95 protein-coding genes, 2 tRNA genes and 2 pseudogenes (1 of these 99 running past the window's edge) are annotated in these 87415 nt (G+C 65.3%); 56 read left to right on the top strand and 43 right to left on the bottom strand.

What is annotated here, in order from left to right; genetic code table 11:
* A partial coding sequence (locus H2052_RS07370) for a TfuA-like protein (protein ID WP_293779692.1) occupies positions 1 to 652 on the top strand: 652 nt, incomplete at its 5' end.
* Here the strand turns inward: H2052_RS07370 and H2052_RS07365 are convergent.
* On the bottom strand, positions 624 to 2627 hold the full coding sequence (locus H2052_RS07365) for a BTAD domain-containing putative transcriptional regulator (protein ID WP_293779690.1): 2004 nt from the start codon (positions 2625 to 2627) through the stop codon (positions 624 to 626). The two genes, H2052_RS07370 and H2052_RS07365, sit on opposite strands and share 29 nt — an antisense overlap.
* Positions 2628 to 2791: 164 nt before the next feature.
* On the opposite strand from H2052_RS07365, the gene H2052_RS07360 reads away from it, so the two are divergent.
* The 3 genes from H2052_RS07360 to H2052_RS07350 are packed head-to-tail and all read left to right on the top strand — an operon-like array spanning position 2792 to position 5334.
* Positions 2792 to 3541, top strand: coding sequence for an electron transfer flavoprotein subunit beta/FixA family protein (locus tag H2052_RS07360; RefSeq protein ID WP_293779688.1), 750 nt, complete (start codon positions 2792 to 2794; stop codon positions 3539 to 3541).
* Complete coding sequence (locus tag H2052_RS07355; protein ID WP_293779687.1) at positions 3538 to 4467, top strand: electron transfer flavoprotein subunit alpha/FixB family protein; 930 nt, start codon at positions 3538 to 3540, stop codon at positions 4465 to 4467. The genes H2052_RS07360 and H2052_RS07355 overlap by 4 nt, the downstream gene beginning before the upstream one ends.
* Positions 4468 to 4470: 3 nt before the next feature.
* Positions 4471 to 5334 carry a 3-hydroxybutyryl-CoA dehydrogenase gene (locus H2052_RS07350; protein WP_293779686.1) on the top strand — a complete coding sequence of 288 codons (864 nt, stop codon included), beginning with the start codon at positions 4471 to 4473 and terminating at the stop codon, positions 5332 to 5334.
* Here H2052_RS07350 and H2052_RS07345 read toward each other — a convergent pair.
* Positions 5331 to 6563 carry a NupC/NupG family nucleoside CNT transporter gene (locus tag H2052_RS07345; protein WP_293779684.1) on the bottom strand — a complete coding sequence of 411 codons (1233 nt, stop codon included), beginning with the start codon at positions 6561 to 6563 and terminating at the stop codon, positions 5331 to 5333. The genes H2052_RS07350 and H2052_RS07345 overlap by 4 nt on opposite strands.
* Before the next feature lie 82 nt (positions 6564 to 6645).
* On the opposite strand from H2052_RS07345, the gene H2052_RS07340 reads away from it, so the two are divergent.
* Positions 6646 to 7278, top strand: a complete 633-nt coding sequence (locus tag H2052_RS07340; protein WP_293779682.1) for a queuosine precursor transporter — start codon at positions 6646 to 6648, stop codon at positions 7276 to 7278.
* Here H2052_RS07340 and H2052_RS07335 read toward each other — a convergent pair.
* Complete coding sequence (locus tag H2052_RS07335; protein ID WP_293779680.1) at positions 7275 to 8228, bottom strand: cation diffusion facilitator family transporter; 954 nt, start codon at positions 8226 to 8228, stop codon at positions 7275 to 7277. The genes H2052_RS07340 and H2052_RS07335 overlap by 4 nt on opposite strands.
* 180 nt (positions 8229 to 8408) lie before the next feature.
* Between H2052_RS07335 and argB the strand changes: the two genes are divergently transcribed.
* The gene (argB, locus tag H2052_RS07330) at positions 8409 to 9311 is read left to right on the top strand and encodes an acetylglutamate kinase (protein WP_293779678.1); all 903 of its coding nucleotides are present in this window, start codon (positions 8409 to 8411) and stop codon (positions 9309 to 9311) included.
* A gap of 21 nt (positions 9312 to 9332) precedes the next feature.
* Here the strand turns inward: argB and H2052_RS07325 are convergent, their stop codons facing one another.
* Positions 9333 to 10607, bottom strand: coding sequence for an MFS transporter (locus H2052_RS07325; protein ID WP_293779676.1), 1275 nt, complete (start codon positions 10605 to 10607; stop codon positions 9333 to 9335).
* Between the two features lie 103 nt (positions 10608 to 10710).
* Between H2052_RS07325 and H2052_RS07320 the strand changes: the two genes are divergently transcribed.
* The 5 genes from H2052_RS07320 (at position 10711) to folE (ending at position 15190) form a co-directional block, all read left to right on the top strand.
* The gene (locus tag H2052_RS07320; RefSeq protein WP_293779674.1) at positions 10711 to 11073 is read left to right on the top strand and encodes a hypothetical protein; all 363 of its coding nucleotides are present in this window, start codon (positions 10711 to 10713) and stop codon (positions 11071 to 11073) included.
* Between the two features lie 43 nt (positions 11074 to 11116).
* Complete coding sequence (gene acs, locus H2052_RS07315) at positions 11117 to 13066, top strand: acetate--CoA ligase (protein WP_293779672.1); 1950 nt, start codon at positions 11117 to 11119, stop codon at positions 13064 to 13066.
* Positions 13067 to 13257: 191 nt separating this feature from the next.
* Entirely contained in the window at positions 13258 to 13986 is a 729-nt protein-coding gene (locus tag H2052_RS07310) for a CsgG/HfaB family protein (protein ID WP_243445626.1), read from the top strand.
* 68 nt (positions 13987 to 14054) lie between these two features.
* Positions 14055 to 14555 (top strand): NUDIX hydrolase, encoded by a 501-nt coding sequence (locus H2052_RS07305; protein ID WP_293779670.1) that lies wholly within the window; start codon positions 14055 to 14057, stop codon positions 14553 to 14555.
* Positions 14556 to 14602: 47 nt separating this feature from the next.
* Positions 14603 to 15190, top strand: a complete 588-nt coding sequence (gene folE, locus H2052_RS07300) for a GTP cyclohydrolase I FolE (protein WP_293779668.1) — start codon at positions 14603 to 14605, stop codon at positions 15188 to 15190.
* Here the strand turns inward: folE and H2052_RS17855 are convergent, their stop codons facing one another.
* The 3 genes from H2052_RS17855 to H2052_RS07290 form a co-directional block, all read right to left on the bottom strand.
* Positions 15191 to 15781 carry a CVNH domain-containing protein gene (locus H2052_RS17855; RefSeq protein WP_366484328.1) on the bottom strand — a complete coding sequence of 197 codons (591 nt, stop codon included), beginning with the start codon at positions 15779 to 15781 and terminating at the stop codon, positions 15191 to 15193.
* Positions 15782 to 15938: 157 nt separating this feature from the next.
* Positions 15939 to 16955, bottom strand: coding sequence for an SO2930 family diheme c-type cytochrome (locus tag H2052_RS07295; RefSeq protein WP_293779666.1), 1017 nt, complete (start codon positions 16953 to 16955; stop codon positions 15939 to 15941).
* Entirely contained in the window at positions 16955 to 18157 is a 1203-nt protein-coding gene (locus tag H2052_RS07290; RefSeq protein WP_293779664.1) for a parallel beta-helix domain-containing protein, read from the bottom strand. The genes H2052_RS07295 and H2052_RS07290 overlap by 1 nt, the downstream gene beginning before the upstream one ends.
* A 91-nt stretch (positions 18158 to 18248) precedes the next feature.
* Here H2052_RS07290 and H2052_RS07285 point away from each other — a divergent pair, with 91 nt between their 5' ends.
* The 5 genes from H2052_RS07285 (at position 18249) to mscL (ending at position 22553) form a co-directional block, all read left to right on the top strand.
* Positions 18249 to 19991, top strand: a complete 1743-nt coding sequence (locus H2052_RS07285) for an amidohydrolase family protein (protein ID WP_293779662.1) — start codon at positions 18249 to 18251, stop codon at positions 19989 to 19991.
* Positions 19992 to 20039: 48 nt separating this feature from the next.
* Positions 20040 to 20621: a LemA family protein gene (locus tag H2052_RS07280; RefSeq protein ID WP_293779660.1), complete on the top strand. Its 582-nt coding sequence runs from the start codon at positions 20040 to 20042 to the stop codon at positions 20619 to 20621.
* Positions 20622 to 20623: 2 nt separating this feature from the next.
* Complete coding sequence (locus tag H2052_RS07275; RefSeq protein WP_293779658.1) at positions 20624 to 21379, top strand: TPM domain-containing protein; 756 nt, start codon at positions 20624 to 20626, stop codon at positions 21377 to 21379.
* Entirely contained in the window at positions 21379 to 22050 is a 672-nt protein-coding gene (locus tag H2052_RS07270) for a TPM domain-containing protein (protein WP_293779656.1), read from the top strand. Before H2052_RS07275 ends, H2052_RS07270 begins: the two co-directional genes overlap by 1 nt.
* 80 nt (positions 22051 to 22130) lie before the next feature.
* The gene (gene mscL / locus H2052_RS07265; protein ID WP_293779654.1) at positions 22131 to 22553 is read left to right on the top strand and encodes a large conductance mechanosensitive channel protein MscL; all 423 of its coding nucleotides are present in this window, start codon (positions 22131 to 22133) and stop codon (positions 22551 to 22553) included.
* A gap of 69 nt (positions 22554 to 22622) precedes the next feature.
* Here the strand turns inward: mscL and H2052_RS07260 are convergent, their stop codons facing one another.
* From H2052_RS07260 to H2052_RS07235, 6 genes are all read right to left on the bottom strand, one after another.
* Positions 22623 to 23540, bottom strand: coding sequence for a ParB/RepB/Spo0J family partition protein (locus tag H2052_RS07260; protein WP_293779652.1), 918 nt, complete (start codon positions 23538 to 23540; stop codon positions 22623 to 22625).
* Positions 23541 to 23560: 20 nt separating this feature from the next.
* Entirely contained in the window at positions 23561 to 24343 is a 783-nt protein-coding gene (locus H2052_RS07255) for an AAA family ATPase (protein ID WP_293779650.1), read from the bottom strand.
* On the bottom strand, positions 24340 to 24996 hold the full coding sequence (rsmG, locus tag H2052_RS07250) for a 16S rRNA (guanine(527)-N(7))-methyltransferase RsmG (protein ID WP_293779648.1): 657 nt from the start codon (positions 24994 to 24996) through the stop codon (positions 24340 to 24342). Before rsmG ends, H2052_RS07255 begins: the two co-directional genes overlap by 4 nt.
* Entirely contained in the window at positions 24977 to 26827 is a 1851-nt protein-coding gene (mnmG, locus tag H2052_RS07245; protein ID WP_293779708.1) for a tRNA uridine-5-carboxymethylaminomethyl(34) synthesis enzyme MnmG, read from the bottom strand. The genes rsmG and mnmG overlap by 20 nt, the downstream gene beginning before the upstream one ends.
* Positions 26828 to 26923: 96 nt before the next feature.
* The gene (gene mnmE, locus H2052_RS07240; RefSeq protein WP_293779646.1) at positions 26924 to 28219 is read right to left on the bottom strand and encodes a tRNA uridine-5-carboxymethylaminomethyl(34) synthesis GTPase MnmE; all 1296 of its coding nucleotides are present in this window, start codon (positions 28217 to 28219) and stop codon (positions 26924 to 26926) included.
* 26 nt (positions 28220 to 28245) lie between these two features.
* Positions 28246 to 28497: a DUF6489 family protein gene (locus H2052_RS07235; RefSeq protein ID WP_293779644.1), complete on the bottom strand. Its 252-nt coding sequence runs from the start codon at positions 28495 to 28497 to the stop codon at positions 28246 to 28248.
* A 196-nt stretch (positions 28498 to 28693) separates the two neighbouring features.
* Between H2052_RS07235 and H2052_RS07230 the strand changes: the two genes are divergently transcribed.
* Positions 28694 to 29194 carry a GNAT family N-acetyltransferase gene (locus H2052_RS07230; protein WP_293779642.1) on the top strand — a complete coding sequence of 167 codons (501 nt, stop codon included), beginning with the start codon at positions 28694 to 28696 and terminating at the stop codon, positions 29192 to 29194.
* 11 nt (positions 29195 to 29205) lie between these two features.
* Positions 29206 to 30177, top strand: a complete 972-nt coding sequence (locus tag H2052_RS07225) for a quinone oxidoreductase (protein WP_293779640.1) — start codon at positions 29206 to 29208, stop codon at positions 30175 to 30177.
* Here the strand turns inward: H2052_RS07225 and rnk are convergent.
* The 5 genes from rnk to hemE form a co-directional block, all read right to left on the bottom strand.
* Positions 30161 to 30556: a nucleoside diphosphate kinase regulator gene (gene rnk, locus H2052_RS07220; protein WP_293779638.1), complete on the bottom strand. Its 396-nt coding sequence runs from the start codon at positions 30554 to 30556 to the stop codon at positions 30161 to 30163. The genes H2052_RS07225 and rnk overlap by 17 nt on opposite strands.
* 176 nt (positions 30557 to 30732) lie before the next feature.
* A complete protein-coding gene (locus tag H2052_RS07215; protein ID WP_293779636.1) occupies positions 30733 to 31479 on the bottom strand; it encodes a YjbE family putative metal transport protein in 747 nt (248 codons plus the stop codon).
* 22 nt (positions 31480 to 31501) lie between these two features.
* Positions 31502 to 32758, bottom strand: a complete 1257-nt coding sequence (gene rho, locus H2052_RS07210; RefSeq protein WP_293779706.1) for a transcription termination factor Rho — start codon at positions 32756 to 32758, stop codon at positions 31502 to 31504.
* A gap of 144 nt (positions 32759 to 32902) precedes the next feature.
* On the bottom strand, positions 32903 to 33355 hold the full coding sequence (locus tag H2052_RS07205; protein WP_293779635.1) for a CopD family protein: 453 nt from the start codon (positions 33353 to 33355) through the stop codon (positions 32903 to 32905).
* Positions 33356 to 34378: a uroporphyrinogen decarboxylase gene (gene hemE, locus H2052_RS07200; RefSeq protein WP_293779633.1), complete on the bottom strand. Its 1023-nt coding sequence runs from the start codon at positions 34376 to 34378 to the stop codon at positions 33356 to 33358.
* A 303-nt stretch (positions 34379 to 34681) separates the two neighbouring features.
* Between hemE and H2052_RS07195 the strand changes: the two genes are divergently transcribed.
* From H2052_RS07195 to H2052_RS07145, 11 genes and pseudogenes are all read left to right on the top strand, one after another.
* Positions 34682 to 35512, top strand: a complete 831-nt coding sequence (locus tag H2052_RS07195) for a pyruvate, water dikinase regulatory protein (protein ID WP_293779631.1) — start codon at positions 34682 to 34684, stop codon at positions 35510 to 35512.
* On the top strand, positions 35509 to 36108 hold the full coding sequence (locus H2052_RS07190) for a Maf family protein (RefSeq protein WP_293779629.1): 600 nt from the start codon (positions 35509 to 35511) through the stop codon (positions 36106 to 36108). The genes H2052_RS07195 and H2052_RS07190 overlap by 4 nt, the downstream gene beginning before the upstream one ends.
* A complete protein-coding gene (locus H2052_RS07185) occupies positions 36105 to 36917 on the top strand; it encodes a shikimate dehydrogenase (protein ID WP_293779627.1) in 813 nt (270 codons plus the stop codon). Before H2052_RS07190 ends, H2052_RS07185 begins: the two co-directional genes overlap by 4 nt.
* A pseudogene (coaE, locus tag H2052_RS07180) lies at positions 36914 to 37492 on the top strand (dephospho-CoA kinase); the annotation flags it as partial. The gene H2052_RS07185 and the pseudogene coaE, both read left to right, overlap by 4 nt.
* Positions 37493 to 37521: 29 nt before the next feature.
* Positions 37522 to 38208: a DNA polymerase III subunit epsilon gene (gene dnaQ / locus H2052_RS07175; RefSeq protein WP_293779625.1), complete on the top strand. Its 687-nt coding sequence runs from the start codon at positions 37522 to 37524 to the stop codon at positions 38206 to 38208.
* 103 nt (positions 38209 to 38311) lie between these two features.
* Positions 38312 to 38896, top strand: a complete 585-nt coding sequence (gene raiA, locus H2052_RS07170) for a ribosome-associated translation inhibitor RaiA (protein ID WP_293779623.1) — start codon at positions 38312 to 38314, stop codon at positions 38894 to 38896.
* 51 nt (positions 38897 to 38947) lie between these two features.
* Positions 38948 to 39406, top strand: coding sequence for a PTS IIA-like nitrogen regulatory protein PtsN (gene ptsN, locus H2052_RS07165; RefSeq protein WP_293779621.1), 459 nt, complete (start codon positions 38948 to 38950; stop codon positions 39404 to 39406).
* Entirely contained in the window at positions 39403 to 39771 is a 369-nt protein-coding gene (locus H2052_RS07160; protein WP_293779619.1) for a PilZ domain-containing protein, read from the top strand. Before ptsN ends, H2052_RS07160 begins: the two co-directional genes overlap by 4 nt.
* An 8-nt stretch (positions 39772 to 39779) precedes the next feature.
* Positions 39780 to 40103, top strand: a complete 324-nt coding sequence (locus H2052_RS07155; RefSeq protein ID WP_293779617.1) for a DUF1491 family protein — start codon at positions 39780 to 39782, stop codon at positions 40101 to 40103.
* Positions 40104 to 40266: 163 nt separating this feature from the next.
* The gene (locus tag H2052_RS07150) at positions 40267 to 40941 is read left to right on the top strand and encodes a cell wall hydrolase (RefSeq protein ID WP_293779615.1); all 675 of its coding nucleotides are present in this window, start codon (positions 40267 to 40269) and stop codon (positions 40939 to 40941) included.
* A 40-nt stretch (positions 40942 to 40981) separates the two neighbouring features.
* Positions 40982 to 41461: an MmcB family DNA repair protein gene (locus H2052_RS07145; RefSeq protein WP_293779613.1), complete on the top strand. Its 480-nt coding sequence runs from the start codon at positions 40982 to 40984 to the stop codon at positions 41459 to 41461.
* On the opposite strand, the gene H2052_RS07140 is transcribed toward H2052_RS07145, so the two are convergent.
* Genes H2052_RS07140 through H2052_RS07130 form a run of 3 tightly spaced genes read right to left on the bottom strand, consistent with a single transcriptional unit; the run spans position 41458 to position 43948 of the window.
* Complete coding sequence (locus tag H2052_RS07140) at positions 41458 to 42018, bottom strand: ActR/PrrA/RegA family redox response regulator transcription factor (protein WP_293779611.1); 561 nt, start codon at positions 42016 to 42018, stop codon at positions 41458 to 41460. The genes H2052_RS07145 and H2052_RS07140 overlap by 4 nt on opposite strands.
* Positions 42015 to 43304, bottom strand: coding sequence for an ActS/PrrB/RegB family redox-sensitive histidine kinase (locus H2052_RS07135; protein WP_293779609.1), 1290 nt, complete (start codon positions 43302 to 43304; stop codon positions 42015 to 42017). Before H2052_RS07135 ends, H2052_RS07140 begins: the two co-directional genes overlap by 4 nt.
* Before the next feature lie 11 nt (positions 43305 to 43315).
* Positions 43316 to 43948, bottom strand: coding sequence for an ankyrin repeat domain-containing protein (locus H2052_RS07130; RefSeq protein WP_293779607.1), 633 nt, complete (start codon positions 43946 to 43948; stop codon positions 43316 to 43318).
* A 61-nt stretch (positions 43949 to 44009) separates the two neighbouring features.
* On the opposite strand from H2052_RS07130, the gene H2052_RS07125 reads away from it, so the two are divergent.
* The 3 genes from H2052_RS07125 to H2052_RS07115 are packed head-to-tail and all read left to right on the top strand — an operon-like array spanning position 44010 to position 45813.
* On the top strand, positions 44010 to 44642 hold the full coding sequence (locus tag H2052_RS07125) for an SCO family protein (RefSeq protein ID WP_293779605.1): 633 nt from the start codon (positions 44010 to 44012) through the stop codon (positions 44640 to 44642).
* Positions 44630 to 45073, top strand: coding sequence for a YcgN family cysteine cluster protein (locus tag H2052_RS07120; RefSeq protein WP_293779603.1), 444 nt, complete (start codon positions 44630 to 44632; stop codon positions 45071 to 45073). The genes H2052_RS07125 and H2052_RS07120 overlap by 13 nt, the downstream gene beginning before the upstream one ends.
* A complete protein-coding gene (locus H2052_RS07115) occupies positions 45070 to 45813 on the top strand; it encodes a SprT family zinc-dependent metalloprotease (RefSeq protein WP_293779601.1) in 744 nt (247 codons plus the stop codon). Before H2052_RS07120 ends, H2052_RS07115 begins: the two co-directional genes overlap by 4 nt.
* On the opposite strand, the gene H2052_RS07110 is transcribed toward H2052_RS07115, so the two are convergent.
* A complete protein-coding gene (locus H2052_RS07110) occupies positions 45790 to 47796 on the bottom strand; it encodes a PBP1A family penicillin-binding protein (RefSeq protein WP_293779599.1) in 2007 nt (668 codons plus the stop codon). The two genes, H2052_RS07115 and H2052_RS07110, sit on opposite strands and share 24 nt — an antisense overlap.
* A gap of 307 nt (positions 47797 to 48103) precedes the next feature.
* Here H2052_RS07110 and H2052_RS07105 point away from each other — a divergent pair, with 307 nt between their 5' ends.
* Positions 48104 to 48766 (top strand): hypothetical protein, encoded by a 663-nt coding sequence (locus H2052_RS07105; RefSeq protein ID WP_293779597.1) that lies wholly within the window; start codon positions 48104 to 48106, stop codon positions 48764 to 48766.
* A gap of 84 nt (positions 48767 to 48850) precedes the next feature.
* Complete coding sequence (locus H2052_RS07100) at positions 48851 to 50377, top strand: oligosaccharide flippase family protein (protein WP_293779595.1); 1527 nt, start codon at positions 48851 to 48853, stop codon at positions 50375 to 50377.
* Here the strand turns inward: H2052_RS07100 and H2052_RS07095 are convergent.
* From H2052_RS07095 to H2052_RS07070, 6 genes are all read right to left on the bottom strand, one after another.
* Positions 50374 to 50772: a DUF2948 family protein gene (locus tag H2052_RS07095; protein WP_293779593.1), complete on the bottom strand. Its 399-nt coding sequence runs from the start codon at positions 50770 to 50772 to the stop codon at positions 50374 to 50376. The two genes, H2052_RS07100 and H2052_RS07095, sit on opposite strands and share 4 nt — an antisense overlap.
* Positions 50765 to 52045: a UDP-N-acetylglucosamine 1-carboxyvinyltransferase gene (gene murA, locus H2052_RS07090; protein WP_293779591.1), complete on the bottom strand. Its 1281-nt coding sequence runs from the start codon at positions 52043 to 52045 to the stop codon at positions 50765 to 50767. The genes H2052_RS07095 and murA overlap by 8 nt, the downstream gene beginning before the upstream one ends.
* Before the next feature lie 4 nt (positions 52046 to 52049).
* Positions 52050 to 52931, bottom strand: a complete 882-nt coding sequence (gene rarD / locus H2052_RS07085) for an EamA family transporter RarD (RefSeq protein WP_293779589.1) — start codon at positions 52929 to 52931, stop codon at positions 52050 to 52052.
* A gap of 4 nt (positions 52932 to 52935) precedes the next feature.
* Positions 52936 to 53490 (bottom strand): dCTP deaminase, encoded by a 555-nt coding sequence (gene dcd, locus H2052_RS07080; protein WP_121053732.1) that lies wholly within the window; start codon positions 53488 to 53490, stop codon positions 52936 to 52938.
* Between the two features lie 26 nt (positions 53491 to 53516).
* A complete protein-coding gene (locus H2052_RS07075; protein ID WP_293779585.1) occupies positions 53517 to 53999 on the bottom strand; it encodes a UPF0262 family protein in 483 nt (160 codons plus the stop codon).
* Positions 54000 to 54187: 188 nt separating this feature from the next.
* A tRNA-Arg gene (locus H2052_RS07070) sits at positions 54188 to 54264 on the bottom strand.
* Between the two features lie 69 nt (positions 54265 to 54333).
* Between H2052_RS07070 and H2052_RS07065 the strand changes: the two genes are divergently transcribed.
* Both H2052_RS07065 and H2052_RS07060 read left to right on the top strand, forming a co-directional pair.
* On the top strand, positions 54334 to 54876 hold the full coding sequence (locus H2052_RS07065) for a hypothetical protein (RefSeq protein ID WP_293779583.1): 543 nt from the start codon (positions 54334 to 54336) through the stop codon (positions 54874 to 54876).
* Between the two features lie 494 nt (positions 54877 to 55370).
* Positions 55371 to 55553: a hypothetical protein gene (locus tag H2052_RS07060; RefSeq protein WP_293779581.1), complete on the top strand. Its 183-nt coding sequence runs from the start codon at positions 55371 to 55373 to the stop codon at positions 55551 to 55553.
* 28 nt (positions 55554 to 55581) lie between these two features.
* Here the strand turns inward: H2052_RS07060 and holA are convergent, their stop codons facing one another.
* Genes holA through H2052_RS07040 form a run of 4 tightly spaced genes read right to left on the bottom strand, consistent with a single transcriptional unit; the run spans position 55582 to position 60054 of the window.
* A complete protein-coding gene (holA, locus tag H2052_RS07055) occupies positions 55582 to 56625 on the bottom strand; it encodes a DNA polymerase III subunit delta (protein ID WP_293779579.1) in 1044 nt (347 codons plus the stop codon).
* Between the two features lie 7 nt (positions 56626 to 56632).
* Positions 56633 to 57121, bottom strand: a complete 489-nt coding sequence (lptE, locus tag H2052_RS07050) for an LPS assembly lipoprotein LptE (protein ID WP_293779577.1) — start codon at positions 57119 to 57121, stop codon at positions 56633 to 56635.
* The gene (gene leuS, locus H2052_RS07045; RefSeq protein WP_293779575.1) at positions 57118 to 59613 is read right to left on the bottom strand and encodes a leucine--tRNA ligase; all 2496 of its coding nucleotides are present in this window, start codon (positions 59611 to 59613) and stop codon (positions 57118 to 57120) included. Before leuS ends, lptE begins: the two co-directional genes overlap by 4 nt.
* A 6-nt stretch (positions 59614 to 59619) precedes the next feature.
* Positions 59620 to 60054, bottom strand: a complete 435-nt coding sequence (locus H2052_RS07040; RefSeq protein WP_293779573.1) for a DUF3576 domain-containing protein — start codon at positions 60052 to 60054, stop codon at positions 59620 to 59622.
* A gap of 223 nt (positions 60055 to 60277) precedes the next feature.
* Here H2052_RS07040 and H2052_RS07035 point away from each other — a divergent pair, with 223 nt between their 5' ends.
* Positions 60278 to 61063, top strand: a complete 786-nt coding sequence (locus H2052_RS07035; protein ID WP_293779571.1) for a porin — start codon at positions 60278 to 60280, stop codon at positions 61061 to 61063.
* Between the two features lie 44 nt (positions 61064 to 61107).
* Here H2052_RS07035 and H2052_RS07030 read toward each other — a convergent pair whose 3' ends face one another.
* Positions 61108 to 61653 carry a thiamine phosphate synthase gene (locus tag H2052_RS07030; protein WP_293779569.1) on the bottom strand — a complete coding sequence of 182 codons (546 nt, stop codon included), beginning with the start codon at positions 61651 to 61653 and terminating at the stop codon, positions 61108 to 61110.
* A gap of 22 nt (positions 61654 to 61675) precedes the next feature.
* Here H2052_RS07030 and H2052_RS07025 point away from each other — a divergent pair, with 22 nt between their 5' ends.
* Both H2052_RS07025 and H2052_RS07020 read left to right on the top strand, forming a co-directional pair.
* Positions 61676 to 62338: a YggS family pyridoxal phosphate-dependent enzyme gene (locus H2052_RS07025; protein WP_293779567.1), complete on the top strand. Its 663-nt coding sequence runs from the start codon at positions 61676 to 61678 to the stop codon at positions 62336 to 62338.
* Entirely contained in the window at positions 62292 to 63395 is a 1104-nt protein-coding gene (locus H2052_RS07020; protein WP_293779565.1) for a saccharopine dehydrogenase NADP-binding domain-containing protein, read from the top strand. The genes H2052_RS07025 and H2052_RS07020 overlap by 47 nt, the downstream gene beginning before the upstream one ends.
* 9 nt (positions 63396 to 63404) lie before the next feature.
* Here H2052_RS07020 and H2052_RS07015 read toward each other — a convergent pair whose 3' ends face one another.
* The 5 genes from H2052_RS07015 to H2052_RS06995 form a co-directional block, all read right to left on the bottom strand.
* The gene (locus H2052_RS07015; RefSeq protein ID WP_293779563.1) at positions 63405 to 63908 is read right to left on the bottom strand and encodes a L,D-transpeptidase family protein; all 504 of its coding nucleotides are present in this window, start codon (positions 63906 to 63908) and stop codon (positions 63405 to 63407) included.
* Positions 63905 to 64954 (bottom strand): GTP cyclohydrolase II, encoded by a 1050-nt coding sequence (ribA, locus tag H2052_RS07010; RefSeq protein WP_293779561.1) that lies wholly within the window; start codon positions 64952 to 64954, stop codon positions 63905 to 63907. The genes H2052_RS07015 and ribA overlap by 4 nt, the downstream gene beginning before the upstream one ends.
* On the bottom strand, positions 64951 to 65742 hold the full coding sequence (gene xth, locus H2052_RS07005) for an exodeoxyribonuclease III (protein WP_293779559.1): 792 nt from the start codon (positions 65740 to 65742) through the stop codon (positions 64951 to 64953). Before xth ends, ribA begins: the two co-directional genes overlap by 4 nt.
* Before the next feature lie 243 nt (positions 65743 to 65985).
* Complete coding sequence (locus H2052_RS07000; protein WP_293779557.1) at positions 65986 to 66588, bottom strand: outer membrane lipoprotein carrier protein LolA; 603 nt, start codon at positions 66586 to 66588, stop codon at positions 65986 to 65988.
* Positions 66589 to 66674: 86 nt separating this feature from the next.
* Positions 66675 to 68960 (bottom strand): DNA translocase FtsK 4TM domain-containing protein, encoded by a 2286-nt coding sequence (locus H2052_RS06995; RefSeq protein ID WP_293779704.1) that lies wholly within the window; start codon positions 68958 to 68960, stop codon positions 66675 to 66677.
* 374 nt (positions 68961 to 69334) lie between these two features.
* Between H2052_RS06995 and H2052_RS06990 the strand changes: the two genes are divergently transcribed.
* Positions 69335 to 70555, top strand: a complete 1221-nt coding sequence (locus H2052_RS06990) for a UbiH/UbiF/VisC/COQ6 family ubiquinone biosynthesis hydroxylase (protein WP_293779702.1) — start codon at positions 69335 to 69337, stop codon at positions 70553 to 70555.
* Here the strand turns inward: H2052_RS06990 and H2052_RS06985 are convergent.
* The 3 genes from H2052_RS06985 to H2052_RS06975 are packed head-to-tail and all read right to left on the bottom strand — an operon-like array spanning position 70552 to position 72274.
* Positions 70552 to 70740: a Trm112 family protein gene (locus tag H2052_RS06985; RefSeq protein ID WP_293779555.1), complete on the bottom strand. Its 189-nt coding sequence runs from the start codon at positions 70738 to 70740 to the stop codon at positions 70552 to 70554. The genes H2052_RS06990 and H2052_RS06985 overlap by 4 nt on opposite strands.
* Positions 70737 to 71372, bottom strand: a complete 636-nt coding sequence (locus H2052_RS06980; RefSeq protein ID WP_293779553.1) for an LON peptidase substrate-binding domain-containing protein — start codon at positions 71370 to 71372, stop codon at positions 70737 to 70739. Before H2052_RS06980 ends, H2052_RS06985 begins: the two co-directional genes overlap by 4 nt.
* Positions 71369 to 72274, bottom strand: a complete 906-nt coding sequence (locus H2052_RS06975; protein ID WP_293779551.1) for a tetratricopeptide repeat protein — start codon at positions 72272 to 72274, stop codon at positions 71369 to 71371. Before H2052_RS06975 ends, H2052_RS06980 begins: the two co-directional genes overlap by 4 nt.
* Positions 72275 to 72434: 160 nt before the next feature.
* Between H2052_RS06975 and H2052_RS06970 the strand changes: the two genes are divergently transcribed.
* The 7 genes from H2052_RS06970 (at position 72435) to mobF (ending at position 79681) form a co-directional block, all read left to right on the top strand.
* Positions 72435 to 72509, top strand: a tRNA-Gly gene (locus tag H2052_RS06970).
* Positions 72510 to 72701: 192 nt separating this feature from the next.
* Positions 72702 to 73556, top strand: a complete 855-nt coding sequence (locus H2052_RS06965; protein ID WP_293779549.1) for a hypothetical protein — start codon at positions 72702 to 72704, stop codon at positions 73554 to 73556.
* Between the two features lie 170 nt (positions 73557 to 73726).
* Positions 73727 to 73900 carry a helix-turn-helix domain-containing protein gene (locus H2052_RS06960; RefSeq protein WP_293779547.1) on the top strand — a complete coding sequence of 58 codons (174 nt, stop codon included), beginning with the start codon at positions 73727 to 73729 and terminating at the stop codon, positions 73898 to 73900.
* Between the two features lie 62 nt (positions 73901 to 73962).
* The gene (locus H2052_RS06955; RefSeq protein WP_293779545.1) at positions 73963 to 74511 is read left to right on the top strand and encodes a hypothetical protein; all 549 of its coding nucleotides are present in this window, start codon (positions 73963 to 73965) and stop codon (positions 74509 to 74511) included.
* 207 nt (positions 74512 to 74718) lie between these two features.
* Positions 74719 to 75090, top strand: a complete 372-nt coding sequence (locus H2052_RS06950) for a hypothetical protein (RefSeq protein ID WP_293779543.1) — start codon at positions 74719 to 74721, stop codon at positions 75088 to 75090.
* A complete protein-coding gene (locus H2052_RS06945) occupies positions 75087 to 76919 on the top strand; it encodes a type IV secretion system DNA-binding domain-containing protein (RefSeq protein WP_366484316.1) in 1833 nt (610 codons plus the stop codon). Before H2052_RS06950 ends, H2052_RS06945 begins: the two co-directional genes overlap by 4 nt.
* A complete protein-coding gene (mobF, locus tag H2052_RS06940) occupies positions 76919 to 79681 on the top strand; it encodes a MobF family relaxase (RefSeq protein WP_293779541.1) in 2763 nt (920 codons plus the stop codon). The genes H2052_RS06945 and mobF overlap by 1 nt, the downstream gene beginning before the upstream one ends.
* An 81-nt stretch (positions 79682 to 79762) precedes the next feature.
* Here mobF and H2052_RS06935 read toward each other — a convergent pair.
* Positions 79763 to 80177 (bottom strand): annotated as a pseudogene (locus tag H2052_RS06935) (helix-turn-helix domain-containing protein).
* A gap of 68 nt (positions 80178 to 80245) precedes the next feature.
* On the opposite strand from H2052_RS06935, the gene H2052_RS06930 reads away from it, so the two are divergent.
* Entirely contained in the window at positions 80246 to 80878 is a 633-nt protein-coding gene (locus tag H2052_RS06930; RefSeq protein ID WP_293779539.1) for a cation transporter, read from the top strand.
* Positions 80879 to 81005: 127 nt separating this feature from the next.
* Here H2052_RS06930 and H2052_RS06925 read toward each other — a convergent pair whose 3' ends face one another.
* Positions 81006 to 81257 (bottom strand): hypothetical protein, encoded by a 252-nt coding sequence (locus tag H2052_RS06925; protein WP_293779537.1) that lies wholly within the window; start codon positions 81255 to 81257, stop codon positions 81006 to 81008.
* A gap of 209 nt (positions 81258 to 81466) precedes the next feature.
* On the opposite strand from H2052_RS06925, the gene H2052_RS06920 reads away from it, so the two are divergent.
* The 8 genes from H2052_RS06920 to H2052_RS06885 all read left to right on the top strand — a co-directional run.
* Entirely contained in the window at positions 81467 to 81661 is a 195-nt protein-coding gene (locus H2052_RS06920) for a hypothetical protein (RefSeq protein WP_293779535.1), read from the top strand.
* Positions 81662 to 81780: 119 nt separating this feature from the next.
* Positions 81781 to 82134, top strand: coding sequence for a hypothetical protein (locus tag H2052_RS06915; protein ID WP_293779533.1), 354 nt, complete (start codon positions 81781 to 81783; stop codon positions 82132 to 82134).
* A gap of 342 nt (positions 82135 to 82476) precedes the next feature.
* Positions 82477 to 83397: a HEPN domain-containing protein gene (locus H2052_RS06910; RefSeq protein ID WP_293779531.1), complete on the top strand. Its 921-nt coding sequence runs from the start codon at positions 82477 to 82479 to the stop codon at positions 83395 to 83397.
* Positions 83398 to 83618: 221 nt separating this feature from the next.
* Complete coding sequence (locus H2052_RS06905; RefSeq protein ID WP_293779529.1) at positions 83619 to 84107, top strand: hypothetical protein; 489 nt, start codon at positions 83619 to 83621, stop codon at positions 84105 to 84107.
* Positions 84104 to 84619 carry a sigma-70 family RNA polymerase sigma factor gene (locus H2052_RS06900; protein ID WP_293779527.1) on the top strand — a complete coding sequence of 172 codons (516 nt, stop codon included), beginning with the start codon at positions 84104 to 84106 and terminating at the stop codon, positions 84617 to 84619. The genes H2052_RS06905 and H2052_RS06900 overlap by 4 nt, the downstream gene beginning before the upstream one ends.
* A 183-nt stretch (positions 84620 to 84802) precedes the next feature.
* Positions 84803 to 85084, top strand: coding sequence for a hypothetical protein (locus tag H2052_RS06895; RefSeq protein ID WP_293779525.1), 282 nt, complete (start codon positions 84803 to 84805; stop codon positions 85082 to 85084).
* 55 nt (positions 85085 to 85139) lie between these two features.
* Positions 85140 to 86348 carry a TolC family protein gene (locus H2052_RS06890; RefSeq protein WP_293779523.1) on the top strand — a complete coding sequence of 403 codons (1209 nt, stop codon included), beginning with the start codon at positions 85140 to 85142 and terminating at the stop codon, positions 86346 to 86348.
* A 13-nt stretch (positions 86349 to 86361) separates the two neighbouring features.
* On the top strand, positions 86362 to 87415 hold the 5' portion of the coding sequence (locus tag H2052_RS06885; RefSeq protein WP_293779521.1) for an efflux RND transporter periplasmic adaptor subunit. 116 nt of this gene lie beyond the right edge of the window; only the first 1054 of its 1170 coding nucleotides appear in the window; its start codon is at positions 86362 to 86364; its stop codon lies off the right edge, out of view.

Below are 87415 nucleotides of genomic sequence, written 5' to 3'. Positions count from 1 at the left end.
CAACATCATATACTTCCCCCCCGCCACCGCCGGAGACCTGCTCGCGCTCGCCAAACAGCCGCCGCACCGCGTGCTGCTGATCGACGGCATCTTCGAAGCGGCGAGGGCGCCCTGGCACAAGGAGATCCTCGTGCTCCTCGCCGAAGGCTTCGACGTCTGGGGCGCCGCCAGCCTCGGCGCGCTCCGCGCCGCCGAGCTTCACCGCTTCGGGATGCGACCCGAAGGCGCCATCGCGCACGCCTATGCCGCCGGGCGCATCATCGGGGACGACGAGGTCGCAGTGGCACATGCGCCGGCCGCGTTCGGCCACCGGGCGCTCTCCCTGGCACAGATCGATGTGCGCGCGACCCTCGCCGCGGCGCTTCGCACCCGCCTGCTGACAAAAGACGAAGCCCGACTCCTGCGCGCCGCGTCGCACACGATCTTCTTCAAGGACCGCACGATGCCGGCGCTGCTGTCTGCCGCCGCGCGTTTGTTGCCCGATCGTGCCGCGGGGCTCGCGGCGTGGCTCCCATCCGGCTTCGTCTCGCGAAAGGCGCACGACGCACGGCAGGCGATCGATGCCGCGCTCGCCGCGCCATTCACACCGCACCGCCGCCCACCGCCACCCGAAACGCTGTTCCTCAAGCGGCTTCGGGATGAGCGTTCCTGAGCACGGGATTGAGATAGGACGAGAATAGTGACCAGTGCTCGGGCTTGCGGAAGGGCAGGTGCGCGTGCAGCCACGAGACCATGTTGCCGTCCGTCATCGGCACATCAGGCGACCAGAGCGCTGCGATCCGCTGACGCCACGCCGCCGCCATCGCCGGGCCAGCGGGATGCCCGACGGCGCTGCTCGCCAGCACGCCGTACAGATCGGCGAAGAGCGTCGGCTCTACGATCAGATCGAAATAAGCGACCGCTTCATCCGGCTTCCGCTGCATCAGCTTGAGGAAGCCCAGGTCTTCGAAAAAATTGTCGTTGGGCAGCGGATCGAGATCGAGGCAGCGCTGCAGATAGTCGCCGCCTTTCGCGTGTTCGCCAAGGAAGATGAGCCCGAATGCGGCCTCTTTGATGCGTTCCGAATGATAGGGGTTGAGCTCCACCGCCTTTTCGAAGTGCGCACGCGCGGCATCCCATCCGCCGCGCCAGAGCTGGCACCAGCCCATCACCGTATAACCGTGAATGTGGCCCCGATCGAGCGACAGGGATGTCTTCGCGAGCTCAAAGGCACGGACGCGGTTCGGCGAGGGGTCCACACCCGCGACCTTGTAGAAATAGTTCGTATTGTAGAGCCGAATAAGATGCGGATAGGCGACGGCCAGCTCAGGTGCGTCCGCAATCACACCCTCAAGTAGCGTAGCGGCCTCTTTGGCTTCCGCGAGGGTCGATGCCGTACGGGCGCGGTGTCGGGCAACGAGATAACGGTCGTAGACGGCGCTCGGCTGCGCACGCGGCACGGCATCGCGCTCGACACGCGGCGTCACGGCCCCGATGATCCGGTCCACCATTGCGTCGATCGCTTCCTGAAGGTCCCCGACCTCGATCGATACGGGATTCGACCAGACAACTGAGCGATCCGACAGCCGCGTCAGCACGGGCGTCACCCGCATGTGCGTCCCCGATTGCCGGAGCGTTGCGGTGAGCGCGTAGGCGATGGTTCCCGCGCCGAACATCGGCACTTCATCCGATGACGGCATGCGGTCTTCGACCAGCACGCGCAGATCTTTGAAGCGGGAGAGGCCCGATAGAACCTCGTCGCGCACGCCTTCTGCCAGGTGCATCAGATTGCTTGCAAAACCCGTTTCGACAAACGGACATACCAGCAGCAGCGGAGGTCCGTCGTGTGCGGGAAGCACAGGGAGTGCAGGCGCCGCCGGCGCAACCGGCTCGGCCACCGGCGCACTGGCGACAGCAGCAAGCGCGTCGAGCGCAGCGGCGCCGGGCACCGTGCCCAGCTCGGCGGCGAGATAGTCGCGCAGCTTCTGGAAACGCCGGTGGGCGATCGGGGCCGCCCCGCGCATCGCATCGGCGCGCATGGCAAGGACCGTCACCTCTTCGTCGCCCGGGTCGCGCAGCAGATAGTGATCGGCAATGCGGCGCGCCGATTCGGTGTCGCCTGTTTCAATGGCACCCGCGAGACCGCGCCGCGCGGCGTCCGCCAGCCGCGCATCGAAATCTGCACGCGCGAGGGTGAGCCATTCGTCATACTCGTCACTGACGAACAGCCCGCCGAGCAATTGTTCGCGCCCTGCAGCCTCGATCGCATCGGCGATGTTCGCCGGTGACCCTGCGACCGCTGCTTCGATGTCCGCGATATCGCTCGTCCAGCCATCTATCAGCGAAACGCTTTCACGGTCTGAAGAGAGGATATCGACGCCGGTTTGCGCCGCAGCGCTGCGCACCTCCAGCAGACATTGGCGAAGGCTGCCGCGTGCCTGCACTTCGCCGCGATCGCCCCAGAAAAGGTCTGCAAGCCGTGCACGCGTGGCCGTGTACCCTCTTGAGAGCGCGAGATAGGCAACGAGAGCGCGCGCGCGCTTGGAGCGCGGCGTGACGTCCACGCCGCCCACGCTGAACCGCACCTCTCCCAAGAGCTGCAAACGCAAATGCGCGCCATCGCCGCTTGGCGATGTCTCCCTGTTCACGACGACCCCGACTGCTTCTTTTTAGAGTTGCACCATTCTGGCACGCGAATTCTTCACGTCAAACGGTGAGTTGCGCGCCTTGGCCGTTGACACACACGCCCTGTTGACGCAGGTCGTCGCGCGATCCGGTTCCCAGAGGCCGGCCAGCTTTCCGGAGGATGCCGATGAAAATCCTAGTGCCCGTGAAGCGGGTGATTGACTACAACGTCAAGGCGCGCGTGAAGTCCGACCAGTCGGGCGTCGAGCTTGCCAACGTCAAAATGAGCATGAATCCCTTCGACGAGATTGCCGTGGAGGAGGCGATCCGCCTGAAGGAAAAGGGCGCGGCGACCGAGATCGTCGTGGTTTCCATCGGCGTTCAGCAGTGCCAGGAGACGCTCCGCACCGCGCTCGCGATGGGCGCCGACCGCGGCATTCTCGTCACCACCGACGTTTCCACCGAGCCGCTCGCGGTTGCCAAGATACTCGCGAAGATCGCGGAAGCCGAAGGCCCCGGTCTCGTCATCCTCGGCAAACAGGCGATCGACGACGACGCCAACCAGACCGGCCAGATGCTCGCCGCGCTACTCGGCTGGGCGCAGGGCACCTTCGCCTCCAAGGTCGAGATCGCGGGCGACAAGGTGAACGTGACACGCGAGGTCGATGGCGGCCTCGAGACGCTTAGCCTGAAGGCCCCGGCGATCATCACCACCGATCTTCGTTTGAACGAGCCGCGCTATGCGTCGCTGCCAAACATCATGAAGGCGAAGTCCAAGCCGATCGACACGAAGACGCCCGACGACTACGGCGTCGATGTCACGCCGCGCCTGAAGACGCTGAAGGTCAGCGAGCCGCCGAAGCGGCAGGCTGGCATCAAGGTCGATTCGGTCGACGCACTCATCGGCAAACTCAAGGAAATGGGAGCGATCGCATGAGCGTCCTCGTCCTCGCTGAACACGACAATGCCTCGATCAAGGACGCGACCCGCGTCGCCGTGACGGCTGCCGGCAAGCTCGGCGGCGACGTGCATGTGCTCGTCGCGGGCCAGGGCGCGCAAGGGGCTGCCGATGCCGCTGCGAAAATCGCTGGCGTTTCCAAAGTGCTGCTCGCCGACGATGCGGCCTACGCCAACGGCCTTTCCGAGAACGTCGCGCCGCTGATCGAAGGCCTGATGGCGAACTACGACGCGCTCGTCGCGCCCGCCACGACATCGGCCAAGAATATCGCGCCGCGTGTCGCCGCGAAGCTCGACACGCAGCAGATCTCCGAGATCACGGGCATCGTCGACGCCAGCACGTTCGAACGGCCGATCTATGCGGGCAACGCGATTGCCACTGTGCAGTCGGGCGACGCCAAGAAGGTCATTACCGTTCGCGGCACCGCCTTCGAGAAGGCCGGTGACGGCGGCTCGGCGAGCATCGAGGCCGTGTCGGGCAGCGGCGACGCGGGTCTTTCGAGCTTCGTCGGTGCCGAGATCGCGAAGCTCGAGCGCCCGGAACTCACCTCCGCCAAGATCATCGTGTCGGGCGGCCGCGCGCTGAAGGACAGCGACACGTTCCAACAGACCATCTTCCCGCTCGCCGACAAACTCGGTGCGGCGGTGGGCGCATCGCGCGCCGCCGTCGATGCAGGCTACGTGCCGAACGATTATCAGGTGGGACAGACCGGTAAGATCGTCGCGCCGGAGCTTTACGTCGCGATCGGCATCTCGGGCGCCATCCAGCACCTCGCGGGCATGAAGGACTCGAAGATCATCGTCGCCATCAATAAGGACGAGGACGCCCCGATCTTCCAGGTCGCGGATCTCGGCCTCGTCGGGGACTTGTTCACCATTGTTCCCGAACTCACGCAGAAGCTCTAGGCCATGAAGACGATTGGGGTCATCGGCTCGGGCCTGATGGGCAACGGCATCGCGCACGTCTCCGCGCTCGCCGGGTTCGACGTCATTCTTTCGGATGTGGAACTCGCGCGCGCGGAAGCGGGCAAGGCCGTGATCGAGAAAAATCTCGGCCGCGCCGTTGCCAAGGGCACGATGCAAGTGGACGAAGTGGAGGCGACGCTCGCGCGCATCCGCCTCACAACCGATCCTGCTGCCTTTTCCGACTGCGACCTCGTTATCGAGGCGGCAACGGAAAACGAGGCGGTCAAGAAGGCGATCTTCAAGGGCCTCGCCCTGAAGAACTCCGCGCTCCTTGCCTCCAACACTTCGTCGATCTCGATCACGCGGCTCGCAGCGGCGACCGATCGCCCCGACCGCTTCGTGGGCCTGCACTTCTTCAATCCCGTGCCGGTGATGAAGCTCGTGGAGATCATCCGTGGCCTCGCGACGTCGGACGCCACCACGGAGGCGATGCACGCGTTCTGCAAGGCGATCGGCAAGACGACCGTGGAAGCGCTCGACAGTCCGGCATTCATCGTCAACCGCGTGCTCTGCCCGATGCTCAATGAGGCGATCTTCGCGCTCGGCGAAGGTGTCGGCTCTGTGGTCGATATCGATCAGGGAATGCGCCTCGGCGCCAATCATCCGATGGGCCCGTTGACGCTCGCCGATTTCGTCGGCCTCGATACGCTGCTCAGCGTCATGCACGTGATGCAGGAAGCGACCGGCGATCCCAAGTATCGCCCGGCGCCGCTGCTGGTGAAATATGTCGAGGCCGGCTGGTATGGCCGCAAGTCCGGCAAGGGCTTTTACGACTATTCGGGCGAGACGCCGGTTCCCACCCGCTAGGCGGACAGCAGCAGCCCCGCGAGGGCTGCGCTCATCAAATTGGCAAGACTGCCCGCGACGAGCGCCTTAATGCCGAGTTTCGCGATCATTGGGCGCTGGCTGGGCGCGAGACTGCCCGTCACCGCCATCTGGATCGCGATCGAGCTGAAGTTCGCGAAACCGCAGAGCGCGAAGGTAACGATCGCCACTGTGGCGGGGGACAGCGCCGCCTGCTGCGCGCTGAGATCGATATAGGCGACGAACTCGTTGAGAACGACCTTGGTGCCGAAGAGGCCGCCCGCGATCCCCGCCTCGTCCCACGGCACGCCGAGCAGGTACATGATGGGCGCGAAGACGTGACCGATGAGTTGCTGGAAGGTGAGGCCCTCAAGCCCGAACCAGGCCCCGACGCCTGAAAGCAGCCCGTTCGCGAGCGCGACCAGCGCCACAAACGCCAGCACCATCGCGCCGACGGCCACCGCCAGCTTCACGCCGGTCTGCGCGCCCTGCGCCGCGGCCATGATGATGTTCGCGGGCTTTTCCTCGTCATGGTCCGATATCTCCACGACCTCGCCCCGCGTACGCGCGAGATCGGCAGGATCATCGGGCATGATGAGTTTCGCCATCAATATGCCGCCCGGCGCGGCCATGAAGCTTGCCGCGAGCAGATAGTCGATGCTGATACCCATCGACGCATAGGCGGCGAGGATCGTGCCCGCCACCCCCGCCATGCCGGACGACATCACCGCGAAAAGCTGCGCGGGGCTGAGACCCGCCAGATAGGGACGAATCACGAGCGGCGATTCGCTCTGGCCGACGAAGATATTGGACGCCGCACAGAGCGATTCGACCTTGCTGATACCGGTGATCTTTTCGAGCCCACCGCCGATCCATCGGATGACAAGCTGCATCACGCCGAGGTGATAGAGAATGGCGATGAGCGCGGCGAAGAAGATGATCGTCGGCAGCGCCTGAAACGCGAAGCTCTGTCCGAGCGGATCGCCGAGCAGCCTTCCGAACAGGAATTCGGAGCCTGCGCGCGCGTAGCCGAGCAGTTCCCCGACACCCGCCGACAGCCAGGCAAGTGCCCGGCGCCCCGCCGGAACATAAAGCACCAGCACGGCAATTCCGGCCTGAAGCGCGAAGGCCGCGCCGACCACACGCAGGCGAATGGCGCGGCGATCTGAGGACAACAGAACAGCGATGGCGAGGATGAGCGCAATACCGCCAAGACCGATCAGTATGCGCATTGTTCCCCCGGCAAATGTCCGCTCACGAGCGCCAAGCTATATAGCTTTCTCAGACAGCGAAAAGCCGTTAGCAACGTGCGCGATGCCGACCGCCACGCCGCCAATATCCCGCTCGCTTTTCGCGTTCTCGATCCTTTACGGCGGTATGACCTGCATCGCCGGAATCCTCGGCAACAAGCAGGTCGCGCTGGGGCCGCTCGCGGTGGAGGCGGGCATCTTCGCGTTCCTGCTTCTCGTCGTGCTGTCAAGCGCGGTTGCCGAGCTTCATGGCCGCGAGACTGCGAACCGACTGGTGGTGCTGGGTTTCGTGCCGCTGATCGTGTCGATGCTGCTGATCCTCACCGTGCTCGCCTTGCCCGCTTCGCCGGAAATGGATTCGGAGCGGCTGGCCGGTTTCCAGCTCGTGCTGGCGCAGAGCCCGCGCCTGATGGGCGCCGGGATCGTCGCCTACGGCATCTCGCAGCTTCTGAATGTCGGCCTTTTCAGCCTGATGCGCCGTGAAGGCGGGCTGCTGTGGCTGCGCGGCGCGCTCGCGAGCATCCTCTCGCAGATCGTCGACACGCTGATCTTCATCACGCTCGCCTTCTACGGCGTGTTCCCGATTCTCGATCTGATGATCGGCCAGATGCTGACGAAGGTGGTGCTTTCAGTCGTTCTGGTACCGCCGTTGATCCACGGCTTCGTTGCGATCGGCCGGAAACTCGATTCGCGCTAGCGACAGATCGGCGCGTGATCGCCGTCCTCGATCTCGACGGTGGCGTGATCGACATGGAAACGCGATTGCAGCCGTTCGCGAATGGCCTTTTTCACCAGCGCCGAGGAGGCATCCGGGCGGATGCGCGCGTGCAGCGTCGCCATCGGCCGCTCTTCGCTGATAGACCAGACGTGGACGTGATGGATGCTCTCCACCCCATCGATGTTCGCCGACAGATCGGCAACGACCGTGTCCGCCTCCAGCCCAGCCGGCGCGCCTTCGAGCAGGATATGTGCGGCATCCCGTGTCACGGCCCATGCGCTTCTGAGGATGATCAGCGCCACGAACACCGAAAGCAGCGGGTCGGCAGCGGTCCATCCGGTGTACAGGATGACGATCGCGGCGGTGATGGTACCGACCGATCCGAGAAGATCGCCGGCCACGTGCGCGAGCGCGCCGCGCACATTGAGGTTTCCGCGATCCGCGCCGAACAGTAGCCAGAAGGCAAAAATGTTCACGATGAGACCGGCGACCGCGACGCCCAGCATCGTCGGTGCCGCGATAGGGGGCGGGTTCTGGAGGCGCTGCACGGCTTCCCAGATGATGACCGCGGCAATTGCGAACAGGCTCAGCCCGTTCACGAAGGCAACGAGCACCGAGAAGCGGTCGAAGCCGAACGTTCGCCGCCAGTCCGCCGGCCGCCGTGCCAGCCGGAAGGCGAACCAGGCGAGCGCGAGCGCCGCGAAATCGGTGAGCATGTGGCCCGCGTCGGCCAGCAGCGCCAGCGAGCCGGAAACGATCCCGCCCGCCACCTCGGCGATCATGAAGCCGCCCGTGAGCAGCGCAGCGAAACCGACGCGGCGCTCGTTGCCCGCGCTCACGGTCGGCGCGTGCGAATGTCCGCCGTGTGAATGGCCATGGCTGTGGCCATGCCCGTGGCCCGTATGCGGGTGATTGTGGTCGCGGCTCATGCTGAAACTCTGACCCCCTTTGTTATTCACGTCAATAAAAACAGCATGTTACGAGATATCACCCCGCGAGCGACACGCGGAGGTCGTTCGCAATCGGCCGGGGCGAGCGCCCATCATCTTCTCTTCCCCTTTTGCACCGAGCCTTTATAGCGGCGCACGATTACTGAGGAGCCCTGCCGAATGTCTGTCGACCATACGCCCGATCCGGCCATGCTCGCCAAGGCCGAAACGCTGACCGAGGCGCTGCCCTTCATCCAGAAATACGTCGGCCAGACCTTCGTGGTGAAATACGGTGGCCACGCGATGGGCGATCCCGAACGCGCGATCGATTTCGCGGAGGACGTTGTGCTGCTGAAGGCGATCGGCATCAACCCGATCGTCGTGCACGGTGGCGGGCCACAGATCGGCAACATGCTCGGACGGCTCGGCATCAAATCGGAGTTCGTCGACGGGCTGCGCGTCACCGACGCCGCGACCGCAGAGGTCGCGGAAATGGTGCTGGCAGGCGCCATCAACAAGGATCTCGTGAGCTGGATCGGCCGCGCAGGCGGCACCGCCGTCGGCATTTCCGGCAAGGACGCACGCCTTGTGACGGCGCGCAAGCTGACTCGGACGGCGCGCGATCCCGACAGCGCGATCGAACGCGTCGTCGATCTCGGCTTCGTCGGAGAGCCCGTGGCGGTGAACGCCAAGATCCTCGATCTGATGACGCGTTCCGACGTGATTCCGGTCATCGCACCAATCGCCGAGGATGCTGAGGGCCATACTTACAACATCAACGCCGACACGATGGCCGGCGCGATCGCGGGCGCCGTCGGCGCGGCGCGGCTGATGCTGCTGACCGACGTTCCCGGCGTGCTCGCCAAGGACAAGTCGCTGCTCACCGATCTCACGCCCGCGCGCATCATGGAACTGATCGCGGACGGCACGATTTCGGGCGGGATGATCCCGAAGCTCGAGACCTGCCTCTCCGCCGTCACCGGCGGGGTCGAGGCCGCGGTGATCCTCGACGGGCGCGTGCCACACGCGCTGCTCCTTGAAATCTTCACGCGCAAGGGCGTTGGAACGCTCGTTCGCGCTTAGAAAGTTGCGCCGCGCAACTTTTCAGGCGGTGCCGAGCGCGCGCTGGATGCGGTGAATCCCGAGGCAGGGTATCACGATCAGCAGATTGGCGAGCCCGACGGCGAGAAGGATCTGCGGTACATCGAGCCCGGCCTTCAGCAGCACGCCCGAACCGAGCGCGGCGGCCACCATGAAGCCCGAGTTGATGATGTTGTTCGCCGCGATGGTCCGCGCCCGCGCCGAAGGATCGCTCGCGGTTTGCAGCAGCGCATAGAGCGGCACGATGAACGCGCCCGCCGCGACGGAAAGCCCGAAGAGATCGAGCACGATGCGCCAGCTTCCCGGATCGGTGAGGAATTCACCCACGCCGATCAATTCGGCGTGCGGCACGTCGAACGCGCGGATCGCGAAATAGAGATCGGCGATGAACGCCGTCATGAGCACGGCGGATGCAGGGGCATAGCGAACGGAAATCGCACCTTTCAGGAGGCGTGCGACCACCAGCGATCCGGTTGCGACGCCGATCGAAAAAATGGTGAGAAAGAGCGTCGCCACGGTTTCCGCGCCGCCGAGATCGCCCTTCACCAGCGGCACGAACAAGCTGGTGAATACCGCCCCGACTGACCAGAACCACGAGACCGCGAGCACGGCGCGGCCAAGCTGCGGATCGCGCGTGACCTCGCGCGTGATGCGGAGCGAACTTGCGACAATATTCCATTCGACGCGCGCACGTCCGGCTGGCGGTGCTGCGGGCACCTGCCGCCCGGTGAGATAGCCGAGCCCGGCGACCCCGACGATCGCCCATGCCGAAACCTGAGGCGCGAGGAGGCCGCCGGCGACCTGTCCGGTAAGAATGGCGATGAACGTGCCGGCCTCGACAAGGCCCGTGCCCGTGAGCAATTCCTTCGGTGCGAGATGCTGCGGCAGGATCGCGTACTTGATCGGCCCGAAGAAGGTGGAGTGCAGCCCCATTGCGAACAGCACCAGCATCATCAGCGGCATCGAGCCCAGAGTCAGCGCCGCCGCGCCGACAAGCATGATGCCGATCTCGGCCGCCTTGATGATGCGGACGAGCCGCGCCTTGTCGATACTGTCGGCGATCTGCCCCGCCATGGCCGAGAACAGCACGAACGGCAGGATGAACACACCCGCCGCCACCGTGACGATCTGCGCCGATGCCGCCGTGTCGCCCGCAAGCAGCGTGTAGGTGATGAGGAACAGCATCGCCGTCTTGTAGAAATTGTCGTTGAACGCGCCCAGGAACTGGGTGGCGAACAGCGGCCCGAAACGGCGCGCAGCGAGAAGAGGGATGCCCACGGCGGCAGACGCTAGCGCGCCGCGTGGGCCTGCGAAAGCCCATCCTTGCGGAATGCTCCGCCGCGCGCCAGAATTGCCGCCCGAAAACAGTGGAGGCTGGACTATGCCGAGCAGACCGGAAACACAGGGTTTCGATCTCAACCGGCCGACCATCGTCGCGCTGCTGATCCTCGTCGGCGCCGTCTCGGGCGTGCCGACGCTTATCGGCGCGATCCTCGCCTACGTGTGGCGGGGCGAGCCGGGCAACGCACCGTGGGAGGAGAGTCATTTCGCGTATCATATCCGAGGCTTCTGGATGACGGTGGTTTGCGTGATCGCGTTGGGGGCTGTGACACTCCTCACGTTCGGGCTGGCCGGTTTCCTGTTTCCGCTGATCTCGATCTGGCTCGTCGTGCGCGCCGTCATTTCGATCGCGAAAGCGCAGCGCCACGAGCCGATGCCCGATCCGAATACGTATCTGTGGTAGTGCGGCCAAAGCGCCGCGAAATGTCCTGGGGAGAGTTTGACCAATGAGCGACGCCGCGACCGCGACGTACCCCGTTCCCGCGCATACCGCCGCGCGGACGATCTGCGACGCCGAAACCTACGAGGCGATGTACCGGCGGTCGCTCGAGGATCCGGACGGTTTCTGGCGCGAGCAGATCGGGATCGTCGACTGGATCAAGGCGCCGGGCGTGATGGGCAACTGGTCTTACGCGCCGGTCGACATAAAATGGTTCGAGGACGGCATGCTGAATGCGTGCGTCAACTGCGTCGACCGGCACCTGCCGGCGCGTGCGGACCAGCCGGCGATCGTTTGGGAGGCAGACGACCCGAACGCTGCGTCCGTTACGCTCACCTATGCCGAGCTTCATGCGGAGGTCTGCCGGTTCGCGAATGCGCTGAAGGCGATGGGCGTCCAGAAGGGCGACCGCGTGACGATCTATCTGCCGATGATCCCCGAAGCCGCCGTCGCCATGCTGGCGTGCGCGCGCATCGGCGCGGTGCACAGCGTTGTTTTTGCAGGATTTTCTGCGGAAGCCGTCGCCGGGCGTATTGACGATGCGAAAAGCGACTTCATCATCACGGCGGACGAAGGCCGACGCGGCGGCAAGACGATCGCACTGAAGCAGACGATCGACGACGCGATCTGCCACGCTTGGCATGACGTCAAAGGCGTACTCGTCGTGCGCCATACCGGCGCTGACGTGCCGATGACGCACGAACGCGACAGCTGGTGGCACGAAAAGCGCGAAACCGTCTCCGCCGACTGCCCGGCCGAGCCGATGAACGCCGAAGACCCGCTGTTCATCCTCTACACCTCCGGCTCCACCGGAAAGCCGAAGGGTGTGCTGCACACCACGGGCGGCTATCTCGTATGGACGACACTCACCTTCAAATACGTGTTCGACTGGCGCGACGAGGGCGCGCTGCACTGGTGCACCGCCGACGTGGGCTGGGTGACGGGGCACAGCTACATCATCTACGGCCCGCTTGCGAACGGCGCCTCGACGCTGATGTTCGAGGGCGTCCCCAACTATCCGGATGTGAGCCGCTTCTGGGCGGTGATCGAAAAGCACCGGCCCGCCACCTTCTACACGGCGCCGACCGCACTCCGCGCGTTGATGCGCGAGGGCGACGCACCTGTGCTGAAACACGACCTCTCCTCGCTGCGCCTGCTCGGCACCGTCGGCGAGCCGATCAATCCCGAGGCGTGGCTCTGGTATCACCGCGTGGCGGGCAAGGAGCGGCTGCCGATCATCGACACATGGTGGCAGACGGAAACCGGCGGCGTGCTGATTTCGCCGCTGCCGGGCGCGATCCCGACCAAGCCGGGCAGTGCGACCAAGCCGTTTTTCGGCATTGAACCCGCGCTGGTCGATGCGGACGGCAAGTTCATCGAAGGCCCCGCCTCGGGCAACCTCGTGCTCAAACGCTCGTGGCCAGGACAGGCGCGCACGCTTTACGGCGATCACCAGCGCTTCGCCGAAACTTATTTTTCCGCGTACAAGGGCCTATACTTCACGGGCGACGGTTCGCGCCATGACGAAGACGGCTATTGGTGGATCACCGGCCGCGTCGACGATGTGCTCAATGTCTCCGGCCACAGGCTCGGCACTGCGGAAGTGGAATCGGCGCTCGTCGGCCACCCCAAGGTCGCCGAAGCCGCGGTCGTCGGCTACCCGCACGACATCAAGGGCCAGGGCATCTACTGCTACGTGACGCCGATCGCGGGCGTGGAGGGCGACGCCGCGCTCGAAGCCGAGCTGAAGGCGGAGGTGCGGCGCGAGATCGGGCCGATCGCGACGCCGGACCAGATCCATTTCACCCCCGCGCTGCCCAAGACACGCTCAGGCAAGATCATGCGGCGTATCCTTCGCAAGATCGCCGAAAACGACTTCGGATCGCTCGGCGACACGACGACGCTTGCCGATCCGTCCGTGGTCGACAGCCTGATCGCGGGACGCAGGAACCGGTAGTTGCAACCGAATCATAACGTGTGCGGACTATCCGGGAACGATTGCCGGGACCGCCCAAGTCCGGCAATATACGCTCCGGCTGCGGGCGGCGCCGGAAACGGTGACAGGGGTTTCGCTAACCAGCACATTTGAACATGGGGAAGTTTATGAAGATCCTGAAAACACTTGGCTTCGGCGTTGCCGTGGCCGCCATGGCCGTCGCTTCAGGCACGGCATCCGCGCAATCCCAGTCCTCCGCGCGCAAGGCGCAGACGAAAAGTATGCAGGAAATCCCGGTCTGCCAGAAGCGGCTGGGCACGGTTTCCATCGTCGAGCCCGACACCAACTGGTGGCAGCAGCTCGGCCTCGGCAGCCCGGAAGCGATCATCAAGCTGTTCGTGATGAAATCCGGCTGCTTCGGCCTCGTCGATCGCGGCAAGGGCCTCGCCAGCCGCAACATCGAGCGCGCGCTCGCCGATTCCGGCGAACTGCAGGCGAATTCGAATATCGGAAAGCGCCAGGTGAAGGCCGCTGATTATTTCATCGTCCCCGATCTCGTTTCGAAGAACGAGAACTCGGGCGGCGGCGGCATCGGCGCGATCGCGGGCGGTCTTCTGGGTAGCCGCACGCTCGGTATGATCGCGGGCGGACTTTCGACCAAGAGCAAGGAAGCCAATGTCATGCTGACGCTGGTGAACGCGCGCACCACCGAGCAGGAGCGCCTGACCGAAGGCTATTTCCGCAAGAAGGATTTGAGCTGGGCGGCCGGTGGCGGCGGCGGCTGGTGGGGCGGCTTCGGCGGCGCCGGCGGCGGCGGCTATTCGAACACCGAGATCGGCCAGGTCATCACGCTCGCCTATCTCGACGCCTACAAGCAGCTCGTGACGCAGCTCGGTGGCCTGCCCGTGGACCCGAGCGCCGCTGCGCCGGTCGCGCAGTAAGCCTGAGAACACCGGAAGGGGGCGGCACCGCAGGGCGCCGCCCTTTTTCTTTGCCTGAAAGACCACGCGTGACCGACAAGACCGTCTGGAAAGGCCGCTTCCTCGAAGCCGTCGTCGAAAACGACTGGGAGTATGTGCGCCGCCCCGGCGGCATGGGCGCCGCCGTCATTCTCGCCGTTACGGGCGCCGCGGAGATCGTGCTTGTCGAGCAGTACCGCGTGCCGCTCGGCGCATCGTGCCTCGAACTGCCCGCCGGACTTGTCGGCGACGACGGCCCCGAGGACGTGCTGACCGCCGCGCGCCGCGAACTTGAGGAAGAAACCGGCTTCCGTGCCGAAACGCTGGAAGACCTCGGCGTGTTCACCTCCTCTCCGGGCATGACAAGCGAGCACTTCACACTGGTACGCGCGACGGGGCTCGTTCGGGTCGGCGCGGGCGGCGGCGTCGAGGGCGAGAACATCACCGTTCACTGCGTTCCGCTTCGAACATTGCCGCATTTCATCGCCGAAAAGCGCCGTGCAGGCGTGATGATCGACGTCCGGCTGCTCGCCGCGCTGACGCTGCTTTAGAGGCTCGGGACTTGCGGCAGGCGTCCGTCGGTGGTTAGGGGAGAGCCATGACCGCATCCAACGACCGCGACAACGGCATCCCGCAAGACGTGCTCGGCGCCGTCCGCCGTCTGATCGAATGGGCCGGAGACGACCCCGCGCGCGAAGGACTCGCCGACACGCCCGGTCGCGTCGCGCGCGCCTACCGCGAGTATTTCCGCGGCTATGCCGAGGATCCTGCGCTTCACCTTTCGCGCACCTTCGAGGAAGTCGGCGGCTACGACGAGATCGTGCTTCTGCGCGACATCGCGTTTCAATCGCACTGCGAGCACCACATGGCGCCGATCATCGGCAAGGCGCACATCGCCTATCTGCCGGGCGACCGTGTCGTCGGCATCTCGAAGCTCGCGCGCGTCCTCAAGGGGTTTGCCTCACGCCTTCAGGTGCAGGAGCGCCTGACCGCCGAGGTCGCCGACTGTATCTGGGAACATCTGCAGCCACGCGGCGTCGCCGTCGTGATCGAGGCGGCGCACGCCTGCATGTCCGCACGCGGCGTCAACACGCCGGGCGTCACCATGACGACAAGCCGCATGATGGGCGTGTTCCGCGAGGATGAACGCAGCCGCAAGGAAGTGCTGAGCCTGATGGGGCTTTAGCTACTCGCAAGCGAGTCGTCCGTTGCGGCCCACTACGATAAAAGATTCGGGGATGGTACATTTAGAAGAATCAATACGCGAGCGTTGCCAGTCTCCGGTAAGACTTGGGCAGGTAGCTTCAATTGTGTGGGATCGCCTCGATATATCTCGACACGCCATCAGGTAAGGCCCCTCCCAAACACCATCGAACAGAAAGGCGCCGGGCCTACCGACACATGTGAGAACACCCTCACGGTTTTCCGCAATCCTTGATAAGCAATCAGTGGATCGAAGTTCGGATCGTCTCCAGCCGTGGTTCGATATCCTGCACGTGCTTTTCAGATTGCCGCGTCGGTCAATCGAAACGTCTCGGCACGATTTGCGAAATGAGCCCTGCCAATTGGCGCTGACAACGCCGGAATCAAATCTCTCGCAATAGAGATGGCCATTTCGATTGCCAAAACTTGCACATCCAGAAAGCCATATCGCAGAGCGAACCATTTTGCCGGTACTGTCGGGGCAGTTAGCGCTTAATCTATTGCCCTCAATCACGCTGCTCGCGCATGTCTCGCGCCATGAGCCACGCGGCCAATCCGCCGCACGCGCATTCATCGCCACCAAGATACCGAACGCTGCCGCGACGACGGCATACGCTATGGGGCGCATTGAGCCTGGCGACAAGTTTACCAGAAAATGCATGAGCCACTGCGATTCGAAAAGCCTCGGCATTGCAGCAGGATACACCAGTTCGAGCTGCCCGGAAGGCGGTTCACCGCATGGCGGTGATCCAGGCGCGCACCAGCGCCGTGCCCGTTTCGTCTGGCTGCGTGCGGCCGAGTTCGGGCATCATGACGCCGGGTTCGGTCGATTCCATCCGGTAGGTGAGGATCGAGCGGTCGGGGTGCCCGGGATCGATCGAGACCATGCGGCCGCCCGAACCGCGCCCCGCCGCGACCGGCCCCTTGCCGATGCCGATGTTCGGGCCGGACGGCGTCTCCCATGTGAGGAACAGGCCGGAGTTCGACGCGGGACCATCGGGCTTGTGGCAGTGGCCGCAGTTGACGTCGAGATACGCGCGGGCGCGGTATTCGAGGCTTTCGTTTGCGTCCTTCCAATCGGGCAGGCGCGGCGCGTTTTCGGGGACGCCGGAGACAAGGCCGAGGCGCGAGAGGCGCGCGAGATTGTTCTCGCCCTGGAAATCATGGTTGAGGTTCCGCGCCTTGGGGCCGATCGGCACCAGCGCATCACCCGCGGCATGACAGCCCTTGCACTGGTTGACGTTGGGCACCTGCCAATCGAGCGCGAGGGGCTTTCCCGCGCCGTCATGCCCCGTCACCGCGACACGGGCGCCGGCGCGCTTCAGCGTCGCGGCGCTGTCGTCGGCGTTCCACACATAGGGCCACGCCTTCCATCCATCCGCCTGATGCACGAGCAGCCGTGTTTCGATGAGATCGAGACTGCCGTCCGCGCGCGCGAAACCAAAATGCTTGATGAGAACGCTGCCGACAGGGATATCGAGCAGGCCCTCGCCCGCGTAGCGCGCCGTCTTGCCCTCCGGCACATAGAGGAAACGCGCCTTATCCGCATGATCGGAGAACAGGGGCGTTGCGAGGCCATAGCGGACGACGCGGGCGTTCGGGCGCGCAGCACCATCATCGAGGAACAGGCCGGTTTCGGCGAGCGTCGCAGGCGCCGCCGCACCTGCGAGGACCGCATCATTCACCGCTGACGGCGCGGCGGAGGCGACCAGCAGCGCGGCCGCGAGCAGGGCGGCGGCGCGCGGCATCACGGCATCGGCTGATCGGCGGGGAGCACTACGGCGGCGAGCGTTGCGGAAGCGCCAGCCGGCGCGACGGGCGCGGGTTGCGCCTTCGTGGGCGGCGTTCCGGCGACGGCGAGGCCAAGCGAGACCATCGGCACGTCGCTCGCGGGCGTCGTCGTGCTGTCATCCGGCTTGTCCCCGAAGCGTGTGACGCCGTCCCACATCACTGGCGGCAGGCCGCCGCCGAGCGCTGCGGCGAGTTCGGCACCGCCGGGGAATTTGGGGTCCCAGCCGTTCTTGCCGAGCGTATTTCCGAAGATGCGCACGTTTCGCGCCAGCGGATTGTAGCTCGCGTCCTCGAACGGTCGCACGTAGGAGACGACCATTACCGCCGCCGTTCGGTTGCCCTCGATGCGGTTGCCCGACACCTCGACGTTCTCGTTCGCCATCACCATGATGCCGAGCCCCTGCGGCACCTCCGCGACGATGTTGCCGGGCGGGGCGAAGTTCGGCGTGTCGTTGTCGACGACCGTGTTCGAGAAGATGCGCGTGGAATGCCCGCCCATCTTCGGCAGGTTCGGCAGATCGAACACGAGGATGCCGCCCGTGTTGTGATGCGCGAGGTTGCCGTAGACGTCGGCGTGCTTCGAGTTCTCGATCTCGATGCCCGCGACGTTGAAGCTGACGCGGTTGTTGCGGACGATGATATTCTCGGACTGGCCGACGTAGACGCCCGCGTCCGAGCAGGCGACGACTTCGGAGTTCTGCACCAGGACGTTCGTGGCCTCGACCGGGTAGAGGCCGTAGGCGCCGTTGTCCTTGTGCGGCCCGCGCGTCCAGACGATCCGCAGATTATCCATCGTGATGCGGTCGACGCCCTTCGCCTTGATGCCGTCGCCCTTGGTGTCCTCGACGGCGAAGCCGGTGAGCAGAACGCGGTCCGACGTGACGAGCAGCCCCTCTCCCGCCCCCGTCTGGCCCTTGAAGCTGAGCACGCTCGCACCCGGCCCGGCGCCGCGCACGGTGACATTGTCGACATCAAGCGACAGGCCATTCGTGAGTCTGTAGGTGCCGGCCGCAAGCTGGATCACGTCGCCCGGCTGCGCCTCGATAAGCGCGGTTTGCAGCGCCTCCTGATCGTTTTCGCCGGGCGCGACCGCAATCGTCTTCGCCCAGGCGGGCGATGTTGAAATCAGCAGAAACGCCAGCAATGCCTTGCGCATCATGTCCATCCTCCCCTGTTCCGGCCATTATCGTCAGCTTGACGGGGGCGGACAACCCTGCGGAAACTGAGCGGGAACCTTGAGGGAGGTGCATATGCACGACATCGTGATCCGCGGCGGAACCATCGTCGATGGCAGCGGCGGCGCGCCGTTCACCGGCGACATCGCCATCGACAACGGCCGCATCAGCGCGGTCGGCACCGTGAACGAAGCGGGCCGCGAGGAGATCGACGCGGCAGGCCAGATCGTGACGCCCGGCTTCGTCGATATCCACACGCACTACGACGGGCAGGCAACGTGGGATGACGTCATGGCGCCGTCCGCGTGGCACGGCGTGACGACGGTGATCATGGGCAATTGCGGCGTCGGCTTCGCGCCAGCGCGCCCTGATCGGCACCAATGGCTGATCGGCCTGATGGAGGGCGTCGAGGACATTCCCGGCACCGCACTTGCCGAGGGCATGACCTGGAACTGGGAGAGCTTCCCCGAGTATCTCGGCGCGCTCGAGGCCTTGCCACGCACCATCGACGTCGCCTGCCACGTACCGCACGGCGCGGTGCGCGCCTATGTGATGGGCGAGCGTGGCGCAGCGAACGAAGCACCCACGACGGACGAGATCGAGGCGATGTCCCGGATCGTCGAGGAGGGCCTTCGTGCCGGCGCGCTCGGCTTCTCGACCTCGCGCACCGTCATCCACAAGTCGGTGGACGGCGTGCTGGTACCCGGAACCACCGCGACCGCCGAGGAGCTGATCGGCATCGGCCGCGCGATGGGCCGCGTCGGCCATGGCGTCTTTGAAATGGCTTCCGACCTGATGCCCGAGTGGAACGAGTTCGACTGGATGAAGCGCCTGTCGAAGGAGACCGCAATGCCGGTGACCTTTGCGATGCTGCAATCGCCGCTGAAGGCGATGCACTGGACCGACCAGATGGCCGCGACGAAGGCCGCCAACGATGACGGCGCCAACATCCGCGCGCAGATCTCGCTGCGCGGCACGGGCGTGCTCATGGCGTGGCGCGGCACGGTGCATCCGTTCTTGATGCGTCCATCGTGGCAGGCGATCGCGGCGAAGCCGTGGGCCGAACAGCTCGCGACGCTGCGCGACCCCGCCTTCCGGGCGAAGCTGCTCGCCGAAGAGAACCTGCCGCCGCCGCACCCCGACACGGCAGCGTTGTTCATGCTGGTGACGCAGGGCTGGACGATGCAGTTTCCGCTCGGCGAGGAGCCGGACTACGAACCCGCGCCCGAACGCAGCCTCGCCGCGCTGGCGAAAGCGGACGGAAAATCCCCCGCAGAGGTCGCCTATGACGTCATGATGGAGGACGATGGCACCGGCTTCATCTATTTGCCGATCCTCAACTACGTGGACGGCAACCTCGACTTCGTGAAGGGCCTGCTGGAGCGCGACGACACGGTCATCTCGCTGTCGGATGGCGGCGCGCATTGCGGCACGATCTGCGACGCGGCCTCCCCCACCTTCCTCCTCACGCACTGGGTGAAAGGCCGCGCACGCGGGCGCATTTCGCTCGAACTCGCGATCAAGCGGCAGTGCCGGGACACCGCGCTGCTCTATGGCCTCGCCGACCGCGGCCTGCTTGCACCCGGTTATCTCGCCGACGTCAACGTCATCGATCTCGATCGGCTGAAGCTCGGCAAGCCGTGGCTGGCGTTCGACCTGCCCGCGGGCGGCAAGCGGCTTCTCCAGAAGGCCGATGGCTATACCGCGACGATCAAGTCCGGCGCCGTCACGTTCCGGAACGGTGCGGTGCAGGGCGCGCGGCCCGGACGCGTCGTGCGGGGTCCGCAGGCGGAGCCGTTGCTAATGGCGGCGGAATAAGCGAAAAGGGCCCTGTATTAGTTGACTGATACGGAAGGGGTTCGTCCAATGCGCAAGTTCCTGCTCCCACTGCTCGCCGCGCTGACGCTCGCGGCGTGCGGCATCAATACCGTGCCGACGCGCGAGGAGGCCGTGAAGGCTTCGTGGGCGGAAGTGGAGAGCCAGTACCAGCGGCGCGCGGACCTCATTCCGAATCTCGTCGCCACCGTGAAGGGCTTCGCCGCGCAGGAGCGCGAGGTGCTCGAAGCGGTGACGCAGGCGCGCGCCTCCGCGACGCAGACGACGATCAACGCCGACCAGCTCACCGATCCCGCCGCGGTCGCCCGCTTCCAGGCCGCGCAGGACCAGCTTTCGGGCGCGCTTTCTCGCCTGCTCGTTACCGTCGAGCGCTACCCGGAACTGAAATCGAACGAGAATTTTCTGGCGCTGCAATCGCAGCTCGAAGGCACGGAGAACCGCATCACCGTGGCGCGGCGCGACTATAATCAGGCGGTGCAGGCCTATAACACCGAGATCCGCACCTTCCCGAGCCTGATCGCGGCGAAGTTCATCTATGGTGCCGAGCCGATCACGCCGTTCAAGGCCACCACCGCCGGAGCCGAAACCGCGCCGACCGTATCGTTCGAATAAGAATGTTCCGCCTGGCGTGCCTTGCCGCGCTGCTGCTGGCTTTCCCGGCAGCGGCGCAGGAGTTCCCAAAGCTTTCGGGCCGGGTCGTCGATGCTGCCGATCTGCTGTCGCCGGCCACAGAGGCCGCGCTCACCGAAAAGCTGAAGACGCTGGAAGACACGACCACGCGCCAGCTCGTCGTCGCGACGGTTCCGGACCTTCAGGGCTATGACATCGCCGACTATGGCTACCGGCTCGGCCGCGAATGGGGGCTCGGCCGGAAAAACGAAGATAATGGCGCGCTGCTGCTCGTAGCACCCAATGAGCGCAAGGTGCGCATTGAGGTCGGCTATGGCCTCGAAGGCTATCTGACCGACGCGCTCTCCTCCGTGATCATCAATCGGCAGATCGTGCCGCGTTTTCGCGATGGCGACATGGAAGGTGGCGTCGTTGCCGGTGCCGATGCCATCATCGCCCAGCTTTCGCTGCCGCCAGAGGACGCCCGCGCCAACCTGATCGCGGCGCGGGAAAGTGAGCAGGAGGAAACCCGGCACGGCCTCGGGCTTATCCCCACCATCCTCATCATCTGGTTCGTGTTCTGGATGCTGCGCGGCGTTCTCGGCGGCAAGCGGCGACGCGGGCGCGGCGGCCCCATCATCATCTGGGGACCGGGCAGCGGCGGCGGCTGGGGCGGCGGATCATCGGGGGGCTTCGGTGGCGGCGGATTTTCGGGCGGCGGCGGCAGCTTCGGCGGCGGCGGTGCAAGCGGGAGCTGGTGATGCGGCTGACAGACGACGAACACGCCCGCATCAGTGACGCCATTACGTCAGCGGAACGGAGCACGTCGGGCGAAATCTTCTGCGTGGTGACCCAGCGCACAGACGATTACCGCGCCGTCCCCTTCGCATGGGCAGCGCTCGCCGCGATCGTGCTGGCGCCGGCACTGCTCTGGCTCGGCATTCCCGATCCGCTGTGGTTCACGAGCGGCGGCTGGAGCGACGGTGGACATCCCGCGCCGCGGCTCATCATCGCGCTCTACGCCTCGCTTTCAGCGATTCTCTTCGTGGCGACCTTCCTCGTCGTGCGCATTCCCCCGGTCCTGCGCCTGCTCACGCCGCGCTCGCTGCAGCGGAGCGCCGTGCACCGCGCCGCGGTCGAGAGCTTCCTCTCGCACGGCATCCATGTCACCGAAGACCGCACCGGCGTGCTCGTCTTCCTGTCACTTGAAGACCACGCCGCCGAGATCGTTGCCGACGAGGGCATCTATGCCAAGGTCGCGCACGATGTGTGGGGCGACGCGCTGGATGCGCTGCTCGCCGAGGTTCGGGACGGCAGGATCGCGGACGGTTTCATAAAGGCGATCGGACTGTGCGGCGCGGTGCTTTCCGCGCATTTCCCCCCGTACGCGCGCAATCCCAACGAATTGCCGGACAAGCTGATTGAAATTTAGGGCGTCGTGCGGAAAGGTACGAACCGGTTTTTCGCGAAGCACAACGCGGCCATGGGGATCTAGCGGCAAGGGGACTGAAAATGTTGAATGAATTCAAGGCGTTCATCGCAAAGGGTAATGTGCTCGACCTCGCCGTCGCGGTCATCATCGGCGGCGCGTTCGGAACGATCGTCACCTCGCTGACACAGGACGTGATCATGCCCGTGGTCGGCGCGATCTTCGGCGGGCTGGACTTCTCCAGCCTGTTCATCCGGCTCGGCGCCGTGCCCGAAGGCTATGCCGGATCGCTGACTGACTACGCCGCGCTCAAGGAGGCCGGCGTGCCGATGCTCGGCTACGGCGCTTTCATCACGGCCGCGATCAATTTCCTGATCCTCGCATTCATCATCTTCCTGCTCGTGCGCATGGCAAACAAGCTGATCGCGAAGAAGGAAGACGCGCCCGCCGGCCCGAGCGAAGAGGTGCTGCTGCTTCGCGAGATTCGGGATTCGCTGAAGAAATAATCTTCGCGGTCAAACGCAAAGGGCTGCGCGGCTGTCTCGTCGCGTGGCCCTTTTCACGGTACGCGTTCGTTAAAAGCGTTCGCCCGAAAGCCGCTGGCAGAGCATGTCGAGCTGATCGAGATCGCTGTAGAACAGCGTCAGCTTTCCGCCTTCCCCATCATATTCAAGACGCACACGCAGGCCCAGCTGCTCGGCGAGCTGGCCTTCCAGCGATTCGAGATCGGCGCTGCGGGCAGCTTCGCGCGGCGCGGCCTTGCGGGGCGCGCGCGGCTTCTTCGCCCGCGCCTCGACCTCGCGGACCGACAAACCCATCTGCACGACGTCGCGCGCCAGCGCGGAAGGATCGGGCGCGGTGAGCAACGCGCGCGCATGGCCCATGGTGAGCCGCCCGTCGATCAGAAGCTCGCGCACATCATCCGGGAGATCGAGCAGACGCACGAGATTCGCGACATGGCTGCGCGACTTGCCGACGATGCGGGCGATGTCTTCCTGCGTATGGCCGTAATCCTCGATCAGCCGCTTGTAGCCTTCGGCTTCCTCGATCGCGTTCAGGTCCTGGCGCTGGATGTTCTCGACGAGTGCGACCTCGAACGCCTCTTCGTCGGTGAGGCGACGGACGAGCACGGGCACATCATGGAGCTGCGCGGCCTGCGCCGCACGCCAGCGGCGTTCGCCCGCCACGATCTCGAACCGGCCGCCGTCCACCGGGCGCACGAGGATCGGCTGGAGCAAGCCCTGCCGCTTTACTGAGGCAATGAGCTCGGCCTGCGCAGTCTCGTCGAAGCGACGGCGCGGCTGCTTCGGGTTCGGCGAGATCATAGCCATGGGCAGCATCTGCGCGCCCATGCTGCTACCCGGGTCGCCCGCCGGGACCGCAGGGGGCGCGGCTCCGGCGTCGGCGCGCGGCGGCACGGCAGCGCTCCCCATTTCCTCGAGCAGGGCGGACAGGCCGCGGCCGAGCCCGGTGGGACGCTTAGGCTGAGACATAGTCGAACGCTTTCAAAGGATTAGGCGGCGCGAGCGTGCGGCTCGGTCCGCCCCAGAAGTTCGCGGGAGAGGTCAATATAGGCTTCCGAGCCTGCGCAGCGATGATCGTAGACGAGCGCGGGAAGCCCGTGGCTTGGCGCTTCCGACAGGCGGACGTTGCGCGGAATGATCGTCTCGAACACGATCTTGCCGAGCACGGCACGCACGTCAGCCGCAACCTGTTCGGAGAGGCGGTTGCGCTTGTCGTACATCGTCAGCACCACGCCGACGATGTTGAGCCGCTGGTTGTAGCCTGCACGCACACGTTCGACGGTGTTCAGAAGCTGGCTGAGGCCTTCGAGCGCGAAGAATTCGCACTGCAGCGGCACGAGCAGCGATTGTGCGGCGACCATTGCGTTCATCGTCAGGATGCCGAGCGACGGCGGGCAATCGATGATGATGTAGTCGTAAGCCTGCATCGCCGGCGCCGCCAGCGCGCTGTCGAGACGATGGATGCGCCCCTCCATCTCGACGAGTTCGACCTCGGCACCCGACAGATCGACCGTCGAGGGGATCAGCGACAGGCGCGGGATCGCGGTGGGAACGACCGCATCCGCTGCGCTGCACGCACCGATCAGCACATCGTAGCTCGTCCGGTGACGGGTATTCTGATCGACACCGACGCCCGTTGAGCTGTTGCCCTGGGGATCGAGGTCAACGATCAGCACGCGCCGCCCGGTTGCGGCGATCGCTGTCGCGACGTTGATGGCAGTGGTCGTCTTGCCGACACCGCCCTTCTGATTAGCCACCGCGATTCTGATCACCGACGCCTCCGTACATTGTGCGCCCGCACGATCCGCCCCCGCGAATCGGTAAGACTGGGAATCAATTCATGTTCGAAAACGAAGCGGCGCCTGGCTTCCGCAAGCTCGTCCTCAACCGCCGCGCCTTTCAGCAACAGCCATGTGCAGGACTTTGCAGCATAGGGTTCGCCCCAGTCAAACAGCTTCGCGAGCGGCGCACACGCACGTGCGGTGATATAATCGAACTTTACGGAACCGAGCGATTCCACACGCTGATTCAACACCTTGACGTTTCGCTCCAATCCCAGCGCGGCGCGTACGGTTTCAAGGAAGATCGTCTTCTTGCGAATCGAATCGACAAGCGTGACCGAATCACCGGTCATCAGCGCAATGACCATTCCGGCAAAGCCGGCGCCGCTTCCGATGTCGAGCCAAGTCGGGCGATGTGCGGCCCCTTCGCGCGCGATGAGCTGGAGAAGCTGTGCCGAATCGGCAAAATGACGGACCCAGACGTGCGGGAGTGTGGCCGGACCGACGAGGTTGAACTTTGCCTGCCACTCGGTGAGCAGCGCAGCATAGATGTCGAGCTTCTCCAATGTTTCACGTGAAACATTGAAGGTCGCCGCGAACCATGCGCGCTGCTCCTCGGGGTTTTCAGGCGGCGCGTTTGACATGCCGGAGGAGTGCGGTGAGAGCTGCAGGGGTGACGCCCGCGACACGCGCGGCGGCGCCGAGGCTGTCGGGTCGGGCGCGCTTCAGGCGATCGATCATCTCGTTCGATAAGCCACCGATTGCCGAATAGTCGAGATCGTACGGCAGGCGCAGCGCCTCGTCGCGGCGAAAGGCGTCGATCTCATCGGACTGGCGTTCCAAATAGACCGCGTAGCGCGCGTCGGTGTGCAGTTGCTCGGCATGTGCCTCCGCAATGCTGGAAAGTTCCGGCCAGAGCGCTACGGCGTCATCCCAAGCAATATCGGGAAAGCGCAGCCATTCAAATGCCGACCGCGCCACACCATCCTGGCGCACTGCGAGGCCGGCGCGCTGCAGCTGCGCGGGGGAAGCGCGCGCCGTCTCAAGAAGTGCCCGCCCCTTCGCAAGCGTCTCCGTCCGCTCATGATAACGTCGTGCCCGATCGCCACCGAGCAAGCCGAGCGCGACGGCCTTTTCAGATAGCCGTTGATCGGCATTGTCCGCCCGCAGGTGCAAGCGATATTCCGCCCGGGACGTAAACATTCGGTAGGGCTCGCTCACGCCCTGCGTCACGAGATCGTCGATCATCACGCCGATATACGATTCAGCGCGATCAAAGCCCGCCGGCTCCAGGCCGAGCGCCGACCGCGCGGCATTCAGGCCCGCGACAAGCCCCTGCCCCGCCGCCTCCTCGTACCCGGTCGTCCCGTTGATCTGACCCGCGAAGAACAGCCCCGGGATCGCGTGGAGTTCGAGCGTCCGCGAAAGCGCGCGCGGATCGATGTAGTCATACTCGATCGCATAACCCGGCCGCGCGATCTCGACCCGCTCCAACCCGATGAGCGTGCGCAGGAATGCCAGCTGCACGCCCACCGGCAGCGAGGTGGAAAGGCCGTTCGGGTAGATGAGCGGGTCGTCGAGGCCTTCCGGTTCCAGAAAGACCTGGTGACCGTCGCGGTCACCGAAGCGCATCACCTTGTCTTCGATCGAAGGGCAATAGCGCGGTCCGGTGCCCTCGATGCGTCCACTGTAGACGGCGCTGCTCTGAATGTTCTCGCGGATGATATCGTGTGTGGCGATGTTCGTCCGGGTGATTCCACAGCTGAGCTGCGGGTTTGCCACAGCACGCGTCGATGCCGCGAAGAACGAAGGTGTGTCGTCGCCCTCCTGCCAATCAACGCGTGTCCAGTCGATCGTGCGGCCGTCGAGGCGCGCCGGCGTCCCCGTCTTGAGGCGCCCCATCGGCAATCCCAGATCGCGAAGGCGTAGGGCCAGCCCGACCGACGATGCTTCGCCGACCCGGCCGCCGTCGCGCACATCGCCTCCAACGTGGATGACGCCCCCGAGGAAAGTTCCAGTCGTGAGCACGACCGTGCGCGCGGCGACGGTCGCGCCGTCAGAAAGCACAACGCCCGACACGCAGCCCTTGTCGATGAGCAAATCCTCAACGCGCGCTTCCAGAACCTGGAGTCCCTGCTGGGTGCCGATGGCCTGTTGCATCGCGTGGCGATAAAGCCTGCGATCGGCCTGCGCGCGGGGACCTTGAACCGCTGGCCCCTTGCGGCGATTAAGCAACCGATACTGTATCGCCGCCGCGTCCGCGGCCTCCGACATGACCCCACCGAGGGCGTCGATTTCGCGAACGATATGTCCCTTGCCGAGGCCGCCAATCGCCGGGTTGCAGGACATCACACCGATCGTTTCGCGACCCGGTGTCACGAGTAGCGTACGCGCGCCGGTACGCGCGGCGGCAGTCGCCGCCTCGCAACCGGCGTGGCCGGCTCCGATAACGAGTACGTCGAATCGTTCCATGATGGGGACGGACTATCCGAATCGCCGCTTCGTGTCGACGTCGTGTTTCACGTGAAACATTGGGGGCTCAAAACCACGTAAAATGTTTCACGTGAAACATCATTTGCCAATGCAGAAGCGTCCAAACACAATATCCAGTATGTCTTCGACGCCAACGCGGCCCGTGAGCCGGCCCAGGGCGCGCATTGCCACCCTCAAAGATTCGGCACGCAGCACGGGATCGTTCTCCTCTGAAGCAGCGACCATCGCATCCCGGCATTCGACAAGCGCATCGCGCTGGCGCGCGTTCGTAACAAGCGCATCTTGCCCTGCGCCGGCAAGCGTACCCGCCCGCTCAATGAGGAGCGCCTCCAGAGCCGCCAACCCTTCTCCGGTCACCGTTGACACGCGCAGCTGTTCGCCCACGGGGTCGGAGCGAATATCCGCCTTGGACTGGACCTCTACCGCATCGGGCGGAATCGTCGCGTTATGGTCGTCCGGACCCACAAGAAAGAGGACCAGGTCGGCTTCGTCCGCGCGTTGACGCGCGCGGCGAACACCCTCGGCTTCAATGGCGCCCTCCGCGTCGCGAAGGCCCGCCGTATCGACGAGCGTCGCAGCAACACCACCGAGATCAAGTTGCACCTCGATAAGGTCACGTGTCGTCCCCGCTTCCGGCGAGACAATAGCGACCTCGCGCCTGGCGAGCGCGTTGATCAGACTCGACTTCCCGGCATTCGGCGCACCGAGCAGGACGATCGTGAGCCCGCGCCGCAACCGTTCGGCAAACCGATAGTGTCCGAGATGACCATCAATCTCGCGGGCAAGCGCGATGATTTCCGGCGCCTTCCCTTCAACGAGCCGCGTGCTAACGTCCTCCTCGTCTTCGCCGAAATCGAGCGAGGCTTCGGTCTCCGCGAGAATGGAAAGCAGCCTGTCATGCCAGTCTGTCGCGAGCGCCCGCAGACCACCCGATGCCTGCCGCAGCGCCTGTCGCCGTTGCGCCTCGGTCTCTGCATCGATGAGATCGGCAAGACCCTCGGCTTCGGTCAGATCGAGCTTGCCGTTGTCGAATGCCCGTCGCGTGAATTCGCCGGGTTCAGCAGGACGCAATCCCTCGATCGTTCCCAAGGCGCGCAGCAATGCTGCAACGACCGCCGGCCCACCCGTAACGTGAAGCTCGGCAACGTCTTCCCCCGTGAAGCTCGCAGGTGCGGGAAACCACAGAACCAGTGCATCATCGATCGCCGTGCCCGCGTCCCGAAGACGCACAAGCGTTGCACGGCGCGGCGATGGCATACGCCCACCGAGCGCCAGAAGTGCCGCGCCCGCTGCCGGGCCGGACACACGAACAACCGCGACACCGGCAGGCGGACGCCCTGACGACAGAGAGAATATCGTTTTCTTTTCAATCATTTAGAAATGACGTCATGGCGTCGGCATTAGTCCTTCTTGCCGCCCGCGCCACCTCCGGTCATCGCGTTCCACATCGCCTTCTGCACCTCGCCGATCCCGCTCGCCGCGCTCGGCATCCAGTTGGACATCAAACGCTCGACATCGCCCGCGGTGATGCCGTCCTTCATCAGGCCAGTCATACGATCGATGTAGAGGTCGTGCAGCGGGCGGACATCGGGAAGCCCCATGAACGCGCGTGCTTCTTCCGGGGAGCAGTCGATCTCGATATTCACCTTCATGGCGCCCGTCCTCTTGTGAAAGCCGCGCAATGGCGGATAGGTTTGCGACGCTAAAGCATCGTGCGCAAAAGTGGGAACCCGTTTCGTGCAAACGACGCAACAGCACAAGAATTGAGCGAAACCGCGAAGGTCAGGCCCATGGCAGAGACGCTCCAAAACCAAACACTGCGCGGCGCCGGCAACTTTGGCGAAAGCCGTGGCTGATCCGGCCCTCATCCGAGCTGCACGGGCCGATGACGACGAAGGCATCCTCGCCATCGTCAATGACGCGATCCTCAATACGACCGCGTGGTATGACCACGAGCCGTGGACCACAGCGCGCGTTGCCGAATGGCGCGCCGCCAAGTTCGCGGAGGGCTGGCCGATCCTCGTTGCGGACGTTGCGAGCGGTATCGCGGGCTTCGGCAGCTTCGGCCCCTTTCGCGCCAGGCAGGCCTACGCCGGCACGGTCGAACATTCCGTATATGTTTCGAACACATATAGAGGTCGTGGCCATGGACGGCAGCTTCTCGAAGCGCTCATCGATCTCGCGCGCGCCCGCGGACTCCACACGCTCGTCGGCGGAGTTGATTCCGAAAACACCGGAAGCCTTGCCTTTCACCGCGCACTCGGCTTCGAGGAAGCCGGGCGGCTGCGCGAGGTCGGGCGCAAGTTCGATCGCTGGCTGACGCTCGTGTTCATGCAGAAGCAACTGTGAAGGAAAGTCCGATGGCGTATCGAATGGCGTTTCAGAACACCGGCGGGCCGGAGGTGCTCGCGCGCCAGGAGTTCACGCCCGCCCCGCCCGGCGCCGGCGAACTTGCGGTGCGCCATACGGCAATCGGGGTCAACTTCATCGATACCTATCACCGCAGCGGCCTCTACCCGGTCAGCCTCCCCGCAGCGCCCGGCATCGAAGCCGCAGGCGTCGTGGAAGCGGTTGGTGAAGGGGTGAGCGGCTTTGCGCCTGGCGACCGCGTCGGCTACTTCACAGGAAAGCCCGGCGCCTATGCCACCCACCGCAACATTCCGGCCGCGCTGGCGCTGAAGCTTCCGGATACGCTTTCCGATGAGGACGCCGCCGGCGTGATGCTGAAGGCGGCAACCACCGAATATCTCGTCGAGCGCTGCGCCCGCGTGAACGCCGGAGACGCGGCGCTCGTCCACGCGGCGGCGGGCGGCGTCGGGCTGCTGCTCGTCCAGTGGCTGAAGGCAATCGGCGTCCGCGTCGTCGCCACGGCAGGGTCCGCCGACAAGCAGGCGCTCGCCCGATCGGCGGGCGCCGATGTCGTTTGCGATTACGGCGATGCCGCAAACGCGTCGCGGGAAATGACGGGCGGCACCGGAGTCGACGCGGTGTTCGACGGCGTCGGCAAGACGACGTGGGACGTATCGCTATCGGCGCTCCGCACGCGCGGTCTCCTCGTGAGCTTCGGCAACGCCTCGGGACCGGTAACAGGCATTGACCTCGGCGTTCTTGCCGCCAAAGGCTCGCTCTTCGTCACACGCCCGACGGTCGCGCACTATTACGCCACGCCCGAGGACTTCCGCACCGGATCAGCCCGGTTCCTTGAAATGCTCGCCACCGGCAGGCTTAAGGCCGACATCCACCAACGCTATGCGCTCACCGGCGCCGCGCAGGTCCACCGCGACCTCGAGGCGCGCAAGACCACGGGCGCGACGATCATGCTGCCGGCGTAACCGTCGCAATCCGGAGCACGCGCTCCGCCCCGCTCCGATCCGGCCAGTGGATCGTCTGGCCCTCGGCGAGCCCGATGAGACCGGCGCCGACGTGCGAGAGGATTGAAAGCTTGCCCGCTGCCATGTCCGCTTCCGGCGGGTAGACGAGTTCGACCGTGCGGCGCGCGCCACTGCCCTCGTCTATGAAATCAACGCGCGCACCCATGCACACGACACCCCGCGGGAGGCTTTCAACAGCGTGCACTTCGGCGCGCTCAATCTCGCGGAGAAGAAGTGCCGCGACCTCGGGAAGGCGCGCTTCCGCGGCGAGAGCGAGATCTCCAAGCCTTTCGGCCTCGGAATCGATGAGGTGAATCGGCGGACGCGAGGCGTCGGTCATGGAACAGGTCTTTCTGACGGCATTGGGGGGACGCGGCTGAACTGCCCCGAACCCGTCGGGACATGCCGTCAGGGTCCGGGGCTAGATGCCCGCCAGAAGCTGGCCCCCGCTGCAGAGGCGGCGTGAAAGACTGCGCATATCCATGATGCCGATGCTGTCCCGGCCCAGGGCCGGAGTCAACCGCCGAACATACTGAGCGTCATTACCCCGACCGAGGGATCGACGATGCCCTCGTAGATCATCTTGAACGCAACATAGATGATCACGAGAAGCCCGATGTAGGCGATCCACCGATAGCGCTCGATATATTTCGCGATGATGTTCGCCGCGATGCCCATCAGCGCCACGGAGAGGACGAGGCCGACGATCAGGATGCCCGGGTGATCGCGCGCTGCGCCCGCCACTGCGAGCACGTTGTCGAGGCTCATCGAAACGTCCGCGAGCGCAACGGCCCAGGCCGCAGCGATGAAGCTCTTCGCCGGACGGATACCGGAATCCTCGTCGCCCGCAATCTCGGGAGATCCCGGAGACTGGCTTGTGCCCGCCGGGTGAAGCTCGCGGTACATTTTCCACGAGACCCACAGCAGGAGCAGCCCACCCGCCAGGATGAGCCCGACGATCTGCATGAGCTGCGTGACGACAAGCGCGAACGCGATGCGCAGCACGAGCGCAGCCAGAACTCCGATAGCGATCACCTTGCGGCGCTGATCGGGCGGCAGACCGGCTGCAAGCGCGCCCACCACGATGGCGTTGTCGCCGGCGAGCACGATGTCGATCAGCAAGACCTGTGTGAAGGCGGCAAGCGCCGTCGGAGAGCCGATATTGGAGAAATCGTGGACGATGGCCGCCCAGATGTCGGCCGGACCTCCGAGGCTGCTCGCGCCGGCGGCCGCGGCCGCAGAGAAAAGAAGGCTGATATCCATCGGGGCCAAACGCTCCTTCGGCCTACTGGTTCATCGCCGCGAAGAAATCGTCGTTGGTCTTGGAATCCTTCATCTTGTCGAGCAGGAATTCCATGGCATCGATCGTGCCCATCTGCATGAGGATACGGCGCAACACCCACATCTTCGAAAGCTTGTCCCTCTCGACCAGAAGCTCTTCCTTGCGGGTGCCGGACTTGCCCACGTCGATCGCCGGGAAGATGCGCTTGTCTGCAACCTTGCGGTCGAGCACGATCTCGGAGTTGCCGGTGCCCTTGAACTCTTCGAAGATCACCTCGTCCATGCGGCTGCCGGTGTCGATAAGCGCCGTGGCGATGATCGAGAGCGAACCGCCCTCCTCGATGTTGCGCGCGGCGCCGAAGAAACGCTTGGGGCGCTGCAGGGCGTTTGCATCAACGCCGCCCGTCAGCACCTTGCCCGACGACGGCACAACCGTGTTGTAGGCGCGGCCGAGACGCGTGATCGAATCGAGGAGGATGACGACATCCTTCTTGTGCTCGACAAGGCGTTTCGCCTTTTCGATAACCATTTCAGCGACTTGCACGTGACGCGTCGCCGGCTCGTCGAAGGTCGAGGAGACGACCTCGCCCTTCACGCTGCGCTGCATGTCGGTGACTTCCTCGGGCCGCTCATCGATGAGCAGCACGATCAGGAACACTTCGGGGTGGTTGTCCGTGATCGCCTTGGCGATGTTCTGCAGGAGGACGGTTTTACCCGTGCGCGGCGGCGCGACGATCAGCGCACGCTGGCCCTTCCCCTGAGGCGCGATGATATCGATGACGCGCGCCGACTTGTCCTTCAGCGTCGGGTCGAGCGTGTCGAGCGTCAGCTTCTCATCAGGATAGAGCGGCGTCAGGTTATCGAAATTGACGCGGTGGCGGACCTGCTCGGGATCGTCGAAGTTGATGAGCGAGAGCTTCGTCAGGGCGAAATAACGTTCGCCGTCCTTGGGGCCGCGAATCTCGCCTTCGACCGTGTCTCCGGTGCGCAGACCGAACTTCCGGACCTGGTTCGGCGACACGTAGATGTCGTCCGGCCCGGCGAGATAGTTCGCTTCGGGTGAACGCAGAAAGCCGAAACCGTCGGGGAGCACCTCGATGGTGCCGCCGCCCATGATCTGCTCATCGTTGTCGGCAAGCGCTTTCAGGATCGAGAACAGCAGATCCTGCTTGCGCATCGTGGACGCGCCCTCGACGCCAAGCTCTTCGGCCATGGCAACGAGGTCGGCGGGGGTTTTTTTCTTGAGGTCTTTAAGGTGCATGACCATCGGGGGGCCTTCGGTGAATCGTGAAAGTATCGGCGCCAGGGGGGATACGTCTGAAATCGAAACAATGCCCTGCGCGGGCGCCTCAGAACGAGGACTTGACCCCCGACTTAGGAAGCGCCTTCCCGGAAGTCAAGCAGATCAGAAAGGCCGGAGCACCGCGAGCAGCACCACGACGATCGCGACGAGGCTCGGCAGTTCGTTCAGCATCCGAAGGCCGCGTTCGCTCACCGGGCGTTCGCCCCGCGCCATCGTCTTCGAAACGCCGACGATCCAGCCATGGAATCCCGAAAACAGGAACACGATGGCGAGCTTCACCCACAGCCAGCCATTGCCCGCAAAGCCGAGATTGAAGGCGAGCGCAAGGCCGAGCGCCCAGACCATCACCATTGCAGGGCCGACGATGATCTTGCGGAGCCGCGCGATGCGCGTCGTCCACAGCGCCTCCTCCGGGGAACCGGGCAGGGCGGGGTGCTGGTAAACGAGATAGCGCGGCAGCATGAACATGCCCGCCATCCAGAAGATCACGAAAATGATGTGGAAGGCCCGCACCCAGAGATGTGCAGCTCCAAGCCAGCCGACCCAGCTTTCCATCTACAGCGGCTTCCGGATCGCGGCGAGCGCGGCCTCGACATGCGCGATCGGCGTTTCCTTGTCGATGCCGTGGCCGAGGTTGAACACATGCGGGCGCGCGCCGAGGGCTTCGCGAATGCGGCGCACGGCCGCGGGGAGCGCATCCCCGCCTGCAAGCAGCAGCAACGGATCGAGATTGCCCTGCACAGGCAGCCCTTTGGGCAGCACCGCGTCCGCCCACACCGGGTCCACGGTTTCATCGAGCCCGACGGCATCGACACCGGTTTCGCGCGCATAGCGCGGCAGATTGCCGCCAGCGCCCTTGGGGAAACCGATGATCGGAACTGGCGCGCGCGCCTTCAGCCGCTCCACGATCGCGCGTGTCGGCGCGATCACCCAGCGATCGAATTCATCCGGTGCGAGACTGCCCGACCAGCTGTCGAAGATCTGCACCGCATGAGCGCCCGCAGCGACTTGGCCCGCGAGATAATCCACGGTGACGTCCACGATCGCATCGATCAGCGCCGAGAAGCGCTTAGGCTCCTTGTAGGCCATCAAGCGCGCCGCTGCCTGGTCCCGGCTGCCCTCTCCCGCGACCATGTAGGTCGCGACCGTCCAGGGCGCTCCTGCAAAGCCCAGAAACGTGGTTTCGCCTGGAAGCGCGGCTGCAACCTTGCGAACCGTCTCGTAGATCGCATCGAGGTGATGCGGCGCGGCGCTCAAATCCTCCAAGCGGGCATTCGCAAGCGGCGGCGCGAGCTGTGGACCTTCGCCTGCCGTGAACGTCAGCGTCTGGCCCATCGCGTGCGGTACGATCAGGATATCCGAAAACAGGATCGCGCCGTCGAAGCCGAAGCGCCGGATCGGCTGCAGTGTGATTTCCGCGGCGGCGTCGCTATCGTACACGAGCGCCAGAAAGCCGCCCTTCTCGGCACGAAGCGCGCGATACTCGGGCAGATAGCGCCCCGCCTGACGCATGAACCACACGGGCGGCACGGCCTGTCGTTCACCGTTCAGCACTGCGAGCAAGGACCGGAACCCCATATCTCTTCTCTTATAAATATATAGAAATGGATTTGGTTGATTGTTGGGCTGGGGATAACGGGGTTTCCTGTGAAGTCCACAGGCAAGCATGACGCAGCCGGATGAAGCCTCGCGTGGGTTTGCATCGCGGGGCTCGACTTATCCACCGAATTCACAGGACGCGTTTCGGATTGTCCACCTGGGGATGATCTGCCCTTGCCGACCGGCGGGAGGATGAACGACCACCCGCTTGCCGGTTATCCCGTGAGTCCTTAATCGAGTCGTCCGGGGGCTTATCCACAACCGCGCGGCAGGAGGCGATACATGCGGCTGCACTTGCATCTCGTTTCCGATTCGACCGGCGAAACGCTTGAATCGGTTGCGAAAGCCGGCCTCGCGCAGTTCGAGGACGTCGAGACGATCAAGCATTTCTGGCCGCTTGTTCGATCGAAGGGCCACCTCGACCGCGTGCTGATGGATATCGCGAGCCGCCCCGGCCTCGTGCTGTTCACACTCGTCAACGCCGATATGCGCAGCCACCTCGAGGCACGCTGCCGCGCGATGGGTTTGCCGGCTGTGGGTGTGCTCGATCCCGTGATCGAGGGCCTGCAGACGGTGCTCGGCCAGCGCGCGGCCGCCCGGCCCGGCCGTCAGCACCAGATGGACGAGGCGTATTTCCGCCGCGTCGCCGCCATCGACTACACGATGAACCACGACGACGGGCAGGGCGCCGACAATTGGGAAGAGGCCGATATCCTGCTGATCGGCGTCTCGCGCACCTCGAAGACGCCGACCTCGATCTATCTTGCGAACCGTGGCTACAAGACCGCGAACCTGCCGCTGGTGCCGACGAGCCGCCCACCCGATCAGCTTTTTCGCCTGTCGAAGCCGCTGGTCGTCGGCCTCACCACCAACCCCGACCGGCTGGTGCAGGTACGCCGCAACCGGCTGCTCAGCCTCGCGCAGGCACCAGAGACATCGTACGTCGATATGGACGAAGTGACGAAGGAGGTCGCGGCGGCGCGGCGGCTTTGCGCCGACAACAGCTGGCCGGTGATCGATGTGTCACGCCGTTCGATCGAGGAGTCGGCGGCCGCCATCATCAACCTCTACAACGAACGCGCCGAGGCGCGCGCCAACGGCTCGGCGGCATGACGTCACTCGTTCTCGCATCGACGAGCGCGTCCCGGCAGGCGATGCTGACGGCAGCGGGCGTGCCGTTCGAGGCGCTGGCGCCGATGGTCGACGAGGCCGAACTCAAGCGTGCGCTTGCCGCCGAGGGCACGGACGCGCGCGGCGTGGCGGATGCGCTCGCCGAGGCCAAGGCGGTGAAAATCTCGCGCAAACTGCCCGGCGTCTTGGTTCTCGGCAGCGACTCGGTTGTCGCGCTCGATGACGGCACGATGATCGACAAGGCGCCCGACCGGGAAACGATCGCCCGCCAGCTGCGGATGCTGCGCGGCCGCACCCACCGGTTGGTGTCCGCAGCTGTCGTGGCGGAGAACGGCACCCCCGTGTGGCGGTTCGTCGGCGTGGCCAGGCTCGCGATGCGGGACTTTTCGGACGCATTTCTTGAAGCCTATCTCGACGCGTGCGGCGATGTCCTGCTGGGATCGGTCGGCGGCTATCATATCGAGGGGCGCGGCGCGCAGCTGTTCGCGCGCGTCGATGGCGACCAGTTCACCATCCGTGGCCTGCCGCTCCTCCCCGTGCTCGATTATCTCAGAACCCGCAGCGTGATGCCGATATGACCCTGCCCTATGCCGAGGTGATCGGCGATCCGATCAGCCATTCAAAGTCGCCGCTCATTCATAAATTCTGGCTGGATCGGCTCGGCATTGCTGGGGACTACCGCCGCGCGCACGTGAAGGCCGAAGACCTCGCCGCCTATATCGAAAGCCGCCGGGACGATGCGGACTGGCGCGGCTGCAACGTCACGATTCCGCACAAGATCGCGGTGATGGATCATGTTGCCGACCCGGGCGGGGTGCGCGCGAGTATCGGCGCGATGAACACGATCGCGCGCGCCGAGGATGGCACCTTGTTCGGGACGAACACTGATGCCGGCGGCTTCTTCGCGCCGATCGCAGGCCTCGATCTCGAAGGCCGGCCGGTTGCGGTCGTCGGCGCGGGCGGTGCGGCGCGCGCTGTCCTCTTTGCCTTGTCGAAAGCGAAGGTCGGCCCGGTGACCGTGCTCAACCGCAACCCTTTGAAAGCGATGGGCCTGCTCGCCGCATTCGGCCTCAAGGGATCTGCGAAACCGCTCGACGCTCCGCTTCCCGAAGCCGCGCTGCTGGTGAACGCGAGTGCGCTCGGCATGACCGGCCAGCCGCCGCTCGATCTCGACCTCTCGCCGCTCCCCGACGATGCGGTCGTCTACGACATCGTCTACAGCCCGCGCGAAACGGCGCTTCTGAAGGCAGCGGCGGCTCAGGGCCTCGAAACCGTGGACGGGCTCGAAATGCTGGTCGGCCAGGCCGCGATCGCGTTTTCGCTGTTCTTCGGCGCTGCCCCGCCCGAAGGCTGCGAGGACGAACTCAAGGCTCTGCTCACGCAATGATCATCCTCGGACTCACCGGCTCGATCGGCATGGGCAAGTCGACCGTCGCGTCGATGCTGCGGCGCGCGGGCGTGCCGGTGTTCGATGCCGATGCCGAAGTTCATCGGTTGCAAGGCGCCGGCGGCGCGGCGCTCGCGCCGATCGAAGCAGCATTTCCGGGCACGACCGGCCCCAAGGGGGTCGACCGCCCGAAACTCGGCGCCGCGGTGTTCGGCAACGCCGAAGCGCGCCGCCGACTCGAGGCGATCGTGCATCCTATGGTGCGGCAGGCGCAAATGGCGTTTCTGGAAGCGGCGCGGCATAACCGTATCGCCATCGTCGCGCTTGATATTCCGCTCCTTTTCGAAGGCGGCGGTCATGCGCATGTCGACGCGACCATTGTGGTGTCGGCGCCCGCGCATGTGCAGCGCCGCCGCGTGCTGGCGCGGCCGGGCATGAGCCGCGAAAAATTCCTCGCCATCCTAGCGACTCAGATGCGCGACAGGGAAAAGCGCCGTCGCGCTGATTTCGTGATCGACACGGGCCAAAGCCTGCGCGAAACCCGCACCGAAATCCGTCATCTCGTCTCTTGTCTCCGGCGCCATGGAGTCCGATATTGCAAGTCATGCGTGAGGTCATCTTCGACACCGAGACGACCGGTCTCGACCCGTCGGACGGGCATCGCATCTGCGAGATCGGCTGCGTCGAACTCGTCGACCGTATCGAAACGGGGCGTACGTTCCACGCGTACATAAATCCGTGCCGGCCCATGCCCGCGGAGGCCGAGGCGGTGCACGGGCTTTCCGACAGGTTTCTTGCCGACAAACCTCCTTTTGCCGCGATCGCTGCCGATTTTATTGCGTTCGTCGGGGATGCGCGGCTGATTGCGCACAATGCCGAGTTCGACCGCCGCTTCCTCAACTGGGAACTGCGCAACTGCGGGCACGACCAGATTCCGATCGAACGCGTTGACGACACGCTCGTCATGGCGCGCAAGAAGTTTCCCGGCGCGAAGCATTCGCTCGATGCGCTGTGCGCCCGGTTCAGCATCGATCTGACCGCGCGCGACAAGCATGGCGCGCTGCTTGACGCGCAGCTGCTGTCACGCGTTTACGTCGAGCTCATGGGCGGGCGTCAGATCGGAATGTCGCTTGGCCAGATAACCGTGCACGAGGAAACGGTTGCGATCCGCGTCGAACGCAGCTACGTGGCGCCCCGCCCGCACGCCGCGACGCCTGAAGAGCTGGCGCGGCACGCTGCCTTTCTCAGGCTGCTCAAAAATCCGCTGTGGGAGCAGATTGGCGCAGGATGAGTCATGTTGGGGTCGAACGCGCAACCCTGCGCGTTCTGTAACACGTTACCCGTCATCGCCCCGCAAACCGGCGGGCGAGGCCAAGAAGAAAGGATGGGCCGAAATGGATATCCGCGTTTCAGGTCAGCAGATCGATGTCGGCGCTTCGCTGACAGCGCATATCGAAACCAGTCTGGGCGCGATGGTGCAGAAATACGGCGTGCGCGCCACCGGCGCGAACGTGACGCTCAAGCCGGGCCCCCATGATGCCGGATTCGTGTGCGACATCCTGATGCAACTGACGCAGGGTCTCGTGCTGAAGGCGTCGGACCGGGCAATGCAAACCGCGCAGCTTGCGTTCGACGGTGCGGCCGAAAAGATCGACAAGCAGATGCGCCGCTACAAGCGCAGGCTCGAAGACCATCACCGCCTCAACGGCGTGAAAGATGTCGCTTTCGACGCGGAATACCGCGTGCTGCGTGCTGCCGACGACGAGGTGGAAGAGGCTGGAGAGAGCGCCGACAACCCGCTCATCGTCGCCGAAACCCGCGTCGACATTCCCGATGCGAGCGTTTCAGACGCGGTGATGATGCTTGATCTCCGGCACACCGGCGCGCTGATGTTCCGCAACAGCCGCACGGGCGCCTACAACATGGTGTACCGCCGCGAAGACGGGCACATCGGTTGGGTCGAACCGCCCGCCGCCTGAGCGGCGGCGCGTTAACGGCCCTTCCAGACGGTCCGGGATATAAGTTCAGCCATGTTCGATCTCGTCACACCGCGAACGGTCCACACCGGACTCCGCGCCGGCAGCAAGAAGGCCCTGCTCCAGCAGCTCGCCGCGCTTGCCGCGCCCATCGTGAACGTGCCCGAGGCGCGGATCATGGAGGTGCTTCTCGAGCGCGAACGACTCGGCTCCACCGGGCTCGGCGGGGGCGTTGCCGTGCCGCACGCGCGGCTGTCCGAACTGAAGTCCGTGCAGGGTCTGTTCGCTAAGCTCGATCCGCCGATCGATTTCGATGCGATCGATCGGCAACCCGTGGATCTCGTGTTCATGCTGCTCGCGCCCGAGGATGCGGGCGCAGATCACTTGAAGGCGCTTGCGCAGATCAGCCGCATGTTCCGGGATCGGCGTCTTGTCGACAAGCTGCGCGGCACCAACAACAGTGACGCTCTTTACGTGCTTTTAAGCGGAGTCGGGCATAGCGAAGCAGCATGAGCATCGAAACCACCCAGGCTGAAGGCAAGGCGGCGCGTCTCGCGGGCCGCCGTCAGGTCGTGTTCAAGGGCGAGGTGCGCCTGATCGACCGGCAGTTCGGGTGCATTGTGCGCGACATCTCGACAAGCGGTGCCCGCATCGCCTGCAAGCAGATGCTGGCGAAGGGCACCGCGCTTCACCTGTTCCTCCCCAAATACGGCACGTTTCCGTGCCTTGTCGCGTGGGCGGATCAGGGGCTGATGGGTCTCGTCTTCGTCGATGGCGATTCGGGCGGGCTGCAGCGGCTGGGCGACAAGGCGCGGATGCTCGGCCTGCTCGATGCCAAGCCCGATCAGCCTGGACACGCGGCCGTTGCAAGCGCCTGATCGGCGCGATGCGAATCAAGACGGATTTTTGGGTCGGCGCGCTTCGCCGCCGGGTAGAGGCCGCGGGCGGATTCGCGACCGTCCTTGCCAAGGGCGAGCCTGATTCGGGCGCCGTTCTGCTTCTCCTGCGCGATTCTTCCGGCACGATAACGGCGCTTTCCCGCGTGAATATGGGAGACGGCAAGGTCTCGTGGCAGCCGATCTTCGAAAACCGCGAAGAGCGTGATCCCGCTGCACAAGAAGCGCTCGAAAAGCGCAGGAAATTCGATCCCGATCTGTGGATCGTCGAACTGGATATCGAGAATCCAGGGCGTTTTGTCGACAAAGATTAACAATTTCTTGACTTTCGACTGTCCGGAAGGCAATCGGCACCGCGAAATGATTATGTGCCAAGCCTTCTGGGCTGGCGCTGATGTTGAACTCCCGGCGCTGGCGGCCTGATTTTCGGCCCCGTTTGCCCCCTTGGGCAGCCCCGGACAACGAGCGGACCCTTCCATGTCGAAATCCATACGGGGCATCAGCCTCGTCGCGTTTTGCGCGGCGATGATCGCGATGGTCTGGCCGAGCGCCGCCCCGGTGGCGGGCGATCACATCGTCAGCAATCTCGAACCCACCGCGATCGCGCTCAATGTGCCGAGCGCCGTTCAGCAGGGCCTGCCCTTCTCGCCGGTTCGCCTCGAAAGCGAACTCGATGTGGACCAGACGCCACGCGTCGGCCTCTCGATCTCCGAGGAACCTGCGCCCCCCATCGATCTTGCGGCGCTCGTCGGTGATGTCGCCGACATGCACCGCAGCGAACTTGAGGATGATATGCGCTGTCTCGCCAGCGCGATCTACTACGAGGCGCGCGGCGAATCGCTCGAAGGCCAGCTCGCCGTCGCGCAGGTCGTCCTCAATCGCGCTGCGAACGAGCGCTGGCCCGATGATATCTGCGCCGTGGTCTACCAGAATGGGCAATTCTCCTTCACCTTCGACGGCAAGCCCGATGTTCCCGCCGTCAAAGGCCCGGCATGGAAGCGCGCCGAAGCCATCGCGATCATCGCCGTAGGTCAGGGGTGGCAGGACGTGACCGACAAGGCGACGTTCTTCCACGCAACTTACGTGAAGCCCGGCTGGCGCCGCGTGAAGGAACAGACGCGCCGCATCGGCGGTCACGTCTTCTACCGCTAGGCCACTTTCGTTCCCGTCCTGTTCTGCTAGAGTGCGGCGGATGAATCTTGCCGCCCTTTCCGCCGAATCGCCCATGGTCGCCTGCGACGTCGTGCGCGGGGTCACGCGCATGTTCCATCATCTCGGTCTTGCCGCGCTTGCCGAGGTGCCGCTGCGCAACGGCCGCCGTGCCGACGTGTATGCGATCGATGCGAAGGGCGAGATCGTGATCTGCGAGGTGAAGGTCTCACTCGCCGATCTGCGCGGCGACATGAAGTGGCCCGATTATCTCGACTTCTGCGACCGCTTCTTCTGGGCGGTGCCGCCGCACATTCCCGCTGCGATCCTCGATGAACCTGCATTCCGGCCGGAAATCAGCGGTGTGATTGTTGCCGATCGCTTCGACGCGGCGATTCTGCGCAACGCCCCTGCAAGCCCGCTGCCTGCTGCAAGGCGACGCACGGAAATCCTGCGCTTCGGCCGGCTCGCGGCAAGCCGCTTCCAGCGCTCCGAAGACCCGTTTTTTGGGGAGTTATCTTAACGCGGCGAGCGTTTCGAGAGGATACGCTGCAGCGTGCGCCGGTGCATCTTCAGCCGCCGTGCGGTTTCCGAAACGTTGCGGTCGCACAGCTCGTAGACGCGCTGGATATGCTCCCACTTCACGCGGTCGGCGGACATCGGCTCCTCGGGCGGCGCGGGCTTTGCCTCGCCGGGCGCGAGCAGCGCGTTCAATATCGCATCGGGATCGGCGGGCTTGGGCAAATAATCGACCGCGCCTGCCTTCACCGCGGCGACAGCGGTGGCGAGGTTGCCGTAGCCGGTCAGCATCACGATGCGGATGCCGGGCCTGAGCGCCCGCAGCTCCGCGACGAGGTCGAGCCCGTTGCCGTCGCCAAGCCGCATGTCGAGCACGGCGTACGCCGGCTTCAGTTCGGCCGCGATGCCGCGCGCCTCTGCAACGCTCGCGGCGGCCGCGACTGTGTAACCGCGGCGCTCGAGCGTCAGGCCCAACCGCTGGCGAAAGGCGTTGTCGTCGTCGACGAGCAGCAGCGTGCGATCAGCCGAGGGCGGAGCGCCGGTTTCGGTTTCGGTGGTCATGCCTGTCCTTCCGTTCCTGCCGCGATATAGGCGATCGGCCAGTTGATTTCGACTACCGCTCCGCCCCCTGCGGCATTTCGGAACGTCAGCGCGCCGCCGGTGCGTTCGATCAGCGTGGTCGCAATGAAGATGCCAAGCCCGGTGCCGCCGCGCGCCGAGCGTGACGGGCCGAGATAGGGCTCGCCGAGATGCGGCAGCAGCTCGGGCGGAAACCCGGCGCCGTCGTCGATGATCTGCAGCGTCACGGTTTCAGCGTCGGCGATCGCCACGATCCGAACCTCGCGCGCCGCGTGGCGAACGGCGTTGTCGACAAGGTTGACGAGCCCGTGCAGCAGCTCGGGCGTGCGCGCCACCACAGTGGCGGGCGCCTCGACGACCACGGACTTGCCGCTCGCCTCGAAGGGCTGCACCACCTCGTGCAGCAGCACGCGCAGCGGCACGTGCGGGAAGGGCGCATCCACTTCGGCCCGGCGCGCAAGGTCGGTCATGATCTCGCGGCAGCGCCTGGCTTCACGATCGAGCAGCGCGACGTCCTCGCCGAAATCGGGGTCGCCTCCCAGCGTTTCGGCAAGGTCGCGAGCGACGAGGCTGATCGTGCCGAGCGGCCCGCCGAGTTCGTGCGCCGATGCCGCAGCAAGCGCGCCGAGCGCCGACATCTTCGTCTCGCGTTCCAGCACCGCTTGCGTAATGACGAGTGCCTGCTGCCAGCGCCGCGCGTCGAGCGAGACGCGCAGCACATAGATGGCGAGGAAGACGACCGTGAAGCCGAGCGCGACGAGGCTCGCGAGCACGTAGATCGGCGGCAGCACCGGCGGCGGCCCGGCCCACGGCAGCGGCAGCGACCACTGCCAGAGCACGCCCAGAATCGCCATCGCGATCAGGATCAGCGCCACCGTGGCGCGCGCGCTGAGCAGCGTCGCCGAAATCGTCACCGGCGCGACGAGCAGCACGCTGAACGGGTTGGCGAGGCCGCCGGTCAGGTACAGAAGCACGCTGAGCTGCAGCAGATCGAACGCGAGATGCAGCAGCGCCTCGACGCCGACAAGCCGCGCGGTCGGCGCGTAGAGCGTCGAAAGCCCGATGTTGAGCAGTGCGGAGGCGAGGATCGCGGCGCCCGCCGCCGCAAGCGGCACCTGGAAGCCGAGCAGCAGGTGCACGACGAGGAACGCGATCGACTGCCCGGCGATCGCCATCCAGCGGATGGTAACGAGCGTGCGGACACGAACGCCTGCGGTGCCGAGCGCCGTCGGCAGCGGCGCCTGCTGGAGAGATTGCGGCTGCGGCACGCCGCGGCCCGTCAGTTGCCCGGGTTCGGCAGCGGCAGCACGGTCGTCGGCTTCGCCTCGTCAGCCTTCGCCTTGTTGTCGTTGTCCTTGAACATGCGCACGATCGCGGCGGCGCGTCGGTCGCGCTCGGCATAGTCGCGTGCGGACATGCCGGCGACATGGTCGGCGAGATCGGGTTTCGCGCCTGCGTTCAGCAGCTCGCGCACGACCATCGCGTTCCTCTGCTGCACGGCGACGATCAGCGGGCTCTCGCCCCGGCCGTTCACCGCGTTCACGTCCGCCTTCCGGCGCACGAGCGTCTGGATACCGTCGATGAAGCCGAGCTGCGAGGCGGTGTGCAGCGGCGTGTTGCCGTCCTTGTCGCGCACGTTCACGCTGGCGCCGTTGGCGATCAGGAAGTTCATCCAGGGCACGTCGCGGCGGCGTGTCACCATGTGCAGCGCCATCTCTCCCGAATCGTTGTCGCGCATGTCGATCAGCGTCGATCCCGGCTGGTCGATCAGCGACTTCACCTTCAGCACGTCGCCCTCTTTCACCGCCTTGAAGAAATTGTAGCGGTCCGAAAATTGCGCGGCGGCGGGCGCGGCGAGCGACAGCGCGGCGAACGTCATGAGAAAAGCGGCAAGATTACGCAGGCTGGACATGTGGCACGGATCCGATTTGTCCCCGGGGGCAAAGCTGGTCTATAGGCCGGACAAGCTGAATATGAAACAACCGCGTCGCCTCCCCTTTCTTCGCATCGCGCTGCTGCTCGCGGCGGCGGTCGCGCTTGTTGCCGCGTTCATCTGGCTCGCCGCGCCGAAGCCCGCCGCGCAAGGGGTCGAGGAGCCGCCGCTCGCCGGCGCGCCCATCGGCGGCGATTTCGCGCTCACCGATCAGAACGGCAAGCGCGTCACGAACGACAGCCTGAAGGGCAGCTACCGCCTCGTCTATTTCGGCTACAGCTTCTGCCCGGATGTCTGCCCGGTGGACGTGCAGCGCATGGCGCAGGGCCTGATGGCTTTCGAGACGACGAATCCCGCTGCCGGTGCGCGCGTGCAGCCGGTGTTCATCACCGTCGATCCGGCGCGTGATACGCCCGCCGTGATCAAGGATTTCGTGGCGGCGTTCCACCCGCGTCTCATCGGCCTCACGGGAACGCAGGCGGAAATCGATACCGCGAAGCGCGCCTACCGCGTCTATGCCGCGAAGGGTGAGGGCACCGATCCGCAGAACTACCTTATGGATCACAGCGCGTTCATCTATCTGATGGACCCGGACGGAAAGCCCGTCATGTATTTCGAGCGTGCCGACGATGCGGCGGCGATCGCCGCAGGCCTCGCCAAATGGGTGCGCTGACGCCGCGCTACTGGGAAACGAAGCGGCTTGAGGAGATGTCGCGCGCGGAGTGGGAAGCGCTCTGCGACGGCTGCGGCAAATGCTGCCTGCACAAGCTGGAGGATGAGGATACGGGCGAGCTCGTCGCCACCAACGTCGCCTGCCGCCTGCTCGATCGTCGCTCGGGGCGTTGCTCGGATTATCGCAACCGCCACGCACATATTCCGGACTGCGTGCGGCTGACCCCGGCGAAGCTGCGCAGCATCGATTGGCTCCCTTCCACGTGCGCCTACGGCCTGCTCGAACGCGGCGAGCCGCTGCCCGAATGGCATCCGCTGATCACGGGAGACCCGGAAAGCGTGAAGCGTGCCGGCGAATCGGTAAGCGGATGGACGGTTTCGGAGGACGAGGCCGGCCCGCTCGAACACCATATGCTGGACCGCGAACTGTGAGCCTCGCGTTCCTGCGGCGCACGCTTTCGCGCAAACCTGTTCTTCCCGACGTGCTGGATGTCGATGGTCGCACCGTGCCGCTGCGTGTGCGCGTCAGCCCGCGTGCCCGTCGCATGACGCTTCGCGCCGACGCCGCGCTCGGCTGCATCGGCCTCACGCTGCCAAGCGGCGTTTCGCATCGGCGCGCCGCCGCGTTCCTCGAAACGCAGAAGCCGTGGATCGCGGCGTGTACCGGGAAATGGCCCGCGCCGCGCCCGTTCGCGCCGGGGGTCTCCATCCCCTGCGGCGATGCCGAGATCAGGATCGAATGGCTCGCCGATCTGCCGCGCACCGCCCGGCTGGAGGGCGAGCTGCTGCTTATCGGCGGTCCTGCCGAAGCGCTGCCGCGCCGCGTGGAAACCTGGCTGCGGCGCGAGGCGCTGCGGCTGCTCACCGAGGATTGCGCCGTGCTTGCCGCCGAGATCGGCTTGCCCCCGCCGCCGATCCGCCTCGGCGACACCACCGGCCGTTGGGGCAGCTGCAGCAGCCAAGGCGCGCTTGCGTTCAGCTGGCGGCTCGTGATGGCGCCGGAATTCGTGCGCCGCGCCGTCGCCGCGCACGAGGTGGCGCACATCGTCCATCACAATCACGGGCCGGAATTCCACGCTCTGTGCAGCCGCCTGTCGGGCGCCACCGCGCGCAAGGCGACACGCTGGCTCGCCACGCACGGCGCCGCGCTACATTGGATCGGGCGCCGCTGAGGGTTCCGGTGCCGGCGCGGCCTCTTCCAGCCAGGCATTGTCGAGGCTTCCCTGTCGGCGCTCGCGGGGCAGCGGATTGCCCTCGCCGTCCACCGGCACCTCGATCGCGCCCTGATAATCGGGCCCGCCGCGGTAATATTCGTCCGGATAGCCCGCGATGGTGCCGTCAAGGCCATAGACCTCCGCATCGGGCTCGCTCAGCGCATCGTCGAGCTGGATGTTGCTGTTCAGCTCCACGACCGGCATCCCCTTGGTCGCCACGCGCATGAACGCCGCGAAGGCCCGCGCAGGTGCGACACCGCCCTGCAGCCCGCCGACGCGCTTGTTGTCGTCGCGGCCCATCCAGACGCCGGCGGTGAGATCGCCGGTGAAACCCACGAAATAGCCGTCCTTGTTGGAGCTGGTCGTGCCGGTCTTGCCCGCGAGCGGACGACCGATCTGCGCCTGACGTCCGGTGCCGGTCTCGACCGCCGCCTGCAGAAGGTTGGTCATGTTCGCGGCGACCCACGGTGCGACGAGCACGCGCGGGTTTTCCGCCTGGCGCTCGTAAAGCTTGCGACCGCGGCCGGTTTCGATCGTGGTGACGGCATAGGGCCGCACCTCGATACCGCCGCGCGCCACGGCGGCATAGGCAGAGGTCATGTCGATCAGGCGGACCGTGGAGGCGCCAAGCGCCGTCGCGGGCTGACGGCTGACGGGTGTCGTGATGCCGAAGCGCCGCGCCATGTCGGCGACGGCATCGAAGCCGACACGTGCGCCGAGCTGCACCGCGACCGTGTTGACGGACAGCGCGAACGCCTGCCGCACGGTCATCTCGCCGGCGAAGCGTCCGTTCGAATTGCGTGGGCTCCAGCCGCCGATCTGCACGGGCTCGTCGACGACGATATCGTCGGGCAGCACGCCGCTCTCGATCGCGGCGAGATAGACGAACAGCTTGAACGCCGAACCGGGCTGCCGCTCGGCGATCGTCGCGCGGTTGTAGAGCGATTCGACATAATCCTTGCCGCCCACCATCGCGCGCACCGCGCCGTCGTGCGACAGCGCCACGAGTGCGCCCTGCGCCCCTGCGGGCGTCTGCGTGCGGACGGCGTCTTCTGCCGCTTTTTGCATCGAAGACAACAATGTCGTGCGCACGACGAGCGGCTCCACCGTCTCGTCGGTCAGGATATCGAGCTGCGACATCACCCAGTCGGTGAAGTAGCGCACGTTGTTCTGCCGGGCCTGCGGCGCAAACGTGATCTCTTTCAGCTCGGCCTGCGCGGCGGCGAGATCGGGCAGCGGCTTCATTTCGTCGATCACCGACAGCACGACCGCGGCGCGCGCGCGGGCGCGTTCGGGATCGGAGGAAGGTGCATAGCGCGAGGGCGCTTTCACAAGGCCCGCGATGATCGCCGCCTCGGGCAGGCTCAGCGTGCGCGCGCTATGGCCGTAGAAACGACGGCTTGCCGCGTCGATGCCGTAGGCGCCGCCGCCGAAATAGACGCGGTTGAGGTACAGCTCGAGGATTTGCTCCTTCGAGAACTTGCGTTCGATGGCAAGCGCCAGCAGGCCTTCCTTCGCCTTGCGCGTCCACGTGCGGTTGTTGTTGAGGAAGATGTTGCGCGCCAGCTGCTGCGTGATCGTGGAGGTCGCCTTCAGCCGGTCGCCGGTTTTCGCGCTCACGAACAGTGCGCGCGCGATGCCCAGCGGATCGATGCCGGGATGCCAGCGGAAGCGACGGTCTTCCACCGCCAGCATCGCGTCCACCATCACATCGGGAATCTCGTCGTAGGTCAGCCATTGGCCGTAGGACGGGCCGACCGATACGAGTACCGCGCCGTCCGCCGAAAGCACGCGGATGGACTGGCCGTTCGGCGAACGCATCATGTCGTCGAACGAAGGCAGCGACGACATCTGGATGCCCACCGCGACCGCCAGGATGACGAGCAGGAGGGTTCCGAAGGCGAGCGAAATTTTCAGTGCTGATTTCAGAAATCGGCCCAAGGCGTGCGTATCCGTTACCGTCCCGTGTGCGCCGTGTATGCGCCAATCGCGGCGGCAACAAGGCCCGTTCGACGAAGAGACTGCCCGCACCGACCTTTCGCCAGCATGAAGCGCGCGGCGCTCGAAGCAACGGTGTAGACAAGGTTAATAATTGGTTAATTACTTCAGATGCGGAACGGTTTCATTTCGCATTCACAGGACTTGGAAGTAAACAATCACTTAATCTGTTCGATCATGAAATAATTCACCATGATGTTCGCGCGATCGATTACTGTCCCGGTCGCTCATGAAACCGGAAGTCATCATCGTGCCATCGGTTCCGGCTGCCGCGACGCTCGCCCGGCAGGAACGCTGGCTATTGGCGGGGCTGCTCGCGGCAGCGGCGGCGCTGTTCGTGCTGACATTCCTTACGATGCAGCCGTTCATCGTCGAACGCGTCGCGGGCGAAATTCGAAAGGAAACCGGGATATCGCAGGTCGCCGCCTTCGATATCGATGCCGAACTCGCCGATCTCATGGAAACCGAACCCGTGGATCTTTCTGCGGGTGCCGATCTTCCGCCTGCCGATGTGTTTGCGGAAGCGAAGGGGCCGCCGCTCAATCTTCTGGCACAGGTCGAACGCGCGCGCATCGCGGTCGCTGCGGCTGCGCCGCCGGTTCCCGCCGGCCCCGTGCTCACCGAGGACGAGCAGATGATCGTGGAGGCGAACGCCGAACGCCGCGCGGTGAAGCTGGCGCTCGAGCGGCTGTTCGCGCGCAGCGAGAGCGGGGGCACCAGCCTTGCCGCGGCGGTGCTCGTGCAGCCGCTGCTGCGCCGTGCCGAACAGGCGGCGGGGCAGCTCGATGTCTACGGCGACGCGCTGCTGCTTTCGGAAGGCCCGCTTATGAAGCAGGTCGCGTTCGCGGGATTTCACGCAAGCCGGGCCGCCGCGATGATGGACATCGAGCGCGCCGAGGCGATTCTGGGCTGAGGCGGGCAGCGCAAATCCACTCACACTTTGGCGCGTGATCCTCTAAAGCGGTGCCATGAGGACGAACCGCCCGGTGCGCCGGGTTTGACCGAAAAGACCGAAGAAGGGACGCGCGACGCGGATACCGCGGCGCTCGCCAAGGGCGGGCGCACGAACTTCTTCGGATTCGTGCTCCGGCTGCTGGCGCGCCTGCCCTTCCTGTTCATCGCCGGGCAGCTCTACGGTGCGGAGGCGCTCGGCCGCTTCGCTTATGCCACGATGATCGTGGAGTTGATGGCGGCGCTTGCCACCATCGGCCTCAAGCGCGGCCTCGCCAAGGAACTCAGCAAGGGCGATCGGCCGGAAAGTCACGTCGTCGGCGACGGGCTTGCGCTCGCGTGGATGCTATCCTTGATCGGCGCGCTCATCATGATCGCGGTGCCGCAGATCGTCTTTCCGAACAGCAAGATCTCGGGGCTCGACCGCATCTTCCCGCTCACCGCGATCTTCATTGTCGGTTCCGATGTCGCGCTTGCCGCGCTCGCGTACCGACACCGCGTCGGCGCCACCGTGACGGCGCGCTCGATCGTGGAGCCGTGGGTGCTCACGATTCTGGCTGCCGCGCTCGCCATGATCCCGGAATGGAAGCCGGACGCCATGATCATCGCCTACGCCGTATCGCTCGGCGCCGCGTTCCTGGCATCGATCGTACCGTGCGTGCGCCTGTTTGGCCTGCCGCATGGCTGGCGACCGCACCCCGTCCGCCTGTTCCGCATGATGCGGGAAAACCTGCCGATCGCGGGCGCCGATGCCATCGAATGGGCCTCGCGCCGCATCGATCTGCTGATCCTCGGCCAGTTCGCGACGCCTGCCGTGCTCGGCATCTATTATGTCGCGCAGCAGGTGGTCACGCTGCCGCAGAAGCTGAAGGTGACGTTCGATCCGATTCTGGCGCCGGTCATCACAAACGGTCTCAAGCAGGCGAACAACGCCATCATCGCCGGGCATCTCCGCCAGGTCGGTTTCTGGATTCTCGCCGCGCAGATCGGCATCGCGCTGTCGCTCGGCATGACCGGCGAAGCCGTGCTCGATCTTGTCGGCGAAGGCTTCGGCAGCGGCACGATGATCCTCAACCTGCTGCTGCTCGCCGAAATCGCCTATGTCACGGGCGCGGTCGCGGAAACCTGCCTCGTCTACACCGCGCGGCACCGCAACCTCATGCTGTCGGTGGTGACGCTCGGCGTCCAGGTGGGCCTCACGCTCGCCTTCATTCCGCTGTTCCGCGTGCTGTTCCCGGCTGAAACGCCGAACGCCGCCGTGAACGGCATCGCGCCCGCCGCAGCGCTCCTCGCGTCGGGGCTGTTCGCGACCGTCGTCAAATCGCGGCTGCTGCGCGCCACGCTCGGCGAGCCGGTCTCCGGATGGCGCTGGCCGATGCTGCTTGCGGCCGGTGCGGCCTTCGCCGTCGGCATCCTCGTGCAGCGTTATCTGGTCGCGTACTGGGAACTCGTGCTCGGCCTGCCGGCGATCCTTGCCACTTACGGGATCGTGCTCTGGTATCGCGGTTTCGAGGAGGAAGACCGGCTGCTCTTCGCCGGGCGCGACAAGCTGCTCAAGGACGCCGAGCGCTAAAGCTGGTGACGCGGCGTCCGCTTCGCGCCCCATGGACCGCTCAGGTCGTGCAGCTCCACATCGATGCATTCCGCATCCGCCCGCAGTGCCGCCCCGCCCGCGAAATCGATCTCGATGCCGCCGTTTTCCCAGCGCAGCGCGAGCAGATCGAGCACCGCATCGGAAGATGGCCAGTTGCGCCGCTTGAGACGGGTGAGCGAATCGATACGCAGCGCGCAGCGCACGCGTGAAGGCTGCCGCGTTTCCCAGCGGTAGCGGTTGGCGATGATGACGAGCCGCCGCGCCTTCGCATCATAGGCAATGTCGCCGCGCTTCACGGCGGCGTCCTGCACCAGCGCGGAAATCGTTTCGAGATCCGCCTCGTCGGCCGCCAGCAGCCGCAGCCGCTCAGTCACTGGAAACCCGCTCGATGTCGGCGCCCGCGCCGGAGAGCTTTTCTTCCAGATGCTCGTAGCCGCGGTCGAGGTGATAGATGCGGTTCACCACCGTCTCGCCCTCCGCCGCGAGGCCCGCGAGCACGAGGCTCATCGAGGCGCGAAGGTCGGTCGCCATCACCTGCGCGCCAGTCAGTTTCGCGACGCCGTGCACTTCGGCGGTGCGCCCCGAAACGCGAATGTCCGCCCCCATGCGCGCGAGTTCGGGCACGTGCATGTAGCGGTTTTCGAAGATCGTTTCGGTCAGGTGGCTGGTGCCCTCCGCCAGCGCCAGCATCGCCATGAACTGCGCCTGCATGTCGGTGGGGAAGCCGGGGAACGGCTGCGTTTCGATATCGATGGCGCGGATCGGCCCGTTGCGTTTCACGCGGACACCCTCGTCCGTGGCGGTGACCTCCAGCCCCGCATCGCGCAGCCGGTCCGCCACGACGCCGAGCGTGGCGAGATCGGCGCCCACGAGTTCCACCTCACCCCCTGCCGTGCCGACCGCGCAGGCATAGCTGCCCGCCTCGATCCGGTCCGGCATCACGGCATATGTCGCGCCGTGCAGGCTGGTGCGGCCCTGCACGCGGATTGTTGAGGTGCCGTGCCCCTCGATCTTCGCGCCCATCGCGTTGAGGCAGTTCGCGAGGTCGACGATTTCGGGTTCGCGCGCCGCGTTCTCGATCACCGTCTCGCCCTTCGCGAGCGCGGCGGCCATCAGCGCGTTTTCAGTGGCGCCCACCGAAACGATCGGGAAGTCGATGCGCCCGCCGACAAGGCCCTTGGCGGTCGTCGCTTTCACATAGCCTGACGTCACTTCGATCTCGGCGCCGAGTGATTCCATCGCTTTCAGGTGCAGGTCGACCGGCCGGTTGCCGATCGCGCAGCCGCCGGGGAGCGACACGGTGGCTTCGCCCGCGCGCGCGAGCAGCGGCCCGAGCACGAGCACCGAAGCGCGCATCTTGCGCACGATGTCGTAGGGCGCGAGCGTCGAGGTGAGCCGCGCCGCCTTGATCGTCATCACGCGCCCGAATTCGCCGCGCCGGTGGCCCTCGATCATCGTCGAGACGCCGTGCTGGTTCAGCAGGTGGCCGAACGTGTCGACGTCGGCGAGGCGCGGCAGGTTGCGCAGCGTCAGCGGTTCCTCGGTGAGGATCGCCGCGGGCATCAGCGTGAGTGCGGCGTTCTTCGCGCCCGAGATGGCGATGCGTCCGGAAAGCGGCCTTCCGCCGCGAATGATGATCTTGTCCATGGGGTTATGGTCTAGCGGGATTTGCAGCGCCGCGTAAGCCGCCGATCGAGAAGACGACGAGCCCGGCCCATATGCAGACGAAGGCGGCAAGGCGGCCGATGTCGAGCGGTTCGCCAAGGATGAAGACGGCGGCGAGAAACACCAGCGAAGGCCCCAGATACTGAAGCATTCCGATCGTCGAGAGCGGCAACCGCCGCGCCGCATAGCCGAAGAGGCCGAGCGGTATGATGGTGATGAGCCCCGAGCCGATGAGCGCGATATCGATGGCCGTGCCGTGGCCGAACACGTCGCGCGGCGCCATCGCCAGCCATCCGGCCGCGACCGGGGCCAGCCAGCCCGTTTCCACGACAAGCCCCGTCACCGGATCGACGACCGTGAATTTTCGGATGACACCATAGAACCCGAACGACAGTGCGAGCCCGATCGAAACCCACGGCAGCGATCCGTGCACCACGGTGACGATACCGACGCCGATCGCCGCCAGCGCGACAGCGATGCGTTTGGAAAGCGGGAACGCTTCCTTCAGCAGCAGCACGCCGATCGCGACGTTGAGCAGCGGCTGCATGAAATAGCCGAGGCTCGTGTCAAGCGCCCGATCGTTCAGCACCGCCCACGTGTAGATCAGCCAGTTTACCGCGATCAGCGCCCCGCTCGCGGCAAGCATCAGCATCAGGCGCGGCGCGGCCATCGCGATCCGCAGCCGAGTCCAGCCCCTGAATACCACGACGGCGAAGGCAAGCAGCACGAACGCCCAGAGCACGCGGTGCGCGAGCACGTCGGCCGCCGGGATACCCACGAACACGTGAATGTAGAGGGGCATCGTGCCCCAGATCAGGAAGGCGCCGACACCCGCCGCAAGCCCCCGGCGCGTCTGTTCCTCGGTCACGGCCCTAGAGCCGGGGCAGCGTCACGCCGCGCTGGCCCATGTATTTCCCCGCACGATCGGCATAGCTCGTCTCGCACGGTTCGTTGCCCTGCAGGAACAGGAACTGGCACGCGCCTTCATTGGCATAGATGCGCGCGGGCAGCGGCGTCGTGTTCGAAAACTCCAGCGTCACGTGGCCCTCCCAGCCGGGCTCGAGCGGCGTCACGTTCACGATGATGCCGCAGCGTGCGTAGGTGGATTTGCCGAGGCAGATGACGAGCACGTCGCGCGGCACGCGGAAATACTCCACGGTGCGGGCGAGCGCGAACGAGTTGGGCGGGATGATGCACACGTCGGTCTTGCGATCGACGAAGCTGTTCGAATCGAAATTCTTTGGGTCGACCACCGCCGAATCGACGTTGGTGAAGATCTTGAATTCGTCGGCGACGCGCGCGTCATAGCCATAGGACGAGAGGCCGAAGCTGATCGTGCCCTCGCGGCGCTGGCTGTCCACGAACGGTTCGATCATGCGGTTCTCAAGCGCCTGCCCGCGAATCCATTTGTCGGACATCACCGCCATGAAACCCTGTCCCTTTCAGAAGACCATTAGCCGCGGATGTGCAGCACGCAGATCAGCGTGAATAGCCGCCGCGCCGTATCGAAATCCACTTCGATCTTGCCGCTCAGCCGCTCGATCAGCGTTTCGGCGGCGGCGTTGTGGATGCCGCGCCGTGCCATGTCGACGGTTTCGATCTGGCTTGCCGTCGATTGCCGGATCGCCTGGTAATAGCTTTCGCAGACCGCAAAATATTCGCGGATCACGCGCCGGAAAGGAGAGAGCGCGAGCACGATCGTTTCGATGTGCTCGCTGTCGCTATCCGCGATGTCGATGGCGAGCCGCCCGTCCTCCACGCGCAGGCGAATCCGGTAGGGCCCCTCGTGCGGCGCGCCGCGCGCCGTCACGAGCCGGAAGCTGTTGCCTTCAAGCAGATCGAAGATGGCAACGCGCCGCTCCTGCTCGATATCGGCGCTCCGCCACAGGATCGTGCGGTCGTCGAGCTGGACATCGATAATGCGGTAATCGCCCATGCCGCTGCTTTATCGGGGCAAACGCCGACACGATAGTCAGAAAGCAGCGCCCCCGAACCCGATAGGGTTCGCAAGGCCGACCGGCCGACCGAGCTTATGCGAGGAAGCCAAGGCCGCGGATGCGGCCGCCCGGCGTTTGAGGGGCAGCAAACAAACCCGCCCGGCGTCTGAGGGACTAAAGAGTAAATTGGCGCGCCCGGAACGATTCGAACGTCCGACCCTCAGATTCGTAGTCTGATGCTCTATCCAGCTGAGCTACGGGCGCGCACGGGAGGGCGCTTCATAGTCGCCTCGGGCATCGTGTTCAAGCCCGTGTTTGCACTGGCGTGGTGGTTTGCGCGCGCTTGCGGCTGAGGGGCGGCACCTCTATCGTCCCGCCGCGATGCGATACCTTGCTTTCCCGGCTTTTCTGGCCGTTTCCCTGATGCTCGGCGCCTGCGCGAACCGTGGCGGCGAATGGCCATCGCTGGCGCGCGTGCCGGGATCGCCGAACGCCCCCTGCGGCCCCGCGGCCGAATCGGCGCCGGTCGGTGCCCGTCCCTGCGTTGCCGCGCCGCCGACGGCGGTCTCGAGCCCTGCGCCCGATCTTCCCGCGCTCGAAGCGCGTCTTGCGGCGGCGCGGGGCGCGTGGGCCGATGCGCTGAGGGCTGCCGAAACCGCCGTGTCGGCTGCAGCCGGCGCTGGTGCGGGCGAAAGCGCGTGGGCGGCGGCAGAGCTTCGGCTCAGCCGGCTCGAACGGGCGGCGGCACCGTTCGCGGAGGTCGCCGAAGCGCTCGCAGGCTCCGAATCAGGGGCGGCGCTGCGAGAGGCCGCACAAGCCGATCGGGCGCGTCACCTCGACGCCTTCTCCCGGCTTCGATCAGCGCTGCGGCGCTAGATCGTTCCCCACGGAAAGTCGTCCGGCGCAACTTTTAAGCGCCCAATACAACTTATACGTGCGCCGTTTACGACTCGTTTACGATTCCGGGGCTAGACCTGTGCCTGCAGACTGATCAGCCAACGGTTCCTCCCCTGGTTCCTCTCCGTTCCCGCCGGGCGGTCTGCTGAAAGAAGGGCACGAGGCCGTCCCCGCGGCAGACAAAGTGCTCCAAATGTTGCCCGAAAGGGCCGCGGCGCCAAGTCCCCCGTGTGCCCCGGCCTGCATCGCCGCCCGGTCCGTGCTCCCCCGCCGGTCCGGGCGGCTTATCGTTTGCGCCCGGCGTTGACGCTGCAGGGGGGGATGATGCACGTTAGCAACGCAGTCGCGCGCAGGGGCGCGGCGGGGTGGACCCGAATCTCTCGTCGTGCGTTAACCGCCGTGAGGGAACATTAAGAAAAACGGTGCATCGTATCCGCCTGGTTGGGGATCGCGGACACCGGGTGGAAAACAAGATGGCCGAAAAGGACACCGGCAGCAGACAGGGCAAGGGCATATCCCCTCCGCCAACGCAATGCCCGGAACTGAAGAGCACGGATTTGCAGGATTTGCTGCAAGAGCTGGAGCGCCCGCTCGATCAGACCGTGATCGATCGGGGCTTGGTGCGGCTCGCCGCCTTCGTTTCCGGGCGGCATTAGCGCATCGTGCGGAAAAGCCAGGCGCGGTTCAGCGCCGCCGCCGCGCCAGATGCGCAACCGCCAGTAGCGCGCGTGATGTCAGCAATTCGGGGCTTGCCGCACCCGGAGACTTGATCTGGCGCTCTGCTTCCAGAAGACGCGAAAGCCCGCTGCGCAGTGCCGGCGTGTTCCATGCCGATGCCTGCCGCGCGATGCGGTCGCGCGCCTTCCAGAAAATCGGCGGCCGCGCCGCTTCCACGGCTTCCTTCGCGCTGCGCCCCGTATCGATCGTGCGCCTCAGCTCGCCGAGCAGCGTCAGCCGCCGCGCCACCGCGCGCAGTTGCGGAATGCCCACGATGCCGTTGCGGCCCAGCTTTGCCGCCTGCACTTCGGCCTCGGTGGAATTGCCGTCGGCGACCGCGTTCACGAGCGCGTCGAAGTCCGATTCGGCCATCGCCGCGCCGAGTTCGGCGAGCGTATCCATTTCGAGTGCCCGCACATGGTCGGGCGCGGCATCGAGATAGAGCGCAAGCTTTTCGAGTTCGCGGGCCAGCACGCCGCGCTCGGCGCCGAAGCCGGCGGCCAGCGCGTCCGCCGCCTCGCGAGAGGGTTTCAGGCCGTGCCGCGCGCAGGCATCGATCACCATGTCCACCGCCTCGCGCCCATCGGGCACGAAGCACTGCGCGACGATGGCAAGCGGGGAGGCGGCTGCGGTCTTGATGAGCGCGGACGTCGCCTTCAGGCTGCCCGTTCCCACCATCACCACCGGATTGCCGGCGGCCGGTGCCGTCAGCAGCGCCTCGATCGCGGCGCTGCAATTGTCGCCCGCGCCGTCCACGCGGATCAGGCGGCGGTCGCCGAACATCGAAACTGCGGCGGCTTCATCGGCGAGCCTTGCGGGATCGGCCGCGAGCGCGGTCGGCTCGAAATCGATGCGGCCCATCGGATCGTCCGGCGGGGCGAGCAGCACGGTGAACCGGTCGGCGATCTCGCGCGCCTGCGCTTCGTCGGGGCCGTAGAGCAGAACCAGCCGGGTGGCGGGGTCGAAGCGCGCCAGCGCCGCGTCGATCGCCTTGCGATCCGCGGCCTTCACGCCGCCTTCACCGCGTCGCTTCGCTGCGCGCGAACAGCGCGACGCGCGCGATGATCTGCTGGGCGATCTCTTCGGAAAGCCGTTCGAGCGCGGCGTTTTCCGCCGCGATAACAGCATATTCGGAACTCACGATGTCGATGCCCGCGTCGGACCGCGCGGCGGCATCGATCAGCACGGCGCCGCTTGCGTCTTCCACCAGCTGCCAGCGCGCGCGCAGCTGGCGCCGCTCGCGCGAGATCGAATCGTCGCCGCGCACACCGAAACCGCTGATGCTGTCGTCCAGTTTCACGATCAGCTTGTAGCGGCGCTCGCCGCTCGCGTCGGGCAGGCGGTCGAGCAGCGCCTGCCGGACCAGATAGCCCGATTTTTCCGGGATCACCGGCACGTCGATCCCCGTGAGGATCGTCGCGGCCGGCCCCTGGCTGCCGCCCGAATAGACCGGTTGCAGTCCGCAGCCCGCCATCAGCACGAGCAGCAGGGCAGCGGCGCGTTTCATGCGACGATATTCACGAGCCGGTCGGGCACCACGATCACCTTGCGCGGGGTCTTGCCATCCAGCGCACGCTGCACCTTCTCGCGGGTCAAGACCAGTGCTTCCATGTCCTCGCGCGTCGCGCCCTTCGCGGCTTCCACTTCGTCGCGCAGCTTGCCGTTCACCTGAATGGCGATCGTCACCGTGTCCTGCGCCAGCATCGCGGGGTCGGCTTCCGGCCACGCCGCGTCCACGGCAAGGCCCGCCTCGCCCAGCACTTCCCACGCCTCTTCGGCAAGGTGCGGCATTGCGGGCGAGATCAGCTGCACGAGCATTTTCACGGCGTGGCGGCGCGCCGACGACGCCGGGGCCTTCTCGATCGCGGCGGCAAGTTCGTAGCTCTTGGCGACGGCCTTGTTGAAGCGCAGCGCCTCGATGTCCGCGGTGATCCCGTCGATGGCGATGTGCGCAGCGCGCGTCAGCGCCTCGTCCTCACCGCCCGCATCATCCTTCACTTCGTTCACCAGCCGCCACACGCGCTGCACGAAGCGCCACGCGCCTTCGATGCCAGCCTCGGTCCACTGCAGGTCGCGCTCCGCCGGCGAATCCGACAGGACGAACCAGCGCACCGCATCGGCGCCGTACTGGTCGAGGATCGGCGAGGGATCGACCGTGTTCTTCTTCGATTTAGACATCTTCTCGACGCGGCCGACAGTCACCGCCCCGCCGCCTACTTCGAATACATCGCCGTCCCGCCGCTCGACCTCGCTCGGCAACAGCCAGCGGCCGTCGGCGGCGCGGTACGTCTCGTGCGTCACCATTCCCTGCGTGAACAACTGCTTGAACGGCTCCTCAAGGTCAATGAGCCCGCACGCCTTCAGCGCCCGAGTCCAGAAGCGCGCGTAGAGCAGGTGAAGGATCGCGTGCTCGACACCGCCGATATATTGGTCGACGGGCAGCCAGCTTTCGGCTTCGGCACGGTCGAAGGCCTTGTCCTTGGGCTGGCTGGCGAAGCGGATGAAATACCAGCTCGAATCCGCGAACGTATCAAGCGTATCGGTCTCGCGCCGTGCCGGCTTACCGCACTTGGGACAATCGGCGTTCTTCCACGTCGGGTGATGCTCCAGCGGATTGCCCGGCGTCTCGAAGGTCACGTCGGCAGGCAGGCGTACCGGCAGCTGGTTCTCCGGCACCGGCACCACGCCGCAGTCCCCGCAGTGTATCACCGGGATCGGTGTGCCCCAGTAACGCTGGCGCGAAACGCCCCAGTCGCGAAGGCGGAACTGCGTTGTCCCCTCTCCCCAACCCTCTGCCTCCGCACGTGCGATCACGGCAGCAATGGCATCATCGACCTCCATGCCGGTGAGGAAGCCCGAGTTCACCAGACGCCCCGGCCCGACATAGGCCTCGTCCCCGATCGGCTCCTCGGCATCGCCGACGACGCGCGTTACCGGCAGCTGATACTTGCGCGCGAAATCAAGGTCGCGCTGGTCGTGCGCCGGGCAGCCGAAAATGGCGCCGGTCCCGTATTCCATCAGCACGAAGTTCGCCGCGAAGATTGGCAGCGTCCAGGTCGGGTCGAGCGGATGCACGACACGGAGCCCCGTGTCGTAGCCCTTCTTCTCGGCGGTCTCGATCGCCTCCGCAGACGTGCCCGTCTTGCGGCACTCCGCGATGAAAGCGGCAAGCCCGGGATTATTTGCGGCAAGCTCGGCTGCGAGCGGATGGTCGGCAGCGATGGCGGCAAAGCTCGCGCCGAACAGCGTGTCGGGCCGCGTCGTGAACACGTCAAGGCCATCATCGCGGCCTTCGATGGCGAAGCGGAACTTCAGGCCCCGGCTGCGACCGATCCAGTTTTCCTGCATTAGCCGCACTTTGTCCGGCCACTGATCAAGGCCCGAAAGCCCGTCGAGCAGATCGTCGGCAAACGCCGTGATCTTCAGGAACCACTGGCTCAGCAGGCGGCGCTCAACGGGCGCGCCCGAGCGCCAGCCCTTGCCGTCGATCACCTGCTCGTTGGCGAGCACGGTCATGTCGACCGGGTCCCAGTTGACGTAGCTTTCCTTGCGGTAGACGAGGCCCGCCTCGAACATCTTCAGAAACAGCGCTTGTTCGTGGCCGTAATACTCAGCGTCGCAAGTCGCGAACTCGCGGCTCCAGTCGAGCGCGAAGCCGAGGCTCCGGAACTGCTCGCGCATCGCCGCGATGTTCTGCCGCGTCCAGCTTTCCGGGTGTGTCTTTTTCTCGAAGGCGGCGTTCTCGGCGGGCATTCCGAAGGCGTCCCAGCCCATCGGGTGCAGCACCTCGAAACCGCGCGCGCGGCGGAACCGGGCGATCACATCGCCCATCGTGTAATTGCGCACGTGCCCCATGTGCAGACGCCCCGAAGGATAGGGGAACATCTCCAGCACGAAGGTCTTGGGCTTTTCAGACGCGCTGTCCGCCGCGAAGGCCTGGCGCTCGTCCCAAATGCGTTGCCAGCGGCCGTCGGCGACCGCGGGGTTGAATCGCGTCATCGGCCTTTAGCCTTGATACACGGCCCTGCGCATGTCGCGGGCGCGGGCGAGGATGGTTTCCTCGAGCTTCTGCACGGTGCCGGCGCGCACCGGGGCGTCGATCCAGTTGCCGCCCTGCTGCTGCTGGCGGACGGCGGCGACGCGCAGCGCATCGGCGCGCAACTCGCGGTCGAGGATATAGACGGTCACCTTCACGCGTTCGCCGGGGGCCTGCGGATTGGCGTACCAGTCGGTCACGATGACGCCGCCGTTCGAATCGACCTGCGCCATCGGCATGAACGCCAGTGTTTCAAGGCTTGCCCGCCACAGGTAAGAATTAACGCCGATCGTGGTCGTCGTCGCGGCGGCAAGGTCGGCGCGCGGCGCGTCCTTCTTGCCCCCGCAGGCGGCGAGCAGGGCCAGCGCGATCGCCAGACCCGTAATGCGTACACTCGTCTTCACGTGGATTTCCGCTCCATCAGGCTTGCTCGGCGGCCGTTATAGGCAGCGCTTTCGGGGGCGCATAGCCCCTCTTCGCGTTGCATTGGCTGTTGAGATGTTGCAACAGGTTCGAACGAACCCGGTCGGTCGCCGCCAAACGAGCGATTCGGACTCGGATTCGTGCGGAGGAAACTGTAGTTCTGTCACGTAGTTGTCACAGGGACGCGACAGAAGCACGGGGGTTATGAATCAGGTTGGGACATACGCAGCGAAAGCACTGGTCGCGGTTTCCGCGGGCCTGATGCTGTGCGCGCTTCCCGCCGCCGCCTCTTCGAAGAAGCCGATCGAGAAGGTCGCCGCCGACAAGGCCGCTGCCGCGAAGCTTTCGGACACCAAGCGCAAGCTCACGACGACCGCCGGTGTGGTGACGCCGCTGAAAGCTGAAACGCTCGGTTCTTTCACGCCGCCGATGCTCGACAACGCCCGCCGTGCCGGTGTTGCTGGTGCCTCGCAGGAACGCACGTTCCGCTTCACGCCCTCGGGCAAGAGCCGTGATAACAAGGCGCTGGCGCTCGGCGTCACATCGCGCGTCGTCCGCGCAGCCGCGCCGGAAACCGCGCGTCCGGCCGAAACCGAAGCGGCGACGGCTTACAACTTCGACGTTTCCGTGGCGCTCCGTGGCTTCGCGCTCACCGGCGGCTACAGCAAGATCGCCAGTGTGCTCAGCGACGAGCGCGAAGGCATCGACCTTGGCCTCTCCTATCGCGGAAGCCGCTGGAAGACCGCGCTTCAGCTGAATGCCGAACGCGATGCCGACGGCTGGGTGAACCCGCTCAGTCTCGACAAGCGCTACACGGTCGAACTCGGCGGTGCCTATGCGCTGAACCCGCGCCTCTCGGTCATCGGCGGCGTGCGCTATCAGATGTCCGAGCCGGATCCCTCGGGCCGCTACCTGCTGCGTAGCGGCGAACGCCTCGGCACCGATGGTGAAGCCGGCGCGGTTTATCTGGGCACGTCCTTCAGCTTCTAGTATCGACTCTGGTTTCGCCCGGTCTGGGCTGCCAACGGTAAGCCTCAGCTATTCCAGGCGTCGATCGCGCCCCAAGCCTCCGCGCCCAGCGCAAGCATCCGCACATAGCGCTTGCGGTTCATGCCGCCGAGCGCTGCAACGGCGATACCCGCTCCACGTGCCGTCAGCCCGAACCGCACCGCGCCGAGCGCCCGCGCAGCCGGATGCGAGCGGGTTGGGAATACGGGCGAGAGGAATACGAGCTTAGCGCCTGCGCGCTGCGCCCGCACCAACCCGGGACGATCATGTGACGCTGCCGTTATGACGTCACGCGTCGGCCGCCCGCCGTCCGGCATATGCACGCCGGCCGCCCCCACGGCTCGCGCGAGCCGGGCGTTGCCGGCCACCACCAGCATGTGCCCGTATCGCCGCGCGAGCTTTGCCGCGCGCTGGGCAACCCCCGCGCGATCGGCTGCGCCGTAGTGCCGTAGCACGATGCCGCTGCCGCGCGGCAGGCGGCGAATCGCGTCCCACAGCGCCTCCCCCATGCGGGGGTCGGTGAACAGCCAGGTTTCAGGCAGCGGCTTCTGGCGAGAGTGGCGGCGTCGCATCGCCCTCTCTATAGGGAAGCGCATGACCGCTGCCGAGACACTCGCCGACATTCATGCCCGTATCGAAAAGGCCGCGAAGATCGCGGGCCGAAAACCGGATGTAACGCTCGTCGCCGTCTCCAAGACCTTCGGTGCCGAGGATATCCGGCCCCTGCTCGAAGCAGGCCAGCGCGTCTTCGGCGAGAACCGCGTGCAGGAAGCCGCGGCGAAGTGGCCAGCGCTCCGCGATGCGTTTCCGGGCGTCGAACTGCATCTCGTCGGTCAGCTCCAGTCCAACAAGGCAGCCGAGGCCGTTGCATTGTTTGACGTCATCCATTCGCTCGACCGGCCTTCGCTCGTCGCCGCGCTCGCGAAGGCGATGGCCGCGTCCGGGCGCCGCGTGCTCTGCTTCGTTCAGGTGAACGTTGGGGACGAAGCACAGAAGGGCGGCGTCGCCATCGACGGTCTCCCCACGCTTCTGGAGGAAGCGCGCGCAGCGGACATCCCGCTCGCCGGGCTGATGTGCGTACCGCCTGCCGATAAGGAGCCGGCTCCTTATTTCGCGCTTCTCGCCAAGCTTGCGCAGCAGCACGGCCTCACTGGGCTCAGCATGGGCATGTCTTCGGATTTCGAAACGGCCGTGGAACTTGGCGCCACGCATGTGCGTGTCGGTTCGGCGCTGTTCGGAACGCGCGAAACGCATTAGTCTGCCCGACATGGGCGGCGACATCCTCATCTACGGTGCAAACGGCTACACGGGCCGCCTGGTGGTGGAACGCGCGCTCGCACGCGGATTGAAGCCGGTTCTGGCAGGCCGCAATCGTCAGGCGGTCGAAGCGCTCGCCGCCGAAACCGGGCTACCGTCGCGCGTCTTCGATCTCAACGGCGATGTTTCTGGCGAACTTTCGAGCATCGGCACGGTGCTCCATCTTGCCGGGCCGTTCTCGCGTACGTCGGCGCCGATGCTGGCGGCCTGCCTCGCGGCGTGCGCGCATTACATCGACATCACGGGCGAGATCGACGTGTTCGAGGCACTCGCCGCGCGCGATACCGCGGCGAAAGCGGCGGGCATCACCGTGCTCTCCGGGGCGGGGTTTGACGTCGTGCCGTCGGATTGCCTTGCTGCGCACCTGAAGCGCCGTCTGCCCGGTGCGGTCTCGCTCGACCTCGTCATCGGCGGCCTCAACGAGGCGAGCCGGGGGACGACGCGCACGATGCTGGAAGGCATGGCGGCGGGCACGCGCGTGCGGGAGGGAGGCGTCATCGTCGAGCTTTCCGAAGTGCCGCGCGGCACCGCCGATTTCGGGGGCGGCCTCAAACCCACCGTCGGCGTCAGCTGGGGCGATGTCTCGACCGCGTGGCATTCCACCGGCATCCCCGACATCCGCGTTTTCTTCGAAACAAGCCCACCGCTCGAACGCGCGCTCGGGATGCCGCGCCTGCTCAGGGCACTGATCGCCAGCGCGCCGGGCCGCTGGCTTGCGGGCCGCGCGATAGACCGGATGCCGCCCGGCCCCGATGCCGAGGCGCGCGGCCGGGGCCGCAGCGTGCTCGTCGGCCACGCGGCGGATGCCGAAGGAAACCGCGCGGTCAGCCAGCTCGAAACCCCCGAAGGCTACACGCTCACGGCACTCACTGCCGTCGAGATTGCCCGCCGCGTCCACGGCGGCGAGGTCGCGCCTGGTTTCCACACGCCGTCGAGCGCCTTCGGCCCCGATTTCATCCTTGGCTTCAGCGGTGTGAAACGTCGGGATCTTTCGTAGGCAAGCGCCTCAGACGATTTCGATCACGTCGCCCTGCGCAAGCCGCTCCACGATCGCAAGCAGCGTTTCGCGCGGAATTGCCACGCAGCCCTGCGTGAAGTCCTTCGCCGCCGTGCAATGTAGAAAGATCGCACTGCCCATGCCCGGCACCGGCGGCGAGTCGTTGTGGCCGATGACGACGATGAGGTCGTAAAGCCCGTCCTCACGCCACAGGTGCTCCGCCGAGAACGGATGCGGATGCCGCACCGGCCGGTTGTATGCGGGGTCGCGTACATCGTCGGACCAACCGTCGCTGGGGTGCAGCCAGCGCCACGGCAGCCGCGTGTTCGGCGCAGCGAGCTTGTCGGGGCGCGCCAGCAACGCGCGAATGGCGTATGTGCCGCGCGGCGTCATGGCGTCACCTTCGCGCTTCGTCGCCGCGTCCGTCGCGCCCGCTTTGCCGATCAGGCATGGCACGGTCTCACCGAACGCGGTCAGCGTGCGCGCAGCGGTGGTGACGCGGACGGCGTTCACAGCATGTGCCCGGTGCGGTCGCGCTTGGTGCGCAGATACGCCTCGTTGTGTGCGCCCTCGCCGGCCTTGAGCGGCAACCGCTCGGCAACGGCGATGCCTTCGGCTTCCAGTCCGGCGACCTTCGCGGGGTTGTTGGTTAGCAGGCGGATGGTACCGAAGCCGAGTGATTTCAGCATGTTCGCCGCGAGCGCGAATTCGCGCTCGTCGATCTCGAAGCCGAGCCGGAGGTTGGCGTCGACCGTGTCGAAGCCTTGATCCTGCAGCGCATAGGCGCGCAGCTTGTTGATGAGGCCGATGCCGCGCCCCTCCTGCTGCAGGTAGAGCAGGATGCCGCCGCCGGAGTCGGCGATCGCGTGTAGCGCGGCGTGGAGCTGGTCTCCGCAATCGCACTTCAGCGAACCCAGCAGGTCGCCGGTGAGGCACGAGCTGTGCAGACGCACGAGCGGCGTAGTGCCGTAGGGGTCGCCGATCAGCAGCGCGAGATGCTCTGGCCCGCCCGGCAGGCGAAAGGCGACGATCTCGGTCTTCTCGTGCACCTTGATGGGCAGGCGCGCACGGCTCACGAGCTTTAGCGCGCCGGTTTCCGCGAAGTGTTCGATGTCCGCCGCAGTGACGACGTCATCCGCCGCGCCGCCCTTGATCACGAACAGCGCGGGCAGCAGCCCGGCGTGCTTGGCGAGGCTGAGCGCCGCGCGCGCAGCGCGATCGTCGCCACCGAGCGGTGTGCTCCGGAACGGGCCTTTCAGCGGCGTTGCAAGATCAAGCACGGGGTCGGCGACGGCGCGCGCCGTATCGAGATCGAGCCACGGCGTGCGCTCGATCTGCACCGCCTGCATCCCCGCCGCCGCAAGCTGATTGCCGAGGCCGAGGAAGGCCGCGCGCTTGTCCGTCAGCAGCACATTCGCGCGCGCGCTGCCTTCGAACGCCGCGAGCGATTCGGGATCGGCGAGCTCGATGGCGAGCACAGCGATCGCTGCGTCGCCGTCGGTCACCCGCACGGGGTGACCGCGCCGCAGGGCATCGATCGCGCGTTCGGCGCTGCTCAAAGCGCGAACTCGGCGATGAGCGGAATGTGGTCGGAAGGCTTTTCCCAGCTCCGCGCGGGTTCCAGAACGCGGAAGCCCGCGAGCGTTTCCTTCATCGCGGGTGACACCCACACATGGTCGAGCCGCCGCCCGCGGTCGTTCACCGTGTGGTCCTTGTTGCGATAGCTCCACCATGTGTAGAGCCGCTGCGGCGAGGGCACGAGCGTGCGCGCGACGTCGACCCAGTCGTGGCTCTGCATCAGGCCGGTGAGCGCGTCCACTTCGATTGGCGTGTGGCTGACGACATCGAGCAGCGCCTTGTGGCTCCACACGTCGCATTCGAGCGGCGCGATGTTGAAATCGCCGAGGATGATCGTCGGGTCGCGTAGCGTCTCGGACCAGCGCGTCATGCGCTGCACGAAATCCAGCTTCTGTCCGAACTTCGGGTTCAGCGTGCGGTCGGGAATGTCACCGCCCGCGGGCACGTAGACGTTTTCAAGGAGGATGCCATTTGGCAGCCGCACGCCGATGTGCCGTGCCTCGCCATTGTCCTGCCAGTCGAACCGGCGCTCCTCCACAAGCGGCTGCTTTGAAAGGATGGCGACGCCGTGGTGCATCCGCTGGCCGTTCAGGATCACGTGCGGGTAGCCCATGCGCTGGATCGCGGCGAGCGGGAAATCCGTGTTCTGCGCCTTGGTTTCCTGCAGGCAGATGATGTCGGGCGATTCGTCCTTCACCAGCTGCGCGATGATGGGCAGGCGGATGCGGACGGAGTTGATATTCCAGCTGGCGATCTTGAGACGGGACATGGCGAGCGGCTTAGCAAGGCCGGGCGTCTACGCAAAGGCTCAGAAATGCGTAGGCCCCCGCCTTCGGGGTGAAGACGGGGGCCCTTTTTGCGCTCGTCACGCAAGTCGGCGGCGGGTCCGGGCAACAGGGGGCAAATCCCGAACACCAGCCGACTGATGACAATTTAGGGGGCCGATCCTGTCGCTTCAATGAACGGCCAGACGCTTGGTCAGCAAATTTAACCGTTCCGCCCCCGAATCCCGCTATCGGCTGCCGGGGCGGCTGCGCGGGCGCGGATCGCGATAGCGAAAGGCGTTGTCGTCGACCTTCACGTTGAAGGCGATGTTGGAGAGGTCGACGCGCGTGGTGTTGCCCTGCGCATCGAGCACGCGCCAGCCTTTCAGCTCAAGGCCGCCGGGCGCGGTCCGGTCGCGCTCGAAGAAAATGGTGATCACACCATATTCGGGGTGCTTCCGGTCTTTGGCCTCCACGGTTAGCGCCTTTGGCGTCGAGGAGACGATTCGGGCATAGCGGGAAAGGTCGGCCTTGGCATCGAGCAGCACCGAAAGCGGCGTCTGCTTGATCGGATAACGCGAGACCTGGGACACCTGATAGTCGATCATCGTGAGGTTTCGCCCGTCCGCCACAACAAGCAGCGGTACGTCTTTCTGATACTGGAAGCGCACCTTCCCTGGTCGCGCGAGCGTGAGTTTACCGCTCGCCACCGCGCCGCTCTCGGCGGTCTGCCGGAAATCCGCCGTCATCGTCCGCGTCGCCGCAAGGTGCGCGCTCACCTCGGGAATCGAGGCGCCGGCGGGTGCCGAAAGGCCGACGGTGGCGGTAAGGGCAAGAAGGGCTTTTTTCATCACGAGTCCTGATAGCGCCGACGCGAAGGCGCGGCAAATCCGGGCGCATGGTGCCGCACTGCGCTTGAACCGGCGTTGAACCGCCGTCAGATTCGGTTCCCGTCCGGGTCGATCAGCACCTCGCGCCGCCCCACGTGGTCGGGGGTGCCGACGTAGCCGTCCTTCTCCATGCGCTCGATGAGGCGCGCGGCGTTGTTGTAGCCGACGCGGAGCTGCCGCTGGAGGTAGGACGTGGAGGCCTTCTGGCTTTCGGCGACCACCTGGATGGCGCGGCGGTAGAGGCCGGCCTCGGCATCGTCCTCGTCGATCGGCAGGCCGAACTGACCGTCCGAGCCCTCGGGCTCTTCGGTGACGGCAGCGATATATTCGGGGGCGCCCTGCTCGCGCCAGTGGATGGCGACGCGCTCGACCTCCTCGTCGGACACGAACGGTCCATGGACACGCGAGATCTGCTTGCCGCCGGGCATGTAGAGCATGTCGCCCTTGCCGAGCAGCTGCTCGGCGCCCTGCTCGCCGAGGATGGTGCGCGAATCGATCTTGGATGTGACCGAGAAGCTGATGCGCGTCGGCAGGTTCGCCTTGATGACGCCGGTGATGACGTCAACCGAAGGCCGCTGCGTCGCCATGATGAGGTGGATGCCTGCCGCGCGCGCTTTCTGCGCGAGGCGCTGGATCAGGAACTCCACCTCCTTGCCGGCGGTCATCATCAGATCGGCGAGCTCGTCGACGACGACGACGATCAGCGGCAACGTATCGAATTCCAGCGTCTCGGTCTCGTAGATCGGTTGGCCCGTTTCGCTGTCGTAGCCGGTGTGGACGCGCCGCACGAACGGCTCGCCCTTTGCTCGCGCTTCCTTCACCCGCGCGTTGAAGCCGGAAAGCGAGCGGACGTTGACCGACGCCATCATCCGATAGCGGTCCTCCATCTGCTCCACGGCCCATTTCAGTGCGCGGATCGCCTTCGGCGGCTCGGTGACGACGGGCGAAAGCAGATGCGGGATGCCGTCATAGACGGAAAGCTCGAGCATCTTGGGGTCGATCATGATCATTTTGCATTCGCGCGGGCTGAGCCGGTAAAGCAGCGAGAGGATCATGGCGTTGAGGCCCACGGACTTGCCCGAGCCGGTGGTGCCCGCGATGAGCAGGTGCGGCATCGGCGCGAGGTCGGCGACGACGGGATCGCCCGCGATGTCCTTGCCGAGCACGATGGGGAGCGCGGCGGTCTGCGTCTCGAACGCGTCCGAAGAGAGCATTTCCGAAAGCGACACGGTTTCGCGCTTCACATTCGGCAGCTCGATGCCGATGACGTTGCGGCCGGGCACAACGGCGATGCGCGCCGAAAGCGCGGACATCGAACGCGCGATATCGTCGGCAAGGCCGATCACGCGGCTCGCCTTGATGCCTGCGGCGGGCTCAAGCTCGTACATGGTGACGACCGGGCCGGGGCGCACCTCCACGATCTCGCCCTTCACGCCGAAGTCGTCGAGCACCGATTCAAGGAGGCGCGCGTTCTGTTCGAGGCTCGCTGCGTCGATCTTGCGCGCGGCGGGCTTCGGCGGTGGCGAAAGCAGCGACAGCGGCGGCAATTGGAAGGAATCGCGCAGATCAAGCCGCGACTGTTTCTCGCGTGCCTCGCGTTTCGAAGGGGCGGCCTTCTTCTCGGGCGTGACGATGCGCTTGGTCGGCGCGGCGGCTGTTTCCGGCACCGTGTCGTCATCGCGTGGCGTGCTGCGGCGCGGCTGCGCGCGAGGAACGGGGCGCGGCTGCGGTGCTTCGGAACGCTCGTTGCTGCGTTCGGCAAGGCGCGCGCGGAGCGCAGCGATATCTTCGCGGCTGATCCCAAGCGCGTAGAAGAAAAGCGCGATCGCTCCGAGCCCGAGCAGCACGCCGATGGGCGCCATCACGGCGGCGGGGCTCACGTCCGGCGGCAACAGGCCGGCCGCGGCTTCGGGGATGCGGCCGAGCAGGAGCCCGGCAATGCCCCCAGCCCCTGCCGGAAGATCGCCCAGAAGATCGCGCCCCGGCAGCGCCAGCGCGGCCGCGGCGAGCAGCACTGCGCCAAGTGTCGCAGCGAGCTGACGCCGCCAGCCGTCGAGACCGCGCCTCTGGATGAGCCGCACGCCGAGGAGCGCGACGACAGGCACGACAAGCAGGATCGCAAGCCCCGCGAGCTGCAGGAGCAGATCGGAGACATAAGCGCCGGTGTAGCCAAGCCAGTTCTGTGGCGCGGTGATCGTGGCGCGGTTGAACGAGGGATCGGTGCTGTCGTAGCTGGCGAAGGCAAGCGTCAGCGCCAGTGCGATCATCACGAGTACGCCGCCGCCCGCCACGACAGCCGCGCGCTCCAACGCCGCCACCCAGCTTTGCGGCATGATCGCCGTCGATTTGCCTGCTGCCCCGCGCGCCATGACCCTTTGCCGACCCCGTTCAAAATGCAGCCGTTGCGCGGAACATCCCGCGAACATGCCTAAGATTGAGTCCGCGGGGCGCCGGGGTCAAGAAAAAGTCGGCCGGCGGTGAGGCCGGCCGACAGGAACGGTCCTGAAAAATCCAGGTTCCCGAGCGAGCAGAGACGCGAAATGCGTCTCGCCGGAGCCTGTTCAAAATCCGTGCCAAGCGCGAGACGGCGGCATTTCGCAGAATCTGGAATATGGCGTGCCCAATAAATAGGCGTGCAAAAATGCGCGCCCGAAAATTAGGCATACGTCATGCTCTTTCGCACCTTGCGATGTGCGGCTAGGGTCCGATTATGCGGTACACCCACGACACGATCATCATCGGTGGCGGCCTTGTCGGCATGACAACGGCGCTTGCACTCGCGGCCTCCGGCATCCGTTCCGCCGTCGTCGACAGCGCCGATCTCGACGCGACGCTCGCGGCGGGCTTCGACGGTCGCGCCTCGGCGATCGCCAGCGCGACATGGCGGATGCTCGCCGCGCTCGGCCTTGATGCCGAGCTTGAACCGAAAGGCTGCCCGATCCGAGAGATCCGCGTCACGGACGGTCTCTCGCCGCTGCACCTTCATTTCGACGGCACCGGCGACGCGTCCGGCGAACCGCTCGGCTCCATGTTCGAAAACCGCCACCTGCGCATGGCGCTGGTGGCGGCGGGGGCCGCTTCCCCGCACATCGACGTGTACGCCCCCGATGCGGCCGCCACGATCGAACGCGCGGAGGCCGGCGTCACCTTGCGCCTTGCGAGCGGCGGCACACTCTCCGCGCCGCTCATTATCGCTGCGGACGGCCGCCGATCGAAAATCCGCGAGGATGCCGGCATCCGCATCGCGGCGTGGAGCTATCACCAGACCGCGATCGTCGGGATGATCGAGCACGAGGTGCCGCACGGCAATGTCGCGTTCGAGCTGTTCTATCCGGCCGGGCCGTTCGCGGTGCTGCCGATGCTGCCGGGCACGCGCTCGGCGATCGTATGGACCGTGCGTGAGCGCGATGCCGCCGCGACGCTGGCGCTGCCGGAACGCGCCCTGATCGCCGAGATCGACAAGCGCATGGGCGGCTTCCTCGGAAAGGTGCGCCTCGCCGCAAAGCCCAGTTCCTTCCCGCTCGGCTTTCATCACGCCGAACGCTACACGGATCGCCGCCTGATTCTGGTAGGCGACAGCGCGCATGGTATGCACCCCATCGCCGGGCAGGGTCTCAACCTCGGCCTTCGCGATTCCGCCGCGCTCGCCGACGTGCTGGCGGAGGCCGTGCGTCTCGGGCTCGATCTCGGCGATCCGCAGGTGCTTGCGCGCTACCAGCGCTGGCGGGGGTTCGACAGCATGTCGGTGATGGGCGCGACCGATGTGCTCAACAAGCTGTTCGCGATCCCCGGCCGCCCTGCCGCGCTCGTGCGCCGTCTCGGCCTCGCCGGCGTCCATCGCCTGCCGCCGCTCAAGCGCTTCTTCATGGCGGAGGCGCGCGGCGCGTCGGGCGATCTGCCGTCGCTGCTGCGCGGCGATCTGCCCTAACTCTCGTCCTCGCCAAGTTCGCGCGCTTCCTCGATCACCATCACCGGCACGCCGTCGCGCACCGGATAGGCGAGTCCCGCCGCCTTGCTGACGAGCTCCTGGCGTTCGCGATCATAGCTGAGCGGCGCCTTGGTGAGCGGGCAAACAAGGATCGCGAGCAGCCGCGGGTCGACATCGCGGCTCAATGCACCAGCCCCGACCCGTTCTCGGCGCCGGTCTGCGCGAGCGTCATCAGCGCACAAAGCGTTGCGGCGCGGATCGGCACGGTTTTCGCTTCCAGCAGTGCCTGCTTTTCCGCCACGTCGAACGGGCAAACGGCGGCCAGCGTGTTCACCAGCGATTCGTCATCCGCGCCCGAAACCGCTTCCCAGTCAGCCGACAGGTTCTGCGTGTCGAGATAGGTGCGCAGTGTCGTTTCAAGGTCGGAACGCAGCACCGCCGCCATCGGCTGGGGCGCCTGAAAATCCTCCACGAAATCGCGGTAGTCGGCGCGCACCTGCCGATAGGGCGTTGTGACGTCGAGTTCCTCGGCGATGCGAAAGCGCGTGACGCCGGTCAAAACGATCAGCAGCCGGCCGTTTTCGGGGTCGGTGAACTGCGTGATGCGGCCAAGTCCGCCAACCTCGAACAGGTTCCCATCTTCCTTGGGCTGGATCATGCCGATCAGCCGTTCGCCACCCATAGCGGCTTTCACCATGGCGAGGTAGCGCGGCTCGAAGATGTTGAGCGGCAGCTGGCCGCGCGGCAGCACGACCGCGTTTTCCAGCGGAAACACCGGGATCACCTCCGGCAGCGAACTGATCCCGAAACCACTCACGAGAACAGCAGCGCCGAAAGTTTGCGGCGGGCGGCGTTCACCCACGGGTCTTCAAGGCCGATTGCCTCGAACAGCTTCAAAAGCTGCGCGCGCGCCGCATTGTCGTTCCAGCCGGGCTCGCGACGCATCACCTCGAACAGGTGCTCGGCAGCGGCATCGCGTTCGCCGTTCGCGGCGAGCGCGGCGGCAAGCTCCAGCCGCTTCGCGTGGTCGTCCGGGTTCGCGGCAAGCGCGCCTTCCAGCGCGGCGAGCGCGCCGGCGGGAACGCGCTTCTTCGCCATTTCGATCGCGGCGCGCACCTGCGCCAGCCCCGGCGCCTTGCTGTCGGCGGCTACTGTCGCAAGCGCGGCTTCCGCCTCGTCGATCCGGTCGAGCCCGGCGAGCGCGCGGGCAAGCCCGATCGCGTGCGCTTCCTGCTCCGGTTCCTCGGTGCGCAGCGCGGTGTAGATCTGCTCAGCCTGCGCGAAGTCGCCGGCGTCGAGCGCCGCCGCGGCAGCTTCGGCATAGGCGGCAAGCGACTTGTCATGGCCGTCCACCGCTCCGATCGGCAGCTGCGGCAGGATCTGGTCGAGGAAGGCGGCAAGCTCGCGCTCGGTGCGAGCGGGCGTCAGGTCGGCAACCGGCTGGCCCTGGAAGAACGCATAGACGGTGGGGATCGATTGCACGCGGAACTGCGTCGCGATCATCTGGTTCTTGTCGACATCGATCTTCACCAGCTTCACGCCGCGCGCGGCATAGTCCGCCGCGACCTTTTCCAGCACGGGGGCGAGCTGTTTGCACGGGCCGCACCAGTCCGCATAGAAATCGAGGATGACGAGCGACGTCATCGAGGGTTCGATCACGTCGCGCTTGAAGGCCTCGATCGAAGCCCGCTCGGATTCGGGGGTGCTGAGAGTGGCCAAGATGCGTTCCCTTTTCGAAAGACAAAGGTGGGTTCCGGGCGTTCATATGGGAAGTCCGCGCACCCCGTCCAACCCCAATCGCGAATCCGCTTGCGCTTTTCGCTGCGCTCATGCTAGCAGCCGCGACCTCTGGCGGAGCCAAGCCTCCGCGTACGTTCGAGCGGGCGTAGCTCAGGGGTAGAGCACAACCTTGCCAAGGTTGGGGTCGAGGGTTCGAATCCCTTCGCCCGCTCCAGTTTTTCAAGTGATTACAATCGCTTAGACGCCTTCGGCGTGACTCGCGAATCACGTGTCAACTCTCGGGCTACCACCAGGCTACCACGCTCGGAAGCGCAGGTTCCACTGCGTCCCAGCGTTTGATGCTTAAGCAAGTGTTTGTACATGCGCGGCGAACAGGGCAATGTGATCGTCTCGTGAGGGGTAACTCGTGGACGACCGCAAGGACGTATTGCCGCTTCGTATAGTTGCTGCCCGCTTCATAAACATCAATGAGCAAGCGGGTCTCACCGAGCTTGACCGTATTACAGCGGATGCCTCCCGTATTATTCGGAAGAGATACGCCATCTTGTTGGTTGCATTTGCCGTCGCAATTTTGACAACTGGGATTACGCTTATTCCCGGGCTTTTTCTGGTCGCCAGCGAGACGCCTGGCGCCGAAGTTGCTCTTATTGTGGGCTTGGCATGCTTCGCCCTGCTTATGGCTATTCTCGCTTTGTGGCGTTCCTTCCAGTATGGTGGCTTGAAAGCATCTGCGCCGCAGAAGCCTGTTTATGCCGATGCTGATGATCCTGCGGCGCGGAACCTCGAACGCCTGTTTGCCGTCCTTCAGCTCGAATCGACCCCGCGGGCCTTCTATCGCTTGCGCAACGGCACGCGCTGCTATGTGGACGAGCGCTATTTCTTTGGCAGTCTGCGCGCGGCACACGTGTCCAAGAGCAGCACTCTCCGCGACGCGCTGTTCGGGCCCACTGGATTCTGGTTCGCGCGCGAATTGTTTCTGGAAGCCGATATCGATCAACTCATTACAAGCGCGAAGGCCAGACCCAATCGTACGGGGGCTCCGAAAACATATGATTATACGGATGCTGTCATGTCGCTGATCGAACATCCATCCGTCCGGGCTCTCCAGATCGGAAAACGCGGCAACCAAAAGCAGATCGTCGCACTTTTGGAGGACTGGTATCATAGCCGGCGCGGGCCAGCGCCCAGTGAAACCCAGCTGAGCCTCTATGCCAAGCAGATATTGGACGTGATCGCGAAAAATCGCGCCACGAAATCCTAGCCGCCATTCCCGAGGAATGGCGGAAATCCACGACTTCCAATTTTGATTGTTACCGCGTGATCGCCAAATCTGGCGGTCTCCCCACGCATTAGCACACCGATGGAACCACCGGCGCTTAGACGCGAATGATCGGGTCGTCCGCCGCATCGCGGCACCCAACGGAGGCGACCATGGATGAGATCGCATACTCGATAAACCGGACCGCCAGAGCGCTCGGTGTCGGCCGCAGCACCATCTACAAACTCATCAAGACCGGTCAGATCGACGCGCTCAAAATCGGAACGCGGACGCTGATAACGACCGAATCGATTGCTCGGCTTACCGAGGTGCATCGCTCAAGCTGACGCTCGCGTGACGATGCGTAGCCCGCGCCTTTCCCCTCCACATCATCGGCTGAGGTCGAATCGTGTGCGTATTCCGTAAAGCCTTTGGCTGGTTCGGCCGCCTTCTAGGTGCGCCTGAGCGAATCAGTCTGCACTTCATCGCCAATCGGCGCACCGCGGCTTACGTCCGTCCGCTCGTCCGAAAGCTTATCGCCGATGACGACGACGGCGAGACCTACCGCACCGCGCTGATAGACTGGCACCGGGCGGAGCGGCCGCCTCTCGCCCTTTATCACGGAACCACCAGCTTCTGCCGGATCGATGGCCCCAGCCAATGGGTCGGGGATCATCCGTTTCCGCTAGGCGGGCTGATCCTCAGTCCCGGCGTGACCGCGCACCTTGATCCGTTCGAGGCCGAGGCGTTGCACGGTCATATGCAAGGCGCGGTCGAACGGGCCATTCGGGCATGGCTTGCCGATCGCAGTCGCCGTGCCCACCCGGCAGTCCCGGTGGAGTTCGATCGCCGTGAGGCCGACCGCGTCGCGAAGGCGATGATCGCGGCCTGGGCGGCGCGGCAGGAGCGGATAAGCCGACCCGCCGTCGATGATGCGAAAGGCCCGCATCATGTCTGACCCCGTCACGCAAAGGGCAGCGTTGCAGGGCCGCGATGCTGCGCATCGAGCCCGCAATTTGGATACACACCTCACGCACGTGTGCATCCCGCTTTTCCGCCGTTTTTTGAGAGTGCGCCGAGAGTGCGCGCCTTCGGCGGATCGGCAGACCCTCGCATTTGCGCGGCGTTTCACGAGTGCGCGGCGCACTCTGAGCCCGGTAGCGCTATGAAGCCGGTTCAATACACCGTCCGCCTGCCCGCATCGCTCGACAATGCGCTGCGTTCGCTGGCCAGGCAGCAGAACACGAGCGTCTACGCGGCTCTTCAGCTGAGCGTGCAAGCCGGCATTGCGGCGCTCGCCAACCCGCCCGCGCCGGGCACCGACGACCGCGAACTCGTCGCCGAACTGGCATCGCTTGGCACCCGCATCGTGGACGTCGAGCGGATGCTCGACCGCACGCTGTTCACCGCGTGCGCCGCCTACGCCTATGCCCGCAGCGCGGCACTCGGCGCACGCAAGGGCGACGAGGTCATCACCGCCGAGATCAACGCCGCCTATGACCGCCAGCGGCGACTCTCGCAGGAGGGCCGATCGTGACCCATGACCGGCGCATCCATGCCGATGCCGTCCGGCGGCAGCTTCGCGGCAACCACGCCCGGCGCTTCAAGCGCCAAGCCGGTGTCATGCTCGGAGCCATGGCACTGGGCTCAGTCGCCGCACCCTATACGATGCTGGACAGAGACGCTCAGTGGGCGGCGGGCGTCTACGCCTACGTGCGGACGAGCATGTGGGTCGCGGACGGGGCTGTCGCCGATCCCGAGATCAGCGTTACGTATAGGGGAGCGGATTACCGCGTATCCGCACGCGCCGTGGTTGCGAGCCGCCACTACCGCGAGGCAGTAGGTGCCGTGCTGGTCTACGCAGGACGCGGATGCGGGCTGGGCTTTGCCGCCTGGCTGTTCGGCCTCGTCCTCTTGCGCGGTGCCGCTGCGCGGCGGCGCGAGCGCGCGCTTGACGATCGCGTCATCGCCGGAACCCTCGTCACCACAGAGAAGAAGCTGGCGAAGCTCGTGGCCAGAGACGCGCATGCCGATGCCCTGTCGATCGGCAGTGTGCCGATCCCCGCGCCGCTCGAAACCCGCCACATGGCGATGATCGGCACGACAGGTAGCGGCAAGACCACGGCGCTGCGTCAGCTGCTCGACTGCATTGAGGGACGCGGCGACGCCGCGCTCGTCTATGACACCAGCGGTGAGTTCGTCGCGCATTACTACCGACCCGAGCGCGGCGACGTCATCCTGAACCCGTTCGATGCCCGCTGCGCGTTCTGGACGCCCTTCGCGGAGATCGGCCACCCCGCCGACGCCGCGCGCATCGCGCACCAGTTCATCACCGAGACGAACAGCCAGGACCACGACGTGTGGCTGGAGACAGCCCGCATCCTCGTCGCCAACATGATCCGCAAGCTCTGGGAAGAGGGAAACCCCACCCTTACCGCGCTGCTCGGCGCGCTTCAGGTCAAGACCAAGGACGAACTCAAGGTCTGGCTGACCGATACGTCATCGGCGCGGACCTTCGCCGACGATGCCGACCGGGCGACGGGCAGCGTGCTCTTCATGCTCGCCAAGGCCGCCGACCTCATCCAGTTCCTGCGCGCCGAGGACAGCGGCGGGGCGCCGTTCGCGTTCCGCGACTTCATGAGCGGGCTCGATGCGCGCGAGACCCCGCGCCCGTGGATCTTCGTGCCGCGGAAGGAAGACTATTTTGAAGCGTCGAAACCGCTCCTCGCCTGCTGGCTAGAATGCGCGGCGAGCGCCGTGCTGGGGCTCGCGCCCTCTCCTGAGCGGCGCATCTGGTTCGTGCTCGACGAGCTTGCCGACCTCCCCCGCGTCGACAATCTCGCGCGGCTTCTCCCCGAAGGGCGCAAGTTCGGCGCCGCCGTCGTGCTCACCTTTCAGGCGCTCGGGCAGATGCGGCACCGCTACGGGCCGCAGCTCGCCGAGTCGATGCTCGGCTGCTGCAACACCAAGCTGTTTCTGCAAACCATCGACAGCGAGACCCGGCGATGGGCCAGCGAGACCATCGGCACGTGCGATGTCGAAATCCAGACTATGACCGACGCGCTGGCCGATGGCGACGATGAAGCCCGCACCACCCTGGGCCGGATGCGGAAGACACGGCCCGCCGTCCTCGAAAGCGAACTGCGGCTCCCCAAGCATGAAGGCTTCCTGCTGCTGCCGGACGGCCTGCCGGTGGCGCGCGTGAAGCTCACCGCCAATCATGTCGCGCGGCGCGGGCCGCCCCGCCAGCCGGGCTTCGTCGCGGGCGATCCAGGCACGACGCTCTGGCAATCGGGACGCGCAGCGCCCTCCTCGCAGCCCCCGTCCGAGTCCTCGCCATCCCCCACGAGCCAAGGGCCGGTGTGATGGTCGCGTCCGTGTCGGCGCTTACCAGCTCGGCGCAGGCGAGCAGCTACTACGAGGCCGACGACTATTACGCCGAGGGCGGCCTCTCGCCTTCGGAATGGCAGGGCAAGGGCGCCGAGGCGTTGGACCTCTCCGGCGAGGTGGACCGCGACCGGTTCCGCGCGCTTCTGGACGGCAAGGTCGAGGGCGCGCAGCTCGGCACGGTGCGCGGCGGCCAGCTTGAACACCGCCCTGGCTGGGATGTGACCTTGAGCGCGCCGAAGTCGGTGTCGATCATGGCGGAGGTGGCAGGCGACCGGCGGCTGATCGCCGCTCACTACGAAGCGGTCAGGACCGCGATGGCGCATGTCGAGACGCACATGGCCGCGACGCGCGTCCGCAACTGCGGCACTGTCACCCGCGAAGCGACCGGCAATCTCATCATCGCCAGCTTCCAGCACGGCACCAGCCGCGCGCAGGACCCGCAGCTTCATACGCACAACGTCATCATGAACGCGACGCAGGGCGAGGATGGCAGCTGGCGCAGCCTTGAGCCGCGCGCGTTCTACCAGCTTCAGAAGCAGATCGGCGCGATCTACCGGCAGGAACTCGCCTTGAAAGTGCGCGAGCTCGGCTATGAGATCGAGACGGGCAAGGACTCGCTGTTCGAGATCAAGGGCGTGTCCGGCGCGGTGATGGCCGCGTTCAGCACGCGCAGCGCCGAGATCGAAGCGGCCCTTGCCGCGCGCGGGACGTCGCGCAACATCGCGAGCGCGTCGGAAAAGCAGGTCGCGGCGCTCGACACGCGGCAGGCGAAGGTCGCGGCCAATCATGCCGCGCTTGTCGCGGGCTGGCGGGAGACAGCCGACAAGGCAGGGTTCGGTCCGGAAGCACGACTGGCGATGATCCGCGAGGCCAAAGCCACGGCCGCCGATCCTGCCTACCGCCTGCGCCGCGACATGCAGGGCGAGAATGCGGCAGCCCGCGCGATCACCCAGGCCGCCGAGAAGCTCGGCGAACGGCAATCGGTGTTTTCCGTAGCCGCCTTGCATGAGGAAGCCGGACGGGTTGGGCTCGGCAAGGTCAGCTACGCGCAGGTCGGCACGGCCCTCGCGGCGGCGACTGACAAAGGCACGCTGATCGACCGGACCTTTCTGGACCGGCGCGGCGCGGCGTTCGCCGGGTTCACCACTTGCCGGAATGTCGAGACCGAAGCCCGGATGCTGCGCATCGAGGCGGAAGGACGCGGTACCCTTGCCCCGATCGCTTCGCCGCTTGCCGCCGCCAAGGCCGCCGCCCATGCAGCGGCGAAGGCGGAACGCGCGGGGTTTGATTGGAATGCCGACCAGCGCCAAGCCACGGCGCAGCTTCTGAGCAGCCGGAACGGCGTCACTGCCGTGCAGGGCTATGCGGGCACCGCCAAGACCACCACGGTTCTCGCGACCTTCGCGCGCGAGGCCGAGGCGCGCGGCGTATCGGTCATTGCGCTTGCCCCCACCGCATCGGCGGCGATGGTGCTGGGCGAGGCGCTCGGCACGCGCGGCGATACGGTCGCGCGGCACCTTCTGTCACCCGAGCGCTCCCCTCAGGGCCAGCCTGCGGCGTGGATCGTGGACGAGGCTTCGCTCCTCTCGGCCCGCGACACCGCACGGTTGCTCGACCTCGCCGACCGGCACAATGCCCGCGTCCTCCTTGTCGGCGACGTGAAGCAGCTTGGCTCGGTCGAAGCAGGCGCCGCGTTCGCGCAGTTGCAGGACGCCGGTATGGAAACCGCCAGACTCGCCGAGATCGTCCGGCAGACCAATGCGGCGACCAGAGAGGCCGTGCTCGCATCGATCGCCGGAGACGCCAAGGCGGCGCTCGACGCGCTCGATCGGGGCGGCGGGCAGATCATCGAGCGTGCCGACCGCGCCGAACGGTTTGCCGCTATCGCCGAGTCATATGCCGCGCTGGACAAGGCTGGCCGCGCGCGAACGCTTGTCATCGAGCCGTCGCGCGAGGGGCGCGATGCCCTGACCGCCGATATCCGTGCTGCACTGACCGGGTCGGGCGCGCTCACCGGGCCGGCCGTCACGGTGCAGAGCCTCGCAAACAAGGGGCTGACCCGCGCCGAGGCGCGCGATCCCTTGAGCTATGACAAGGGCGATGTCGTCCGGTTTACTCGCGACTATGACGACAAGGGCGTGGCGCGCGGCGAAGCTTACCAGGTGGAGAGCATCGATCCGGCCAAGGCCGCGATCACCTTGAAATCAGAGGACGGACGCGCGGTGGATTGGCGTTTGCGGCAATGGGGTGCTGGCAAGAGCCAGGCATTTGCGCCGCAGTCGCTGGAGCTCAAAGCCGGTGACAGCATTCGGTTCACACGAAACGATCGCGGAGCCGGCCGGGTCAACGGTGGGCGTGGCGTCGTGATCTCCGTGGAAGAGAAGTCCCGCACGGCAACCATCGAGACGTCGAAAGGCAGGACCGAAACGCTGAATCTGGACGCGGCGCGGGACCGGCACATCGCCCACGCCTATGTCGAAACCACCTTTGCCGCTCAGGGCCGCACCGCCGACCATGTCATCGTCCACGCCGACAGCCGGGCCACCAACCTTGTCGATCAGAAGAGCTTCTATGTGGGGATTTCTCGTGCCAAGGCCTCTGCCACCGTGTTCACCAATGATCGCGGAAGACTGGTGTCCGCGATCAGCGAACGGGCGGGACAGATGCAAACTGCCATCGCGCAGGCGGTCGTGCCCTCCCCCGCCGCCGTTAAAGCCAAGGGGGCCGGCATCGGGTAGCAGATGCCGGCCATTGCGACCTCGCTCGGCGCTACCAAGGCAATGACGGCGGCGGAGAGCGAAACTTAGCAGTGATATACGTCATGCGTGATGTACTTCGCAGAAAGCGTGGTCGCCAAGCGCTTCGATGACGCGGCAATCGGCCGCCAGACCGCCCCGACAGTCGCCGATCAGGCGCTTCAGTTCGTCACGAAGTCTGAGCAAATGCTCAATCTTGGTCTCGACCTGCTCAAGATGGCGACTGGCGATGCGGTCGGCTGCCGAACATTCCCGGTCTGGATGGTCCGCCAAGTCAAGAAGCGAGCGAATGTCTTCGATGGTGAAGCCAAGTTCACGCGAATGACGTATGAACGCGAGTCTTGCTCGGTGTGACTCACCCATAGGACCGGTAATTGGCAGGTGTGCGGTCGGGCAAGGGTAAAAGGCCGATCCGCTCATAATAACGGATCGTCTCGACGTTAGTGCCGGTGGTCAGCGAGAGCTTCCCAATTTTCACGACTTGACCCTGTAGTTGCTACAGGGTCCATATAATTGGCCGACTCGAATGAACCAAGGAGTTTGGCGATGGGAAGTACGTGCTGCACCAGTTCGTGCGAAACTGTTCAGTCACATGCCAATCCGGCGTGGAGACGCATCCTTTGGATTGCCCTTACAGCCAACACCCTAATGTTCCTGATCGAAATTGCAGCTGGTGCCGTCTCGGGTTCCCGCTCCCTGCAGGCTGACGCGCTCGATTTTTTGGGTGATGCGGCAAATTACGCGATTAGCCTCGGCGTGACGGGAATGGCATTAGCCTGGCGCGCGCGGACCGCGATGATCAAGGGCTTTACTATATTTACTTTTGCTCTCGGCGTCCTGATTTCGGCCATTTGGGGATTATTCGCTGGAGGCCAGCCCGAACCCTGGATGATGAGCGGCATCGGCGCACTTGCGCTGTTCGTCAACGTAACGGTTGCTCTGATGCTTTACAGGTTTCGGTCAGGCGATGCTAATATGCGTTCCGTTTGGATATGCTCACGTAACGATGCGATCAACAATTTGCTGGTCATTGCAGCAGGTTTCGCCGTGCTTTTGACGGGTAGCGGTCTGCCCGACATCATTGCAGCGTTCATTATTGCCTTTTTGGGCCTGCAAGGCGGTCTGGAAGTCATAAAGCAAGCACGGCGCGAACTTTCCGGCGCGGATGCGGCAACATGACTGCAGTTGATTGCCGTTATGGTCCAGAGCAAATCACTTCGCTTCGCGCTCGCGGTGATGGTGACCGCGCGATCGCCCAGCATATGCTCTGGCGTATGCACATTTCAGAACCATAGTGATGGTGGGACTACCATTGATGATTTGTTTTGAAAAATTGATGCGCTTTGCTAAAAGTTAGTCGATGGGGCGCATTGTTCTTCAGATTCTGGTTCTGTTTTCGGTGTTGTGCGCCGGACTTCACACGCCCGTAGAAGCCCATGACGAGCAGCGTGGTCTTGGAGTGGAATTCGTTCAAGTTGCGGGCGCGCATCATATAGATGACCATGAACAATCCCCGCAGGATGGCGCTACCGACAAATTGCAACCAATCGCGCATCATATCCATTGTCCCATGACGGTGGTAGGTGATGCGAGGGATGCCGCCGAGCTCGCCTTTTTTAGCAGGAAAATTCTCTGGCCGGGAGAAGCCACGGTGCTTCTCTCACTGACGCCGGACCAACCGACGGAACCGCCCCTAGCCTGAAATGCCCCTTCGCTGGGTCGGGAAAATTCCGGCCCGTGATGTGCTACGTTTCAGGAGCTAATCCCATGCTATTGAAAATGGCCGCCGGCTTTTTGGCCGGGACGGTGCTGCATTTGCCAAATGCCGCAAGAGCCGAGCCGATCAGCCTTGAGAAGGCTGTACGGCGTGCACTCGCCACCGGTGATTGGCCGGACCGTCTCGTCAACGCTCCTGACACTGTTGTCGGTCCCGGCACTTTACCTGCCGGTGCATCGACATGAAAAATTTGAGGATTCAGGGCAGAACGACGCGCAAACCCGAAGGAGGGGCCGCGCCGATAACTCCAAAATATGAGAGGCATAGTACGATGCTATCAAGAGCGAGACTTTTCGTAACCGCAATGACAGTCGTTCTCGCAACCGGTGGTTGCGCTTTAGGACCTAAGCTCGAAGTTCCGATTACGCAGAATTTCAGCGAGCCTTACACCATCCAATGGGTCCACGCCTATCGAGGTAAACAGGGTGTTGAAATTTGGGGTAAAGTGCGCCGCGGAAACTACGGTCACACGCATGGTCATATCCACTTGGAAGCCTTGACCAAATCCGGAGAGATCATCGCAAAGACCGATACTTATCTGCCAAAAATGATTAGCCACCCGTTCGTGGGCAAGAGTTTCTACGGCGAGCTCAACGTGAATGACGTAACGGAAGTTTCCCGTCTACTCGTCGAGATCAGAATCAATCCAGACCCCTGAGGAGAGAAGGTTCAGCTTGTCGCGATAGCGACGCCCGGCAACAGATGCGCTGTAGACGTATCGATTATTGTTGTGGGCGGAGTGACCGACTCTCTCCGCCTGCCTGTATAGACGTCTCTTGATCGTTGGTCTTGGAATAGCTCCGAGGCGTGGCGTGCACCGCGATCACTGGGGTTATCTGGGTAGGGCTGGCGTGCCCCTGTAATGTAGTGGTCCGCAGAGTGGTTATTGCCACACGGTTGTGGTCGCCATGTGTGACACCAGCAACGTGCTTCTCGCCGCCGAAGGAGCTCTTGGCGATAGCGCTTGCCAAAACATTGAGAAAGGCGAAGAATCCGGGCTATGCGCACCGATATCGACCACCTCCCTGCCGCGAAGCAGCGCGAGCTTGAGCGCATCGTCGAGATCATTTTTGACGAGTTTCGCGAGGCGACCGAGAACGCGGTCGGGCGGCGCAAGGGCGCGCGTATCCTTAAAATCGTCCTGTTTGGAAGCCATGCGCGCGGCAATTGGGTCGATGCGCCGCTCTCGGCGAACCAGTACAAGTCCGACTACGACATCCTCATCATCGTCAGCCAGAAGGAGCTGACCGACCGCGCCACCTATTGGGCCAAAGCCGAGGAACGACTGATCCGGGCCTATACGATCGAGAAGACGCTACGCACGCCGGTCAACTTCATCGTCCACTCTCTGCATGAGGTGAACGACGGCCTCGCGCATGGCCGCGTCTTTTTCATGGAGGTCGCCAAAGACGGTGTCGCGCTTTATGAGGCGGACGACCGCGAACTACGGGCCCCCCGACCCAAATCACCGGGAGAAGCCCTAGCGGCGGCGAAAGAGTATTTTGAAGACGGCATCGCAAGTGCGATGTCGCGTCAGAAACTCGCAAAGTACGCTATGGGAGAAGGCTTGCTGAAGGACGCAGCGTTTGATTTTCACCAAACCACAGAGCGGCTTTATTCCTGCCTTTTGCTCACGCTGACATACTATACGCCATACAATCACAATATCGCTTTCTTGCGTTCTCTCGCTGAAGGATTGGACCGGCGCTTGTTCGGGATATGGCCCGAGGACAATCGTCGTGACCGCGCCATGTTTCAGAAGCTGAAGGAAGCCTACACGAAGGCCCGCTACTCCAAGCATTACAAGATCAGCGATGAAGAGCTGACTTGGCTCGGCGCCCGTGTCGAGGAACTTGGGCGCGTTGTTCATCAGGTCTGTTCTGAGCGCGTCGCCGAATTGGAAGCGGCGGCGAACAAATAAACCCGCCACTTCCCGGCAACTTGCCGAACCGCCCGGATTCTGGCATATTCCTGCCACGGGATGGAATGACTGGCGGCCATCTCCGGGATAACCCTGCCAGGCATCATGCAGGCTCGGCCATTATGGTCGGGCAGTTGCTGTAAGCCGCATCTGCGGCACGCAGCGGACACCGCTTGCACATCCGCGCATGAACGCGCGGACCGCTGGTGTGCGAGCTGTATATGACACCCCCTATCGACGTTTACGCGCGCGAGGTCGTGATGGCGCGCGTCGACCATCTCATCCGCCGCAAGCAGAGTGAGGTTGAACGGATCGCGCGCATAGTGCGCGGCTGCTTCGACCCCGAACAGGTGCAGGCGCCCGAGCCCGGCCAGATCAAGCGGATCATCCTGATCGGCCCCTATGCGCGGCGCTCCTGGTATGAAGACCGGCACACGCTTGCCTTTTCTGACTACGAACTCTGGATCGTCGTCAACCATCCGCTGTTCACTGATGACCGCTGCTGGCGCCGCGCCCGCACGGTCATCGACCGCGAACTCGGCGACCGCTGCGCGGTCGATCTTGAAATCTTCGCCAAGTCCGACATTCGCATCGCCAGGACCGAACGGGACACGTTCATTCTCGACCGCATTGAGGCAGGCATCACGCTGTACCGTGCCGCGCGCGATGCACCGCTCTATGCGCGTGAACGCCGGGGAGCACGGCCATGACGCGCGATTCGACCGCCGCGTTCGCGGCCTTTTATCGGGCCGAGCACGGGCGACTGCTGCGCTACTTCAGGACGAGGGTCGGTCGCGACGAGGCGCCCGATCTGATGCAGGAGACCTTCGCTCGCCTGCTGCGCAGCGGCGCTTTCGAGCGGATGGACAATCCGCAGGCCTACCTGACCCGCTCCGCCCGCAATCTGCTGATCGACCGCGCGCGCCAGCAACAGCAGTCGCAAGCCGTCATCTTTCCCTTCGACGAAGGCTGCGACGCCCCCGTCTGCCCGGAGCAGACATGGCGAATCGAGGAGGCCGACTTGCGGCGAGCTTACGGGCGGGCACTCCGCGCCATGTCGCGCCGGACCCGGCGCGTTTTCATGATGCACCGGACGAGACATATGACCTATACGGAGATTGCGAAACACCTCGGCATCGGCGACAAGGGCGTCCAACATCACATGAGCTTGGCATTGATGCGGATTCGCCGAGCATTGACAGCCTGGAGTGTGGCTGGATAACCCGTCTGGGCAAAGCTCTCTGGGAACAATGTTCTAGTCTCAGCCACTTTGCACGGACGCCAGCCACAGGATTTGCAGTCTTGGCCGCGGCGAATTCCTGACTTGCCTGTATTTTGTACGGCTGCTAACCGGCGTTAGATGCGAAACCGCTTGGTCCACTTATTGTTGCTCATTGTAGCGCTTATGGCGGGCCTCGATACGCTGGCCATGGCTTATGACGCTGCACCGGTGGGCGTTGATGTGCATCAGCATGTTTTTGTAGAGGCCGCGCACGACGCGACCCCCGACGACAGTGCTCCGAACGGCAACGCGCTTCTCCACCATCATCATTGCCCCGCAGGCCTGCTTTCCGACGCGTCCGAGATGCCTGGCAGCTGGCCGGCGCGCGATATCCATCTCGCGCGCGCAGCTGTTGCGCTCGCTTCACGCGCCCCCGCCCCCCCAACCGAGCCTCCCGCCGCCTGATCATTGCCCCGCGCAGGCATTCGCCTGCGCCCTTTTGCATTGATCAGGAGTACTTATGTCGAAATCACTGGGCGTCCTGCTGTTCGCAGGGACGCTGGCAATGGCAGGGCAACCCGCGTTCGCCGAACCTGTCTCTTTGTCCGACGCGCTGGCGCGCGGACGAGACGTATCGCCACGGCTCGCCAAGGCCAAAGCCGAACTTAAGGCGGCCGTGGGACGTGCCATGCAGGCGGGTGTGCGTCCGAATCCCACCATATCCGCCGAAGTCGAGAATTTCAGCGGCACCGGACCCTATCGAACCTTTCGCCAGACCGAGACCACAATTGCGGTGTCGCAGCCTTTCGAGCTCGGGGGAAAAAGGCGCGCGCGCAAGGAGGTCGCCGCCGCCGAGCGGTCGTTCGCCGAGATCGCGCTACGAATGGCCGACGCCGACCTCATCCACGACATTATCGTGTCGTACGCCGAACTGCGCGCGGCGGAGGATCGGGAAGCGCTCGCCGACAGTGTCCAAGAAAGGGCGGTCGAGCTGGCGCGCATCGCTGAGGCGCTCGTTGATGTAGGTCGCGACCCGCCGCTGACGAAGCTGCGGGCCGACGCCCTGCTGGCGGAGGCAAAGGCCGAACGTCTGCGCGCGCAGTCAGAACTTCTGTCGGCGCGGCAAGAATTGGCCCTGCTCATCGGCAGCGAAGATCCCGAGCTGTCGGTCATCGCTCAGGATCTTCCGCCGCCGCCCGCCTTGCCGGCCGATGCGCAGAGCCTCGACGAACGCCTCGCGGCGGCGGAGCGAGATGCCGCTTCGGCACGAGTACACCTAGCTCAGGCCGAGGGCGTGCCCGACATCACGGCATCGGGAGGAGTTCGCAACTTCCGCGAAAACAAGGATACCGCCTTCATCGTCGGTGTTTCCATTCCACTGCCAGTGTTTAACAGCAATCGCGGCAACATCTCTGCCGCGCGCGCCGGTGGCGAAGCCGCCGAAGCGCAGCTGGCCCAGACGCGCCTCGATACCCGCTTCTCGCGGCGCGGCGCTGAACTGATGCTGGCGGCGGCGAACGAACGGGTTTCCGCCTTGTCGGGAGCCGGTCTTTCCCAGGCGAGTGAAGCCGCGCGGGTCGCCGAGATCGGCTACCAACAAGGCAAGTTCACGCTCATCGAACTGATTGACGCCCAGGAGGCGCTGACCAGCGCCAATCTCAAACTGATCGAAGCGCAGCTCGATCGCGCCCGCGCCCTTGCCGCGCTGGGCCGCGCGAACGCGCAATAGGGAACTGAAAATCATGCAAATCTTCGAAACCAAGAATCGCCTCATGGCCGCCGTCGCGGTCGGGGCTCTCCTGTTGGGCGGCAGCGGTATCCTGATCGGTCGCTCGATGACCGCTCCCGAGGCCGCCGCACCCGCGGCATCCGCCGAGGAAGAAGAGGAAGGACATGTCGAAGGGCAGATTCTGATGGACGAGGCGCGCGCCAAAGGCGCGGGCATCGTCACCGAGACGATCCAGGCTGGCGGCCTCGGCTCGGAAATACTTGCGCAGGGAGTCGTGGCAGCGACGCCCGAAGGCGAGGCCGTTCTGACGGCGCGTGCAGATGGAGCGATTACGCGTATCAACCGCCGTCTCGGCGACGCCGTGCGTGCCGGGGAAGCGGTAGCAGTGATGGAAAGCCGCGATGCGGCCGCGATTGCCTCCGAACGGAGTGCGGCCAGCGCCCGCCTCGCCCTCGCTCGGTCAACCTATGCGCGCGAGAAGAAGCTATTTGATGCGCGGATTACCGCGAAGCAGGATCTCGAAGCCGCCGCCGCCGCGCTTGCCGAAGCCGAGGCCGAAGCACGGCGTTCGCAGTCGGCTGCCGCTGCCGCCAAGGTTTCGGGCGACGGTCGCACCCTGGCGGTGACGAGCCTTATTTCCGGGCGAATCACGAAATCCGACGCCAAGCTCGGATCCTATGTGCTCGCCGGAACCGAATTGTTCCGCGTCTCCGACCCCAATCGTATCCAGATCAATGCATCGGTGCTCGCGGCCGATGCGCGTCGGATCAAGCCCGGCGATACCGCGGTCATCGAACTTCTCGGTGGCGAGACGGTCGACGCACGGGTTCGCTCGGCAACCCCCAGCCTCGATCCCGAGAGCAAAAGCGCCACAATCATACTCATTCCCGGTGGCATTGCCGGGCTGACGCCCGGTCAGGGCCTTCGCGCACGCATCAAACCGCAGGGTGGTGCAGGCTCCGCCCTGATCGCTTTGCCCGAAGAGGCGGTGCAGACCGTCGAAGGCCGCGAGGTTGTCTTCGTCAAGACCGCCATGGGCTTCCAGGCGACCACGGTGGTCACCGGCA

The sequence above is a fragment of the Sphingosinicella sp. genome, from assembly GCF_013911755.1.
Taxonomy (GTDB): domain Bacteria; phylum Pseudomonadota; class Alphaproteobacteria; order Sphingomonadales; family Sphingomonadaceae; genus Sphingosinicella.
The sequence above is the reverse complement of the archived record's forward strand: the minus strand, read 5'-3'. Positions and strand labels throughout refer to the sequence as shown.

Coding starts and splice junctions, on each gene's coding strand:
- H2052_RS17855 (WP_366484328.1), bottom strand. CDS start 15,781: ATGAATGCGCGTGCGGCGGATTGGCCGCGTGGCTCATGGCGCGAGACA.
- hemE (WP_293779633.1), bottom strand. CDS start 34,378: ATGGGGTTCCGGTCCTTGCTCGCAGTGCTGAACGGTGAACGACAGGCC.
- H2052_RS07185 (WP_293779627.1), top strand. CDS start 36,105: ATGACCCTGCCCTATGCCGAGGTGATCGGCGATCCGATCAGCCATTCA.
- H2052_RS07140 (WP_293779611.1), bottom strand. CDS start 42,018: ATGACCACCGAAACCGAAACCGGCGCTCCGCCCTCGGCTGATCGCACG.
- H2052_RS07205 (WP_293779635.1), bottom strand. CDS start 33,355: ATGGAAAGCTGGGTCGGCTGGCTTGGAGCTGCACATCTCTGGGTGCGG.
- H2052_RS07355 (WP_293779687.1), top strand. CDS start 3,538: ATGAGCGTCCTCGTCCTCGCTGAACACGACAATGCCTCGATCAAGGAC.
- H2052_RS07060 (WP_293779581.1), top strand. CDS start 55,371: ATGGCCGAAAAGGACACCGGCAGCAGACAGGGCAAGGGCATATCCCCT.
- mscL (WP_293779654.1), top strand. CDS start 22,131: ATGTTGAATGAATTCAAGGCGTTCATCGCAAAGGGTAATGTGCTCGAC.
- xth (WP_293779559.1), bottom strand. CDS start 65,742: ATGTCCCGTCTCAAGATCGCCAGCTGGAATATCAACTCCGTCCGCATC.
- H2052_RS06950 (WP_293779543.1), top strand. CDS start 74,719: ATGAAGCCGGTTCAATACACCGTCCGCCTGCCCGCATCGCTCGACAAT.
- H2052_RS07345 (WP_293779684.1), bottom strand. CDS start 6,563: ATGCGCATACTGATCGGTCTTGGCGGTATTGCGCTCATCCTCGCCATC.
- murA (WP_293779591.1), bottom strand. CDS start 52,045: ATGGACAAGATCATCATTCGCGGCGGAAGGCCGCTTTCCGGACGCATC.
- rho (WP_293779706.1), bottom strand. CDS start 32,758: ATGCACCTTAAAGACCTCAAGAAAAAAACCCCCGCCGACCTCGTTGCC.
- H2052_RS07225 (WP_293779640.1), top strand. CDS start 29,206: ATGGCGTATCGAATGGCGTTTCAGAACACCGGCGGGCCGGAGGTGCTC.
- H2052_RS07120 (WP_293779603.1), top strand. CDS start 44,630: ATGGGTGCGCTGACGCCGCGCTACTGGGAAACGAAGCGGCTTGAGGAG.
- H2052_RS06930 (WP_293779539.1), top strand. CDS start 80,246: ATGGGAAGTACGTGCTGCACCAGTTCGTGCGAAACTGTTCAGTCACAT.
- dnaQ (WP_293779625.1), top strand. CDS start 37,522: ATGCGTGAGGTCATCTTCGACACCGAGACGACCGGTCTCGACCCGTCG.
- H2052_RS07075 (WP_293779585.1), bottom strand. CDS start 53,999: ATGGGCGATTACCGCATTATCGATGTCCAGCTCGACGACCGCACGATC.
- lptE (WP_293779577.1), bottom strand. CDS start 57,121: ATGAAACGCGCCGCTGCCCTGCTGCTCGTGCTGATGGCGGGCTGCGGA.
- H2052_RS07335 (WP_293779680.1), bottom strand. CDS start 8,228: ATGAGCCGCGACCACAATCACCCGCATACGGGCCACGGGCATGGCCAC.
- leuS (WP_293779575.1), bottom strand. CDS start 59,613: ATGACGCGATTCAACCCCGCGGTCGCCGACGGCCGCTGGCAACGCATT.
- H2052_RS07340 (WP_293779682.1), top strand. CDS start 6,646: ATGCCGACCGCCACGCCGCCAATATCCCGCTCGCTTTTCGCGTTCTCG.
- H2052_RS06910 (WP_293779531.1), top strand. CDS start 82,477: ATGCGCACCGATATCGACCACCTCCCTGCCGCGAAGCAGCGCGAGCTT.
- H2052_RS07025 (WP_293779567.1), top strand. CDS start 61,676: ATGACCGCTGCCGAGACACTCGCCGACATTCATGCCCGTATCGAAAAG.
- H2052_RS07310 (WP_243445626.1), top strand. CDS start 13,258: ATGGCCGTCGCTTCAGGCACGGCATCCGCGCAATCCCAGTCCTCCGCG.
- H2052_RS07215 (WP_293779636.1), bottom strand. CDS start 31,479: ATGGATATCAGCCTTCTTTTCTCTGCGGCCGCGGCCGCCGGCGCGAGC.
- H2052_RS07320 (WP_293779674.1), top strand. CDS start 10,711: ATGCCGAGCAGACCGGAAACACAGGGTTTCGATCTCAACCGGCCGACC.
- H2052_RS07295 (WP_293779666.1), bottom strand. CDS start 16,955: ATGCCGCGCGCCGCCGCCCTGCTCGCGGCCGCGCTGCTGGTCGCCTCC.
- dcd (WP_121053732.1), bottom strand. CDS start 53,490: ATGGCGGTGATGTCCGACAAATGGATTCGCGGGCAGGCGCTTGAGAAC.
- folE (WP_293779668.1), top strand. CDS start 14,603: ATGACCGCATCCAACGACCGCGACAACGGCATCCCGCAAGACGTGCTC.
- mobF (WP_293779541.1), top strand. CDS start 76,919: ATGGTCGCGTCCGTGTCGGCGCTTACCAGCTCGGCGCAGGCGAGCAGC.
- H2052_RS06920 (WP_293779535.1), top strand. CDS start 81,467: ATGCTATTGAAAATGGCCGCCGGCTTTTTGGCCGGGACGGTGCTGCAT.
- H2052_RS06890 (WP_293779523.1), top strand. CDS start 85,140: ATGTCGAAATCACTGGGCGTCCTGCTGTTCGCAGGGACGCTGGCAATG.
- H2052_RS06995 (WP_293779704.1), bottom strand. CDS start 68,960: ATGCCGCAAAGCTGGGTGGCGGCGTTGGAGCGCGCGGCTGTCGTGGCG.
- H2052_RS07270 (WP_293779656.1), top strand. CDS start 21,379: ATGCGGCTGACAGACGACGAACACGCCCGCATCAGTGACGCCATTACG.
- raiA (WP_293779623.1), top strand. CDS start 38,312: ATGGATATCCGCGTTTCAGGTCAGCAGATCGATGTCGGCGCTTCGCTG.
- H2052_RS07000 (WP_293779557.1), bottom strand. CDS start 66,588: ATGAAAAAAGCCCTTCTTGCCCTTACCGCCACCGTCGGCCTTTCGGCA.
- H2052_RS07190 (WP_293779629.1), top strand. CDS start 35,509: ATGACGTCACTCGTTCTCGCATCGACGAGCGCGTCCCGGCAGGCGATG.
- H2052_RS07160 (WP_293779619.1), top strand. CDS start 39,403: ATGAGCATCGAAACCACCCAGGCTGAAGGCAAGGCGGCGCGTCTCGCG.
- H2052_RS06915 (WP_293779533.1), top strand. CDS start 81,781: ATGACAGTCGTTCTCGCAACCGGTGGTTGCGCTTTAGGACCTAAGCTC.
- H2052_RS07360 (WP_293779688.1), top strand. CDS start 2,792: ATGAAAATCCTAGTGCCCGTGAAGCGGGTGATTGACTACAACGTCAAG.
- mnmE (WP_293779646.1), bottom strand. CDS start 28,219: ATGATTGAAAAGAAAACGATATTCTCTCTGTCGTCAGGGCGTCCGCCT.
- H2052_RS07350 (WP_293779686.1), top strand. CDS start 4,471: ATGAAGACGATTGGGGTCATCGGCTCGGGCCTGATGGGCAACGGCATC.
- H2052_RS07130 (WP_293779607.1), bottom strand. CDS start 43,948: ATGTCCAGCCTGCGTAATCTTGCCGCTTTTCTCATGACGTTCGCCGCG.
- H2052_RS07150 (WP_293779615.1), top strand. CDS start 40,267: ATGTCGAAATCCATACGGGGCATCAGCCTCGTCGCGTTTTGCGCGGCG.
- H2052_RS07030 (WP_293779569.1), bottom strand. CDS start 61,653: ATGCGACGCCGCCACTCTCGCCAGAAGCCGCTGCCTGAAACCTGGCTG.
- rnk (WP_293779638.1), bottom strand. CDS start 30,556: ATGACCGACGCCTCGCGTCCGCCGATTCACCTCATCGATTCCGAGGCC.
- rsmG (WP_293779648.1), bottom strand. CDS start 24,996: ATGTCAAACGCGCCGCCTGAAAACCCCGAGGAGCAGCGCGCATGGTTC.
- H2052_RS07155 (WP_293779617.1), top strand. CDS start 39,780: ATGCGAATCAAGACGGATTTTTGGGTCGGCGCGCTTCGCCGCCGGGTA.
- H2052_RS07195 (WP_293779631.1), top strand. CDS start 34,682: ATGCGGCTGCACTTGCATCTCGTTTCCGATTCGACCGGCGAAACGCTT.
- H2052_RS07020 (WP_293779565.1), top strand. CDS start 62,292: ATGTGCGTGTCGGTTCGGCGCTGTTCGGAACGCGCGAAACGCATTAGT.
- H2052_RS07145 (WP_293779613.1), top strand. CDS start 40,982: ATGAATCTTGCCGCCCTTTCCGCCGAATCGCCCATGGTCGCCTGCGAC.
- H2052_RS07035 (WP_293779571.1), top strand. CDS start 60,278: ATGAATCAGGTTGGGACATACGCAGCGAAAGCACTGGTCGCGGTTTCC.
- H2052_RS06900 (WP_293779527.1), top strand. CDS start 84,104: ATGACGCGCGATTCGACCGCCGCGTTCGCGGCCTTTTATCGGGCCGAG.
- H2052_RS07290 (WP_293779664.1), bottom strand. CDS start 18,157: ATGATGCGCAAGGCATTGCTGGCGTTTCTGCTGATTTCAACATCGCCC.
- H2052_RS06895 (WP_293779525.1), top strand. CDS start 84,803: ATGGCGGGCCTCGATACGCTGGCCATGGCTTATGACGCTGCACCGGTG.
- H2052_RS07280 (WP_293779660.1), top strand. CDS start 20,040: ATGCGCAAGTTCCTGCTCCCACTGCTCGCCGCGCTGACGCTCGCGGCG.
- H2052_RS07275 (WP_293779658.1), top strand. CDS start 20,624: ATGTTCCGCCTGGCGTGCCTTGCCGCGCTGCTGCTGGCTTTCCCGGCA.
- H2052_RS07235 (WP_293779644.1), bottom strand. CDS start 28,497: ATGAAGGTGAATATCGAGATCGACTGCTCCCCGGAAGAAGCACGCGCG.
- H2052_RS06905 (WP_293779529.1), top strand. CDS start 83,619: ATGACACCCCCTATCGACGTTTACGCGCGCGAGGTCGTGATGGCGCGC.
- acs (WP_293779672.1), top strand. CDS start 11,117: ATGAGCGACGCCGCGACCGCGACGTACCCCGTTCCCGCGCATACCGCC.
- H2052_RS06960 (WP_293779547.1), top strand. CDS start 73,727: ATGGATGAGATCGCATACTCGATAAACCGGACCGCCAGAGCGCTCGGT.
- H2052_RS07125 (WP_293779605.1), top strand. CDS start 44,010: ATGAAACAACCGCGTCGCCTCCCCTTTCTTCGCATCGCGCTGCTGCTC.
- H2052_RS07260 (WP_293779652.1), bottom strand. CDS start 23,540: ATGTCTCAGCCTAAGCGTCCCACCGGGCTCGGCCGCGGCCTGTCCGCC.
- ptsN (WP_293779621.1), top strand. CDS start 38,948: ATGTTCGATCTCGTCACACCGCGAACGGTCCACACCGGACTCCGCGCC.
- H2052_RS07285 (WP_293779662.1), top strand. CDS start 18,249: ATGCACGACATCGTGATCCGCGGCGGAACCATCGTCGATGGCAGCGGC.
- H2052_RS06925 (WP_293779537.1), bottom strand. CDS start 81,257: ATGATGCGCGATTGGTTGCAATTTGTCGGTAGCGCCATCCTGCGGGGA.
- argB (WP_293779678.1), top strand. CDS start 8,409: ATGTCTGTCGACCATACGCCCGATCCGGCCATGCTCGCCAAGGCCGAA.